This window comes from Bacteroidales bacterium (genome assembly GCA_016709865.1).
In the GTDB taxonomy this organism is placed as follows: domain Bacteria; phylum Bacteroidota; class Bacteroidia; order Bacteroidales; family VadinHA17; genus LD21.
In genome coordinates, this window is record JADJLX010000005.1 from 230,687 (window position 1) to 346,029 (window position 115,343).

Sequence of the window (115,343 nt, forward strand, 5' to 3'; positions counted from 1 at the left end):
TGCCGCGATCGGTCCTGCCTGTATTTCCGCCAGTCATCCATAGCCTGCCTGTAGGCTTCCTCATCGGTTTTCAGCTTATCGAAATTTGCGATAAGGAATTCGTAAGCCTCTGTAACACTGATGAAAAGATCCTTTGCTTCCGGGGCAGGATTAATGTCGGGATGATATAACCGGGCTTTTTTTCTGTATGCTTTTTTAATCTCATCAACAGAGGAGCCGGCGTGAAGACCCAGAATATCGTAGTAGTCAGCTAATGTCATTATATTTGACAGGTAGGGAACACTACAAGTAACGAAAAATATTTCATTTTACAATACCTGTAAATCCCATAAAAGCCATTGCCAGAATGCTGGCAATTACGAGTGAAATTGGTACTCCTTTCATTCCTTTCGGGATCTCAGCAAGTTCCAGTTGCTCACGGATACCTGCAAGAATCACCAGGGCCAATCCAAAGCCAACTGCAGTTGAAGCGCCGTATACTACTCCCTCAATCAGGTTATAGTCTTTTTAATTACGAGAATTGCAACACCAAGTACAGCACAGTTTGTAGTAATAAGCGGAAGAAAAATACCAAGAGCCTGGTATAATGCCTGACTCACTTTCTTAAGAATTATCTCAACCATCTGTACCAGGGCAGCTATCACAAGAATGAATGTAATAGTCTGCATGAACTCAATACCAAGCTTATTAAGAACATAGATCTGTATCAGATAGGTAACCATTGTAGCCAGAACAATCACAAATGTTACTGCTCCTGCCATGCCGAGTGCTGTGTTTACCTTATTTGAGACCCCCAGGAACGGACATATTCCAAGGAACTGTGCCAGTACCACGTTATTAATAAAAACTGCCGATATGATCATTAAAATGTATTCCATGTCAATCTTTATTTGGATTTTTTGATCCGGTTAACAATAGCGATAAGATACCCGAGTGCCATGAATGCTCCGGGAGCGAGGATAAAGACAAGGATCCCGTCTCCCTGAATAAATTTATATCCCATTATTGCACCGCTTCCTACAATTTCGCGGAATGAACCCAGAACACCGAGTGCAAGTGTGAAGCCGAGTCCCATTCCTAATCCGTCTATGAATGAGGACCATACAGAGTTCTTGCTGGCATATGCTTCCGCACGTCCGAGAACAATACAGTTGACTACAATAAGCGGAATGAAAATACCCAGTTTTTCATACAAACCGGGTACATACGCCTGCATCAGAAGGTCGACAATAGTTACAAAAGATGCGATAATTACAACAAAGGCAGGGATTCTTACTTTATCGGGAATAAGGTTCGCAAGCAGGGATATTACTACATTCGATCCGATCAAAACGAATGTTGTTGCAATACCCATTCCCAGGCCGTTCATCGCCGAAGAGGTTGTAGCAAGGGTAGGGCAGGTGCCAAGAACGAGTACCAGTATTGGATTCTCCCTTATAAATCCTTTTGTAAAATTCTGAAGCTGATTCATTTGGTACCTCCTTTCTGTAAAGTATTATATCCGCGCTGTACTGCATCACAGAATGCCCTGGAACTTATTGTGGCTGCAGTAATTGCATCAACAGCTCCTCCGTCTTTCTTTACTTTCATCTTAAACTGTTCAGGGTTTTTATCATTGAATTGATCCTTAAACTTTGGCTCTGCCATTTTTGTACCGAGTCCCGGGGTCTCTTTCTGTTCAAGAACCGTTATGTTTATTATTGTTCCATCGGGCTTAAAACCTGCCATCAGGCCTATGTATCCGCTGAAACCGGTATTTGTGAAAGTATTAACAGCATATCCCACAATTACATTATCCTTTTTTGCAGGATAGATCTCCAGACTGTCGCCTTCGCCTGTTGGCAGCATGTATCGCTCATCGTTCGGATTATTATTAAACTCGGGCACAACCTGTTTGATAGCATCAAGCTTTTTATTCAGACTGGAAAGTGCAATTGGCTCTTTTGTAAATTCATAAACAAATCCCAGGCATACCGCTGCTGTAAGTGATATCAGAGTCAGCGACAGAACCATATTTTTAAATGTTGATTCAGTTTTAGCCATTTTTCACCTCCTCACCAAATCGTTTTGGTTTAATATAAGTATTCATAAGCGGTACAAATGCATTCATTATAAGTATTGCGAAAGAGACACCCTCGGGGTATGCCCCGTATACTCTGATTATTACTGTAATAACTCCGATGCCGCAGCCATATATCACCATCGCCTTCGGATTCATAGGGGATGTTACATAATCAGTTGCCATGAAAATCGCACCAAGCAGTACTCCTCCGGTTAAAATGTGAAACACCGGACTTGCAGATGAATCAGGATTTATTAACCAGAGAATTCCTGTGAACAGAAATATTGTCGCAACAATTGATACCGGTATATGCCAGGTAATGATCTTTTTATAAAGCATCCAGGCAAAACCAATCAGAAGCGCAATCGCTGCAACTTCACCCATTGATCCGCCCATTTTACCGATTAAAAGATCTATTGTATCAGGTACCTTTTTCATCAGTTCTGAAAGTGGTTCTCCGTTTTTAACACCTTCCTTAATTAATGCGAGCGGTGTGGCACCTGTAACAGCATCGAGATAGCCTGTATTAAAACCTGATGGCACAGGCCAACTGGTCATCTGTACAGGAAAGGATATCAGCATGAAAACACGTCCTACAAGAGCAGGATTAAATGGATTATTTCCTAGTCCTCCGAAAGTCATCTTGGCAACTCCTATTGCTATCAGACTTCCGAGAACAACCATAAAGACCGGAATATTCGAAGGGAGGTTAAATGCAAGCAGCAGTCCTGTTAGGGCAGCAGATCCGTCGGTGATTGAAATACTCTTTTTCAGTACAAACCTCTGTATCAGGTATTCAAACAGCATGCAGGAAATTATTGCCGTTGATGTAACTATTATCGCTCCTGTGCCGAAATATATTATCGATGTAATAAGGGAAGGTATAAGCGCAATAATTACGCCGAACATCAGCTTCCTGGTTGTTTCACTGCCATGCACGTGAGGTGATGGAGATATATTCAGAATATTGCTCATTTTTTGTTTTTGCTTGTTATTTAACAATTCGTTCGCGGGCCATCTTTATTACAGTTGACTTTCCCAGCCTGATATAATCGAGCAAAGGTCTGCCGGCCGGACACGTATAGCTGCACGATCCGCATTCCATGCAATCGGTTATCCTTTCACTTTCTGCCCTTTCAAACATTCCCTTCTCTGAAAGAACCATTAGCAGGAAAGGCTCAAGGTTCAGTGCACATGCTGATATACATTTTGCACATCTGATGCATGGATTAATCTCTGTACGCTCAGACTCATTACGGGGGAAGAGAATAATTCCTGACGTCCCTTTTACTACAGGCACTTCTGTGCTGTTCAGAGCCTTGCCCATCATCGGTCCGCCATTAACAATTTTACCGGTATCCTCAGGCATTCCGCCGGCTGCTTCAATAAGCTTGCTGACAGGAGTTCCTATTCTGACAAAATAGTTGCCGGGATTGGTGAGTGATTTTCCGGTTATTGTAACAACCCTTTCAAACAGTGGCTTGTTTTTCTGAACAGCCTCATATACTGCATAAGCAGTTCCCACATTATGAACAACTGCTCCAACATCCAGCGGCAGACGGCCTGAAGGAACTTCCCTGTTTATAAGTGCCTTTATAAGTTGTTTTTCAGCTCCCTGCGGATATTTAACCTTAAGGGCATGAACTGTTATTCCTTTGAAAGCTTTTGCCAGACCTGTCAGATGATTAACCGCATCGGGTTTATTGTTTTCTATTCCGATCATTGCTTTATCAACCTTCAGAGCCTTCATCAGAATAGAAATGCCGGTAAGGATCTCTTTACCCTTCTCCATCATAAGCCGGTGATCTGAGGTGAGATATGGTTCGCATTCCACGCCGTTGATTATCAGTACATTGCATTTTTTACCTTCTGGTACAGTAAGCTTCACATGAGAAGGAAAAGTAGCACCTCCAAGACCAACAATGCCGCATTCGAGACATCTCATTGTGATCTCCTCAGAAGAAAGTTTTATTTCAGTTACAATATCCCTGCTTCTGTCGATTGTTTCAACCCATTCATCGCCTTCGACATCAATAATTATTGCTGTCTGCTTATAACCGGTACTGTCGGTCACCTGGTCGATCCTGTTGATTTTACCTGAGACTGATGAATGTATATTAGTCGAAACAAAACCTTTGCATGTTGCAATTACCTGGCCTGTTTTTACACTATCTCCCTTATTTACAGCAGGGATTGATGGTGCTCCGATATGTTGTGAGATCGGAATTGTAACGCTTTCAGGTATGGCAAGATACCCGATTGCTTTTTCAGCTGTGATTTTGTTTTCAGGCGGATGAATACCTCCGATGGGAAATGTTTTCAACACTATCTTATTTTTAAAATTTTATTACTATCCGTTAACTGCTTCACCCTGCGCCTCGGCTTTCACTTTGCGCGGAGGAAAATTAAGTTCTATGATTGAATTAGTAGGACATTCGGTTACACATTTTCTGCAGAAAGTACATTTCTTAGCATCGATATAGGCCAGATTATTCTCAATTGTGATTGCACCGAATTCACATACCTTGAAGCATTTGGTACATGCCGTGCATGCGACTTTGCACGCTCTTCTGGCCGGACCTCCCTTATCGCAGTTTGAGCAGGCTACATAGATCTTCCTGTCTTTCTTCGCTTTTTTCCGGAGTTCAATAAGGTTTCTCGGACAGGCTTTTACACATGCACCACAGGCAACACATTTATCATCAATAATAACTGGCAATTCTGTTACGGAGTCCATATACATTGCATCGAATGCGCAAGCCCTCACGCAATCACCCAGTCCCATGCACCCATAGCTGCAATCTGTCTCACCTGCAAACAGACTGTTTGAGATCCTGCAGTCGGCGGCACCATTATATTTTGAGGTTCTGGGACGAAATTCAGGAGTCCCGTTACAAAGGAGTACAGCCACAAGAGGATCCACCACGGGTGCCTCTCTTCCGAGTATCTTTGCTGCTGCCCCCATAACATCTGAGCCGCCTACCGGACAATTCAATCCTTCGAACGATTCAGACTTTACAAGTTCTTCAGCAAAATTACGGCATCCGGCAAAACCGCATCCGCCGCAGTTAGCAGCAGGTAAGACCTCCTGGATCTGGTCAATGCGCGGATCCTCAATTACTTTGAACTTCTGGGCAACAAAATATAGAATGACAGCCGAAACCAGAGCAAGGAGACTCAGGCTGATAATTGTAATTATTATTGTAGGACTCATCGGTTAGACTTTTAACGTAAAAGTAAATTTTTCATTAACCCTTCTCCTGAAAAAAAAGAGGATAATATAATATGGTATAAGAATTCCAAGTGAAAGCAGTCCGGCAGGCAATTCAGGCACTTCCAGCGCTACAAGTACTATAAGAACAGTCACTACCGAAACAAGGGGAAGCAGATACCCGAGAAGCAATGCAGCGTAACCCATAGATTGTTTCATTAGTATTGTAACCCTGTCGCCGGGGAGTACATCGTATCTGCCTGTTACTTCGATTATCTTTTCTTCTTTCCCTGCCATGTTGCAGGAACCTTCGGCATGACATCCTGAGCAGGCTGTGGAGGAGGATATTGATACAATGACAGATGTATCTTCTATCCTCTGAACAATGCCTTCGTGATTAATTATTCCGGAGTTTTTTGTGCTGTTCATATCATCATCAGTCGTGATGAAAAAATTCAAACGCAAATTTATAATTACGCAAGAATTGAAGGATGCTTTTTATCAGTTTTTATAGCAAAGCCCTTATTTATAATGGGTATAAATAATTTTTACCACTGCTCGGCAAAGTTCACTTCGTAGTTATTTAAAGTGTCTGAAGACGAAACATCAAATCTAGCAAGTCTTTGGAGACTTTGGCTTACCTTTGATCAGTTAACCTCTAAAAAATTAACTGATTTTTGACCAGGACTGAACCTGACTGAATAACCTTTTCAGTTCACTTTTGAAAACTGTATTCTGGTTATCTTCAAGAAGCGGATCTTTCGTGAGGATCTCATCTGCTATATTCCTGACATATTCAATTATCTGACCGTCCCTGCCGAGATCTGCAATTTTGAGATCAAACGGGATCCCGCTCTGCTGCGTCCCTTCAATATCGCCTGGTCCCCTGAGCTGAAGATCAGTCTCGGCTATCTCAAATCCATCACCCGACCGGATCATAACCTCAATTCTTTTTGCCGCTTCTCTTGAAAGTTTATCAGAAGTCATAAGTATGCAATATGACTGATCAGCACCTCTTCCGACACGACCTCGCAGCTGGTGAAGCTGTGATAATCCGAACCGCTCAGCACTTTCGATAACCATAACAGTTGCATTCGGAATATCGACACCTACTTCAATAACAGTTGTTGCAATAAGTATATGAGCAACTCCATCCTTGAACAGTTTCATCGACATCTCCTTATTGGCCGGGGTCATTTTACCATGAACAATGCTTAGGCAGTATTTTGGGGCAGGAAAGACCCGTGAAATAGTGTCCCATCCGTCTTCAAGATCTTTGTAATCCATCGATTCAGATTCCTTTATCAGCGGATATACTATATAGATCTGACGGTGCTCAGCTATCTGGTTCCTTATAAATCCAAAGACCTTATTACGTTCAGAATCGGTAAAATGCATTGTTTTAATTGGCACCCTGCCAGGCGGTAATTCATCAATCACTGAAACATCCAGATCGCCATATAGTGTCATTGCCAGTGTCCTCGGAATCGGAGTTGCTGTCATTACCAGTATATGCGGCGGATTCAGATTTTTCTGCCATAACCTAGCCCGCTGAGCCACTCCAAATCTGTGTTGTTCGTCTATTATCACAAGTCCAAGGTTTGCGAACTGAACATTTTCCTCAAGAAGTGCATGAGTACCAATCAGTATATTCAGAGACCTGTCGAGGAGTGATTCTGCTATAGACTTTCTGGAAGCTTTTTTTGAGGAGCCTGTCAGCAGCCTGATCTTAATATCAATTCCCTGAAGAAATTTTGATATTGTATTAAAATGCTGATTTGCAAGTATTTCCGTAGGCGCCATAATACAAGCCTGGTACCCATTATCTATGGCAATAAGCATGCTCATTAAAGCCACAAGAGTCTTCCCGCTTCCAACATCGCCCTGAAGAAGCCTGTTCATCTGTTTGCCTGAACCAAGATCTTTACGGATCTCCTTCATCACTCTCTTCTGGGCATTTGTAAGTGTAAAATGAAGATTATTATGATAGAAATTATTAAAATTTTCTCCGACGCTGGAGAATACAAATCCCTTTACCTTCAGGTTACGGTTTGTTTTATATCTCAGCAGGTTAAGCTGAATATAAAAAAGCTCCTCAAATTTAAGCCTGTACCTGGCCTTCTCCAGCTCATCGGGATCTGAAGGAAAATGAATTTTAAGAAGCGATTCATGGAGGTCGAAAAGCTTATATTTTGTAACAAGCCATGGCGGGAGAGTCTCAGGTATACGGTATTTTATCTGCTTAATAAGGGTTCCCATAAGCTTACTTATGGTTTTTGATGTAAGGAATTGATTCTTAAGCTTCTCTGTGGTACTGTACTGTGCCTGAAGTGATGAATTCAACCTTTCAGCCATCTTATCTGCGGCTTCAATTTCAGGATGGATAATATTTACCATTCCGTTAAATACCGTTGGCTTTCCAAAGACAATATATTCCGCACCCGGGGTATAGCTTCCTGTTACCCATTTGCCTCCCTTAAACCATACCAGCTTAATTGTCCCGGTATCATCCTGAAAATCTGCGGTTAATCTTTTTGCCTGTCCGTGGCCTTCGGTGGAATATCCCTTTATAGTGCCTCTGATCTGTATGAAGGGAAGATCGGGATCAAGTTCAGCAATCTTATAAAAACGTGTTCTGTCGATGTATTTATAGGGGAAATAATAGAGCAGATCGCGGAATGTGAATATATTCAGTTCTTTATTGAGTAGTTCCGCCCTTTTTGGACCAACTCCCTGAAGATATGTTATGTTAGTATCTAAGAAATCCTGTACTATCATATTGATCCTGTCCTGCTTAACTTTTTTAGTAGTAGTTTATATATCTGGAAAATTCCTTTGTGTTCCTTAGTGATGAACTTTGTGTCCTTCGAGGTTAAATTTTTATATTTAATAATTACCGAAAATAAGTAATTTTGAAAAGCTCTCCTAATTATAATGTCTATAGAGAAATGATTTTTTCCCGAACAATTAAATATCTGAAATACATCTTTTTAGCTAAGCACCGTAAGGGACATGGAATACACAGTCCGTTTATTTTTCATCTGGTGTCAAAGGTATTCCGGAATAAAACAGACTATGATGTTGTCTGTAGTATTGAAAAGGTCAGAAAGAAACTGAGATCCGACCACAGGTCAATTAATGTAAATGACCTTGGCTCGGGAAAGGATAAACGAACAACGAAGATTAGAAAAGTGTCAGAAATAGCAAGATATTCGCCGGTACCATCAAAATATGGGCAACTATTGTCAAATCTGGCATCTGAATTCGGAAAGCCCATGATTGTCGAGCTGGGAACATCCTTTGGAATAAGTACAATGTACCTGGCTTCAGGTTCTCCCGAATCGGTGGTTTATACAATTGAAGGGAGCGGGGAAATAGCTGAAATAGCAAGGAGAAATTTCGCCGAAACAGGACTGAAAAACATCACATCTCTTACGGGTTCATTCGACGAAATGCTGCCGGAAGTTTTTAAGAACAGTGTAAAGCCCGGCCTTGTTTTTATTGACGGAGATCATAGGAAAGAACCTTTGCTGAGATATTTTCGGAGAATAGCAGAAGGATCTGATAATAATACAGTTATAGTTATAGATGATATCTATTATTCGCAGGAGATGCAAGATGCATGGGATGAGATCAGGAACGATGAAAAGGTGTCGGTTACAGTAGACATTTTCAGGATGGGAATAGTCTTTTTCAGAAAGGGTATAACACCCCAAAACTATATTGTCAGACATTAACAAAAATTAAGAATTAATAATTTATTATTTGACATATTTAATCTAATTTCGAAAATTCAAATTTTAAGCACTATGGACAAAGTAATTGAGATTCAAAATATTGTTAAAAACTATCAGATCGGTTCTGTTATTGTACAAGCTCTACGGTCAGTCTCTGTTAACATTGAAAGGAATGAATATGTTGCAATTATGGGACCCTCAGGATCGGGAAAATCAACTCTTATGAACCTGCTGGGATGCCTCGATACTCCTTCAAGCGGAAGTTATATTCTTAACGGTACCGACGTCAGTAAAATGGAGGACGATTATCTTGCTGAGATCAGGAACAAAGAGATAGGTTTTATCTTTCAGACATTTAATCTTCTCCCGCGGTACACAGCTCTTGAAAATGTTACTTTGCCATTAATATATGCCGGAGTTCCTAAGCTTGACAGAGAGGCTGTTGCAATTAAAACACTTGAGCAGGTTGGACTTGCCGACAGGATGACTCATAAGCCAAATGAATTGTCGGGTGGTCAGCGTCAGCGTGTTGCTATTGCCCGGGCTCTTGTTAATAATCCATCAATAATTCTTGCTGACGAGCCTACAGGTAACCTCGACAGTAAAACTTCTATTGATATAATGGGGCTGCTAGATGCGATTCACAAAAAAGGTAATACTGTGATCGTTGTAACACATGAAGAGGACATAGCCAGGCATGCTGCCCGTATTATAAGGTTATTCGACGGTGAGATTGCACAGGATTACCGTAACGAACACTATGTAAAGGCATAATACCTTTTTTCTGTTATCTTTCAGATATTTTTGTTATTTTTAAGCATGAAGATCTATACCCTTACAGGTGATGATGGTACTACCTCTTTATCAGGCGGCAGGAGGGTACCTAAGCATTCTCTGAGGGTTGAGGCGTATGGCTCTGTCGACGAGCTAATCGCCTGGATAGGACTGTTACGCGACCATAAGGAGAATACTTCCCGCAAAGATTTGTTAGTTTATATTCAGGACCAGCTGATGCGCTGTGCGGCAGGTCTGGCCTATGACAGTGAGAACAGCAGAAGCAGGGAAATTTTACCCCTGCCTGACTGTATTCCTGTTCTTGAGAAGGAGATAGATAAGATGGAGGCGACTCTTGTACCCCTGAGGAACTTTATACTGCCCGGAGGGAATATTGTTGTATCGCATTGTCATATAGCCCGATGTGTCTGCCGCAGGGCTGAGAGGGCAGTACTCAGGCTAAACGAAGCCGAAGGATCACCTGAATTGATATATAAATTCCTTAACCGTCTCTCTGATTATCTTTTTGTTTTATCAAGGAAAATTGCATTAGAGACTGATAGTGAGGAAGTTAAGTGGTCTGTCTGAATTGTTAAAAATCTTTAAATTGGCTATTGTTTTTTATTTAAAATAATATATATATTTGCAGACTTTGTTTAAAGCTTAACTTAATCAGGAAATTATGTACTGGACACTAGAATTAGCATCAAAACTTGAGGATGCTCCATGGCCTGCCACTAAGGATGAGCTGATTGATTTCGCCATTAGATCGGGTGCCCCGATGGAAGTGATTGAAAACCTTCAGGAAATTGAAGATGAGGGGGACATTTATGAAAGTATTGAGGATATCTGGCCTGACTATCCGAGTAAAGATGACTTCTTTTTTAATGAAGATGAATATTAAATAAAAAGAGGCTGATTCTCATGAGATCAGCCTCTTTTTTATTTCTTAAATATATCTTCCCTCTTTTTGGGTCTTATATGATCGAACCATGAAAAACCATCGAGCCTGATCTGGGTTTTTATCAGCAGGTCGGGCGGATCAATGAATCCTTCAGGGCTTCCAAAATCGGTGATCTCCGAGATCTTCCCGCCTTCCACAAGAGCCTCAATATTGGCGCACTTTGACTGGTTCACGCCTGCAATAGCTTCACCGTCAAGAAGATAATACAATGATTCGCCGTTGCCCTTTATTTCAATTTTATACAATTCATTATTCTTAAAGAACCCTGTTAACGACCTTCCCTTTATCTGGTTGTACCTCGATGTGTCAACCTGGCTCGATATAAATGCAGCTTCATATAATTCAAGTCTGTCGGTCTGCCTGTTTTTGGTAAAAACAGCCATAGAGTCGGAAGTAAGCTGATTCTCTTCTGACCATAATACCGGTTTTATGTATAACCTTATCACAGAATCGCGGAAAGAGTAGGAGAGTGAATCGCATTTTGCCTGTATCCCATCGCTGAACACCCTGACACCATGAAAAGCTTTCATAAGCCTGAAGCCAGCTGATGAGGTATCAGCTATTGTAACAGCACTTATTGTATCGGCATGAAGGAAGAGTGAATCATTGCTTGATACCTGGATAAACTCTGCCATGTCGGTTACAAGAAATTGCTCAGGCTGCTTGACATACCAGGCATAATTTCCCTTGATTATAAGATTATTGGTGGTATCCTCTATTACGACATTCCCGAATCCCTCGCCATAACCTGTGCTGTCATTATAGAAAAGAGAATCTCCATGTACAATCTGCTGCATATTATCGATAGCAGCATTTTTCCAGATGGATGTAACTTTGTTTTTAGTATCGTACCATCCTTTTTCGCAGTAAAGATTAAGACTGTCGCCAACAAGTTTCGTGGGACCTGTAAAATATGATGTCTCGCTTTTAGTGTTGTAATCCATTGTATCGGCTGTCATTACGTAATCGGGATTTACGATTTTGACACTGTCCTTAAAATGAAAGAGGTTATCTGAAACGTAATATACACCTATGATACTTGTTAATGTATTGTCTGCATTTGTGATCCTTCCCCCGGTACTATAAGTAGCTATCCTTGGCTTCACATCGTAGTGTATGGCATTTGTGTAGAGATGTGTTTCCTTGTCAATCAATTCAACATTGTCTTTCACAAAAGCAGTCTCTTCCTTCCCGTCGTAAAAAAGATAGTCGCCAAACAGATCGAGTGTGTCGCCCTGTTCAATATGGATCTTGCTGTATGCTGTAACCTGGTTTATATCAGGCGAGTAGTGTGCGCTGTCGCACCACATCACTATTTCGTTATGTACAAGATGAACCTTACCGATGAACCTGTGCATATCATTTCCCGTTACGGGATCTTTCATGATATAATCGTCATCGGCATATTTGAGCTCTATCTTTTTCTTTCCTGTTCTCTTTGTCTGTGTCTCCTGCGACAAAATCAAAGGAGTAACTGACAGGACAATAAAAAGGAGAAGGAAATATTTTATTTTATCCATCCTTTTTGCAAAAAGCTGCATGTTTTAAACTCGTCACTTATTTTAATATAAGTCACCTCAATTTTATCTTTTACCCACTTGTCAAATTTCTTTGTTCTTTCATTCATTAATGCAGCCGTATAGAGATTCTGATAATCATCTTTAAGATTTGCAGTATGAGCCGGCAGAATATTATCGAGTCTGACAATTCTGAAAACCTCATTGTTATTCTCATCAACTGTTCTGAAAGCATCAGATATCTCACCTACTTTCATGTCGCGGATCTTTACATACATCTGCTGATCAAGTTCTTCAAGTGCAAACCATGTTACACGGTCGGAAGGATTCTGGCTTACAAGCTTGCCTCCGTTTACCCGGCTGTCTTTATGTGTTGAGTATCTTGTAGCGGCAGCTTCAAATTTGATACTGTCTTTCCTGATAAGATTTGCAAGACTGTCGAGTTTCGAAATAGCCATGGCAGCCTGATCGGGTTTAACCTTTGGCCTCACAAGGATGTGCCTTGTATTGCACATTTCTCCCTTGCGGTCGATTAGCTGGATAATATGAAAACCATACTTTGTTTCCACAATTTTGGATACTGTGTTCTTTGTTAGACTGAATGCCGCATCAGCGTACTCTTTCTCAAGTTCTCCGCGTGTAAGGTATCCAATCTCTCCGCCGTTTTTACCCGATTCAACGTCTTCGGAGTACAATATTGCAAGTACATTAAAACTCTTCCCGGCCAGGATCTGGCTCCTTATGTCAAGCAGCTTCTGGCGTGCTTCTGCCTTATTATCTTCGTTTGCAGGAGGATCGACCTGAATAATGCTTATCTCATATTTGGCAGGTATAACAGGCAGACTATCCTTTGGTATTGCCGAATAGAATCTTTTCAGAGCTGCGGGAGTGACAGTTATATCACCAGCTATTGAAGACTGTACTTCTCTTACAACTTCCTGTTCAAGAAGTGTTTTCTTAATATCGCGTCTTATCTCAATCATGCTTTTATTGAAATAGGCAACAAGGGCCTCCTCACTTCCGGCACTCCTGATAGCATCATTCATCCTCATATTAAGATCTCCCTCAACTGCATCTTCTGTTACTTCAATACTGTCGATTCTTGCCTGGTCCATAAATAGTTTTGATACAAGCATCTCCTGAAACACATTGCATCTGAGTTCTTCAACAGGTGCTCTTCTTCCGCTTCTGCGCAGATCTGCAACAGTATTCTCAAGATCGGAGAGATAGATCACCTCATTTCCAACTATTGCAGCTACTGATTCGACCAGTTTCTGACCATTAAGATTCAGATATCCCGGAAGAATAAGCGTTATCAGGACCAGATAAAATTTGATTTTATTTTTCATCATTAATTAATATATCTTAAAACTGTTTTCTTTTAATGCTTCGTTATATATACCATTCTCGAGCGACTGAATGAATTCAATTCTTCTCGAGTTCCAGATAATTCTTTTAATATCATTCTTTACATATTCAAATGGTGCAAGCGATGAACGGAGCCTGTAATCCCTGATTGAGATCAGGTATACAGACAGTGAATCAGTCGTTTCAAAGAAAGTATTTCTTTTCAGGAAGTTTTCCTCATTTTCAATATCCTGCTGTAATTCAATTGAAAGACGATCCATCGTTACCCAGTCTTCGTTGAAGTCATCGAACTTCTCGGCAAACTGATAACATAAACTTTCGAGCTGCTGCAGGTCGTTCTGCTGATTCGATTGTGCAAGTGTTCTGATTCTGCCCAGATCAGGTGTTTCAGCCGGTAACTTTATGAAAAGAGCCTTTACAATATTTGAGTTGAGCATGAAACTCTTCTCATTGCTGATATAGTAGTTCTCGAGTTCAGATTCGGAGAGGATAGTGTCCATTTTCTGAAGCATCATCTGTCTCTGATACTGGTAAATAACAAGGTTTGTCCGGGTATCTTCCAGCTGACGTGAAATTTCATTCCTGACTTCGGGTGAGAGGTTCTCCTCTGCCTTTTGCAGCAGCAGCCTGCGTTTTGCCCACTTGTTTATGTAGTCAGACACAATGGCTGCACTGTCGGTTTTGTTCAGCTCATTAATGACATGATCGGGGATCTCGTCATAATAAAGAATTGTCTTTCCCACTTCGGCAACAGGAATCCTTTTTACAATGTTGTTTTCGCTGCAGCCTGCTGTAAAAACAACAATGATAAATATGAGTAATGTCTTATTCATTGTTCAGTTTCTTCTTCACTTCTTCAAGTACCAAACTATCAGTCTTAACGGTATATTTTTCTTTTAATTGTGCCGTCCATTCGCTCTCAAGGTATTCCTGGTATAAGGTCATCATTTCACCCATCACATCATCAAGACCAAGCGGCACGGGGTCGATCACTTTTCTGATATTGATAATTGCCGGATAGCCGCCTCGGATAAATGACTCGCTGCCGGTACTCCATTTTAACTTATCAATCTCATTGTCGGTTCCTTTAGTCCATTTTCCTTCCTCAATTACAAGTAAAGTATCGCCCTTCTTATTGAATTTTTTTCTGAGAAGGTCATCTGACAGGCTTTTCCCGGCATACTTCTTATAGGCTGAGAATAAAGCTTTTTCACCATCCGGTTTCTTCAGAGTATAAATTTTAGCCTCAATACCCTGTTTTGTAAGATAGTTGTTTTTATGTTCCTCATAAAATTTCCGGAGACCGGTAGAATCATTGCTTATCCTGTTCCATACCTTCCTTCCGGAGATCTCAAACAGGAGAATCCCATCGTGAAATTCATTCATAAGATATCTGAACTCAGGGTATTTCTTTTCAAGTACTGAGTCTTCATATTTTAATAACTGATCGGAAGCACTTGTTTCAATAGCCTTGCTTATAAAAACAGAAGAATCCCTTGTAACGATCATCGTGCTTCTCTTTTCTATAAGATTTGCAAAATTGTTATTAGTAATACGTTGATTGGCAAATGTATACATATTGCCTTCAGGCATTGTTGAACGGTCGTATTTTTTCAGACCCTGAATAATAAGAGTATCGGTATTCTGAACAAACCAGTCGAATGACTCCTGATTTATTTTGAATTTATACTCTCTCTTAAGCTTCTCGATAAACGACTTTTTACTTATTGAATTAAGGTACGACTGGTTAATCTTGCTCTCGAGATACGACCTTGTCTCCTCGAATGTCCCCGGTGTTTTTTTCTCAAGAAGTTTGATTATATGCCAGCCATAAATTGTGTGAACGGGTTTGGTATAAGTACCTGTATCTTTTATAGCAAAGGCAGCTTCCGAAAAATCGCTGATTATCTCTCCGGCACCGAACCAGTTTAGTTCACCACCTTTTGATGCGGACTCCTTATGATCTGAAAATTCTTTTGCGAGTTCACTGAAAGGAGTGCCGCCACGCAGCTTGACATATATATCGTTGATATCAGTCTCAGCCTTTTTTAACTCAGTCTCACCTGTTCCCGGAGGTGCAGCCTTCATTATATGGGCTACTCTTACTTTTCCCTTTGACGGACGTTTGTCAGTAACTTTAATTATGTGATATCCGTATGGAGTCCTTACCGGGTCGGAGATGCCGCCTTTCCTCAGAGAGTAAGCAGCATCCTCAAAAGGCATAATCATCTGGAAGACTGTAAAATATCCAAGGTTTCCTCCGTTTACCTTAACTGACTGGTCGTCTGATGTTCCCCTTGCCACTGTCTCGAAGGATTCTCCTTTTACTATCCGCTCTTTTATATCTGACGCTTTCTGCCATGCTTTCAAGGTATCTTCCGGCGACGGTTCAGGAGGTAATCCAACAAGTATATGCCAGGCATTTATTTCTGTCAGCGACCGCTGATAAGCCTGACGGATCAGTTTTTCCTTTGTTTGTGTATCGGTAAGGTACGACTGGGCGAGCTGATTTCTGTAACCGCTCAGTTCCGTTTTGAATGCTTTGGTTGTATCATAGCCCTGACTGACAGCATCGGCCACCTTCATCTTGAACAGAATGAACTGCTGAAGGTACCCTTCAATATCAGGTGTTTTTCCCGGCTCCGCGCTTTTCCTGTACATTCTTATAAATTCCCCTGCCTCTGTTTTACTGCTGCCAATCGTCAGTAACACCTTACTATTAAGATCCTGTGCCTGCGTAATTGCAGGCAACAGAAAAATCAAATAGATAAACGATGTTGATCTGATTTTCATCAGGATGATCTGATACCTGTTACTCAAATGATTTTCTGCTGTAGTTAGGAGCCTCCCTGGTTATTGAAACATCGTGCGGATGGCTCTCTATTATTCCCGAGTTGGTGATCCTTACAAATTTTCCCTCTTTTTTGAGAATTGTAATATTTTTTGCTCCCACATATCCCATTCCTGCCCTCAGACCTCCGGTCATCTGGTAGATGACTTCAGCCAGAGTACCCTTGTATGGAACCCTTGCGGCAATACCCTCGGGAACAAGCTTTCGGATATCATCTTCCATGTCCTGGAAATACCTGTCTTTTGAACCCTGCTGCATAGCTTCGATCGATCCCATTCCCCTGTATGCCTTGAACTTACGTCCGTTATATATTATTGTCTCGCCCGGAGATTCCTCAACACCTGCAAAGAGCGATCCGGCCATTATTGAATCGGCTCCTGCTGCAATAGCTTTGATTATGTCGCCCGAATATCTGATACCGCCATCGGCAATAACCGGTACCCCTGAGCCTTCAATTGCTTTTGAAACATTATAGATTGCAGAGAGCTGCGGAACACCTACTCCTGCAACGACTCTTGTTGTGCATATCGAACCCGGACCGATTCCAACCTTAATGGCATCGGCGCCTGATTTTACGAGCATTTTAGCTGCATCACCGGTTCCGACATTTCCTGCAATAACATCTATTGAAGGGTAACTTCTTTTAATATCCTTAAGGATGCCGATAACACTCTTTGTATGAGCATGTGCCGTATCGATGGATATTGCATCGACACTTGCATTTATAAGAGCTTCAACCCTGGTGAGAGTGTCGGCAGCTATGCCTACTGCACCTGTGACTCTTAACCTTCCCTTATCATCTTTGCATGAAAGGGGACGGTCCTTAGTTTTTGTAATGTCTTTATAGGTTATCAGCCCGCAAAGTTTGCCGGCTTCATCAATCATGGGCAGTTTTTCAATCTTGTGTTTCTGAAGTATCCTTGCAGCCGCTTCGAGATTAGTCTGATGATTTGTTGTTATCAGACTGGTAGTCATTACTTCTGTGATTTTTCTGTTCCTGTTGTTTTCAAACCTTAAATCCCTGTTTGTTACTATGCCTTTCAGTATTCCGTTTTCGTCAATAACGGGTATTCCGCCGATCTTGTACTCGCTCATCAACGCCATTGCTTCACCTACTGTAGCTTTCAGACTGATTGTGATCGGGTCAAAAATCATAACATTCTCAGCTCTTTTTACCCTTTTGATCTGGGCCGCCTGTTTCTCTATCGACATGTTTTTGTGTATCACACCCATGCCGCCTTCCCTGGCGATTGCAATTGCAAGCTCGTCTTCGGTAACTGTATCCATTGCTGCCGAGACAATCGGAGTATTTATCCTGATGTTCCTTGTGAACATCGAACTGAGATCAACCTCTCTTGGAAGTACCTCAGAATATGAGGGAACCAGCAGAACATCATCAAAGGTTAAACCTTCGTATAATATCTTGTCTTCAAAAAATGACATCTGATTAGGATTTAAGTTTTTGCTGGCGCAAATTACGAAAAATATTACATTTGTCTATGCTGCAGAATGAAATCAATATTGATAAATACCGTCAGGTTCTAACAAAATACTGGGGTTATGCATCTTTCAAACCGCTGCAGGAAGATATAATAAGATCAATTGATGCAGGTGAGGATACACTCGGACTGATGCCAACCGGCGGAGGAAAATCAATAACATTCCAGGTACCGGCCCTCGCGAATGAAGGTATTTGTCTTGTCATTACTCCTCTGATAGCGCTTATGAAGGATCAGGTTGCTCGGCTTAAAAGTCTCGAAATCAAAGCTCTTGCAATTCATTCTGCAATGTCGGCAGAGGAGATCGACAATGCACTTGAGAATGCCATATACGGCGATTATAAATTTCTTTATGTCTCGCCTGAAAGGATTTCAACAAGGATCTTCCTGGGAAAGGTCAGCAGACTCAATCTGTCGCTGGTTGCCATTGATGAAGCACACTGTATTTCGCAATGGGGCTATGATTTCAGACCCTCTTACCTGAAGATTGCAGAACTGCGCGATCATATATCGGAAAAAGTGCCCTTTCTGGCACTTACCGCTTCGGCTACAGCTCCGGTAATTGAGGATATTATGAAGAAGCTGGCTTTCAGGGGAAAGAATGTTCTCCGTACCAGTTTCGACCGGAAGAATATTTCTTACCTGGTAAGACGGGTGGAGGATAAGGGGATCTATATTGTCAAATCGGTACTTAAGGCTAAAGGCAGCGGTATTGTGTATGTAAGGAGCCGGAAAAGATGTAAGGAAGTAGCTGAACTGCTTGTCGCAAACGGAGTAAGTGCGGACTTTTATCACGCCGGATTATCAGATGAGCTCCGCGATAAAAAGCAAGCCTCCTGGACTCTTGGCGAGACCCGGGTAATTGTTGCCACAAATGCCTTTGGTATGGGAATCGACAAGCCTGATGTACGGTTTGTAATTCACTGGGATATACCCGATTCGCTCGAGAATTATTTTCAGGAGAGCGGCAGGGCAGGGAGGGATAATAAACCGGCCTCCGCAGTACTTTTATTCTCACCTGCCGACAAAAGCAGACTTATCGATAATACAAGGAAGAAGTTTCCTCCGGTTGATAAGATTAAGGATATTTACGAGGCAGTTTGTAATTTTCTGGAAGTACCGCTGGGTGCCGGAAAAGATAATGTTTATGATTTCAATATGGCGGCGTTTGTATCTAAATACAGGTTGCCTGTAATAGAAACTTACAACTCCCTTCAGTTTCTTCAGAGAGAGGGATATATGGAATTCACCGAGGAAATAAACAATCCTTCAAGAGTCCATTTTATTGTAAGCCGCGATGATCTCTACAAATTCCAGGTGGCCAATGAGTCATTCGATGGATTCATCAAACTTCTGTTACGTTCCTATACAGGTATGTTCAGTGAGTATGTTGCCATAAATGAAGAGGCTCTCTCGAAGAAGTCTGCTGCAACCAGGGACACTATCTATCAGTATCTTGTAAAGCTATCAGCCTTTCATATAATAAGTTACATTCCGGGTAAGAAAACTGCTCTTGTGATTTTCACTGAAGAACGGCTTGAGCGAAAGGCTCTGCTTATTTCGCCTGAAAACTATCTTCATGTAAAGGAGAAGTATGAGGTGCGTCTTAATAAGATGATCGATTATGCCGAGTCGGAAACACGATGCAGATCGGTTCAGCTGCTTGATTATTTCGGAGAGGAGTCAGACCGCTGCGGGATCTGTGATATCTGTCGCGAAAGGAACGAACTTGATCTCAGCAAATATGAATTTGACCTTATCCTCGACGAGATAAAGACACTTCTGGAAACAAAGAATCCTGATGCTGAAGAGCTTGTCAAGCTCATTGAATATCCTGAAGATAAGGTTATTAAGGTTATCCGCTGGCTCCTCGATCACAATAAGATCATTCCCGATAAGGAACGTAAATTGTTTTGGGGTGGTTAGCGGGCTGTTCGGTGCAGAGATCAGGGAGCAGTAAAGTATTGAATGTGTCTTATATATTTCCCCTCCTTTTGAAGGAGGGGTGGCCGGACCACTTTTTAATTATCATACAAATGCTCGTTCCGGCCGGGGTGGTTGATTTTCATAACTCATCCTCAGCAGAAGTGAACTTATTCCTATGTGTTGATGTGAAGAACTTAAGACTTTTCCTATTAGAGAGGTTCTGTGTTTTCGTACCAATAAAAGTAAAAAGGTATCATAGAATCAACCACCCCGGTCGGGAAATAAAATAGGGTAAATAAATGATAATCAATCATCCCGACCACCCCTCCTTCAAAAGGAGGGGAAATTCACCTTCACCATATTTTACCCGTTGACCTGTTATCCCGAAGCGCAGCGAGGGATCTCCTGCAAAGACCAGTATTATTATATCAATTTTTGATTCTCAAAATCATATTTTACTTAAATTTAGTCTTCCTTAAATATGTCTCTTAAATGCAGATTCAATGAAATTCAAACTCCTATTATTTGCAATGCTTTTACCGACAGGTTTATCCGGGCAGAAAGATACCATCCTCTACTTTGATAAAAGTTATAACCCGGTATCGTCAATAGATGAGGCTATGTCGTACGAAAAACTTGTCAGGACTTCGGAAACAAAATTTGCCTTAAGTAATTTCAATAAGATTGACGGGAAATGGAAAAAGGTTTATGAAACAAAAATAAAATGGAAAAATGATACATCGTATATACTTACCTCTGAATTTGAGAATCTGAGAACATTCCATAGGGTCGACAGCGGGTATGTTATAAGGGATTTTTCCCTGACCAACCCCAATTCCTTTTTCACCTGGACAGGCTTCAGCCACACACTCTTTCCGCTTGTGCGATCGGGTATCTGGAAATCGTATAATCCTGTAACTGGTGATCTGGGTTTTGAGAATCTGTATGACAATAACCTGTTACTGTCGACAAAATATTGGATTAATGATACGACTTTTATAAAAGATGTATTTATGTCATTTGATGAAGCACCGGAGTTTATGGGAGGTGAGACGGCGTTGATGAATCTGTTATACAGCAATTTAAACTACCCGGAAGTGTCAAGGAAAAAGCGAATACAGGACCGGGTAATGGTTGGCATCGTACTTCTTAAAAATGGTCAGATTATTGGGGTGAAAGCAATGAATTCTGTAGATAAACTACTGGAACAGGAGGCTGTCAGGGTTGTAAGCCTGACTCAGAAAAAGTGGATCCCGGCAAAAATCGACGGTAAAAATGTAAACTCATTTATGTTTCTCCCATGTAGTTTTGTTTTAAAGTAAAAGCCTGTCAGCTTGCATAACAGCGCATCACATCTTCGTGAGATGGCCTGATTACTGATGATACAGGAAAGTTGCCGGCATATCCGATTTCGCTGAATATCAGTTCCTTTTTTGTAACAGGCTCTTCTTTAAGACAGAATCTGCAGCACTCGCTTTTTGTGAAATAGCCCTTTGCTTCACGCAGCGCGTTATCTGCACTTGTATTCACTCCAAGGCAGATCCTGTTCTCTTTTTCCGGTAAAAACGGACAACCTTCCTTATGTACCAGGTGAAAATTATTTGAACGGGATTTCACATCAACATAAAACCTTGAGAAAAAATTCTTAATATTTATCATAAGTTTTGTTTTACCAGGTAAAGACAAACAATAGTTCAGGTTTCTTAACACAAAAAAAAATACATAAAATCAATGGTTAATCGGAATCAGTGCAAAATTGTTACCTGACTCAAGGTCAAAAATCAATACAGACTAATTCTCTAACCCACATTAATTCATCGTTTCAACTCTTATAAAAAAAATTGTAATTATTTTTATAAACATGATCCGGAAGAGAGGTAAAAAATGCTTTTTTTAATGAAATATGCCCGTTTTTCAGAATTTTTCAGGTAACAATTTCCACCCTATTCCTATTAACCAATAGAAACCGTACTTAACTTTAATTTATAGAACCATGAAAAACGCAAATGAAACATCAAAAAATGCAGAAAGAAAACTCGATCTTTTTATTTCTGAAATTTCCGAAGTTGAAATCCTCAACACAGAAGAAATGAGTTTTGTCAGAGGCGGTGAGAGTACCGGCGGAGAACCAATAATTGTCAAACCAAAATTCTGATGGTAAGGGTGATCTTGGGTTAAAACCATTTTCAATGAATTGCCAATAACCACGGACTGAGTTCGTGGTTATTGTTATTTAGTTCTTTTTCAATCTTTTTTTCTACCTTTCCTGAGTAATATTTTTAGCCAAAGGATCATTATTTAAAAGTATTGAAAAAGATTTTCTTCTTTCTTTTTATCATTTTATCCCTTGGTTTCTCAGAGCCTCAGAAACAAACAAAGGAGGATCCGGGGACACTCTTTAATAATTTTATCAGCTTGTATGATTCCGGAGATTTGGTCAATGCTGAGATAACTCTTCTTAAAATTCTGGAATACAAGTCACTTCTGAATACTGATCAGTTAAGTGGTATATACATTAATCTCGGGGCTGCTTATACTTTACTTGGAAGATATGCTGATGCCCTGAATTATTACAATCAGGCAGAGTCTTTGGTCGTTGGTAAAAATAATTTTCTGTACAACCTTGCAGTAATCTATGCTAATAAGGCCCTGATTTTAAGTTATCAGCAATCCTATACTTCAGCAATTGAGTTTTATGAAAAGGGAATCAGAGTATTCCTTGGTTTCAATGACGATAATACAAAATTTCTTGGTTTGGCATCTGCTTACCTTAATCTGGGTATTTTATATAATGAGACTAAAGACTACAAATCAGCTGAAAACTATCTTCTTAAGAGCAATGAGATTAAACAGAAATATAATCTGAGCGGGACCGAGCTTGTTCTCTTTAACCTTGCAAGGGTGTACATGAACTCCGGAAATCCTGGCAAAGCAGATGAGTATTTCAAAAAAAGTATTTCAGGATTTGTAAAAGAATCAGGTCCCGACTACTACAGGTTAGCGGAGGTTTATTTTGATTATGCTTTATTTCTGGATTCGGTTAAGAGGGATGCTGAATCTTTGAAAGTACTTGAGAGAGCCCTGGACATCTGTCTTAAAAACTACGGAGAAAAACAAATCTACGTTTCACTGGCATATAAGCTTATCGGTGATCATTATTCAGGATTAAATGATTATTCAACAGCATTGCAGTATTACCAGAAAGCCCTGATAGCCGTTGTTCCGGCTTTTAATAATACCGACATTTATTCAAATCCTTCTGTTGATTCATCCCTTTTCGATATCAGGCTTCTCGATAACCTGAAAGCTAAATCGCAGGCGCTTGCAAAGCTTGCAATGCAGCAGGATGATTCTGATCTGAAGGTGAGTTCAATGGGAAAAAGTCTTGAAACAATAGATCTGGCACTAGGTCTTATTGAGACGATCAGGAACAACTACATGACTGAAGAGAGCCGTATCTACCTGGCAGGAAATGAGAAAGAGACTTATGTTTTTGCCGCTTCAGTTGGTGCTGACCTTTATGCACTTACAAAAAATGATTCACTTGTTCTTAAGGTTTATTCTGTTGTCCAGCGTTCAAAGGCCGCCATACTGCGTAATGAGATTACAGGTAACGACCTGCTGTACTCTGCAGCAATTCCCGGTTCACTCCGGGAGAACCTGACCAGGCTCTCTGCGAATATTGCAGCATATAACAAGCTTATCCGGGAGGAGTCGAAAGAATCAGATCCCGAAGGCACAAAGACTGCCCTTATGAAGGATGCTCTTTTTGAAATGAACCGCGAAAAAGAGCGTGTTACTGCTGAAATCACAAGTGCTTTTCCACAGTATGCCGAACTTATAAGAAAAACTGTTCCGGTTTCTCCGGCTGAGATTCAGAAAAATCTTAAGAGTGACGAGACTATAATCGATTACCTTCTGTCGAATAAGTATACCGATGGAAAACGTAAACTCTATACTTTCCTGATCTCACGTAATAAACTGCTCTTCCGCGAGAGCAGCCTTGACTCTTCCTTCCTCAGAAACGCACTTATTCTAAGAGGCACATCCGCGATATCGGCCGGTGGAAAGGAGAGCTTCCTCGATTATACATCCGCTCTCAATTACATGTATCTCAGTCTTATTGCCCCGGTTGAAGATCTTCTGACGGGTGATAATCTGATTGTTATTCCCGACGAGGAGACAGGCTGGCTTACCTTCGATGCTTTTATTAAGAAGAAACCACTGCCCGGACAAACAGATTTTGAGGGCCTCCCGTTCCTTATAAACGATTATACCTTTTCTTACGGCTACTCTTCATCCCTGATCTTTTCAGATGAGAATCATTCAGGCGGCAAAACAGGTGTTATTGCTTTCTCCCCGTCTTATGGGGGATCCAACGGTTCGGAGACAGATCCGGCAAGCCTTGGAGGAGCAATGAATGAGATCTCATCGCTCGGCAAATGGTTTAACAGCACTCTCTTCACAGGAGAGAATGCAACCAAAGCCAACTTCAATTCAGCGCTGAGCGAACCGGCTATTTTTCACCTTGCAACGCATGCAATGCCCGACTCCGCCAATTCGCGTTACTCATATATTCTTTTCGGCAGCGACGGTAAAGGGGAGGAGAGCAGGCGTCTCTACAATTACGAAATAAGTCTCAGCCGTCTGAACTCGCCAATGGTTGTGCTTAGTGCATGTAATTCAGGAACCGGAACATTGTATTCAGGTGAGGGACTGATGAGTCTGGCACGCGGTTTTATTCTTGCCGGGGCCTCTTCTGTAATTAAGACAGCATGGGAGGTTAACGATGAGGCCAGTTCAAAAATAATTGACAATTTCTATAAATATCTTTCGAAGGGTAAACCGAAAAATGAATCTCTGAGACTCGCAAAGCTTGATTATCTTGAATCAGCTACACCTTCACGTAAGAATCCGTATTACTGGGCAGCATATGAGGTTTTGGGTGATAATTCCCCAGTTAAGGAAAACAACAAATCTGTTGTTATTTTATTAACAATAGTGATAGTTATTCCTGTTGCCGGATATTTGTTCGTCTATTTCAGACGGCGCAGAAGTTTCGCAGAACGGTCGCGGTAGTAACCCGGCGACTCTGCCAGCTTACTCAGGTACTCCGAGGCTTTTAATTTATCTCCCGATTTCAGATACGCCATTCCCAGGTACCATTGGGCATCCTTGACATATTCGCCTGAGCCTGCAGCCACAGCAGCCAGTTCGGATACAGCCTGACTTATATTGCCAAGTTCAATATTGGTTAATCCCATATAAAAGAGAGGTGCTTCCGATGCCGGATTTTTAAGGTTAGCTTCAGCAAATCCTGCATTTGCACTCTTGTAATCGCCTGATTTGTAGCTGATTATCGCGGAGGCGTATACTTCGTCAATCGAGCCGGAGGTGCTTCTAGTTACCGGGGAAACAGCCTCAAAAGGAGTATAATAGGAACTGAAAAGCTTATCAGCAGAAGAGGGGAGAAGAGTGTTTATTATTATCAATGCACCTACGACAGCCGCCGCCGACATTGTAATATATCTGATGAAAAGAGATCTGCTTATACCCTTTTTCCTGGTCTCTGTAACTTCCACTGGCACTTCAGCGGGTTCTGCCTTCAGAGCCGCTGTGATAAATTCTTTTCTCTCTTCAGCTTTCGGATCAGGAGCCACTGCACTCTGTTTTTGCCTGTGCCACTCTTTTACCCAGTCGGCAGTAAGGATGCTGATATCTGAGTTTCCCAGGTCTTTGAAGTCTGTATAGTCTTTAACCTCTTCTTTTTTGCCTTGTTGTTTCCTGTTTCTGAAAGAGATTCTTTAATATATTTTTCATTCTTCACTGAAGAACCCTTTTCGGCTACACCCTTTTTGTATTCAGCGATCATCTCCCTAACAGAATCCCTGGCACCGGAAAGAGCAGGATCATTCATAACATCCTCAATATCGGCCTTAGCCTTCATGAAGCTGCTGATCTCCCTGAAAAGTCCTTTATCGTCTCCGTTAATATGTCTCTGTTTCCCGTTCATTTAATCTCTTTTCTTTCTTTACTCTTTACGCTCTACGCTCTACGCTCTACGCTCTACGCTCTACGCTCTACGCTCTACGCTCTACGCTAGTTCAGTGCACCACCTCCCTCGCCGCCATCTCCGTCTTCATCAGCCTCCTGTATCCCGGATGCTGCTTCACCTTCTCACACAACTCACTCTGAGCCTCGCTCTTCTTCTTCCTCACATAGTTGTACGTATAACCGAGTTTATCGGCTATCTCCTGCGGACCGAGATCCTGCCAGTACATCTTAAGTATTTTTTTTGAGAGGGGCTCAAGTGTTTCAAACACCTCCTTGAAGATCTCTTCCCTTAACTGATTATCCATCTCCTCTGAACGGTCCTCCTCACCTTCTGCATCATCCCTGCGCGAAAAATAGTTTGCCGCAGCAGTCCGTTTGTCGAGCACATCCTTCCAGAGGTGTTCGCAGATGCAATATAGGTATGTCTTTAATTTGCAGGTGAGTACGAAGTTCCTGTTATCGATCTTCTCGAGCATTATCATCAGCCCGTCCTGGAAAATATCATCAGCATCCTCATCATTTCCGCCGGTATTCCGCACCATGAGCCTTACCATAGGCGAATACCTGTCAGACAGGTATCTGACAACATAGCTCTGACGTTTTCTCAGGCATTCGATAATTTCGCTGTCGGTAAACTCTTTCACAAACTCTTTTTCTTACTCAAAAATAGCATTCTTAAAGAAAAAAATGAAAATATTTTAAAAATAATTGCAAAAACAGGGTAACAATTTCACCCCTATTCCTATTAACCATTATAGATTACAATAATCAAAAATGCGATTTATTGTAAAGAGCTGATATTAAATGCTTTATTAGTTTCAGGGGAATGAGGCTGATGAAGTAGTAGTTTATTTAAGGGATGTTTTATGTTGACGAACAAGAAAATATTTCATAACGAAATGGATTATTTAAAGGCTTCAGATTATCCGGGCAGGGGATTCAAGGGATCTAAAGCCTCTGTTATTACTTCCGGCGACAAGCTGAGTGAGGCAATTGAGAATGCTGATGGTGTTCCTTTTCAGCTTATTTTCGGTCAGGAGCCGGGTGAAGGATACTATGTCAATGTTGGGGCGGCGTTTCGGCAGCTTCTCGGTATTGAGTCGGGGGACCTTACCGAGGAGCTTTTTATCGGAATGATTGAGGAGGTTGTTCCTGGTAATGAGAATATTACTGCAGACATTGCCACTACCCGACGCAGGTTCATAAATGGAGAGATTGACAAGTATAAGGCTGACATCCTGATCAAAACTCCTTCAGGTGAGAAGAAATGGATCCGCGACACTTCACTGCCTCTTAAGGATGAAGAAACCGGCCGGATAATCGGCTCAGTAGGGATTCTTTTCGATATTACAGAGACCAAAATGACTCTGGCCAGCCTTGCCCAGGCCAAAGAGAAGGCTGTTGAGAGCGACCTTCTGAAGACAGCCTTTCTGCATAACCTCTCGCATGAAGTTCGTACACCGCTGAATGCAATAATCGGTTTCTCGAGTCTTATCTGCGAACCTGATCAGGATAATTACGGGAGAAGGGAGTATCTGGATATCATTAACAACAGTGCCGACAACCTGCTCGACATGATGAACAATATATTCGAGATCTCGCATCTCGATTCGAACGGAGTGAAGGTGAGGCTCGGTGAAGTGAATATCTATATTATGCTGCAGGAGATCTTTATCCGTTTCGGCAAGCAGGCCAGGGAGAAGGATCTGCAGTTCCGTTTTGAGCCCGATATGAAGTCGCCCTACCTGACAATCAAAACCGACGAGCAGAAGCTAGAGCAGGTTATCTCGAGTCTTGTGAGCAACGCACTGAAATTCACAAAGATGGGCAGTGTTTGGTTCGGATATATTCTGCACGACGACTCCGTTGAGTTCTATGTTGGCGACACCGGCATTGGCATAGCTGAAGAACACAAGCCGCATGTATTCAAGCGCTTCTACCAGGCCGAGAGCGGTCCGGCCAGAAGCTATCCGGGTATCGGCCTCGGCCTTGCCATCTCAAAAGCCTATATCGAACTGCTTGGCGGCTCAATCTGGTTTGCATCGGAGCAGGGGCGGGGGAGTGAGTTTAGGGTTAGGGTGCCTAGGGGGTGAGGGAGGAGGTATTACATATAAAAGCTAGCTAGCTTGTTATACATCACAAATTCTTCCTATTACAAAATAGAATCATTTAAATATTAAATAAATGACAACATTCAAAGATTGGGGAGAAATCTCCGAAACATTCGAAGACATTAAGAAAAGTGCATTCAATAAAGATTTATCTAAAGAATCTGAAGCACAAACTAGATTTGATATTATAGATAGAATTATTCGAGAGGTACTTCAATGGAAATATGGACAAATTAAAGTCGAAGAACATCTTGAAAATACTGGTTATGTTGACTACACATTGGAATCAAGTGATTTTAAAATCATTATAGAAGCAAAAAAAATAGGGATATCATTCCCTAGTCCCACAAGAAAGAAAAAGCTAAAACTTACTGGAGAAATTTTGGGATCTGGTGAGATTTCTAAAGCACTCCAACAAGCTGAAAATTATGCCATTAAATCAACAGGGCATATTGTTGTTGCTACAAATGGATCATGTTGGGTATTCTATCCAATTATGGGATTCTACAAAAAAGAGGATATTTACGCTACAATTCTCTTCCCATTGGAAAAAGTAGAAGATGCAGAAGAGTTATTTAATATTTTTTGCTGTCAAAATGTTGAAAATAATAGTTTATTAGAGATCACTACAGAGACTCCGTTTGCTCAAGAGAGAAAAATAAATAATGTACTTAGAGATAAAGATTCACGAATTGACAGAAATAATATAGCGGATTTTATTTCTCCTGCCCTTGATAATGCCCTATATTCGGAAACATTGTTTTCAGATCCTGAGAAACTAGAAAAATGCTTCGTCTCAACTGAAGCTCGAACAAAATTTGATTCACAATTACAAATCTATATTCAAGACGCAAAGCCAGAATTGGTATCCCCGGCTCGAAGGATTAAAAAAGACAAAGAAACGGATGAATTAGGTGAATTTGTTAAGGCTTCATCTCCAAGTATTACACCACCGGTTACACTAATTATTGGGACAGTTGGCTCCGGAAAATCAACATACCTAAAACATTTTGAACTAGTCAAAGCTTCTAAAGTTCTCAAGGATTCCAAATGTCACTGGATTTATATTGATTTTGAAGAAATGGGAATATCTGGGAACCCACGGGAATTTATGTATAAGAAGCTCAAAGATTATCTACTTATGGAACACCCAGATAATCCTACAGACTATAAAAGTGTTATCGAACCTGCTTATGATGAAGAAATTAAAGCACTAGCTCGTGGCCCATTTGCGAATATCTATATATCAAACAAAGATAAATTCAAAGAAAAGGTTAGTGAACTTATTACATCAGACTTTGAAAAAACTGAACCATATGTAGATAAAATACTTAGATATATCGCTAGTAAAAATCTATGTATTATTCTTTTAGACAATATAGATCTATATGAAAACTCTGAACTTGAAACAATAGTTTTTTCTGAAGGTGTTGCTCTTTCAAAGAAAATTAGATCTAATATAATTGTATCTATAAGGGATACTACATACATTAAGCACAGAACAGATTCAATTTTTAACGCTTATGAACTTAAGAAGTTGTGGCTCGATCCACCACCATTCAAGGATGTGCTTTCAAAAAGATTGAACTATTCAAAAGAAATCTTAAAAAATAAATCAGCTATAATTCCTCTTAATTCTGGAATGAAACTGAATGTACCTGATTTAAGCATTTTCTTTGATATAGTTAAATCAAGTTTATTGAATGATATAAATGGTAAATTTCTTGAATCAATAAGTGATAGAAATCCAAGGCGAGGTATACTTCTAACGAGGAATTTTTTAACATCTGGTCACATCCAAGCTGATAAAGCAATAAAAAACTACATTAATGAAGATGCAAAGTTTAAATTTCCGCATCATGAAGTATTTAAAGGGTCAATGCTAGCTCAATGGAAGTATTATAAAGAAAGTCGATCTGAATGTTACAATGTTTATGAATCCTATTACAATTCATACAATCAGCAATTGCTTAGATTATATATACTTAAGCTACTCTATTACAATGCTCAAGATAAAAAATCAATCGAAACGCATACGATTGATATCATAAATATTTTCACAAAAGTAGGGGTGTCGGACAATAGAATCCTTCAGATTATTCAATCAATGGTAAAAAATGAGCTCGTTAGGTCAAAAGAAGGTGATGAAATAACCCCTGACAAAACTCTTTATATAACCCTATGTGGTGGATATTATGCAAGCGTTTTATCAAAAAATTTCACCTACATAGAAACAGTTATGCACGATACAAACATTCATAACGATTCTATCTGGGAACAACTAGATGTGCTTTCTCAAATAATTGAACAGACTCAATCTATCGTCGAAAGAATGGAACATCGTCAAGAAAGGATTCTAATATTCATGGATTATTTACAAGAAATTGAAAATATTTACCTTGAAAAAATAGGGAAATTCCCATTCTTAAAACACATTTCAGAGGCAAAAAAATTAGTCAAAATTCAAACAAGTAAAGCGATCCGAAATTCAAGGAAATTCTATTCCGAGACAAATTCTTAAATAAAAGTACAGCACTAAACACAGACGGTATAACTATTGGCTTGTCACGCTTTTTGCTTTTAACCTGGACATATCTGCTAATAATGAATAAGTTTGTATAAATCAGCTTACAACCATTTATCCAGTGGCCATCAAAAACAAAAAGGAAGCGGCAAGAAAAAAGTCCCTTGGAGAATTGGGAGAACTCTTTGCTTTAAAAGCATTGGTAGCTAAGAAATTCGACAGGATCAGGAATCTCAACGACAATTCAATGAACGAACCTTTTGCTGATATTGAGTGTGAAAGGGATGGTTTTAAATATGTTATAAGCGTTAAAGCCAGAAACAAATATCAGAAAAATGGTAAACTAAACTCAAGATACAATCTCGGATCACATGTTTATGAAAAGGCCATTATTGCTGAGAATAAATACAATGCTTCTGCATGCTGGATAGCAATACAATTCGACAATAAATCATTCTCAATTTATTTTGGTACTCTGAAAGAATTAAATGGCAGTAAAGCTATCCCGGTTGATAAATGTGAAAAAGGATTTGTTGGAGAAATCTGGGAATTAAATAAACGGCATTATTTTGATTTTGAATTCTATTCAAATCTTCCTCACAAATGAGACTCATAACCTGGAACTGTCAGGGAGCCTTCAGGAAAAAAGCTGATCTTATTCTGGCATATAATCCTGATATACTGGTTGTTCAGGAATGCGAACATCCAGATAAATATGTATACAATCCGACAATAAAAAAGCCCGACTCGCAATACTGGTATGGAGATAGCCGGCATAAAGGAATTTGTATTCATTCTTTTAATGAATACAAATTTGAGTTATTACCCGAATTCAATCCAAAGTTCAGATATGTTCTTCCCTTCCGGATAACCGGAAACGGACATTCATTTACATTGTTTGCTATATGGGCAATGAGTAGCAAGGAAAACTACGATGCGAGATATATTGGTCAGGTTTGGCTGGCAATAAATTACTATACTGATCTGTTAGCTGGTACCACAATTTTGGTAGGTGATTTCAATAGTAACAAAATCTGGGATTACAAAAAGAGGATAGGGGATCATTCTGATGTTGTTAATAAATTAACAGATAGTGACATACACAGCATTTATCATCGATATTTCAATATAGAACAAGGGAAAGAAGAACACTCAACTTTTTATCTTCAGCGTAATTTCGAAAAACCATATCATATTGATTATTGTTTTGCATCAGCAGCTCTGTCAGATAAGGTGCAAAATGTGGAAATAGGTAACTATAAGGATTGGATTGCTTACAGCGATCATGTACCTGTAATAATTGATTTTGGCCTATGAAAATTCTACAAACAAAGCTGAAAATGCAGAGAGTCTTCAAGAATCCAGAATACTAATTCTGGCAGACATTTTATTATTTTTAGTATATTACATCATGAGAAAACCAACTCTGATTCTGCTATTCATTTCCCTGACAATTAACTCAATCGCCCAATATGAGGGTGATCATATTGATCGATCAAAGTTTTGTATAATTAAAACCGGGACTGATTTAGACACCACTGCGAAAATCAAAGTTACTGAACTAAAAAGTGTAAAAACAATTCAGCAACAATATGGATCAAACTGCATAATCACAAAATATGTTGATGTATTAACGGATGAGCCTGGCAGTGAAATAAAATATACTGATGGATTAGTGCTAAACATCTCAGACAGACCAGGAACAACTAATTTTAGAATTACAAGTGATAAGTACTCATTGTTGCTGGATAATGGAAAAATAATCAAGGTAGGAATGACCGAAAGCGAGTTTAAAGATATTTTTCCTAAGTCATTTAGTAAAAGAAATTTTGTGACCCAAAATAAAAAAGAGAGGATATATTTTTCCGTACATTTCTCTTTTATGCGGAATAATAAAGTTTTAATCGAAGATGCATGGATTAGTTTTTTCTTTGATTGCGAGACTGGCACTCTGGATAATTTTTATTCGCTTGATGCACCATAATTTAAATTACATAGAGGCAATGGACTAGTCATTTTAGGTATATGAAATAACTCAGAATTCAACAATTCAATAGCACATGAAAAATATATTCGTTATCACATTATTTTTGATAGTTTCTGATTGTTTTTCTCAATCAAATTACTATAAGCTTTATAATGATTCAATTTATAATCAGAAAAGATTTGATACATATCTCGACAAAATGCTTAAAACGCTTCCGGCAGGATATATCGTAACACCAACAATCTACCACAAACAACATAAACCTGATTCAATTATAAATTTCTTTACTGTTGTAATGACAAAAGGCACTAAACAGGTTGATAATAATAAAGTTAAGATTATCTATAAACAGGATCCTGTATTTATGCTTCTTGACAAAAAGCTGCCCAAGTTTACCCTTAAAGACATAAATGATAAGGACTTCAGTTCCTCTCAACTGATCGGAAAACCATCACTTATTAATTTCTGGTCAATTCAGTGTGCTCCCTGTATTCTTGAATTTCCTGAGTTAGATAAACTGATTGATAAATATGGCAATAAAGTTAACTTCATTTCAATTTCGGAAAACTCAAAAAGTGAAGTACTTAATCTATTAAAACAGAAACCTTTTCACTTCTATCATCTGGTTGACGGATATGACTTTAAGAAAAGCATCCTGAAAGATGGCAGTATCCCAAAAAATATATTTTTAGACAGAAACGGCAATGTTTTTGAAATAAAAGGCGGTATACCTATTGAAAAAGACATAATAACAGGCAAATCAAAAATGGCCAGGTATCAATTTGAGTATATCTTAGATAGATTATTAAAACTATAACCAGGAGACTAATCCCGACAATAATGTTTATGTGAGATATTTCAATAAATTTTTTAAATCATAATTAAAGTACTTATATTTGTACTTAATCAGGTACATAAATTTACAACAATGATAGCAGCAAATTATACAGAATTCAGAGCCGGACTTAAAAATTTTCTTGACAAAGTCGAAGACAACAATGAGACTTTGATAATTAAGAGAGGTTCAGGTAAAGGGACTGTTCTGATCTCCCTGGATGAATATAATTCCATCATGGAGACTCTGCATTTATTAAGTTCAAAGAAAAACGCGAAAAGACTTTTTGAATCAATAGAGCAAATGAAAACAGGCAAAAAGGTTAAACATAACCTGATTGAGGAATGATGAAAATTGTTTTTTCAAAAAATGCCTGGGAAGACTACCTCTATTGGCAAACCGAAGACAAAAAGACCCTCAGGAAAATTAATGCGTTGATTAAGGACATTCAAAGAGCTCCTTATGAAGGCATTGGAAAACCTGAACCATTAAAATTCGACCTCGCCGACTTCTGGTCAAGACGAATTGACCTGGAGCACAGATTAGTTTATCAGGTTGACGATTCAGATATCCTGATATTTGCATGTCGTTTTCATTATGACAAAAAATAGGGGCAAAAGCTAACCCTGATAGTGAGGGATGCCTTCATCATGTCGAAAAGCTTAGAAATCAGTTCTAAATGGCTACATGATCAACTGGCTGGCTCGATTTTTGCTGTGAAATTACTAACACTATTCCGGTGATTATGAAAAAAATAGCTCTCTTAATTACATTTTCACTTTTCCTCTTTTCCTGCGAGAAAGATTATCTCGTCCCGAATAAAGAAGTTCCCGGCTGGCTTAAAACTCAAATCAGTCAGGCAGAAAAGTCGATCAAGGAAGATCCTAAAGGGAGAACTGCATATGCTGCATGGGTTCGCTATAAATGGCAGAATGAATACTATTTTGAATATCATGCTTACGCCAGTTCAGCCTCTCCCAAGGCAATTTCAACCAAACAGGACACACTGCGGTTAAATCCCTGGGATCCAACAACGGACTATTACAAAGAAAAATGCTGCAGACAATTAATCTGGAAGGGACCAAAGTACACTGAACCAGAGATTATATAATTCAAGATCTGGGTAAAAGTCCTGAGGCAATTTGGGAATTCATTAAATCTCAGGCTTATATATCGATTTTTTCCCCATACCACTGAACTAGGATGCGATAGAGGGGCTGTAATCAAACATAATTTTCTTAATTATATTATTTCTTATTGTAAATATTTGTTGTTCTGGTTTCTCCCAACTCAGCCTTATGGAATTCATAAATTGTTAATGTTTTCCCGTCGGCGGAAAGTGAATACGTTTCAGTTATTAAAATCTCTTTTTTTACTCCATCCATTGTGTAGTTAGTTTTAAAAGTTGTAGTAAAACTCTTTTTATCCTGTGACCATTTTAAAGATTTTGTAATGGTAACATCCGGATCACTCTTATCAATTTCTTCCTTGCCATCCAGTTTTAGTACAATGTCAGAACCTGTAAATGGATTACTTCCTGTTGCAATATAGATATCACGATACGTTATTTCTGTTGCAGTTTGAGTTATCTCCCGTGAGATTGTGCCCGGGTACTCTGAACTATTTGTGCCGGGTGTACTTTTAGTCTTATCGTACATCCATTTACCTGAAAAATTCAACTGCGTCTGCGACATCAGATTGGAGGAATACAGCAGAAACAATAAAATAAGTGATGCCCTGATAATTGCAGAGTGACGTGTATCAAAAATCTTATTTGTCTTCATAGGTTGGAGATATTAGTTTATGAAATAGTGATTCCAGAGACTAAAGTAGTCAATTGAAATGATCCTCACAAAATATTCCTGTTTATCCCCTGAGATCCCTCGTTCATCCAAACCTCCGTAAGCTGCGATTTGTCGGAATTCAGAATTCAGGTGCTCTATTATTTATTCGGAAACAAACACAACTCTGTATGTTTTAATAACGCCATTATAATCAAAACGCACAACAGCCGTTCCTGATTTAGATTCTGCCTGTGTAATAACAATTTTTACAGCAGGATCGCTCGCAGATGCCGATACAAAAGGTATCCCGCTTATGGTTGACGGAAGTTTATAAGTTGACTCATAAAGATCAAGACCAACAATGCCATTGGCGTTTGTCGATCTCACCGGAGTAGCTGGCAGTTCTAAGTCAACTCCATTAACACTGATAGCTACTGTAGGAGCAACCGGACGAACAATTTCCTTTTTTTTCATGCTGAATCCCAGTCCTGCTAAATCGAAAAGACCACCCTGGTCATTACCTTCGGCCACCAGGAAAACTGAATGTTTTTTGTCGAGATTGTCAACAACTGCCGAAACATCAATCGTGAATTTTGTTATTTCCTGAACAGAGTTTGCAGATACAGTTATTTCACCGATTTTTTTCCCTTTCCATGTTTCATTGTCCCATGGTCCGTCTAACCAGATGTTTACCTTAAATGCGTTTTTTGCTTTTGGTGTAAGGAACAGATTAAACGCTGTCTTATTCCCGCGCCTGGTACCTTTGAAGGCCTTTAAACCTTTCCTGTCCTTGTCAAGACCTCCAAAACCAAAATACTTGTAGCCAATGATGTTACCGTTCTCCACATTTGTAATGGGCATGTTATTATCCCATAAATCCCAGGAATCCTGCTGACTGTTAAGGTTGGAAAGAAAGCAGGCATATCCCGCTGAGTAGTACTGATACGGATCGAGGCCGTAGATGTGAAAGCCTTCCGAAGTTACTTCGGCTCCGGTATATTCTCTTCCCTGGCTATCCTTTGCTGTCCATATATTGTCTTCCGTATAGGGGTTATAACCTCTGATAGTAACTTTTCCGCCTTCAGCCACCGGTTTTTCATCCCATTCTATCGTAACCGGTGCTACCATCGGCTGACGGGCATTTCCAAAACCCCTTGGAGCCCTGTGATAGAAAGCATACCATTGATCATTGATAAGCTCAATGCTTCCATGAGTATTATGTCCCGAATAGCTTGTTCGCAGCGTGGTTCCGTCCTGACCCAACACCACCGCCCGTGAATCGACAAGGACGCCACCGCTTTTCCATGGACCCAGCGGAGTGTCGCCATATGCATAACGCAATGCTGAGTTGGTGCTGCCCAGTCCATAATCAGGACCTGAATATCCGCTGTAAACCCAAACATATTTATTACCAACCTTGCGGATTGATGCTGCTTCAAAAAAGTTGAACATACCAAGGTCCTGACCCGGATAGACACTCGGGTAAGTTGTTCCTTCAGGATCTCTTATTACGCCGTATCTGGAGCTGGCAGGAATAAAACGGTCAATAGCCATGGTTCCGGGCCTGAGCGAATACATTGTGTTCTGATCCAGCTGACCCGCAACCGACCTTTGGAATCCCCAGAACCCGTAAGCCCTGAAACCTGTCTCAAAATCAGGATCTTTCGGATCAGTTATGTATTCAATAAATACTGCCGGATCGAATCCCATGGTGCTTCCGGGTATGGTACCCATTCCGTCGGCAGTAATGTTGACAGGGGTAAACGGACCATCGGGACGGCTTCCTTTAGCCACCATCGCTTCTCTGTTCCTTCCCCGGCTATGAGGGTACAAGTAGTAATCCTTTTTGCCGTCTTTTCTTTTCACCTCAACAAGTTCGGGAGCATACATAACATCCCACTGTCCGTCTATCGGATATGTAAAAATGGATCCTTCATCACGCCAGTCGGATAAGTCCTCCACAGGTGCCGACCATGCCCGTATGTCGGGCCCGCAATAACTCTTGAACCTGACATCGTGCGATCCGATTATATAGATCCGGTATTTTCCGGGTTTGTCGGGATCTTCAAAAACCCGCGGTTCTCCATCGGGCAGATGCTCCCAAAGCGGCAGATAAGGATTACCGGAAGTACGATAAGAGGTTTTGGTTAAGGAGGTGTCGCTTTTCGAAGGAGTATTGTAACCTTTTGATTCTTTTACAGAAAACAGAAACACTACCGCAAATATTAGAATAGCATGCGGCATTTTCGAGACAAATATAGTTTTCTTCATTTTTGGTCTTTTTACTACACGAATGAACGAATAAATTTTAATAAAGCGGAATGCATGGACTATCATTTTAAGATATAATGGCTAAACGTTAACCTCCATTTCTCCCCCCCTCAAACCCAAGTTCGTATGTCATCCTGAACGCCAGTGAGGGATCTCATGGGGTGAGCAGGAATCAAATATTTATTTCTTTCAGCAATTAACTAATCTTGAGTTATGAAGATAGATGAGTTGTGCCGAAGGTTATTCATATCCTGACACTCCGTGGCTTATACATTATCCATTCAGGTTTAATACTGGTATAGTTTTTGTTATTTATAAGTTTACTAACCTGCATTAATTATGAAGCTCCCGAATAGTCTGTTTACAGTTGTTTTGCTGATTTTCGTTTTGATGAGTTGCGAAAATACGGATGATTCAATAAATGAAGAATTACCCGGACCAGATCAGCTTATCCTCTTTCAGGTTGAACACAGTAATTATGCCTGGGGGTATTCGCATAACGGAATACTAATTGACTCCACTGGGAATATTGGTTACTTTAATCATCCGAAAAACTGGCATTACATTGATACTGCAGGATATATATCCGAATCGGATATGATTGAAAACATGAGTCAGATAGATACATTTTATTATAATGTAGAAAGGTATATGCTTCTGAGGTTTTTCAGTCTGGTCAGGCGGGCTGCAGAAGGAGAAATAACAAAACCAACAAGTGCGGGAGCCGACATGGGGGAGACCGTCTATTCTGCCTTCCTGTTCGATACTGATACCAGAAAATATAAGCAGGTATTAATAAATCAGTTTGGAGACTGGTCAAGGTTCAACAAATCATCGGAAGCAAGTCAACTCCATAAATGGCTCCAGTCAGCATACTATGCTTCTCAGAAAAAAGCTGCAGGACTATAAAACAGTTCTCATTTCTAATACTCTGAAATATGAAATACTTCTTCTTCCTTCTTCTTTTGCTGGCTTCGTTTAATCTATCCGGACAAACAGATTCTCTTGAAAAAGCAGTACTGCACAATAAGTTATTATCAAAAGAAATAACAGATGCCGGTTACTCAAAGACAATGGAACAATGGGTTGAGCTGATAAACAGGGTGAAATATCCCGACCTGCCTCTTGATCAGAATGGGGTTGTTCATTATGTTTTTATTAATGAGTTCAAAGGCTTTGACAGGGAAAAGCTGATGAACAGGACCCGTGAATGGCTGGCGATAAATTATGGTTTTTTGCCAGGTGATATGTACTTTAACGAGAAGGAAGGGAAGATTATTCTGAGAAACAGTCTGAGTCTCATATACAGTTATAGCTGTATTTTTACTTCAGTAATTTCAATAAAGGATGAGAAAATCAAGTTCGAAATGATCAGCCTGGTCTACGAGGCATTTTATAAGGGAGATATGTCGGCGGACAGACCTGATAAAACTGTCAGTTTTAGTATATCGGATGTATACCCTGTAATATTAAAAAAACCTTCAGAATGGCCATTAAATTTAACGCTGTTTAAGGCTACAAACAAACTGTTTGATACAGAAATAAAAAACCTTAATGACTATATTACGAGTTATGACAATTCCAATGTATTCTAAAACAGGTATTTATTGTCTGGATTTGTACCATCATTTATTGATTACATAAGTATCGGTCTGACTGCAAATTTGTAGCAGAGGTTAAATGTCTTATTTAATAATTTGACTAATTTTAACTACTGTTTTATTTCTTTCAGGAAAAGGGTTTTTATGGACGATATTATCAGAACAGAAAATCTGTCAAAGCAATACGGCGATCTGCAGGCTGTTTCAGATTTATCTGTCAATGTCAGAAAAGGCGAGATCTACGGTTTTTTAGGACTTAACGGCGCCGGAAAGACAACTACTATCAGGATGTTGCTTGGAATGATTCGTCCCACATCAGGTTCAGCTTATATCTATGGCAAAAGGGTATATGCAGACAATCACGAATTATGGAAGAATATCGGTTCGCTCGTTGAGATACCATATTCATATCCGAACCTTACTGTTCAGGAAAATCTTGATATTATTCGTCGTTTGCGCTTCATTCCCGACAGAAATTCTATTGATAGAGTAATTGATAAGCTTAAGTTAGGAGCATATAGAAACCGAAAAGCAAAGAATTTGTCCCTGGGTAATGCCCAGCGTCTTGGACTGGCGAAGGCACTTATACATAATCCCGACATACTGATTCTTGATGAGCCTGCAAACGGGCTGGATCCTGCCGGCATTTATGAGATCAGGGAAATGTTAAGTGATTTCTCATTAAATCATGGTGTTACAATCTTTTTGTCGAGTCATATCCTTGGAGAGATTTCCAGATTTTCAACCCGCATAGGAATAATTCATAGTGGTAAGCTTATACAGGAACTTGATTCCGGTCAGCTGGAAGCCCTTTGCAGAAAAAGAGTTCTGGTTGGTGCAAGAGACATTCAGTCAGCCGGTTCACTGCTCAGAAATAAAGGTTATGATGTATCAGTTGTGAAGGACGATATTATTGAAATACCGGATGAAGGCGCTGTCAGTTCGCCTGAAGACATTGCAGTGCTTATGGTTAACGGAGGTTGTCCGCCCACTTTACTTCAGGTGGAAGAAGAGGATCTTGAATCCTATTTTTTAAGAACAATTGGAATTAATGCTGATGAGAAATGAAAGATATTAAGGCTGCTTTTATATCTGAATGCATAAAACTGCGCCGGTCCGGAATTTTCTGGATTACAGTAATCATTTTCATTATTATTCCGCTGATGATGGGCCTTATGATGTTTGTGGCTAAAAATCCGGAGCTGGCTGCTAAACTGGGGATGGTAGGAACAAAATCGACATTGTTCGGCAGAAATGACTGGTCAGGCTTTTTTGGACTACTAATTCAGGCAATAGCAACAATAGGATACATTGGCTTCGGATTTGTTACCAGCTGGATATTTGGCCGTGAGTATTCTGACCGCACTTTAAAAGACATTCTCGCATTGCCAGTGTCACGTTCATCAATTGTCGTTTCCAAGTTTATTGTGATATTTTTCTGGTGTGCCCTGCTGACAATATTGTTATACTCCTTTGGTCTGTTAATCGGGTGGTTTATTGATATTTCCGGCTGGTCGGAGGAGCTATTTTCCCAATTCACAAAAAAAACATTTTCAACCTCATTCCTTACTTTGCTTCTTTGCACACCTGTTGCCTTTTTTGCCAGTTATGGAAGGGGCATAATTGCACCAATAGGTTTTCTGATTATTACTTTGATAATAGCTCAGTTTGTCGCGATAGTTGGACTTGGTCCATATTTTCCATGGGCAATCCCGGGTGTTGCCACTGCACCTCCCGGAACAGAAGGAATGCAACTGGTTCCGGTCAGTTACATTATCCTTGTTTTGACATGTATTCTGGGTTTTGCTGGCACAGTTGCCTGGTGGCGTTATGCGGATCATCATTAAAACGTTGAAAATTAATATGATATGAAAATTTTAACTGGAATGCTGTTTGTTCTGATGGTATTGTTCTCTCCTTCTTGCAATAAGGAAGAAAATCCGCCATTCGGACTCAATTGCGAAAATCTTAAAAACGGAATCATAAACTCCGATTCTGATCTGATTGGCCAGGAGATTACCAAGGTTCTCCAGGGACTCGATCCTAAGCCGACTGCAGAGGATATTGTCGGACATGAGGCTAACTTTGATATACTTTTTCAGAGACTGAGTCCGTGCGACTTTAAAACTGCACAAATAGTCTGCTATTTCTGCGGCTTTGCCAGTCCGCCTCAGTCTGAAGTAGTCATAACCGCTTACAAAGGAAGCGAACCATTCACTCTGGTGATCGATATCATTACACCCCGCGATGGAGGACTATCATATAAAGGAATTCATGCGGATTGAAATTAATATCTGAAAAAAATGAGATATATATTGTTTCTATTGTCACTATTTGTATTCAACTTTTCAAACGGTCAGGAAACTAAGCTTTCATTCACCGACTCCAGATTTGCAAATGAGTGGTGGTATCCGTTAATTGAGAAACATAACATCGATGCTGCACAATTTACATTCTGGAGCAATCTCAAACCTGCCGCAGATGATCCAAAAGGTTATACCGCTCTGGAACTTGGTACAGGTGCCAGCATAAAAGACACAGTTATAACAATTAATGATCCTGTTTTTATTATAAAGGACAATGATGACGGATATAGTTTTATAACTGCAAAAACTGCAACGCATAATCTGAAGATAAGCCGGATCGACTGGAAGAATGGCAGAATGAAATATTATAAAATCAAATCGGATGAGGCTGAGCCTGTTCAGAATATGACATTTGATGATCTGAGTTATGAGACCCGGACAAAAAGGATGATGGCTAAAAAAGTAAAAGGCGTAGAACCAATATAATTTATATAAAATCTTATGAGATCAATTCGCATTTCGTTAATAGTAACATTCATAGTGTTCTGTGCCGGTTTAAACGGACAAATTTTTGTGGGAGGTGATTTTGGGTTTAATTCCCATACTAATAAAACAAAAGAAATGGGCACTGTTACACGTGAGTATTCAGACTACAGTTTAAGTCTGGCACCTGAAGCAGGAAAATTTCTGTCAGAAAAAGTTGCAATCGGAATTGCTCTGGGATTTTCTGTGGGCGGAAGCCACTCGGTAAATGCCAATGAAACGACAACAAAATCATCCTCTTTCGGAATAAATCCATTTGTGCGTTATTATGCATGGAAATCAAATAAGTTCTCAATTTATGGAGAAGGCAGGACAGGAGTTGAGTTCTCCCGGTCGAGCAGGACGACAGGACCGATAACTGACGATGACCCTGACGTAACCAGATTGTCTGTCAGCATTTATCCGGGTCTCTCATATGCTTTAACTGAAAAACTGGAACTTGAGACATCGTTACGTTTCTTAAGCGCAGGCTACAGCTACCAGATATCAAAAGAGGGCACTACCAAAAACAATTCATCAGGTTTCAATGCCGGGGCCGGACTGAGTAACATATTGTCAGTCAACGGTCTTGTAATCGGCGCAATCTATAAGTTTTGAGACCACAAGACCGCAAGACCGCAAGACAATTCTCTGGTACACTTTTTGCTGTTAACCATTTAACACTAACCAGTCTCATTTTAACACCTGATGAAGGGTAATCCGTCTGTTAAATCATTCATTGCAATCATAGTTCTTTCTATGGTTCTGTTCATTACTTTTATCGGCTGTGATATAGTGACAATTGAGAGGGAGGTTATCCCTTTACCGAAACATGAAAGAGATGTTAAGCCGGATTATCCGGTTGAGCTTGGTACGATAAGGGGATACTTTGGTGATTATTACCTGACATTCAGAGATCATATTGAAAAAGTGGCTCCTGTTGACAGTTTTTCCAACTGCTATTTTTACGGTAACTGCGAGAATGGTTCAAAACAGATTAACCTGTTAAGATGCGATTCCACATCGGTACTTGCAATATATATTCTGGGTTACTATCTCGATTCATTACCTTCTTCGCTTCCTGTACAACCTGAGTTTGGAAAATTTACCGAGATACAGTATTATGCTTTCAATCGCTGGAACAGTACTGATCCCGGACACTATAGTCTGATCAATTTTTATGGTGAAAGTGTTTTTATTACCGATAAAAAAGACGATATCATTACCGGTACCTTTCAGGGAACACTCCGATCCACTGATGGCGGTGTTATACCGGTCACCGACGGAGAATTCAAGCTGAAGATCTTCAGGAAATTTATGCCCTGTGCACCGGAGAACTAATCCGGACCTTTGAAATATTCAATTAAATGGTTTACTTTTTAGATTACTTGTTCTAAAATTATTATCTTAGAATAATAATCAGAACTAACGTTAAACTAAACCTCTGAAAAATGAAAACAATTCTGCTCTATCTGGCTCTTTTTTTTGTCCCAGTATGCTTAACTGCACAAACCGTTAGTGCCCAGGATGAAAAAGTAATTAAAGATTTTCTTCTAAAAACTCTTAATCAGGAAGTAGAGGTAGTAGCTCCGGAAGCTCTAAGCAAAGTCTTTGCCGGGAAGTTTTATAAGGTAAATCCGGGTTTTGATTTTCCCGACGGATCAGGATATTGCACGGATTATTCATTCAATGTAAATGCAGGGACAGTAGTTGTTAATGAAAAGTTTTCGACAGATATGGATCTGCCTGAACTGTTGTCACTTGTAAAAAAAGGGTTTCTTCTGAAAGATGAAGCTGCGGCAAAACTCTTTGAAGCAGCCTTAAATACACTTTACCCGGTTGATGAAGATGAGATGGCTGCTGTGAAACATATTAAGAAAGGTACTCAGTGGATCTTCCTGCGCAGCAAATTTTTCGATGATCAGACTGCTGTAATTGCTACTGTAAGTGCCAATGGGACAATTACAAAGCTTCAGGTGATATTGGGATATCCGGGTGTCTGATCTCAGATTACCCTCACAACAAATGAAGAACTATCTTAGATATTGTCTGGTAATAATATTAGCCGTTATATCTGTACATTCATCTGCCCAGATTAATACCGGGTATCTCTTCGGTGTCAATCTTACCACAATGAGTGTAAAGGTAAATGGGATCAGCTACCCTGCAGAGAGCCCCTTCGCAATACATTTTGGCCAGTATTTTGAGATCCCGTTCAACGATAATTTTGCCTTTGAGCCGGCCTTGAAGTTTTCTGCGAAGGGAGCAGATTATCTGATTGATTCCACCGACTTTTCAATTTCGCCGATATACTTTGAAGTACCGTTGAATGTAAAACTGAGATTTGGTTCCAGGTCAGTCAAGGTTTCTCTTTATGGTGGTCCGTATTTTGCATGCGGCATTGGCGGCTATAAAATTGTTCCGGGAGGTGAGTTAAAAGATATAAGATACGGTAAGAATGACTACAACGATCTGAGACGGTTTGATATAGGTTATAATCTTGGTGCAGGAATAAGTATTAAAGGCTTTTCTGTTTCTGTTCAATACGGAGTTGGCCTCTCTGATATTTCGCCGATAACTGCTCTGGAGACTGAGATGAAGAACCAGGTGATTGGCATAACATTCAGATCAGCAGGTGGTGGTTCACGATAAGAAAAGAAGTAAATTATATACAGGTATTCTACAACGTTATATGGATAAAAAAGAGGAAAAGGCACTGGTTTCTTTCAGGTCAGGATTAAATTGTGCGCAGGCAGTACTAAATGGCTATTCAGAGCTGCTGGATTTTGATAATGGTTTTGCATTGAATATTTCATCAGGCTTTGGCGGAGGCATGGGACGGCTTCAGGAAACATGCGGGGCTGTTACCGGATCCTATATGGTACTTGGGATCTATAATGGAAAAAAATACTCTGATAACGCTGAAAAAAAGGAAGTTACATATAAAATGATACAGGAGTTCAGCGAAAGGTTCAAATCTTTAAACGGTACAACCGATTGCAGATCATTGCTGAAATGTGACCTTAGAACCGAAGAGGGACACCGCTATGCTGTTGAAAATAATCTGTTTGGTACAACATGTGAGAAATGTATTCTCGATTCGATGAGAATAGTGGATGATATTATTGAAAAGCAGATACAATGACAGGGCCTGCTAGCATGTAAAAGTCAGGTTATAAGATATTGAAAAAAAATTATCTTTATGTCCCTGAACCGAAGATGATTTTATGAATACTTCCACACATTTTGATGCAATAACTGCTTTTGTTTTTATCGGTGTATTCCAGGGACTTGTTCTATCACTTTTTTTTATTTTTAAACCTTCACCTAACAGGAATGCGAATAAGTTTCAGGGACTGTTTCTCCTTTCGCTTACACTCTGTATTTTAGAGCAGCTGCTTAACATGACAGGGTACATAGTTAAAGTGCTGCCTCTTACAAATTCAACAGAAGCTTTAAATCTCGTAATAGGACCATTTTTATATCTTTTTGTCAAAAGAAGCATTGACCCGTCAGATACAAAGAAGGAGTGGCTCCATTACGTACTTCCCTGCTTTACTTCATATACCTCTGTTTCGACCTGATACAGACTAATGAGTTTAAGTATAACTCATATGTCAACAGCTACCATCCCGACTGGCCTCTGCTCGATGTCAAATCAACAATTTCGAATGATCCTCTGGCGATTAAAAGTTACCTGAACCTGATAACTGCTTTTCAGATAATTTTCTACATCATTATATCAATGTTAAAGATTGTAAGAAAGGCAAACTTTACAGGAAAATCTATACTCAATACAGATGATGAAATTCTTAAACTTCTGAGGAATATGATCCTTCATCTTTCTGCCATAATATTGATATTCATTGTAGTTAAGCTCGCTTTTGAAGCAGATCTGGGGGATTATTTTATAGGAATATATGTTTGTTTCTTTGCATTTCTGACATCATTCAGGGTAATGTCAGATTCAACCTATTTTGACCGTACTACTTCATTCATGGATTTATCTATCAGCAAGTATCAAAAATCTTCACTGACAGAGTCTGACAAACAAAGAATACTGGAAAACATCAGGATGGAGTTTGATAAAAACAAATACTATTCGGAAAATCTTGCCTCATTATCAGAGCTTGCAAAGAAGATTGGTTCTAGTCCTCATCATGTATCCCAGGTAATTAATGAAAAACTTAATAAGAGCTTTTTTGAATTACTGGCTTTTTACAGAGTTGAAGAAGCAAAAAAGATCCTTGCCGGCGATAAAGCTAATAAAATTACTATTGAAGAGCTTTCAGAAATGGTCGGCTATAACTCAAAAACTGCATTTAATAATGCCTTCAGGAAACTATCAGGTAAAACGCCATCTGATTTTAGAAAATCGATAACTTCCTGATATTAAAAACTTTAAATATCTGTTTTTATACATGCCGATAGGGATGTACACCATCCTTATAGGCATGTTCTTTATCGGGCTAATGATGATATTAGTTTTGATTCGTCAATCAAAATTAATTCTATGAAAACAGAGGTGACAAAATCAGGAACTCCATTTAAAAATCCACACCAGAGCTTAATTGATGGCTGCAAAAAAGGGGACCAGAAGGCCCAGTTTCAGATCTACAAGCTGTATTATAAAGCTATGTATTATACAAGTTTACAGATTGTCAGGAACAGGATGGAAGCTGAAGATGTAATGCAGGAGTCATTCCTCGCAGCATTCGATTCCATTGACAGCTATTCAGGTACAGTAAGCTTCGGAGCATGGCTGAAGAAGATTGTCTATAACAGATCTCTCGATTACGCCAGGAAAAACAGCAGGTTTGTTTTCGAGGATTTAGATTATTGTTTTGATCTGGAGGCAGATTACCCTGAGATTGAAAATGACAGAGAAGACACTGAAAGGCGTGTTAGTAAAGTCAAAGAAGCAATTACCACTCTTCCATCAAAGTGCCGTAATGTCCTTTCTCTATACCTGCTTGAAGGTTATGATCATGAAGAAATCAGTGATATCCTGTCGATCTCGACAAGCACTTCAAGATCTCAGTACTCAAGGGGCCGTGACCGTATTATAAGGGAGTTCAGAAAGGAACAGGCGTGTTAGTCCATATGCGTTATTGGATTACTTACTTTATCAACCAGGTAAACTATTGATTTGTAAGAGATCCCTGAATGAAGACTTAATCCTATCTCGCATGTCCTGCTGTTCGAGTAACCTTGATTAATAGTCTCAGGAAGTTGCACTTTCAGGTCGCGTAAGCCATGAGTATTAAGCTCAGGGAATGTAAAACCTCTGTCGCCGGCAAACCCGCAGCAATTTGCCTCAGTTACAACTACCCCGGCGGCACACAAATTGGCCAGAGCAACAAGTTTTTTCTCAAGTCCCATTTTCTTCATGCTGCATACAGGGAATACTGTAATTACTTCATTCAGAGGCGTAATATTTAGGTTAGGAACAAGAAAATCGAGAATGAACTCAACCGGTTCATAAAGCTTAATTCCCGATTGCATGTTCTCCTTCATTGTATATAGGCAAGGACTCATATCACATAATACAGGATATTCTCCATTATTACTTGCTTTTAATAATTCATTTTCCAGCTCTTTCGATTTTTTGGTGCCGGCATCCACATATCCCTTGCTAAGGAATGCCATTCCGCAACAAAGGTTATCCATATTCGCCGGAAATACAACCTCATAACCTCCCCTGTGAAGAAGCTGAACAAGCTTTTCGGAGAGCTGTTTTTCATGACTGTATTCCTGTGATGTGCCCATTGAACGGTTAATGCATGATGGAAAATAAACAACCTTTCTCTTAGCCTCAGCCAGCCGGCCACTGCCTGGAGCAATCTTTGCAGATCCTTTGGGCATGAAGCGGTTCCATGCTGGTATCCGGTTAAATGAAATGACTCTCATGCCTGAAGCTATAACTCCCAACAATCCTGATCCAATAATCCGGTGAACAAAATTGACAAAGGATAATGCACCTCTGGCAGCAGAAGTAATAAACCCCATGTGATCTGCAATCCAGTTAGCTATCCCGGGGGAAGCTGAGGCTTCTTCGGATCTGAGGTTCTTTATAAGCTTTCCGGTATCAATCTTAACAGGACAAGCCTGTGCACAGAGACCATCGGTGGCACATGTAGCATCGCCATGGTACTTAAACTCTTTGTTGAGCGATGCTGCAATGTGTGGCTGATGTCCGCTTTTTTCAAGCGACTTAATTTCTCTGTGTACAGCGATGCGCTGCCTCGGGGTAAGTGTAAGATCAGCTGAAACACATGATGCCTCGCAGAAACCGCATTCGGTGCATTTATCAATTATTTCGCTGGCAACAGGAAGAGGCTTCAGGTCTTTAAGGTGGACATCCTTATCGGTATTAAGTATTACACCGGGATTGAGAATACAAAGAGGATCAAAGATCCTTTTGATCTCTTTCATAAGATTATAGGCATCTTTTCCCCATTCCATCTCAACAAAAGGTGCCATGTTGCGACCGGTACCATGCTCCGCTTTTAGTGATCCGTCATACTTTTTCACAACCAGATCCGCTACATCCGACATCAGACCGGCATATCTTGAGATTTCTTCCTTATCACCAAAATCCTGAGTAAAGACAAAATGAAGGTTTCCTTCCAGGGCATGACCGAAAATTACCGCTTCGGTGTATTTATATTTCTTAAGCAGATTCTGAAGGTCGGTCGTTGCTTCCGCCAGACGGGGAACAGGGAATGCAACATCTTCTATTATAACCGTGGTACCTGATTTTCTCATCGCCCCGACAGAAGGAAACAGGCCTTTCCTGATCTTCCATAGCAGTTCGTACTCAGCCGGTTTATCTGTAAATGCTATTTCTCTTTCAACAGGAAGATCTTTAATTGCATTGCATATTTTTCAATATTCCCGGTTATTTCACTCTTGTTTTCCCCGGTCGTTTCAACAAGCAGGGCACAGACATCATTGTGCAGATACTTCAGGTATTCCGGCAATCCTTTTTCATTCTCAACAGAACGGATACCTGAACGGTCAATCAGTTCAACAGCAGATACAGGTTTCTGTTTCATCAGAGAAACTGCATTACATGCCTTCTCAACATCAGGGAAGAGCATTAGTGAGCTTGCCTTGCAGGGCTGCTCAGCTACAGTTTTGAAGCTGATCTCTGATATGAAACCGAGCGTCCCTTCAGAACCAATCATCAGATGTTCAATTATGTCGAAAGGATCGGTGAAGTCTGTAAGTGCATTCAGACTATACCCGGTAGTGTTCTTCATTTTATACTTGTTCCTGATCCTGTCAGCCAGAGATAGATTTTCTTTTGCAGATGCTGCAAGCAATTCAATGTCAGAGAGTAATCTACTATGCGATTTACTGAACAATTCCCTTGATGCCGGATCTTTGGTATCAAGTACTGATCCGTCAGCAAGTATAACGCGCATTCCGGCAACAGTTTTATAGGAGTTTTGGGATGTCCCGCAACACATGCCACTTGCATTGTTTGCTGCAATTCCACCAATCATGGCTGAGTTGATTGAAGCGGGGTCGGGACCAATTTTTCTTCCCAGAGGGGCAAGGATAAGGTTGGCTCTTCCTCCTGTGATCCCGGGCTGAAGTTTAATCTCAGATCCGTCATTGCTGATACTGTATTTCTTCCAGTTGCTGCCGGCAATAATTAAAACGGAATCAGATATTGCCTGTCCGGAGAGGCTTGTACCCGCAGCCCTGAAGGTAACCGGGATCTCAAGTTCAGAACAATTTTTCAGGATCAGTGAAATCTCATTTTCATCTTTTGCCCTTATAACCATTTTCGGGATGAGCCTGTAGAAGCTGGCATCGGTTCCATATGCCAGAGTATGAAGAGGATCGTTAAATATCCTTTTCCTGTCTATCGTACCGACAAGCTTATCGTAAAGTGTTTTGTAAGTTCCGTTAAGCAGAAAAAAGTAACCACAAAGGAACACTAAGGTTTACACAAAGGACACAAAGAATTATCTGCATAAGGCACTGATAATAATTACTTTCAATAAATACGGCTAATGCTGATTAATCCTATCCGTAATTTTATAATTTTGTACCACAATTTAATAAAAAAAGATGGATACCAATTCAGAACCGGTATATTCGAGGAATGTAGTTGAATTTGTGGCAGTTGCAAATGAATTCTGTAAGTATTCAGAACATGCTTCAGAGCTAAAAGGAGATGAATTGCTCAAAATATTTCAGCGGATTCTTCCTCTGATGTATCTTAAAGCCTCCCTTTTGCCGCAATTTGATCCGTTTTTCGAGGAAGGGAATGAGAAATTTGTTACAGAATCTGACTGGTTAAGGATTCATGACACTTTCAGGGAAAAATTCGGTACAGCCGATGATTATCTTGAGGTGTTTGACGACAAGATGAAAGAGTCGGAAGGACCGGTTATCTCTTCGATATCTGAAAACATGGCAGACATTTATCAGGACATGAAAGATTTTCTGCTGCTTTATCAGACTGGTACCAACGAAGTGATGAATGATGCAGTATGGGAATGCAGATTAAACTTTGAGACATTCTGGGGTCAGAAACTTGTTAATTCGATGAGGGCGATTCATAAATTCATTTACTCAGGTGAGGAGATAGGAAAAATTGAAGAAGATAATAATGAAAATGATGAGAACAGAAACACTTCCGACTGGTTTATATCGAGACGGCAAAAGGATTTGAGGGGCGATGGAGAATAGTATTTATCAGGAGAACATTACAGCAGAAGAACTTGCAGAATGCGAGCTCTCATGGTTTAAAGGTGAATTGGTTTTAATAGAGGATCTAAAGACTTTTTATGAAGTATTTCCAAGGTTGCTGGGGCATGACCTGCTTGGGTTTGATACGGAGACAAAACCTACTTTTAAGAAAGGAAAAAGGCATCAGGTATCGCTTATTCAGTTATCGACCGATAACCTGGCTTGTCTTTTCAGAATCAATAAAATAGGTCTTCCCGATGAACTGGTGAAGCTTCTGGCCGATCCTTCCGTTATTAAAACCGGAGTGGCAGTTCATGACGATATAAAATTCCTTTCCAGTGTGAAAAGATTCACACCCCGGGGTTTCATCGATCTTCAGAACTTGGTGAAAGACTTTGGAATACAGAGCTCGGGGCTGAAAAAACTTACGGCAATAGTGCTGGGTTTCAGGATCTCAAAACGTCAGCAGGTAACAGACTGGGAAGCTGAACAGTTATCGGAAGCTCAACAGATCTATGCAGCAACCGATGCCTGGGTTTGTCATGAGATTTATAAGAAATTAGTAAATGGGCATAATAAGTTATGACAAGAATAAAAATTGTCCTTAAGTCGGGTAAAGAGCAGTCGTTGAGAAGATTGCATCCCTGGGTTTTTTCGGGTGCCATCAAGAAAATGTACGGAGAACCGGTTGAGGGTGACCTGGTTGATGTATACGATAATAATGACACATTTCTCGGAACAGGGCATTATGCGCCAAGTTCGATAGCGATAAGGATCCTTTCATTTGAACAGACAGAACCTGATATCAGCTTTTTCAGGAAGAAAATTGAAAAGGCAATAGCTTACAGAAAATCTATCGGAATTATTGGTAATCCTCAGATTAATGTTTACAGGCTTATCCATGGCGAGGGTGATGGTCTCCCGGGACTGATAGTCGATTATTATAACGGAGTGGCTGTTATGCAGATGCACTCTGTCGGTTTCTACAGGATCAGGAAGGAGATTACTTCAATACTTGTCGATCTTCTGAAAGATGAATTAGTGGCTGTATATGATAAGAGCGAGGGTACTATTCCTCACATGTCGGGTATAACAGGCGTAAATGAATTTCTGTATGGCGATTCAGGTCCGGCAACAGTTACCGAAAACGGTTACCAGTTTAAAATTGACTGGACCACCGGACAGAAAACTGGTTTCTTCATCGATCAGAGAGATAACAGGCAGCTTCTCGAAAAGTATTCGGAAGGGAAGAGTGTACTCAATATGTTTGGTTATACAGGAGGATTCTCAGTATATGCAATGAAAAATGCCGCACTGGTTCACACTGTCGATAGTTCTTTGTCTGCTATAGAACTTGCAAATGAGAATATCAGGCTTAATTTCGGCGACGATAAGAGACATGAAGCATTCCAGGTTGATGCTTTTAATTACCTTAACAATATTAAGGATAAGTATGATGTTATAATCCTCGATCCCCCGGCTTTTGCAAAGCACAATAATGTTCTGGATAATGCACTACAGGGATATAAAAGACTAAATATTAAGGCCATAGAGCAGATAAGGCCGGGTGGAATTATTTTCACATTTTCGTGTTCTCAGGTAGTTACAAAAGAAAATTTCAGGAAATCGGTATTCGCCGCTGCAGCAAATACCGGCAGAAGTGTCCGGATCCTGCATCAGATGAGCCAGCCTCCTGATCATCCTGTTAATATCTATCATCCTGAAAGCGAATACCTTAAAGGTCTGGTAATTTATGTAGAATAACGCCGTAACGCCGTAATGCCGTAACACCGTAACACCGTAACACCGTAACACCGTAACACCGTAACACCGTAATAGTCATGAGCACAAATAAGAATATACTGCTGATTGCAAAAAAACTGGGACTTCACGACTGGCAGGTTGAGAACACAATCAGACTGATGGACGGAGGTGCAACTATTCCTTTTATAAGCAGGTACAGGAAGGAGATGACAGGAAGTCTTGATGAGGTTCAGCTTATGCATATTAAGGATGAATATGACAGGCTGAAAGAACTCGATGCCCGTAAGGAAGCTGTAATAAAATCAATTGAAGAGCAGGAGAAGATGACTCCTGAATTGCGGAAGAAGATAGATGCTGCAATAACAATGGCTGAACTTGAAGATATTTATCTTCCTTTCAGACCGAAGCGCCGGACACGTGCTACAATAGCAAGGGAGAAGGGACTTGAGCCACTTGCAGTAATCATTATGGAACAGCGGGAAAATGATCCTTTATCAAAAGCCGAAGGATTTCTTAATGATGAGGTTGCAACTGTTGAAGATGCGATTGCAGGTGCTTCAGATATTATTGCAGAGTGGGTAAGTGAAGATGAAAAGGCCAGAAAACAGTTGCGTTATCTTTATGAAAAAGAAGCAGTTATTTACTCAAAAGCAGTAAAGGGAAAAGAGGCTGAGGGGATTAAATACAGTGATTATTATGACTGGTCTGAGCCTCTTAAAAAGTGTCCTTCGCACCGGCTTCTGGCAATGAGAAGGGGAGAAGAAGAGGGGTTTCTGAGACTTTCTGTTGAGCCCTCAGAGGATAATGCTCTTGACATTCTTGATTCGATATTTATTAAGGGCAGGACTGCTTCTTCAGATATTGTTAAAGATGCTGTTAAGGACAGCTGGAAAAGGCTTCTCTCTTCGTCGATGGAAACAGAATTCAGGAACATCTCGAAAGAGAAGGCAGATATTGAGGCAATAAATGTTTTTGCCGAGAACCTCCGGCAGCTGCTGCTCGGATCACCTCTGGGAGAAAAAAATGTACTCGCTATTGATCCGGGTTTCAGAACAGGCTGCAAGGTTGTTTGTCTCGACAGGCAGGGTAATCTTATTCATAATGAAACGATCTATCCTCATCCTCCCCAGAATGAAACAGCCATGTCGATAAAAAAGATTCTTTCACTTGTAAATGCTTATAAAATTGAAGCAATTGCAATCGGAAACGGAACAGCCAGCCGCGAGACTGAAGATTTTATAAAGTGGGTTAAGTTCGAAAATGATATACAGGTTTTTGTTGTGAGTGAGGCCGGTGCTTCAATCTATTCAGCATCGAAGATAGCCCGTGAGGAGTTTCCAGATTATGATGTTACTGTACGCGGTTCTGTATCTATCGGAAGGAGACTGATGGACCCTCTGGCTGAGCTTGTAAAGCTCGATCCTAAATCAATCGGTGTAGGGCAGTATCAGCACGATGTTGATCAGCAGAAGCTTCAGAAATCGCTCGATGATGTGGTAATGAGTTGTGTGAATGCCGTTGGTGTTGAGGTGAATACAGCCAGCAAACATCTGCTTACATATGTTTCAGGTCTTGGCCCTCAGCTGGCTCAGAATATTATCGATTACCGGACAGAGAACGGACCGTTCAAATCGAGAAAGGAACTTCTCAAAGTTAAAAGAATGGGAGAGAAGGCATTCGAACAGAGTGCCGGATTCCTCAGGATCAGAAACGCTGCGAATCCTCTCGATGCAAGTGCAGTACACCCTGAGAGTTATCCTGTTGTTGAGAAAATGGCTAAAGATCTGGGAGTTCAGGTTAAGGAACTGATTACAGATGAGACCAAAAGAAAAGAGATTAAACTCGAAAAATATGTAACTCCGGTAACAGGACTGCCAACATTAAAGGATATTGTGGAAGAACTTGCTAAACCCGGACGCGATCCAAGATCGAAGATCAAAGAGTTCAGGTTTGCAGATGTTCATACTATGGAAGATCTCATTCCAGGAATGGTTGTTCCAGGTATAGTTACCAACATTACAAAATTCGGTGCTTTTGTTGATATTGGAATCAAGCAGGACGGACTGGTTCACGTTTCAAATCTGACAAAAAATTTTGTAACTGATCCTTCAACAGTTGTGAAACTTCACCAACATGTTATGGTAAAGGTTCTGGCTGTTGATATCGAAAGAAAACGTGTTCAGCTGTCGATGAAGGATGTTGAAACTAAAAAGCAGTAACGGCATAACGGCGTAATGGCGTAACGGTGAATTGATTCAATTGATTATATTTGGTATTCATTGGTAAACAAAAAGTACATATTATGAAGAGAAATTATTTCCTGATGCCGGCATTACTGGCGGTAGTGCTTTTCTCATGTAACACCCAGCCTGCCATAAAGGCACCTGTTGCTGATAAGGTTCCTTATGAGATTTTTGACAAACGGGTTGATAACTATTTCTGGATGCGTCTGAGCGATGAACAGAAAAACGACACCACACCGGATGAACAGACTACCAAAGTCCTCAATTATCTTAATGCAGAGAACGCGTATGCAAAAGCTGTTCTTAAAAGCCAGGAGACTCTACAGAAAACGGTCTTTGATGAGATTGTTGGAAGAATCAAGCAGGACGATTCTTCTGTACCATATTTCAAAAACGGATACTATTATTATAATAAGTACTCAACAGGAAGTGAATATCCGGTGTACTATCGCAAAAAAGGAACTCTCGATGCACCTGAAGAGATTCTTCTTGATGTAAATAAACTTGCGGAGGGAAAAGAGTATTGTTCTGTTAGCGGATTAACAGTAAGTCGTGATAATAAATTACTTGCGTATGGAACAGATTTTGTCAGCCGTCGCCGGTATACACTCAATTTCCTGAATCTTGAGACCGGCACTTTACTTACAGACAGGATCGAGAACACAACAGGTCAGGCTGTATGGGCAGCTGATAATAAGACCATTTTTTATGTCACGAAAGATGAGGAGACCCTGAGAGCGGATAAGATTATTAAGCATAAACTGGGAACTGCAGCTGAATCAGATAAAGTGGTTTATTTCGAAGAAGATGAAACATTTAGTGTTTATCTCAGCGAGACAAAAAGCGAGAAGTATATCCTTATTAACTCTTCACAAACCCTTACCTCCGAGAGCCGGTATATTGATGCTTCGAAACCCGATGGCGAGTTTAAGGTATTTGAACCGCGGAAAGTGAATCATGAGTATAATATCGACCATATTGGCAAAGAATTTTTCATAAGAACAAATTCAGACAGCTCTTCTAACTTCCGTCTGATGAAGACGCCTGATACAAAAACCACTATGGAAAACTGGAGTGTGGTTATTCCTCACAGAAGCGATGTTCTTTTTGAGAACTTTGAACTGTTTGATAACTATCTGGTTGCTGAAGAGCGGATCAAGGGCTTAAGTAATCTAAGGATCATCGATACCAAAAACGGAGGCGAACACTATCTGAATTTCGGTGAAGAGGCATATACGGCAGGCATAAATGTCAATCCGAATTCCAATACTGACATTCTTCGCTACAGCTACTCATCGCTTACCACACCCAACTCGGTAATCGATTATAACATGGTTACCAAAGAGAAGACAGTACTTAAAGAAGATATTGTGCTTGGCGGGTTTGATAAGAACAATTACGAATCAAAGAGGCTCTGGGCAAAAGCGACTGATGGTACGATGGTCCCGGTCTCAATTGTCTATAAAAAAGGGTTTGTACAGGATGGGAAGTCACCGCTGCTCTTATATGCCTACGGATCTTACGGGTCATCAACCGATCCCGGATTCCGCTCAACAATCATTAGTCTTCTCGACAGGGGATTTGTTTACGGACTTGCTCATATCAGGGGTGGGAGCGAGATGGGCCGTTACTGGTACGAGGATGGAAAGTTGCTGAAGAAGATAAATACTTTTACAGATTTTAACGACTGTGCACAATTCCTTGTAGATGAGAAATATACGAGTAAAGAGAAGCTTTTCGCAATGGGCGGAAGTGCCGGCGGATTGCTGATGGGAGCAATAGTAAATATGCGTCCCGATCTTTATAAAGGTGTTATTGCAGCCGTTCCTTTTGTTGATGTGGTTTCAACTATGCTCGATGAGACTATTCCGCTTACAACTTTTGAATGGGATGAGTGGGGGGATCCGAGGAAGAAAGAATACTACGACTACATGTTATCATATTCACCATACGACCAGGTGAAAGCCATGGACTATCCTAATATGATTGTCACAACAGGATTCTGGGATTCGCAGGTTCAGTACTGGGAACCAGCCAAATGGGTTGCCAAATTACGTGCGATGAAGACAGATAAAAACACTCTCGTGATGGATTGCAACATGGCTGTTGGTCATGGCGGTGCCTCCGGACGCTTTGAGCGCTACAGGATAACAGCAATGGAATATGCATTTATAATGCAACTTGCAGGAATTACTCAATAGAATACAACTGTATTATATGAAAAGTGTTTGTCTGGTTGCCCTTGTATGTCTTATCTCTTTTTCTTCATGTAAAAAGGAGAAGCATGAACTTCTGATAGAGGCCGAAAGTTTTAAAGAAAAAGGAGGATGGGTTGTTGATCCCCAGTTTGTTCAGCAGATGGGCTCGCCGTATTTGCTGGCTCACGGTCTTGGAATGCCTGTAAGCAATGCAAAATCAGAAATCACTTTTCCTTACACCGGCAAATATCACGTCTGGGTGCGGACAAAAAACTGGGCTCCCGGAGATTGGGAAGCTCCCGGAAGATTCAAACTCCTTATTAACGGAAAAGAACTTAACTGCGTTCTGGGTACAGAAGAGGGATGGGCATGGCAATATACAGGATCTGTTTCAATAAAGGATACTTCTGCAACCCTGGAACTTGCTGACCTCACCGGGTTTGACGGACGATGCGACGCTATATATCTGAGTACATTAAAAACAGCTCCACCTGTTACTGTTAAAGAATTAACAGAATGGAGGAAGAAGCAGCTGAATGAGAGCGACACTCCCTTAAAATCAGAATCATACGACCTTGTTGTCGTTGGCGGTGGCATAGCAGGCTGTGCTGCATCAATAGCGGCGGCCGAGCAGGGAATGAAAGTGGCCCTTATTCAGGATCGTCCCGTTCTCGGCGGTAATGCCAGCAGTGAGATAAGGGTTCATACCGAGGGAATCACCTGGAAATCTGACCGGATTCTGAGTATGCTCAACACAGTGTGGTGGCCGAATGGATCTCCAGAGGCTGTTCTCGATGACAAGAAGCGTCATGCAAACATGGAAAAATATGAGAACATCTCAATATTTCTCAATATGAGGGCATATTCGGTTAAATCTGAATCTGGTGTTATCAGCTCTGTTGATGCCCGTCATACTTCAACAGGAGAAACAATGAGGTTTTCCGCTCCTCTGTTTATAGATTGTACCGGCGACGGCTGGATTGGGTACTGGGCAGGTGCAGAGTTTATGTATGGGAGAGAAGACTCCTCACTGTATAAGGAAAACTGGGACCAGCACAAGGAGCTTTGGAGCCCTGCAAGTGGCGACAACCGGGTAATGGGATCTTCAGTGTTATGGAGAAGTGTTGATAAAGGAACTCCTGTTACATTTCCGGAAGTGCCATGGGCGATGGACATTGCAGACGGATACTCCGCTGTAGAGGGTACCTGGAAGTGGGAGTACTCCGATAATAATATGAACCAGATTGAAGATGCAGAAGCTATCCGCGATCATATGCTGAAAGCTATCTACAGCTCATTCTATAACGCAAAGCAGAAGCCTGAAAATGCTACTCTGGCATTGGAATGGACCTCATACCTGGTAGGCAAGAGAGAATCAAGAAGGCTCGTCGGAGATTATATTTACACATTTCAGGATGAGAAGAATATGGTAGAATTTGATGATGCTGTTGTGATGGAGGAACGTGATGTGGATGTTCATTATCAGCAAAAGCTAAAAGATCCTTCACAGCCTGATTTCTTATCCGAGGCTCTCTTTTACAAAGTCGATCATTATTATATTCCTTACAGATGCCTCTATTCAAAGAATATTAAGAATCTCTTTATGGCCGGGAGATGTTTCAGCACATCTCATGTTGGTCTCGGTGGTCCGCGTGTAATGAATACTACAGGGCAGATGGGTGTTGCAGTTGGTTACGCAGCATCACTGTGCAGGAAATACAGCACAGATCCCCGCGGGATCTATCAGTCACATATTGCCGAATTGAAAAATTTGGTGTATACCGGTACCCCCTGATTTTGTTACGTAAGGAAGGGTCGCGACCCTTCTCTGCAAGACATGCATTATGTAAGGAAGAGTTGCGACCCTTCCCTGCATAATGCTGTTACCGACCCTGACCAACAGTTGCCGTACGTGGTTTCATAGCAGGTTTCCCGGGTAGTTTGGCACTGCGCATTGCTGCGTTATAGGCAAATGCTGCAGTGACAACTGCATTATGTTTCAGATCAGCCATTTCCAGACGTTCGTAAGTATCCATAACCGTATGGTAACCGCGGTCATATTCCAAATCATCCTGGATGAACTGGAATCCGGGTAAGCCAACAGCATCAAATGAGAGATGGTCGGTTCCTGATGTGTTTCTGATTGTTATTGTGGAGCAACCCATATCTGCAAATGGCTTGAGCCACTCTTCGAATATTGGTCTCACGAGTTCATTCTCCTGTAAGTAGATACCGCGATATTTTCCCGAACCATTATCCATGTTGAAATATGCTGCGAAATTATTATAGTCAGCTTTATGTTCTCTTGTTTTTGCATCAACAAGATACTTCTCAACATAGCCGCGTGAGCCATTGAGTCCCTGTTCTTCACCACCCCACAGTGCAACCCTTATTGTTCTTTTCGGAGCCGCATCAAGGTTTTTAAGGATACGAAGAGCTTCCATCATCACAATACAGCCCGATGCATTATCTGCGGCGCCAGTTCCTCCGTGCCATGAATCGATATGTCCGCCAAGGAGGACAACTTCATTTTTCAGAAGTTTATCAGTACCGGGGATCTCGCCTATAACATTGAAAATGGTAGGACTTTCTGTAAACTTATTCTGGATCTCAACCTCCATTTCGACAGCAACTTTGTGACGGAGAAGACGCTCCAGTCTGCCATGGGCTTCAACAGGAAGATTTAACTGGGCAATAGGCTCCTTCTCTCCTGCAGTATATGTTGCACCGGATGATCTTGGTACATTAAAAACTCCTGAGTTATTGAGAATTACTGCAGCTCCTTCAGTTTTCAGCAGCTCAGTCATTTTATTCCTGAGAGTTCTTTGTGCCATCATTGTTGCGAAGTCACCCATTTGTCTTCTGGGTTGTGATGAGGCTGCCATAGCCAGCTGCTCTAGCTGTTCGTCGGTATACCTGCTGGCAAATGGTTCGAAACTAAGTGTATAGACCGAAGTGGATGGCATCAATACGATCTTGCCTGCAAGTTTGCCTTTGAATTTTTCAAGGTCTGCCTCTGTTGTGGCATCAAGAAGAATAACCTCTCCTTTTACCAGACCGTTTGTACTGCCTGTCCATGCAATTGGATTACAGGCAAAATTAATATAGTAAGGTGCTGTCATTGCAGCATATGTTTTTATGTTGTCCCAGCCGCCACGGGTATTTGGTCTGGCTTCCTCTATTCTGACATTCTGAAATCCAAGCTCTTCCATCTTTTTCTTTGCCAGCTCATTAGCCTTATTTCCTCCTATTGAACCGGTAAGTCTTGGACCAGCGAAGTCAGTCATCCAGAATGCTAGATCTTCGATACTTGAGTTTCTTAATCCCTCCTGTTTGATCTTGTACATCATTCCCAGGTCAACATTTTCGCTTTGCGACATTAACCAAAGTGGCAGGAGTAAAAAGAACAGCAGGGAAGCAGTGATTTTCTTCATTTTGATTTTAAATTAAATTAGTTCTTCATCTTCAGATCGATCAAATATAGATAAAATAGAATCCGGGTAAGTGATACCGGATAAATGTTTTAACAATAATTAACTTTGTTTATCGGTATGCGGCGCAAGGTTAGCGGTATGCGGCTTTAAACCTTTTTCTTCTTACTTTTGTCTTTTTACTTTTATCTTTTGTCTTTTTACTTTTATCTTTTGTCTTTTATATATGATTTATCCTGAAAATTTCGAAAATAAGATTGGATTCGACCGGATCCGCGAACTGCTTGTTGAAAAGTGCCTGAGCCCCATGGGATTTGAGAAAGTTGAGGATATCGGGTTCATTTCTGATTTTGATACTCTTGGACATAAATTATCAGCAACATTTGAATTTCAGCAGATCCTTCAGTTTGAAGACTTCTTCCCGAATGAACACTATTATCAGATCTCTGATTGCCTTAATAAAATAAGGATTGAAGGAACTTTTCCCGAAGTGCAGGAAGTTTTTGATCTTAAGCGATCGCTTGAGACAGTAAAGACAATCCTTAACTTTTTCAGGAGCAAAGATGCCACCAAATACCCGGTGCTGAGAGAGATGTGCAGCTCCGTCAAGACCTATCCCTATGTTCTCGACACAATAGACAGAATAATTGATAAACGGGGAATAATAAAGGATAATGCTTCTGCACGGCTTAAGGAGATCAGGTCTGAACTGGTTGGTAAGAGCATTCAGGTTTCGAAACGCCTGAACCAGATCCTTAAGCAGGCACAGGCTGATGGAATTGTTGATTCCGATACCTCTGTTTCAATAAGAAATGGGAGAGGTGTTATTCCTGTAAGCGCATACGATAAAAGGAAGATAAAAGGACTTATTCACGATCAGTCAGCATCAGGCAAAACTGTCTTTGTTGAGCCTGAAGAGATTGTGGAAATGAATAATGATATAGTTGAACTTGAATATGAGGAGAAAAGAGAAATTGTAAGGATACTTACTGCCCTGGCTGACAATATAAGGCCATATATTGATGATCTTCTTGAAGCTAACCTTTTTCTCGGAGAGATAGATTTTATAAGGGCAAAGGCACTTCTCGGAAACCGCCTCCAATCAATAAAACCTGTTATCTCAGAAAAACCATTCATTTCATGGAGAAGGGCAATGCATCCGCTTCTCACACTTTCATTCGAGAAACTACCCGGAAGAAAAGTGGTGCCTCTTGAGATAGTTCTGGATGAACGCGACAGGATACTTCTTATATCCGGACCAAATGCCGGAGGCAAATCGGTTTGCCTGAAAACTGTCGGATTGCTACAATACATGCTTCAGTGCGGACTTACAATACCTGTTGCAGAGGGTTCTGAAACCGGTATTTTTAAAAACCTTCTTATTGATATCGGTGATGAGCAAAGTATTGAAAATGACTTAAGTACATATAGTTCCCATCTTATAAATATGAAGTATTTCATTAAGAACGGGGATGAGAAAACACTAATACTTATTGACGAATTCGGTACAGGAACAGAACCAATGCTTGGAGGGGCAATAGCCGAGGCCATACTTGGTGAGCTTAACAGGAAAATGGTTTTTGGAGTTATAACTACTCACTATACCAACCTTAAGCATTTTGCATCCCTCACTGAAGGAATAGTGAACGGGGCTATGGCTTTTGATAATCATCTGATGCAGCCGCTTTTCCAGCTGACAATTGGCAAACCTGGAAGTTCATTTGCCTTTGAGATAGCAAGGAAAATAGGCCTTCCTGAAGAGATTCTGAATGAGGCATCTGGTAAAGCAGGAGTTAAGAATATTAACTATGACAGGCATCTGAAAGACATTGCCCGTGATAAGCGGTACTGGGAAACCAAAAGGCAGAGTATACGTCAGCAGGAGAAACGTCTCGAAGAATTGATGGCTGAGTATGATAAGGAGCTTTCAGGGGCCAAATCTCTGAGGAAAGAAATCATTACCAAAGCAAAAGACGAAGCCCAGCAGCTGCTGAAGGAATCGAACCGTATGATAGAAAACACTATCAGGCAGATAAAGGAGGCACAGGCTGAAAAGGAGAAGACAAAGGAGATGCGCCAGCAGCTTGAAGAATTTAAGAATATTGTAGTTGAAGAGACAAAACCCGTTGAAACGGATTCTGAGGAAAAGATAGCAATACTCAGTTCGAGAGCTAAAAAAATAAAACTTGATAAGGAAGAGGAGGTAAATGAGAAACCTGTTAAAAAGGAGATTGCTGAAATGCCCTTTAAACCAGGCGATGCAGTGAGAGTAACAGATACACAGGCTGCAGGTGAAATACTTTCAATTGAAGGTAAAAAGGTGCAGGTAGAAACGGGAAGTCTCAGGTTTTTTGTCCCTATCGAAAGGATTGAAAGAATCTCGAGGGCAGAACTGAAAAAGAGTCTCAGGTCGAATCAGGTTCAGAGAGGAAACGATACGGCAATTGTACAGCGTAACATAAACTTCAAACCTGAGATTGATATCAGGGGTGTAAGAGGCGAGGAGGCAATTAACCAGGTACGTGATCTCATCGACAATGCACTGATTGTTCGTCACCGTAACCTTCGGATTCTTCACGGAAAAGGAAATGGCATTCTTCGTCAGCTTGTAAGGCAATACCTCGACACAGTTGATGTTGTGAAATCATTTCGTGATGAACATGTTGAGTTTGGCGGATCAGGGATTACTGTGGTTGAGATGGATTTTTAATATTTCCTTTAATTATTACCCCTAGCAGAAAGCCGGTAATAAATATCACCATAGTGCCAAAGACTATTGAAAGATAGCTATGAAACGGACTTGTGAATCTGGTTAATTCGGGAGATGTAAAGATGAACTGGGAGAGACTCATCCAGCCAATAACGAGTACTCCGGCCACTACTCCGATAATTGCTGAAAGGTTTGTGACCTTTTTCGAAAAATATCCCAACAGGAATAAGCCCAGCATTCCTCCGCTGAATATTGAAGCAAGTTTCCACCAGACGTCAAGTGCACTTTTTACATTTATCATAGCAATTGCAATAAGAATGCCCAGAATGCTGAAGATCAGTGAGGAAGAATAGAGTATTCTGACAGATCTTTTTTCTGAAGACGGATTATCGGTAGATTTTTTAAAATAGTCGTTAAGAATTACTGTTGCAGAGCTGTTAACACTTGTTGAAATGGTGCTCATACCTGCTGCAAAAATTGATGCGATAAGCAATCCGGTCAGTCCTGCCGGGAGATTATTTATTATATAGAGAGGGAATACCCTGTCGGCCTGAATACCTTCAGGGAGAATACCGGGATTTACAGAATAGTAGGCGAACAGAGAGGTGCCGATAAACATAAACATCAGAGATACAGGTATATAAAGAAGCCCTCCCCACATTGCTGATTTCTTGGCCTCTTTTTCGGTGGTTGCTGTCATATATCTCTGGATATAATTCTGATCTATTCCGAAATTCTGTAGATTTATAAAAATTCCGTAAATAAGCACTACCCAGAATGTTGATGTTGTAAGTTCCGGTTTCAGGCTCCCCAGGCTGAACTTATTGTTTTCTGAGGCAATCTGAAAAATCTGTCCTGGACCCTCCGGCATCGAAAACAGGAGCACAATTAGACATACAACAGCGCCGAGTATCAGTATAATGCCCTGAATGGCATCTGTCCATATTACTGCCTGTATCCCGCCCAGAAGTGCATAGATCATAACACTTATTCCCGTTACAATTATTATAGTGATCATATCCCAGCCTACAATAACATTGAGTGTAAGTGCCAGAAGAAAAAGGATAGTGCCGGTCCTCATTAATTGTGTCAGAAGGTACATCACCGAAGCATAGATTTTTGCCCATGGTCCGAATCGCATTTCGAGATATGTATAGGCTGACGGACTATTGACAGACCGGTAAAGCGGAACAAAAAACTTAACTGCCATCCAGGAGGCAAATGGAATAGAGAGGCTGAATACAAAAGGGTTCCAGTTCGACTGAAACGCCTGTCCGGGCAAGGCCAGATAACTTATACTGCTGACAAACGTGGCAAATATCGACATTGAGATGACCCAGGTTGGGATGTTCTTATTTCCAAGAGTGAAGGATGATGAAGATCTTTTTTTACTGTAAAAAGAACTCCCGAAAATCACTATCCCTGCCAGATAAATAATAAATATGATAATGTCGATTAATCTCATTTTATTGTTATTTTATTAACACTTGTTTTTTTATGCACAGTTTTTCTCCTTTCTCCTTTCTCCTGTTGTCATATTACCTGATCAATTATACATCAATTTTATAAATTTAATATTATTATCAATTGATTTTATTCAGTCTGTCGGGCCTGAGATGAAAAAGTATTAATATTGTATAAGATCTTAACCAAATACTCAAAGAAAATGAAACTCTGTAATAACTTAATTCCGGCAGCTGCTTTTTTTCTGTTTGCCTTATCAGGATGCAGTAACAGCAGCAATAAAACTGAGCCGGTTCCTGATTCATCAGCTGTGAATAAGCAGGAATGGGCGATTGTGATACATGGCGGAGCAGGAGCCATGTCAAAGGATAAAATGACTCCTGAGATGGACAGTCTTTACAGAGCTTCGTTACAGCAGGCAATGGGAATAGGGAAACAGATTCTGATTAATGGTGGAACATCACTTGATGCGGTAGAGAAGACTATTAATTTCCTTGAAAATGATCCTCTTTTCAATGCCGGCAAAGGGGCTGTATTTACTCATGATGGTAAAAATGAGCTTGATGCATCGATTATGGATGGATCAAATCTGGCAGCAGGCTCTGTTGCAGGGGTTACTGACATAAAGAACCCGATCACCGCAGCCAGATATGTAATGACATACTCTGAACATGTAATGCTTACAGGTGCGGGTGCGTCTCAGTTTGCAAAAGAGCAGGGACTTGAAATTGTCCCCCCTGAATATTTTAAAACTGAAGCGCGATATAAGGAACTTCTTGAGATTTTAAAGAGGGAGAAGAATGGAACTGTCGGTTGTTGTGCTCTTGATAAAAGCGGAAATCTTGCTGCCGGTACTTCAACCGGGGGGATGTCGAACAAGAGATATAACAGGGTGGGTGACGCCCCGATCATCGGTGCAGGTACCTATGCCAACAATGCTACCTGTGCAGTATCGGCAACCGGTCACGGTGAGTATTTTATCCGGTGGACAGTCGCACACGATATATCAGCTCTGATGGAGTATAAAGGATTGTCTCTCAAAGAGGCCTCAGAACTTGTTGTAAATGACAAGCTTGTGAAAGCAGGAGGGAGCGGAGGAGTGATTTGTGTTGATAAGAAAGGTAATATATCAATGCCTTTTAACTCAGAAGGGATGTTCAGGGGATTTGCCACAGCAGATGGAAAAGCAGGAGTGTTTATCTATAAGGAAGAATAAAAACCATTAACCACAAAGAACACTAAGGAAATACACAAAGGTCGCAAAGAGTTTAAAAACAATGCTTTCCTTTGTGTACTTTGAGAATCCTTTGTGTCCTTTGTGGTTAAAAAGATCTTTTTAAGTTTGTTCTTTTCTTAATTAAGCCTTACAGTTCCGTAAGAAGCTAAGACCTTAACATTTGCTGAGGCTCCCTCTTTTCCAACAGTGCCTGATACCTCATTTGAGTTATTCTCAATGATCCGTCTCTGGGCACTGAAATTATCCTCATTGTATCTTAGTCCGCCGTATGAAACCCTGGCATCAAGATTATAGTTAGCGTTTTCTTCAATGCCGAGTCTTACTCCCATATAATGAGTTTCCACATCCAGGGATTCGAATCCTGCAGGTATGCGATCGATTGAGAACGATCCGTAGGAGCCTTCATACTCAAGTTTCTTTGTCAGAGTACCTATATTTACTTCAGTATAACCATTTTCAAGTACAAGATTATTGATTGATTCAATTCTCAGGTTATCATATTTTGTTACACCAACAACACTGCTGGTTTCTCCGATAACGAGTTTTGAATATTTGCTGTCAAGAAGAAGAGCCTGGCTTTTATCAATGTTTGTGGTTCCGCAATATCTCAAATTTACATCAAGCCATCCGGTTTCTTCTATTGAGCCTTTTCCGTATGCAAGTACAAGTCTGCTGAGCGGTTTTACATTCCCCCTGGTAAGCTTTCCTGCTGTGATATCTCCGTATTTTATATCAAGGTTCAATAGTCCGGTGAGCTCATCTATATCTGTATTTCCGTATCTGTTCGACAGCGTCAGAGCTGTGTTAACAGGCATTTTAACAGTATAGTCGATGCTGAATCTTCTTGAACTGCTTCCCCATCCTGAGAAATTAAATTTGTCATCTATCACTGTCTTTGCCGATACGAGGGCGTCACTCTCATCAAACTGTACATCTATATAGGATATAAGTTTTTCTGCTTTCTCCCTGCTTGGCATTTCAACAGTTACTTTGACATCTATAACTATCTGGTTCTTATCCCAGCTTGTTATAAGTACATCACCATATTTGTTGTTTATCTGAAGTGTTGTATTGACCCCTGGTGTGAATTCCTTGTGGAATTCTTTTGTAACTTCATCCTGAGCTGTTAATGTGAATGATAGTAACAGCAGCGGAATAAAGAGGAGTCCTCCTGGTTTATAAGCTGACTTTTTCATTTTCTGTCTTGTTTTCGTTTCCATTCTTTACTGTCCTGAGCTGATTTAATATGTAGTTCATTACTTCAATCTTTGTCTGATAGTGTTCTATCATTGCATTTATAATCCTCTCATCATTAGGATTTGCCTTAAGTTCTTTCTGCAGTGAGACATAAACAGAATCCATGCTTTTCATTTCCTGTACCAGCAATGATTTTTGTTCGGGATTATTTTTGAAATCAAGGTTTACAATTTCACCTTCCATCATATTGACCTGATGTATATAGTAGCTTTCAACTTCTTTATACTGAGGTGAAACCTGACCAAGAGTCATCCTGCTGCTTCCCGGCCGTATAAAGTGATCCCATGTCCAGAGCGAAGAGAGTGTAACCAGAAGTGTTACAACTGCTGCTCTTAGGAGGTAAGGTACTATACTCCTCTTTGGTGCATTTTTCTGGGCTCTTATTTCCAGTTTCATGCTGAATCTTTCGAAGTGACCATCTGATGGTTCTGAACCATCGAAATAGTTCTTGTTTCCCCTGATTATGTCTTCTATAGTTTTCATGCCTGATAGATTTTCATTTTTTTTGTTTCAATTCTGCGATGAGTTTTTGTTTGGCTCTTGAGAGCTGCGATCGTGATGTGCTGCTGTTAATTGAAAGGATCTCAGCAATTTCATCGTGATCATAACCTTCAAGAAGGTAGAGTGAAAGTATTACTCTGTAACCATCGGGCAGACGTTCTATTGCTTCCTTAACCTCTTCAACCCGTAAATCTACCTCTTCATTTCTGGCCGTTTCATCGCCACTTTCATCTCTTATTCCGATATGAGATTCAATATCTTCAAAGACCGCTTTGCGTTTATTCAGGGCATCAAGTGAACGGTTTACCACTATTTTCTTCAGCCAGGCTCCGAAACTTACTGTTCCTGAATATGTATCAATCTTTTCAAAGGCCGACAGGAACGACTCCTGCATTATGTCTTCGGCTTCCATCGTGTCATTTACAATTCTCAGACTGGTGTTATACATTGCTTTATAGTACAACTTGTAGATCTGAAACTGTGCTTTCTGGTCGCCGGTTTTGCACCCGTCCAAAAGATCCTGGTGCAGGTTTCTGAATGCAGCTTCTACATTTGACATCTTTATATAAAGACTAGGTTTTATATGTGTTGCTGCACCCACTTTTCTATCAATTTTCTAATCAATAGACGTGGTATATTTTTAAATGCTGCACTCACATACAAAAAAAAACAAGAAAAATCAGAATAAATTAATGATCATTCCCTGGGTAACCTGCCCGCTGGCGTAATCCAGCTCTGAGCCAAATAAGCTATGCGGGATGGAAAAAATCAGGAGAAGTACGAATGCAGCCAAAGCTACATAGAGTGGTTTCTCTTCTTTTCTGTTCATGTATACAGCGAGAATCCAGAATAGAAGAGCAATAAGGGTTTTATTATCAGTCAGATCCCATCCGAATGGGATTCCGGTCCATAACTCGCCAAAAGCGTAGTATTGTACTATTGGACCAAGTATCATACCCCCGGCAATAAAGAGGGCCAGAGTCCAGATTGAATAAATCTTATATTGAGGAAATTTAGTCACAGCCATAAGTCCGGCAAGTGTTGAAAACAACATTGCTATAAACATAAATAGAATGTGGGGAATAAGAATAAAAGCGGGTACCCCACCCTTGAATCTTATAACAATAGGCTCTTCTTTAAAAAAAGTATTTGTCCCTTTTGAATCGGTGATCTCAAAATAATACTGAAGTTTTCCTGCTGCCGGTTGTTGCGGAACCTCTGCAAAAAGACACTCTTTTCCGGTATCTGCTCTGTATATGAAATCTGCTGCCTGATACTCTTCATCCGATTTAAACCGTTTGAAATATAATTTTGCCTTAATTGAAGGATTATTAACATTTAACTTTACCTCTGATCTTTCATCATGACTCAGACTCCTCACAAGCTTAAGCTTATAGACAATCCCGTCAAGTGACACTTCCATTCTTTTCGGGTATGTGGGTCCGGTCATTTTCTGATAAACAGCTGCACTGCAAGTAATTATAATTGCCAGTGACCACAATATTGCTTTTTTCATATAGATATATTTAAACTGTCTTCTAATTTATAATGTTTGCAATTTACTTCCGTCTCCGGTCTCCGGTCTTCGGTCTTCCGTCTTAAAGTTGTATCAGCAACACCTCTTTCTTCCCATTACGCAAAACTTCAACACTTATTGTCTGACCATGTTTAAGCTGACCCATCCTGAACATGTAATCCTGGATATTATTAACGGGTTTTGCGTTTATGGCGGTTATAATATCTCCTTTTTTCATGCCTCCTAGAGCGGCAGGCTTTCCGGGTGTTACAAAATCAGCTCTGAGTCCGTTTTTAATTGCGCCTGCAAAATCAGGCATAATTCCAAGAGTTACACCTTTTCTTCTTGCAGTTCTTGTGACTTCTGCTTTCGGACCTGATTCCATGAATTGTAATCGGGAATCAGATGAAGCCAGTTCTTGCGCCATACTGAAAATAAGAGAAGATATTTTAACCATACCTTCATAGTTAATCTTATCATATGTATCTGCCGGGGTATGATAATCCAGATGAGCACCAGTAGAATAGAAGAGCACCGGGATGTTTTTTCCGTAAAATGATGAATGATCTGATGGTCCGTATCCCTCTGGTGATAATACAAGTTTTATAACTGAAGTGTCGCTCTTTGTATAAATGAGTTCCTTTAATCCGCTGGCAGTGCCAACGCCTGCAACCTGCAGACTGTTTGTCTCATTTAGTCTTCCAACCATATCGAGATTTAGCATGGCATTGATTTTTGAGATGTCGACACCCGGCTCCTCAACAAAGTGCTTGGACCCGAGTAAACCCAACTCTTCACCTGTGAAAGCAACACAGATTATACTTCTTTTATGGCTCCCTTTTGTGAGTGCAAATTTCTCAGCAAGTTCAAGCATCATGGCTATACCTGAAGCATTATCGTCAGCTCCGTGGTGAACACCTACTGTATCAACAGCCCTGCTCGATGAGCCAGGACCACCCATTCCAAGATGGTCAAAGTGGGCCCCGAATACAATATACTCATTTTTGAGCTGCTCGTCTTCACCCTGAAGGACCATCATGACGTTTCTGGTACTTGATGTTTCTTTTATGATCTCTGCTTCTGCTGCAATTTCTGAGCCGGTTTTAAAAGAGGCTGGCTTTCTGGAATTGTTGAGCTTCTTCTCAAGCGTTTCAATAGTATTTCCTGATTTTGAAACAATGAAATCAGCAACCGGTCTCTTTATTCTGAGTACAGGGATATCAACTGAAAATCCTTCTGTATTGAGGGCTTCAAACTTGTCTTCAGCATCGTAAACCAATCCGGATACCAGCAATACTCCTGCTGCACCCATGTCCTTTGCAACCAGAGCTTTATCCCTGTCAGCACTGAAAGGAATAAACGGACTGTTATTATCATCAGTTTCCGGATCAGCCCTGAGGATAAGCACCCACTTGCCTTTTACATCAATATTCTGATAATCATTCCATTTCAGACTGTCACCGTTAATATTGAAGCCATAACCGGCAAAAACTACTTCAGCATTAAGAGACCCATTTGAACTGAATGCCATAGGTGTAAAATCATCCTCTAACCGGAAGTCCCTGCCACCACCAGAAAGTGCATTCTCTTTTCCAGCAAGGACCCTCTTTGTAACCTTAAACCTTTGAAGTCCGTCACCTGTAAGCGGCTTAAAACCATATGAACCAAGTTCACTCCTTATAAATTCCGCAGCCAGACTATCACCAGCAGAACCAGTCATTCTTCCTTTCAAAGAATCAGATGACAGGTACTTAATCTGCGATTGCAGTTCTTCCACTGTTACTTCCGGATTTTTTGCCCTGTTACACGCAAAAGCTGCAAGAGCCAGTACTATTAAAGCGGGAACTAGTCTTCTGCCTGAGATATTCTTTCTGATTTGCATAATTAGATTATTAATATAATACCAACCCTGAAAAGCTAATATAGTTCAAAGTTTAAAGTTCAAAGTTCAAAGTTCAAAATTCAAAGTTTCAACCTACCCAGTACCCAGTACCCAGTACCTAGTACCCAGCACCCAGCACCCAGCACCTAGCACCTAGCACCCAGCACCTAGTTACTCAAACAACTTAAACGCCTCCTTAATCAACCCGATAGCTTCTCTCAGCTGAGCCTCTGTGATTGTAAGGGGAGGAGCAAAACGGATAATATGTCCGTGTGTTGGTTTTGCTATTACGCCTTTTTCTTTCATTGCGAGACATACATCCCATGCTTCTTTGCCGTTCTTTGGTCTGATAACAACAGCATTAAGAAGCCCTTTACCGCGAACAAGTTCAATCATATCAGATTTAATACTTTTAAATTCATCGCGGAATATTTTGCCCAGACGTTCAGCATTCTCGGCAAGCTTCTCATTTTTAACCACTTCAAGGGCTGCAATTGCAACTTTAGCTGCTACAGGATTGCCTCCGAATGTTGATCCGTGTTCACCTGGTTTGATTGTCAGCATTATCTCATTATCAGCCAGCACTGCTGAAACAGGCATTACGCCGCCGGATAAGGCTTTTCCAAGTATAAGTATATCGGGACGTACTCCTTCATGATCACAGCAAAGCAGTTTTCCTGTACGTGCAATTCCTGTTTGTACCTCATCGGCAATAAACAGTACGTTTTTCGATTTGCACATATCATAAGCTTTCTTCAGATATCCGTCATCAGGGACGTAGACACCTGCTTCACCCTGGATAGGTTCAACAAGAAAACCTGCCACATCAGGATCTTTGAGTGCATTTTCAAGAGCTTTTAAATCGTTGTAAGGTATTATCACAAAGCCCGGAGTAAAAGGACCATAATCTTTTTAGCATCCGGATCAGTTGACATTGATACAATACTTATAGTCCTTCCGTGGAAGTTTCCTTCGCAGCAAATGATCTTAGCCTGGTTTTCCTTTACTCCCTTTTTCAGATAAGCCCATTTACGGCAGAGTTTCAGGGCAGTTTCATCTGCCTCGGCGCCAGAGTTCATAGGAAGAACTTTGTCGTACTTGAAATATTTTGTGATATACTCCTCATATTCACCAAGAACAGAATTATAGAATGCCCTTGAAGTAAGTGTAAGTTTTGAAGCCTGATCAGTCAGGGCTTTAATTATCTTTGGGTGGCAATGTCCCTGATTGACAGCTGAATAGGCTGACAGGAAATCAAAATATCTCTTTCCTTCCACATCCCATACAAACGGACCTTCACCTCTCTCCAGCACAACAGGCAGCGGATGGTAGTTATGTGCACCATACTTGTCTTCTCTGTTGATATAATCCTGTGTATTCATGTTATTGATTATTAAATAGATAATAAATTAAATAATGCGCATACAATCTTACGAAAGTTTTTTAATATTTAAAAATGGTCTTCTGGTCTCCTGGTCTCCTGGTCTCTCCCTTTCTCCCTTTCTCCCCTTCACCCTTTCTCCCCTTCATTCCCTGACAGGTCCGGTCTGAGCCTTTGAGTTCGTTCTTCCGACTGCTCATGCCTCCATCTATCAATATTGGCTGCATGTCCCGAAAGAAGAACAGAAGGCACCTTCCATCCGTTGAAATCAGCAGGTCTTGTGTAAACCGGAGGTGCAAGAAGATCATCCTGAAAAGAGTCGGAGAGGGCTGACTGTTCGTCGGAGATAGCACCGGGAATAAGTCTGACAATAGCGTCAGTAATTGCGGCTGCAGGTAGTTCTCCTCCTGAAAGAACATAATCACCGATTGATATTTCTTTTGTTACCAGGTATTCACGGATCCGCTGATCAACACCTTTATAATGACCTGCAAGGATTATTATGTTGTTAAGTAACGAAAGCTGGTTTGCCATTTTCTGGCTGAACTTTTCCCCATCAGGCGATGTGTAGATTATCTCATCATAGACTCTTTCACTTTTCAGCTTTTCTATTGCCTTGTAAACCGGCTCAATCATCATCACCATTCCGGCTCCTCCGCCAAAAGCATAATCGTCCACGGTTTTATACTTATCAGTTGTAAAATCGCGAAGATTGATAATATTGATTTCTACAAGCCCTTTCTCCCTTGCCCTTTTGACAATTGAATGATTGAACGGACTCTCGAGCAATTCCGGAAGGACTGTAATGATGTCAATTCTCATAAAAAGTGTTTTTGTAAAAATACGAAGAAAACAAATAGGCGCAAAGGCACAACGGCGTAAAGGCGTAATGGCGTTAAGGCATTAAGGCATCACGGCTCTTCGACAAGATGTCTCGTCCTGAAATAGGTTTACAGGAAAAGTAAACTAAATTTAGGATTATGAGAAGGAAAGTAAATCAATTCACGGATGAATTCAAGTTTATGGTTATTCAGGAGTATTTGAATACAGACATAAGCCGAAAGGAGTTACAGGAAAAGCATGGTTTTCGAGGAAATAGCGCTGTTTCCGATTGGATGCGTAAATTTGGTGGCAATAAAGTCACTGATGAACAGATAAGCATTCAAAAGACTATGTCAAAAGAAGTAGATAAAACGCCACAAGAGCGTAAGTTAGAGGCAAAGATCAAAGAATTGGAGAAAGCCCTAGAGCAAGAACGACTGCGGACTCTGGCTCTAAATACTATGATTAATATTGCAGAGAGGGATTTAAAAATTTCAATAAGAAAAAAGTCTGGAACCAAACAGTAACAGAGCTACGCACTATGGATCAAGGTTATAAAGTAGAGCCATTGTGCGGACTGTTTGGTTATAGTAGGCAAGCTTACTATCAGCAGATGAATTATAATTACAAGGAAGTGGTAAAATCAGAGATCCTATTACAGTTAGTTGCCAGGGAACGCCAGTTAATGCCTCGCCTTGGTGGTCGAAAGCTGCTTTACAAGCTGCAAGATCGTTTGCCACAAGAACTTCAATTGGGAAGAGACTCGTTCTTTAATTTTCTCCGAGAGAAAGGATTATTAGTCCGCAGAAAGAGATATAGGGCAAAAACCACCTTCTCAAATCACTGGCTTCGTAAATATCCTAACCTGATAAAAGACTTTACCCCAAATGGGCCTCATCAGCTATGGGTTAGCGATATAACTTATATTGAAACGGATGAGGGATTTACTTATCTTTTTCTTATTACTGATGCTTATTCAAGAAAAATAATAGGCTGGAGCATTGCAGATACATTAGAAGCCAAACATGCTATTATTGCATTGTATATGGCTTTATGCCAGCTACCAGCCGGAATTAAAAATGTGTTTCATCACTCAGACAGAGGCGGTCAGTATTGCTGTGAGCAGTATGTAAATTTATTACAGAAAAATGACTTTCAGATTAGCATGACTGAAAGTGGCGATCCACTTGAAAACGCCATTGCAGAGCGGATTAACGGCATTTTAAAAACAGAATGGATATATGATCTTAAGATTAAAACCAAAGCAAAAGCAAAAGAAGAAGTTAATAAGATTATAAGCATTTATAATAATGATCGGCCACATGATAGTCTGGATAAATTTACCCCAAATCAAGCACACAAACACTCAGGGGTACTTAAGAGACAATGGAAAAACTACTGGAAACAGAGAGAAGCATATCAAAAAGATGAAAAAAGTTTAGTTTTGTAGATATCTACAAAACTAAACTTTACCAACAATCAGAAAGATGAATGTAAAGTTATCTTAGTATTAACAACAAACTCTGTAAACAAAAATCAGGACGAGTCAAGAAATTGCTTGATAATTATTACCTTTGAGCCTTTGTGCCATTGTGCCATTCAGCCTATTAATACAATAATATGAATTGTCGTGAAAACTGCGGTGCCTGCTGTATCGCCTTATCAATTTCTTCTCCGATCCCCGGAATGCCTGATGGCAAACCGGCAGGAGTGAGGTGCATTCACCTTACGGATGATTACAGATGTGCTATTTACAATAATGGTAAACCCCAGGTATGCGAAGGATTTACAGCTGAAGAGGAGTTTTGCGGCAATAATCAGGAGGAAGCTATGAGGATTCTGGGATCGCTTTCAATGTAGCGCCCCCCAACCACCCTAAAGGGGGGCTAAATCTTATATGTATTTAAAAATTAATCAATTACACGAAATTAGTCCCCCTTTAGGGGGATGTCCCGCTTCGGCGGGACAGGGGGCTTTATCTTCCTGATGAATACACCACCTTCCCCCCGGTAATTGTATAATCGATCCTGGTCTTCATTATCTCATTCTCGGGGATAGTCAGTAAATCCTTATCTGTTATTACAATATCAGCAAGGTATCCTGTTTTGATCATTCCCTTTCTGTTTTCCATGAACTGGGCATATGCGCCGCCGAGGGTATAATACTCAATTGCTTTTTCCATAGTCACTTTCTCTTTCGGGAACCATCCTTCGCCTTCTTCTCCCAGTCTTTCTTTTCTTGTTACAGCTGCGTACAGACCCTCCATGGGATTAAGTGGTTCTACGGGGTAATCAGTCCCGAAGGCCAGCATTGCACCGGCATCAGCAAGGCTTTTCCATGCATATGCACCTTTGGCTCTTTCGGAACCTATTCGTTTTTCACAGAATTTTTTATCGGAAATACAATGTGTCGGCTGCATTGAAGCGATAACTCCTAGCTGAGCAAATCTTGGAATGTCAGTCAGAAGGAGTGTCTGGGCATGTTCATCGCGGTGACGGCTGTCGCGTTTACCATTTACCTCCTGAGCTTTCTGGTAAGCGTTGAGAGTCCAGTTATTTCCTTTATCTCCAATTGCGTGCACACCAATCTGAAAACCGAATTTATCAGCTGTAACTACCATATTTTCAAATTCTTCATATTGCATCATTGATAGTCCGGATGTACCCGGATTGTCGCTGAAAGGCTCAAACATTAAAGCTGTACCTGAACCAATTGTTCCGTCAATAAATGCCTTGAGGTAACCAAATCTCAACCAGTTTCCTTCTCCCGGATACTGTTTCTGAAGCTCAGTATATTTCCTGAGCAAAACTGTATCAGCGGTGAGTGACATTCCAATATCGATTCTGCTGGTCAGGACCCCTTTTTCCTGCAGTTTTTTATAGGCTTCAAAATCAGCACTTCCTGGTATCTGTACACTTGTTACTCCAAGCTCTCGTGCTTCTTTCAAAGCCATAAGATAGCCCTGCCATATCCTCTCATTCTCCTGCTCAGCGGTCCTTTCAGCTTTTGCAGCACCTGTCTTAACAAGATTTTCTGCTTTCTCTTTAAGTATTCCTGTTGGCTCTCCGGTAACAGGATCTTTCTGGATCTCCCCTCCGAAAGGATTAACAGAATTTTTGGTTATTCCTGAAGCCTTCAGTACATATGAATTAACAAGAACAGAGTGTCCGTCGGCCCTGCTGAGTACAACCGGATTATTTGGAGCAACTTTATCGAGTAGCTCTTTTGACGGCCATTTTTTATCAGTGAACATCTCATGTTCCCAGTGCCCGCCACTTATAAGTTCTCCCGGTTTTGATCTGGCAACCTGCGCTTTAACCTTCTCTGTAATAACATTCGGATCGGTGGTATACCGAAGTTCTACGTAATCGGGATCAAGCGGACCAAAATGAACGTGAGCATCATTAAAACCGGGGAGCACAAGCTTTCCCTGTGCATCAATTACTTTAGTTGTCCCGTCCAGAATATGTTTTGAAATTTGTGCTGTGGTCCCAACAGCAATTATTGTCTCTCCTTTTATGGCAATTGCTTCAGAAGAAGGATTCTCTTTATCAATTGTGAGAACCTTTCCGTTTATAATCACCAGGTCGGCCTTCTCAGGTTGCGAACAGGCACTTATTGATATCATGGTTATTGCTGATAATGTGACTATTATATTATTCATTACAAGGTTATTTATTTGAGGAAATATATGAATTTTTTTGTTTAAAATATATTTCTTAGTGAACCTTGGTGCCTTGGTGTCTTGGTGGCACTTATTTTCGCCACTAAGGCTCTAAGGCACAAAGAAACACCAAGAAATTTAACATCACCTTAAGATTTTTGTTCGATTTTTATGATATTCACAACATCAAAACAGGTATTTTCGCAGAAACTTTCCGGAAATGAATATTGCGTTGATTGGTTATGGAAGAATGGGGCATGAAATTGAAGCAATTGCCCTAAAAAGAGGTCATGTGGTTAAACTGATTATTGATCAGGATAATGCCGGTGACCTTAATTCAGAAAATTTAAAGGGAATTGATGCGGCAATCGAGTTCTCATCGCCAGAAGCAGCGTTTGAAAATGTGATTAAATGTATTGAGAACAGGGTGCCCGTTGTCTCGGGAACTACAGCATGGCTGGCTAAATATGATGAAGCAGTAGCAGCATGCAGGAAATTTAATACTTCTTTTATCCACTCATCAAATTTCAGCATAGGAGTGAATCTGCTTTTCAGACTGAATAAGGAGCTGGCCAGGCAGATGGATCTTTACTCTGACTATTCTGTTTCGATAGAAGAGATCCATCATACAAAGAAGCTTGATGCACCAAGTGGTACAGCAATAACCCTTTCCGACGGCATAAAGGATAATCATAAGGGATACTACGGATGGTGTCATGATAAGGAAAACAAGGAATCAATGATCCCAGTTACCTCAGTCCGGGAAGGCCTGGTACCCGGTACGCATACAGTTACCTGGGATTCGGAGATTGATACGATAAGTCTCAGACATGAAGCCAAAAACAGGAAAGGTTTCGCTCTGGGAGCTGTGGTGGCAGCTGAATATATTCATTCGAGACATGGAGTATTCACAATGGAAGATGTAATGGGATTCTGATAATTATTTCTACTTTTACCGATCTTTAAAAAAAGTGTCATGAATGAGTTTTTATCAAAAAAGTATGTAAGATTTGCGATCACTGCAGTTATATATCTCCTTGTTGTTATCTGGATAGGTAACTTCTGGCTCCTTATCGGGCTGGGTGTAATATATGATATGTATATTACCGAGAGAGTTAACTGGACTTTCTGGAAGAAAAGGCATCAGAAGAACAGTGCTTTTATTGAATGGCTCGATGCTCTGATTTTTGCTGTGATAGCAGTTACACTCATTAATATCTTTCTTTTCCAGAATTACAGGATCCCTACTCCGTCGATGGAGAAATCGCTGCTTGTCGGCGATCATCTTTTTGTCAGCAAGCTTGCATATGGACCACGATTGCCTAACACACCCATAGCATTTCCATTTACCCAGCATACTATGCCACTGACTAAAGGTAAGTCATGGTCAAATCTTATTCTCAGACCTTATAAGCGGCTTTCAGGGGGCGGACAGGTAAAGAATAATGACCCTATAGTATTTAACTTTCCTGCCGGCGATACAGTTGTTGTGGAAGAACAGACAACAAGCTATTATGAAATTGTAAGAAGAAGAGCCAGGGATCTTAAGGACAGAAATAAATTTGACGGGTCAGTTCCTCAGACCGATGCATATTATCTTCAGCAAGCAAGAAAAGAGATAAGAGAAAACTATACAGTTATTTATCGTCCGGTCGACAGGAGAGATAACTATGTGAAGAGGTGCATTGGAATACCGGGTGATACAGTTATGATTAAATCGGGAATTCTGTATGTTAATGGTAAAGTTGTTGAAGACAATGGAACACAGCAGACTACCTATGTTGTGGGGACTAACGGCACCACAATAAATCCAAAAGCTTTTGAAAGGCTGGGAATAACAAGATATGACCAGAATACTATCTCCGGATCAGCTTATCTTTTACCACTGACCAAAGGAAATGTTACTGCAATCTCGAAGTTTTCCAATGTAACAGAGGTATCTCCGATTTACGCCAGGGTAGGGGAATATGCTCCTCATATTTTCCCGTATAATCCTGTATATGGGTGGAATGAAGATAATTACGGCCCTATATGGATTCCTGTTAAAGGTACCACTGTTAAGATTGATACCTCTAATTTATGTTTATATGAGAGAATTATCGATGCATACGAGAATAATGACCTGAGAACTGAAGGCAGTACCGTATATATTAATAATGCACCTGCCGATAGTTATACGTTTAAGATGGATTATTACTGGATGATGGGTGATAACCGTCACAACTCAGCTGATTCAAGGTACTGGGGATTTGTACCTGAAGACCATGTTGTAGGCAAACCAAAGTTTATATGGCTATCGCTTGATAAGGAGGCTGACGGGCTTAAGCGTATCAGGTGGAGCAGAATGTTTATGAAGGCTAGATAAGCCGGAAGTCTGATGACGGAAGACGGAAGCAGTTTCTTTCTTCGGTCTTCCGTCTTCCGTCTTCGGTCAATGATATTTAGTAAAAAAGCCGACCCTCAGAGTCGGCTTTCTGTTAATATATAATTCTATCTACTTAACTTTCTCAACGATAGCTTTGAAAGCTTCCGGATGATTCATTGCCAGGTCGGCAAGTGTTTTTCTGTTAAGTGTAATACCTTTTTTAGCTACTTTTCCAATGAATTCGGAATAACTCATGTCGTACTGACGTACACCTGCGTTTATTCTCTGAATCCATAAAGCCCTGAAGAGGCCTTTCTTTTTCTTCCTGTCGCGGTAAGCATACCCCATACCTTTGTCGAGGGTATTCTTTGCAACTGTTATTACATTTCTTCTTGAACCGAAGTTCCCTTTTGTTGCCTTAAGTACCTTTTTTCTTCTGGCACGTGATGCAACTGCGTTTACTGATCTTGGCATAACTCATTTTTTTTGAATGTCAGCGGTCTTATGTGACTCTTATTTGCTGAACAATCTGTTAATACTATAATTTTTTTATCAATGCGTCGGGCAACTACCTCATTGCGAGCATCAACTTGACATTTTTAAGGTCTGTTTTGTGAACCTCGCCAGCATAGCCAAGATTTCTCTTACGCTTTGTTGTCTTTTTTGTCAGGATGTGACTCTTAAATGCATGCTTACGCTTGATCTTTCCTGTTCCGGTCAAAGAAAATCTCTTCTTTGCACCCGAATTCGTCTTCATTTTTGGCATTTCTCTCTTTCAGATATATTAAAAAACTATTTTTTCTTTTTTGGAGAAAAAGAAACAATCATCCTTTTTCCCTCCAGTCGCGGCAACTGTTCTACTTTTCCGTATTCTTCAAGGTCGTTGGCAAAACGAAGCAAAAGCACTTCACCCTGCTCCTTGAATAATATTGATCTTCCTTTAAAGAACACATATGCTCTGACTTTTGCCCCCTCTTCGAGGAATTTCATTGCATGTTTGAGCTTAAAGTTGTAATCATGGTCATCGGTGTTAGGTCCGAATCTGATCTCTTTCACCACAACCTTTGATGTTTTGGCTTTAATCTCTTTCTGCTTTTTCTTCTGCTGATAAAGAAATTTCTGGTAATCAACAATTTTGCATACGGGAGGTTCCGCGTTTGGAGAAATTTCAACAAGATCAAGTTCCAGAGAATCAGCCAGCTTCAAAGCATCCTGAATGCTCATCACCTCTGCTTCTATTTCTTCGCCTACAACTCTGACCACTTTTGCTGTGATCCTGTTATTAATTTTGTGAGCCGGCTGGGTAACCCTTGCCGGGCTTCGCCTGATTGGTAAAGCTATAGCTCTTTCCTCCTAATTTTTGTTAATACTTAAAATTCCTATCGTGCATTAAAATGCAATCTCTTTTTTAATCTCTTCGTTTATAAAACTGACGAATTCTTCAACTTTCATGCTCCCTTTGTCGCCTTCTCCCTGCTTTCTTACAGCAATTGTTCCGTTCTCAACCTCTTTTTCGCCTATTATAAGAAGGTAGGGAATCCTCTTTAATTCATTATCCCTGATCTTCTTACCTATCTTTTCGCTTCTTTCGTCAATTAGTGTGCAAATATCGGAATTATTTAGAATTTCCAAAACTTTTCCTGCATAATCATTGAATTTTTCACTAATCGGTAAAATGACTGCTTTTTTCCGGCGCAAGCCATAATGGAAATTTGCCGGCTGTGTTTTCAATAAGGACGGCCACAAATCTTTCCATCGATCCGAAGATTGTGCGGTGTATCATCACCGGTCGGTGCTTCTGATTATCGCTTCCGTTATATGTCAGGTCAAATCTTTCAGGAAGGTTATAGTCAACCTGTATTGTACCAAGCTGCCATTTTCTTCCTATGGCATCTTTTACCATGAAGTCGAGCTTTGGTCCATAGAATGCAGCTTCACCGGTAACGACAGTTGTTACAAGGTTTTTCTCTGCAGCTGCTTCAATGATATCGCGTTCAGCTCTCTCCCAGTTTTCATCCGAACCAATATATTTTTGTTTGTTATCAGGATCACGTAACGATACCTGAGCCGAATATTCAGTGAAGCCAACTATCTTATATATATACAGGATAAGGTCTATAATGCTTTTAAATTCCTCTCTTAGCTGGTCTTCCCTGCAGAAATGGTGTGCATCATCCTGGGTAAAGCTTCTTACTCTTGTGAGTCCGTGAAGCTCACCGCTCTGCTCATACCTGTATACGGTTCCGAATTCTGCCATTCTGAGTGGCATATCCTTGTATGAGTGTGGAGTAGCGTTATATATTTCACAATGGTGCGGACAGTTCATTGGTTTGAGCATAAACTGTTCACCTTCCTGTGGTGTTGAGATAGGCTGAAATGAATCGGCTCCGTACTTCTCAAAATGGCCTGAAGTCTTATAAAGATTTACATTGCCAATATGCGGGGTTGTAACTATCTTATAACCTCTTTTTCTTAGTTCCTTTGTAAGGAAAGTAATAAGGTTCTGCCTTATATCAGATCCTTTTGGCAGCCATAAAGGGAGTCCCATTCCCACTTTTTGTGAAAAAGCAAATAATTCTAGCTCTTTTCCGATCCTTCTGTGGTCCCTTCTTTTTGCCTCCTCAAGAAAAACAAGGTAGTCATCAAGCAGTTTCTGCTTGGGATATGTGATACCATAAATTCTGGTTAACATTTTGCGTTTCTCATTGCCTCTCCAGTAGGCGCCGGCAATACTGAGAAGTTTTATCGCTTTAAGCGGTTCAGTTGAGGGCAGATGTGGTCCGCGGCAAAGATCTGTAAAGTTACCCTGGGTATACAGGGTTATCGTACCATCTTCAAGCTCGCTTATAAGTTCAGTTTTGTATTCATCACCTTTCTTTGTGAAGATATCAATAGCCTCTTTTTTACTTACTGCTCTGCGGCTGTAGGTAAGGTTTTTAGCAGCAAGCTCCTTCATACGGTTCTCAATTGTAATGAGATCAGCCTCTGTAATCACTTTTCCTTCACCCGGATCAACATCATAATAGAATCCGTTTTCAATTGCCGGACCAATACCAAATTTAATTCCCGGATATAGTGATTCGAGAGCTTCTGCCATAAGGTGTGCAGATGAGTGCCAGAAAGCGTGTTTACCTTCTTCATCTTCCCATTTATGAAGCTTAAGCGTGGCATCAGTTTCGATAGGACGCATTAAATCCCATACTTCGCCATTTACTGTAGCGGAATAGACCTCTTTTGCCAGCCTGGGGCTAATTTTTTCGGCAATCTCAAGACTGCTGGTCCCTTTCTCATACTCTCTTTCAGAACCATCAGGAAAAGTTATCTTTATCATTCTGTGCACTTTTTTATAGGAGTGCAAAGATAAGAAATTTTTTTATATCTAAATGGTATTTTGTAACAGGCTGGAAGACCGGAGACGGAAGTCGAAGTGCGGCAAATAAATCTCATTATCCGGAACGCATTTAGAATGTTGTATGGAGGAAGTCATAAAAATTATTTTGCTTTTTACTTCGGTCTTCGGTCTTCCGTCTTCCGACTTTTTCTAAATTTGTGGCACGTATTTTGAAACTGTACTTTTGAACGATTAATACTAAAATTATGAAACGGCTTATTTATCTCTCTCTTTTTATTTCGCTGGTTCTCTATTCATGCGAATCAATTCCCGAAGCTCATTTTTATTCAGATACCGTTGAACCTGCAGTAGGGCAGGAGGTCTTCTTTACGAACGACTCACAGAATGCAACTAGTTTTGAATGGGATTTCGGTGATGGTTTCATCTCAAAAGCAGAAAATCCAAGCCATATTTTTACCGGTTCAGGCAGCTTCGTTGTAACTCTGAAAGCTATTTCGAAAAAAGGCCTGGAGGATAATGCTACAATGACTATTGATGTTGTAATACCAACTCTTCTTGAAATTGAAGTAAGGGAGTATTATGATGAATATATTGTTCCGAATGCAAGTGTTATTTTGTATGGCTCAATTACAGACTGGGACGCACAGGAAGGAAAGGTAACTGAAGGATGGACAGATAAATATGGTAAAGTGGTATTCTCTGGTTTGGGCCCATGGGTATATTATGTTGATGTATGGGAAACCGATCATGATAATTATACTCTTCGTAATGAAGACATCGGATTTATACGGACAGCTGAAGTTATACCACATTCTATTAACAGATTCGTTGCATGGGTAGACTACGTGCAGCATACAAAAGGTTCTGCCAGAGGTGAACGCTCAATGGTAATCAGGAAACTTGAAAGAAAAGCAGACAGCAAGGTTCAGCCTTTATCAGGAACAGATACTGAAGGCTGGGAAGAAATGTATGCAAGAAGGGTAAATAAGTAGGACCACACTACATGCAAAACCCTAGACTCCTGCTGGACTCAGGAGATCCTTCGCTATCGCTCAGGATGACATGGATTTATGAATTGTAGAGGGGAAAGAAATGGCGATTCGCAAGCTAAATTAGAACTGTTTAATAATTATCAGCGAATCGCCATTTCTTTCCCCCTTTTTCCATCGTAAACACTGTCATTCCGAGCGGCAGCGAGGAATCTCCTGAACCTTTAGCAATCAACTTTTGTAGCCCAAAACCATCAATCCTTTCCAATTTGTTCATTAAGCCACCCCGGACGATTTGTTGTTATTCCTTTAACACCAAGTGAAATAAGCCGTTTTGCCTCTTCGGGATTATCAACTGTCCAGCTGAATAATTCAAGATTCAGTCTGCCCGCATCATTTACTACTTCCCTGGTAGTTATATTCCAGCTCAGACTGATTCCCTCAAGACCCGATTGTAGTACCAGAGGCAGATTTTTTTTAAGCAGATCGGCGTTGCTGCAAAGCCAGTAACAGGCATTTTCAGGAAATGCTTTCTTGGTGTCGCTGATGGTCTGAAAATCAAATCCGATAAAGACGAATCTTTTGTTTACCCCGTACCTGGTTACAGTCTTTTTCAACTCGGGAAGTACTTCACTTCCGCATTTGATCTCAACAACAAGTTCTTTTCCGGCAGGTACTTCCTGAATAATCTCCTCCAGGAATGGTATCTTTTCACCTTTGTATGCGGGGTCTTTCCAAAGACCGATATCCAGTTTCCTGAGTGTATCAGAGTGAGTATCCTTAATAGTATAGTTTTTTCCTGAGGTCCTTTTGGTTGTTCCGTCATGATTGACCATTATACGGCCATCCTTCGACAGATAGATATCACACTCAACAGCATCGGCTCCGAGTTTCCATGCAAGTTTTGAAGCAGCAACACTGTTTTCCGGGGCAAGGTAGGAAGCTCCTCTGTGAGCAATGATCTCAACATCAGGGATTGGCACAACTTTTTTAAGCTCCTTTTTAATTATATCTGTCCATACAGCATATCCGTCAGGATTAAGATGAAGCAGGTCTTTTATAAAGAGTTCATCCTTAGGTTTCCCCTCACTGTTAAGAAATGCGAAATCAGTTCTGATTGAATAGGTATTCTTTTGATTTACACATATTTCTCTTATAAGGGCAGTGGCTTTCTGAATCTCAGGCCATACTTTCCAGCGGGAAGAACATGGTGTCACTTCAATCCAGAATACCGGGGTCTCCGGATGACTTTTTCTGATTGTCTTCAATACACTTTTAAACAGTTCCGCAACTTCCTCCGGACTTTTATCCAGATCAGTACCTGCTATGTCGTTAGCAATAAAAAGTAATATAGCTTTGCATGGATGAGGTTCGAAGATCCGTTCAGCATAAACGGCTACGTCACTTAATCTGGAGCCTCCGAAACCTCTTTGTATTACAGGATAAGGAGCCATATCTGTTGCAAGTGTTGACCATAGTCTGATGCTTGAGCTGCCTGCAAAAAGAATGGCATCGGGTGAATAAGTTTCTGATTTATCAAGCTCCTCAAATTTCTGAATATCTTTCTCCCAGGCCAGTACAGATGGCAAAGTCTGATATTTTCTTACCGGGGAACATGAGATTGCCAGGATTGAAAAAGCTAATAGCAGTGATCGTCTCATATGATTCATATTTATATTAAGTGCTGGTAAAAGTATACTATAATATTTGTTTATAAAATGGGAAAACAATTTTATTATACATAATGCAGGGTGTTGCCTTATTATTTATAAATTGGCGCCGAAATCAGAGAATATTAAATATCTTTTGAATTCAAAATTAATATCTGTAAGTATAAATTATAAAGTTTGTAAATTATTATGAGTGAGCCCTTTAATGATGAACGAGGTAGTTTTACAAGTAAATTCGGTGTAATTGCTGCTGTTGCTGGTTCGGCAATCGGACTTGGTAATATCTGGAGGTTTCCATATGTGGCAGGTGAAAATGGAGGAGCAGCATTCCTGTTTGTTTACCTCATAATTGTAGTCGGTATTGGAATCCCTGTTATGACCTCAGAATTCATAATTGGCCGCGCAGCTCAGAAAAACCCGTTCGGGGCTTTTAAACTTCTTGCCCCGGGAAAACCGTGGTACTTAATCGGACTTATGGGTATTGCCGCTGCATTCATGATACTTGCATTTTATACAACTGTGGCCGGCTGGACACTTGAATATTTTTATCAGACAGTAACAGGAAATTTATTTGGTAAGAGTGAGGCTGAACTAACTTCGATGTTTGAAACGTTTCAGAAAGGATCATTCCGTCCGTATCTCTGGTTTATAATATTTATGGGCTTTACCGGACTTATTATATTATCCGGTGTTCAGAAAGGAATAGAACGGTACACTAAGCTTTTGATGCCAATTCTGGTTCTGTTATTGGTTTTATTATGCATAAGATCAATAACATTGGAAGGCTCAAGAGAGGGGTTGCGTTTTCTGTTCCATCCCGATTTCAGCAAGATTACTTCAAAAGTTATTCTTGAGGCACTGGGTCAGGCATTCTTTTCTTTGAGCATTGGAATGGGTACTCTGATAACATATGGTTCATATATTCGTAAAAGTGATAATCTTGCAACCTCTTCTCTTCTGGTTGTCCTTGCTGATACTTCTATAGCTATACTTGCCGGTATCGCAATCTTTCCCGCTGTATTTGCTCTTGGAGGATCTCCGGCATCTGGAACAGGGCTTACATTTGTCGTTTTGCCGGGCGTTTTTCAGAAAATGCCATTCGGTGAGTTCTTCGCAATGATGTTTTTTATTATTCTCGCTGTTGCAGCTCTGACATCAACAATATCTATTCTGGAAGTAATTGTCGCCTATATGGTTGAAGAATTGAAACTTACACGACGTAAAGCAACAATAGCAGCTACTCTTGCAGTTTCTGTTCTTGGACTGGTCACAGTGGCTTCACTCGGTAGTCTTAGCAATCTTACTATAATGGGCAAGAATGTCTTTGGTATTCTTGAGTATCTCACTTCAAATGTAATGCTGCCGGTTGGAGGATTCTTTATTGTGATTTTTATCGGATGGTTCTTTAGTCCGAAAATGACAAAGAAAGAGCTGACAAATGATGGAGCGTTAAAAGCAGGATATATACCGGTATTTATGTTTATTGTTAAGTATGTTGCTCCTATAGCAATTGCTGCGGTATTTCTTTATAGTCTGGGCATTCTCAAATTTTAGATTGGTAGAGACGCGATGCATCGCGTATCAGAACACACCAAAATAATAATATTTGTAGAGACGCGATGCTTCGTGTCTCTATTTATTTTAGGCCAGTATCATTTTTCAGATTTCGTCAGAAAAAACTGTTCTTGGCAAATCCCTGAGATTATACCTAGAAGCCATAGTTTCACCATATGCACCTGCGGACCTGATCGCAAGAATATCACCTCTTTTTGTTTCCGGAATTTCAATGTATTTTCCGAAAGTATCAGCCGATTCGCATATCGGGCCAACAACATCGTACCTATAAATCCTGCCCTCTGATGTGAGATTTTCTATCTTATGATGGGCCTGGTAAAGAGCCGGTCTGATCAGGTCTGTCATGCCGGCATCAATAATGGCAAACTGAGTGTTGCTTCCGTTTTTAATATATAATACTCTTGATATCAGCGATCCGCATTGCCCTACTATTGATCTTCCAGGTTCAATGTGTATCGTCTGGCCCGGCCTCAGATCAATCAGCTCATGAAGCATTGAGAAATACTCTTCAAAACGAGGTCTCTTTCCCGGATTCTCATAATCTATACCTAAACCTCCGCCTACATTTATTACTTCAAGACTGATATTCCTGGTGGCAAACCAATCCTGTAATTCATTAATTCGTGTACAAAGACTTTTGAATACAGACATCCTGGTTATCTGTGAACCGATATGAAAGTGAATTCCTTTAAGCTCTATATTATTCAGGAAGTTAAGCTGTCTCAGAACTTCATCCAGTTCCCAGGTGTTGATCCCGAATTTACTCTCTTCAACACCTGTTGTGATATATTTATGAGTATGAGCTTCAATATAGGGATTAATCCTTAATGCAATAGTTGCCTTTTTGCCAAGTTTACCTGCTATTGAATTGATGACCTCCATCTCAGGAATTGATTCGCAGTTGAAACAGAAAATATCTTTTCCAAGTGCCAGTTCAATATCCTTATCAGTTTTTCCTACTCCGGCAAATACTATATCAGTAGGGTTGAATCCAGTTTCAATTGCTCTTTCAATCTCATTCCAGCTGACGCAGTCTGCTCCAAATCCGTATGAAGAGATAAGCTTCATTATCTTTGGATTGAAGTTGGCTTTTACTGCATAATTAATTTTATAGCCTGAATTTTCCGATTCTTTTTTTACTACATCAAGTGTTGATCTGAGGCTATCAAGGTTATAGTAATAAAACGGTGTTTCTATTTCCCTGAATTTTTCTATAATCTGTTTATCGATCATTTTTTAATTAAAAAGATGTTTGCTGAGTAATCTGAGTGCTTCAATCTTGTTTGATGTGTCAATCAGCAGGGAAAGACTGTTAGGACTTCCTCCATAAGAGATCATTTTAAGAGGGATCGTGTTGAGTGCCTCAAATATTTCAGGGGCAGAACCGGTACGCTCCGTCCTGAAGTCGCCAACAATGCAGATTATTGACTGATTTTGCTCAACCTCCACACTTCCCAGTTCTCTGAGGTCCTTCGCAATCTGGTTGATAAATTCAGGATTATCAATTGTAATTGAAACAGCTACTTCGGAAGTTGTGATCATGTCGATTGGTGTCCTGTAAGCTTCAAATATTTCAAACACCTTTCTCAGAAATCCATAGGCCATTAACATCCTGTCTGACCTGATCCTTAAAACTGAAATACCATCTTTAGCCGCAACAGCCTTATAATCAAGAAGAACTGAAGAAGACGTGATGAGTGTGCCGACATCTTCGGGTTCCATTGTATTCTTTAACCTCACCGGGATATTTTTTTCTCTGGCAGGGTTCACGCTTGATGGGTGAAGGATCTTTGCCCCGAAATATGCAAGTTCTGCTGCTTCATCAAAAGATATCTCCCTGATTACTTTTGTATTCTCAACATATCGTGGATCGTTATTATGGAATCCATTGATATCTGTCCAGATCTGAATTTCTGAAGCCCCGATAGCGGCACCAATTATTGATGCTGTAAAGTCGCTGCCGCCACGTTTAAGGTTGTCAATCTCACCGTATGCATTTCTGCAGATGAATCCCTGGGTAATAATAATATTCTCGGAAGTATAATTCCCCAGCTCCCTTGTGATGTTTTCTTTTATATAGAATGAATCAGGTTCCCCGTCCTTATCTATTCGCATGAAGCTCAGAGCAGGAATGAGAACCGATTTTATATTCTTTTCCTTAAGTAACAAATGAAACAAAGCAGTTGATATTAGTTCTCCCTGCGCAAGAATTGCCTTCTCCTGCAGCTTTGTGAAAACCCTGAGGGTAAAATTGCTTATATATTCAAAATGAGAATCGATCAGTTCATGTCCTTCCTTATTAAAAGACTCAATAGTAAGTAAGTCATCCACGACTTTGTGATACCTGACTTTAAGCTCGTCATTTTTCCGCGACGCCTCATCAATTTTATCGGCATACAGAAGATCTGTTATCTCCACAAGGCTGTTTGTGGTGCCCGACATAGCCGATAGCACAACTATTTTTCTATCATTATCATTTATTAATGGTATCAGTGCCCTCATCCTGTCAGGACTTCCCACTGAAGTACCACCGAATTTCATAATTTTCATACTATTTCACTTTAAAAAAAAACCTGCAACTATCTGCAGGCCATGTTATCTTAATAATCACACACTTAACAATAAGATAATTACGACCTGTATTCCAGATGTTTAATACACCACCTATTTCTAATTATCTGATTGTTCATATCTGTTAATCAGGGAGCAAAAATATACTTTTAATTAATAATTCGCATTTTAATGGTTATATTTTTGTTAACATATAATAAAATTAATTGTTTTAATAATAATAGCTAAAATGCATTAAGTTGTTTATTCGTACAACTTCGGTCTCCGGTCTTCCATCTCCGGTCTTCCGACTTTATTTTATTTTCAATTACTTCTCTTCACTATTGTCTTTTAAAAAATATTTTTTACTTTTGCACCCGCTATCTCCCTGAGCCCAGATGGCGAAATTGGTAGACGCGCTAGTTTCAGGGACTAGTGTCAGTAATGATGTGCAGGTTCGAGTCCTGTTCTGGGCACAAAAGACGGCATTAAGGCTTAAAGTCGCAAGGGCGCAAAGGCTTTTGCCGGTTATTGATAACGTTCTTTTGAAGTATTTATAAATAGCTTGAAGCCGTTGAGCCATTGTGCCTCTACGCCTTTAAGCCTTTCTTCGCCCAGATGGTGAAATTGGTAGACACGCCAGCTTGAGGGGCTGGTGCTCGCAAGGGTGTGCAAGTTCGAGTCTTGTTCTGGGCACCAAAAATTAAACCAGATTGCTTTTAGCAGTCTGGTTTTTATTTTTTACTTCTTCTCTGTGAAGCTCGGTGACTCCTCTGTGTCTCTCTGTGTCAGTTCTTCTGCTTATTTTATTATCGAATCATAAATTGCCTGCAGTATACCTGATCTTATATTCATATCGGAGAGAAGATTATTGTTTCTTGTAGGATAAACCCTGTTGCATAGAAAAACGTAGCTTATTTCCTTATCCGGATCAACCCATACAAACGTGCCTGTATAGCCCGAATGCCCAAAGCTTGAAGGTGATGCACTTTTTGCCGGATATGCCTCTTTTTCTGAGAGTTCTGCATTATTCAGAAGCGGTTTGTCGAACCCTAATCCCCGACGATTCCTGTTCTCAGGGAACTGAACAGAAGTATATTCTTTAAGAACATCATGTGCTATAATCTGTTCGCCTCCGTATTCTCCCATCCTGCGATACAACTCCATAAGTTTCATAAGATCATTTGCGGTAGCAAACAGACCTGCATGGCCTGATATTCCTCCAAGCATGGCAGCGCCTTCATCATGAACCGTCCCGTGCAGCTGCTGTTTTCTGAACAATGAATCATACTCAGTCGGGACTATCCTGCTTAAGGGATACCTCTGATATGGATTAAATCCTATGTCATACGCGCCGATTTTTTTGTAAACATTCTCTGTAACAAAGTTATACCACTTTTCACCTGATAACTTTTCTATAATGAGGGGAGTAATTATAAATGTAAGATCAGAATAGACATACTTTTTCTCTCCTAGAGGACTCTTAATAATCTCTTTAAACATTTTCCTGCTGTAGTTTTTATTTATATAGAGTCCGTTTGCTACTTCATAGGGATATTTTTCAGTGAATTCAGAGTCAAAGATATTCCGCTTAAATTTCCCGTTCGCCTTTAAAGTCTCCTTCCAGAAAGGGATAAATGGAGTAAGTCCGGCCTGATGAGTAAGAAAATCCCTCATTCCGATGTTACCCTTATTGGTTTTCCTGAAATCAGGCAGATATGTTCCGAGAGTCTCATCAGGTGAGAACTTTCCCCGGGTGTCAAGCAGTAATAAACCAGGCAGTCCGGCGGAAACTTTGGTTACGGAAGCCAGATCAAAAAGGTCATCTTCATGAACTGAAATTCTGTTCTCAAACGTTTGATAGCCATATGTTTTATTTAAAATTACAACTCCTTTTCTGGCAATCATAACTTCACAACCAGGATAAGCGCCTGCGGCAAGTCCTGCCTTTACAATAGAATCGACTTTTCTGTAAAGTACTTCTGAAGATATTCCTGCACTTTCAGGTAACCCGTATTGCATTCTTATTGAACCGTTTGTCTCTATTCCGAATCCTCCCGGCCATTTTTCATTTATAGTTACGGGGAGTACTCCTTTCGATCCGATACCGCCGAAAATAAGCTGCGCTGATAGATCTTCAGTATATTCATTCTCCTGATAGGATACAATCAGGCCATCAGAGTTTCTCAATGAATTAATTTTGTCTATTCCATATGGATTCCCAAACCATGTTATAATAGTTTTATTACCTGAAATGAGTTTATTTAAAAAATCCTCAAGTTCAGGTTTAATGCCAAAGCCCATATTTGGCCTCTGGTCAAGGTTGTAAATGCCGGTTATAACCAGATCATAATCTGAAAGTTTCTTCAAAACCTTACCTGAAGCTGCTGTATCAGACGGATTTATCTGGAAATTATCAGCAGGGAAATATTTTGATACCCTTTTCTGAAATGTTGTAATTGAGTTCCTGTTAATTGCCAGAGTAGCAATCTTTAATTTATCCGGATTCTTTAGCGGTATCAGATCCTTATTATTATTGAGCACAGTGAGTGCATTTGCATAGAGGTTCCTTATAAGTGCTTTTGTTGAAGAAGGGGATAGCTCAGCATCAATGTTAATTTTCTCAACAGGCTGCAATCTGTTTAATCCGGCCCAGTATTTGAGTGCCAGTATCTTCTTGCATTTCAGAGCAATATCTTCGTTTGTCAGTTTCTTTGATGTAATATAGTTCTTAGTTTCCCTGATAGTGGCTTCAACATCAGTTACGAACTCAGCAACATCATTACCAGCCTGAAGAGCTTTTGCATCAGCTTCACCGGGGATGAAGAATTTGGTTACACCTTTCATGTTCATTGCATCAGTTATCACAAGTCCTCTGAAGCCAAGTTCATCCTTCAGCAGGCCTTTAATTATTACCGGTGAAAGGGTAGAAGGGAGCCCTGATAATGTGTCGAGTGACGGGAGATTAAGGTGGGCTGTCATTACACTTCCGATTCCTTCATTTATTAATTTACGGAACGGGAAAAGTTCTATGCTGTCGAGTCTCTCTCTGTTATGAGTAATTAATGGCAGGTCGAGGTGTGAATCCACATTGGTATCACCATGTCCGGGAAAATGTTTTCCGGTAGCAAGAATTCCATTATCCTGCATTCCCTTCATGTACATCAGAGCCTTATCAGCAACATTTTCCCTGTTCTCTCCGAATGATCTGTAGTTAATAACAGGATTTGCAGCATTAACATTAACATCGGCATCAGGTGCAAGATTCATGTGCATTCCGAGTCTTTTGAACTGAAGAGCAACAGCCTTTCCAAACTGGTAGATAAGAGAATCATCCTTAATAGCTCCAAGTGTCATCTGATACGGGAACTTCTCAACATTATCAAGCCGCATTCCGATTCCCCACTCTGCATCCAGCGTGATTAGAAGAGGAACTTTTGAAATCTTCTGATAGTAATTTGTCAGTTCTGCCTGTTTTGCAGCAGTACCCTGGAAGAAAACAATTCCTCCAATCCCATATTTTCTGATAATATCACTTACCTCAACCTCATGAGAGACATCCCTGTTCGAATAACCTGCAATCCATATGCACTGTGCTATCTGCTGCTCAATTGTGAGTGTCTTAAATACTGAGTCGACCCATGGATGATTCATGTATTTCAGAAAGGGAGGATCTGCGATCTGAGCTTTAATACCTGATGTTGATAATAATATTATTATATATACTAATTTGAAAGTCAGTAGTTTGGTGTTACTCATGATATTGATTTTTGGATATTTGTGAATTATTTTCTGATTATTAATATGTGTTCAAAAGTAGTAAATTTTTCTCCTCTGACTTATTCAGAATTTGTTACATTTGCCTTTAACCCTTTTACCTAATCTTTAAAAAACTGTTTTATGCAAAAAATCAATGATTTCCTGATTATGCTTGACGGATACATCGGAGGGCACCCCTGGTTTGTAATACTTCTTCTCGGTACCGGAGTCTTTTTTACAATATACCTTGGCTTTCCACAGTTCAGATACTTCCGTCATGCAATAGACGTGGTAAAAGGAAAGTATGATCATCATCTTGATGTTGGCGATACTTCTCATTTTCAGGCACTCTCGACTGCCTTGTCAGGTACTGTGGGAACAGGAAATATAGCAGGTGTTGCCCTTGCCATTCACCTTGGCGGTCCGGCAGCACTCTTCTGGATGCTTGTTACTGCAGCTATAGGAATGTGTACAAAAATGGTTGAGGTAACTATTTCACACAAATATCGCGATGTATTACCAGATGGTACCATTTCGGGCGGACCTATGTATTACATGAAAAAAAGATTAAACTATACAACCAAAAGCGGAAAGGTTATTAAAATTGGTGCAGTTGTTGGTGCTTTTTTTGCCGCTGCAACAGTTCTGTCATCTTTCGGAACAGGAAGCCTGCCACAGATTAACAGCATATCCAATTCGGTATTTGCAACATTCGGTATAAACCATATTGTCACAGGAGCAGTACTTTCGCTACTTCTTGCATTAATTATTATCGGAGGGATAAAAAGAATTGCAAAGGTTACTGAAAAGCTGGTGCCGGGCATGGCGATTTTCTATTTTATCGGAGCTCTTTTTGTAATCGGAACTAATTATGAGAACATTATTCCATCTTTTATTGCTCTATTCTCTACAGTATTTACCGGAACAGCCGCAGCAGGAGGATTTATGGGTGCTTCAGTCGCATTTGCAATAAACAGGGGTGTTAACAGAGGATTGTTTTCAAATGAATCAGGACAGGGATCGGCACCAATTGCCCACTCGGCAGCAAGAGCTCCTGAACCGGTTTCAGAAGGCATGGTTGCAATTCTTGAGCCATTTATTGATACAATAATTATCTGTACCCTGACCGGTCTGGTTGTTCTTTCCTCAGGAGTCTGGACAGAGAAAGTTGAAAACCAGTTTCAGAGTGCCGATATGGTTTTTCTGAATCAGAAATATGATGAAAATATTCCTGCAGAGAAAACTGCGATCATGAATTTTGTCAGAAACGGTGAGGCTTTACCTTTATTTAATGGTCAGCTGGAGGTAGTTGAAGGCAAGCTGATTACTCCGATTACTTTGATATCTTCAAGGTCGGTTGCTGAAGCAATGACATTCAATGAAAGCAAACAGCCTTTTACCGGTAAAATTGATGTTGTAAACGGGAAATGGCAACCTGCGTCAGCTTCTCTCACTATTACAGGTAAGTCTCTGGTACACAGCGCTCAGCTTACTACTGAAGCTTTCAGCAGAAGCATTCTTGGCGGATGGGGCAAATACGTGGTTTCAATTGGCCTTCTCCTCTTTGCATTTTCAACAGCTATTTCATGGTCGTATTATGGAGACAGGGCTCTTATCTATCTTGTGGGACCCAACTATGTAATTTATTACAGGATAATTTTCGTGATTGCCTTTTTTATAGCATCATTTACAGATACAACAATTATCTGGTCGCTATCCTATTTAACAATTGCATTAATGACGGTTCCGAATCTGATTGGACTCTGGATTCTGAGAAAAGAAATAAAAACCACTATTGCCGATTACTGGAGAGATTTTTCTGTAGCTCATCCTGATGACAGGATGGCTAAAAAATATCTGAAAAATGGTAAGCTATAGCTGATTGATTAATATTTTTACCAAGAGTAATCTGTAGCAGTATATGGCAAAAAGCAGTGGCAGACTGGTGTCGCTCGATATACTCAGAGGATTAACAATAGCATTTATGATTATTGTTAATACCCCCGGGAGCTGGCAATACGTTTATCCGCCGCTTCAGCATGCCAAATGGAATGGTTGCACACCGACTGACCTTGTTTTCCCTTTTTTCCTTTTCATTGTTGGTGTATCCACCTGGTACTCACTAAAAAAATATGGTAATGAACTGAATGGCAGTTCTATTTTAAGAATCTTAAGAAGGATGGTGGCGATTTTTGCGGTGGGTCTTTTTCTTAATATTTTTCCTTATTTCGGACGTGACTATTCGACACTCCGGATTATGGGTGTCCTGCAGCGAATTGCTATTGCCTACGGTATTTCGTCAATAATATGCCTGACAGTAAAACGTGATTATCTGTGGATAGTAATAGCATCTCTGTTGCTGGCTTATTGGGGAGTTCTGGCATTGTTCGGCGGTGCTGATCCGTATAGCCTCGAGGGAAATTTTGCATTAAAAACCGACACTGCAATATTGGGCCAAAACCATTTGTACAAAGGTTTTGGAATTCCGTTTGATCCGGAAGGTTTACTGAGTACAATACCTGCAATATGTACCGTAATGATAGGATATTATATTGGTGAAATGACGGGGAAGGTAAATGCCAGCTGGCAGATGGTTCTCAAACTTATTCTGTTGGGTGCTGCAGCTGTCGGATTAGGCTTAATCTGGAACATTTTTATGCCAATAAACAAACCACTCTGGACAAGTTCTTATGTTTTGTTTACTGCAGGTCTGGCTATGGGTGTATTTGCACTCATTTATATTATTGCTGATCTCTTTAAACTCCAGATGTGGGGTTCTTTTTTCCTCGTTTTCGGAACAAATGCGTTATTCTCATTTTTTCTTGCCGGAATCTGGACCAAAATGATGCTTTTTATTAAATTTCAGTCCGGAGAAGAAAAAGTAACTTTGTATAGCTGGATCTATCAGAAAATATGTGTGCCATTAGCCGGTAATCTTAACGGCAGTCTGATGTTTGCTGTAATTCAGATGTTACTGATATGGGGCGTAGCGCTGATTCTTTACAGGAAGAAAATTATGATAAAACTATGAAAGGCGTCAGGCATCAGGAAGACCGCTAGACAGATTATAACGATTTAAATATAAAGTTTTATAAATGAGTGAATTGGAGATAGTATCAGACAGATACAAAGAAATATTCGGCAATAAAGATTTTAAGATCTCAGCACTACCTCAATCTGGCTCCGACAGGAAATATTTCAGGATAACAGGCGGAGGAAAAAGTGTGATTGGGGCATACAATGCAAATCCTGAAGAAAATGAAGCATTTATTGGATTCACCAAACATTTTCAAACAATAGGACTTCCGGTTCCTGAGATTTATGGCTATATCCCTGAAAAGTATACTTATTTCCTTCGCGATCTTGGTGATTCCAACCTCTTTACATGGCTCCAGTCAAGGGATTTTAATTTCGATGCTGAAGCAGTAGAGATATACCGCAAAACTCTTGATAAGCTTATCCTTTTCCAGATCGACGGAATGAAGGGGCTTAATCTTGATTTATGTTATCCCCACAAAAGCTTCGACAGGCAATCGATGATGTGGGACATGAATTATTTCAAATATATGTTTCTAAAGCTGGTGGCAGTCCCATTTAATGAGCGAAGGCTAGAACACGATTTTAATACTCTAGCCGACTTCCTCCTGGAAACCGGACAGGATTATTTCCTTTACCGCGATTTTCAGTCTGCCAATGTGATGATAGTTAATGGAGAGCCATGGTTTATCGATTATCAGGGTGGAAGAAAGGGCGCTCCTCAGTATGATGTGGCTTCGCTTCTGTATGATGCAAAGGCCCATATACCGTCGAAAGTTCGTCAGGATCTTCTTGAATATCATATTGATAACTTCTGTGCTGTTTCGGGTGAGAAAAGGGAGGAGTTTACCGGATACTTTACCGGATTCAGCATGATAAGGCTAATGCAGGCCCTGGGAGCATTCGGATTCAGGGGATTATACGAGAAGAAGCCAACCTTTACTGGCAGCATTGTGCCAGCTGTTAAGTTGCTTAATGAACTGATTGATTCTAATAATCTTCCTGTGGAACTTTCAGAGTTATTTCAGACTGTAAGGCTGATACCTGAACAGAAGATTTATAAGGAATTGGAAGGGCTTTAGCACAGGGCACAGAGCGTAAAGCGTAAAGCGTAAAGCGTAAAGAGTAGAGTCTTATGAAAGCAATGATTTTTGCAGCAGGATTGGGTAAACGTCTGGGAAAGATAACTGAGACTATTCCTAAGGCTCTAGTTGATATTGATGGAAAAACAGCTCTTCATCTGGCTGTTGAGAAGTGCACTGCTCATGGTTTCGATGATATTATAGTTAATGTGCACCATTTTGCAGATATGGTTGAGAAGGAGATATTGAAACTTAATAAAATGGGCTACAAAATCTCAGTTTCGGATGAGCGTGAAAAACTTCTTGAAACCGGCGGAGGTTTGTACAAGGCAAGAGACTTTTTTGATGATACCCCTTTCCTTATTTATAATGTTGATATAATATCTGACCTTGATATTTCCTCTCTGTATCGTTTTCATACTGAAAAAAAAGGACTGGCAACCCTTGCAGTGAGACACAGGCCCGGTAACAGGTTTTATCTGATTGATCAGGAAGGTATTATAAGAGGCTGGAGAAATAATGCTACAGGAGAACAGATTCTTACATCACAACAATCAGACAACCTGTCGGAAATTGCATTCTCAAGCATGCATATAGTCGAACCCGAGGTATTCAAATTTATGGAAGAGGGTGTTTATACAATGACAGCTCTTTACCTTAAGCTCGCAAGAGATCATAAAATCTACACTTATCTCGATGATACAGGTTACTGGGGAGATATTGGTACTCCGGAGAGTCTGGAATACATAAGAGGATTATTTAATAAATGAAATGGTACTGGGTGCTGGGTACTGGGTACTGGGTTCGAGCACCTAGCACCCAGCACCCAGCACCTGCACCCAGCACCCAGCACCCAGTTCATATCTTCCAGAAGGTCCGTGTAAAAATTGTAAATACAGTTAATATTTCTAGTCGTCCTAAAATCATTAAGAGACTTAGTACAATCTTGCTAAAGTCCGGAAGATGAGCATAATTACTCATGGGTCCGACAGTACCTAATCCCGGACCAATACCTGCCATGCAGGTAGCAACCGAACTGGAAGCTGTAATCGGATCGACTCCGTTAAACACGATTATAATTGTTCCGAGTATAAACAGGAAAAGATATAGCACAACAAATGAAAGAATAGAGATATTGGTATTTTCCGCGATGCTGTTACCGTTTAATTTTATGAATGTTATAGACTTGGGATGGTTAAGCTTAATAAAAACGTTTTTAATATTCTTAAGTACAATTAAGTGTCTTGCCATTTTTATACCACCGCTCGTAGATCCGGTACTTCCGCCTGAAAACATAAGAAGAAAAATAAGAAGAATGGCAGTAAGAGGCCATACTAGAAAATCAGCAGAAGCAAATCCTGTACAGGTTATAATTGAGATAACCTGAAAAAAACCTTCACGGAACGCTGTCTCAAGCGATTTGTCTGAATTTATTAATAGAATGCTTGTTGCAATGGTTCCGGTAATTAGTACTACTCCAATGTAAAACCACAATTCCTCATTCTGTCTCACTTTTTTGAAATTGAATTTTACCAGAAAGTAGTAGATAATCTGGCTGATTCCTGATAAGAACATGAATATCAACACTATGTACTGACTGTATGAAGAAAAGTACATGAGACTGTTGTTTTTTGTAGAAAATCCGCCCGTAGCAACAGTTCCGAAAGAATGACAAACACTGTCAAACATGTTCATTTCCCCGGCATTCAGCAGTATAATTTCAGCCAGGGTAAGAGCCAGATAGATAAAGAGTACCCTGAATCCTATTGCCTTGGTCTTAGGGTGTATTTTCTCTTTCATTGATGACTCTAGACTAAATAACTGGTATCCGCTAACCCTTAGTGAAGGCAGAACGATAATAACGAGGACTATTATACCGATACCTCCGATCCAATGTGTAAGACTCCTCCAGAAAAGTATTGAATATGGAAGTACTTCAACATTTGTCAGTATTGAGGATCCTGTAGTTGTAAACCCTGATGTTGATTCAAAAAAGCATTAATGAAATTTGGAATTGTACCACTTAAAAGATAAGGTAATGACCCTGCTGATGAAAACAGAATCCAGGCTATTGTTACAACCAGATAACCATCCCTGTTGGTGAATCTGTCAATATCAGCTTTTGAGGATACAATATAAAAGACCGTCGATATTAAAAATGTTATGGCAGCAGACCAGTAAAAAGGAGTTCCCGGTTCGTCATATAAGTAAACAATTGGAAGACATAACAGGAATGAGATAGTCTCTATCATCAGAATTGAGCTCAGAATGCGTAAGATCAGCAGTGGATTGATAAGCTTCATTGTCAGGTTCCTGAAATATCAGGATACAAATATATACAGATTTAGCTATGTTATGCTCCTTAGGAAAAAGATCATTTTTAACATTTTTATTCCACCAGTGATAATGTGGCGGAGACACTGTTGAAATTTTTATTTACTTTTGAATTCTGTTTTTAGATTGTTTAAAAGCTAATCTCTTATTAATATTCATTGTATGGGAAAAGTACTTGTAATTGGAGCAGGAGGGGTCGGAACTGTGGTAGTTCACAAAATGGCTTCACTTCTGGAGGTATTTACAGAAATTATGCTGGCCAGCCGCACAAAATCAAAATGCGATGCAATAGCTGCAAAAATTGGTAATAACAGGGTAAAAACAGCTCAGGTCGATGCTGATAATGTGCCCCAGCTTGTGAGACTTATAAAATCTTTCAATCCTGATCTGGTTGTCAATGTTGCATTACCATATCAGGACCTTCATATCATGGATGCCTGTCTCGAAACAGGTGTTGCCTACCTCGATACTGCAAATTATGAGCCACTTGAAGAAGCCAAATTTGAGTATAGCTGGCAATGGGCATATCAGGACAGATATAAAAAAGCCGGTATTACCGCTATCCTTGGCTGCGGATTTGATCCGGGAGTTACTTCCATCTTCACGGCATATGCAGCAAAGCATCATTTTGATGAGTTACATTATCTTGATATTGTAGATTGTAATGCAGGAGATCACGGTAAAGCTTTCGCTACGAACTTTAATCCTGAGATCAATATCCGTGAAGTAACCCAGAAAGGCAAATACTGGGAGAATGGTAAATGGGTCGTTACAAAACCTCATGAGATTCATAAACCATTGAACTATCCCGAAATCGGACCAAAGGAGTCTTATGTTATTTATCACGAGGAGCTTGAGTCACTTGTAAAAAACTATCCGACTCTTAAGAGGGCAAGGTTCTGGATGACTTTCGGACAGGAATATCTGACACATCTTCGCGTCATTCAGAATATAGGAATGGCAGGCATTGAGCCAATAATGTTCGAGGGAAGAGAGATCATCCCGATTCAGTTCCTTAAAGCAGTACTGCCTGATCCGGGTGAACTGGGAGAAAACTATACAGGACAGACATCGATCGGTTGCCGCATAAGAGGTATAAAGGATGGCAAGGAGAAGACATATTATATCTACAATAACTGCAGTCATGTTGCAGCCTATAAGGAGACTGGTGCCCAGGGGGTAAGCTACACTACTGGTGTGCCTGCTGCAATAGGTGCTATGATGTACCTGAAGGGTATATGGAAAAAGGCCGGTGTTTATAATGTCGAGGAGTTTGATCCCGATCCGTTTATGGCTGAACTCAACAGGCTTGGTCTGCCGTGGGTTGAATTGCATAATGTAGACCTCGAACTATAACATTTTTTAACCACGGAAAACACGGATTTTCACGGAATATTATTTTAAGTCATCCGTGTAACTCCGTGTTACTCCGTGGTTAATGGATTTATTTTATCCTTTAGTTAAATGCCGATAAACTACTCAGAATTACCATCCCCCTGTTATGTAATTGACGAAGAACGATTCCGGAAGAATCTTTCTTTAATTAAACATGTATCCGATGAATCTGGTGCTGAGATTATCCTGGCATTCAAAGGATTTGCTATGTGGGGCGTATTCCCGATACTTAAAGAATATGTCTATGGAGCAGCTGCAAGTTCTGCAGACGAGGCCCGCTTGTGCTATGATGAAATAGGTTCTCCTGCCCATACCTATTCGCCTGTATATAAGGATGTTGATTTTCAATCGATACTTAAGTACAGTTCACATGTTACATTTAATTCCCTGGCGCAGTTCAATAAGTATTCGAACGAATTAAAAAAATATTCTAAAAAGATTTCAGCTGGTATCCGGATAAATCCTGAATTCTCAGAGGTCAGTCATGGAATTTATAATCCATGCTCTCCCGGATCGCGACTCGGCATTATTGCAGAAGACCTTGGAGACAGGTTGCCGGATGGAATTGAAGGTCTCCATTTCCATGTCCTGTTTGAATCAGATTCGTATGCACTTGAGAAGGTACTTGAAATCGTTACTGCAAAGTTTGGTAAATTATTTCCTCAGCTTAAATGGATAAACATGGGAGGCGGACATCTCATGACCAGAAAAGACTACGATACAGAACATCTGATCAAAATCCTGAAAAAGTTCCGCGAAAAATCCGGTTTGCACCTCATTCTCGAACCGGGAAGTGCTTTTGCATGGGAGACTGGTGAGCTTGTTTCCACTGTTGAAGATATTGTGGTAAATCAGGGAATTAAAACAGCTATTCTTGATGTCTCCTTCACAGCTCATATGCCCGATTGCCTGGAGATGCCTTATAAGCCTAAGATTATAGGAGGAACTGATCCTGTCGAAAACAAACCAACATACAGGATAGGAGGGAACTCCTGTCTTTCAGGAGATGTTATGGGAGACTGGTCGTTTGATACGGAACTAAATCCAGGTGACAGGCTTGTTTTCCTTGATATGATTCATTATACAATGGTCAAAACCACGACTTTCAATGGCGTGCACCATCCCTCAATCGGAATATGGACATTGAATGGGAATTTCAAACTGTTAAAGGAATTCGTATACGACGATTATAAAAATCGGTTGTCGTAAATACGTTGATGATGTAGAGACGCCATGCCTGGCGTCTATTTATCAGTCATTTTTTAATTATGTTTTGATATTTCGTTAGAGACGCAATGCATTGCGTCTCTACAAGTATTATTTTTTTCGATTTATCGTTATATCCGTTACAAACATCTTATCCGTAACAATAACAGCATTCACAATTTTTTCAGCAACCTCAGCTGGGTCCATAAAATTGGTAATGTCGCGGTTCTGACCGGGGATTTTCCAGAAATCGGTTCTCATTCCGCCGGGATAGACTGCAATTATGTTTCGTTTTGTTCCTTTAAGCTCTGTTCTTAAAGCTTCAGTATAGCCTCGGGCTCCCCACTTTGCAGCACAGTAGATTGTTTCTTCGGCTCTTCCTAAAAGGGCAGAGGTAGACATAATATTGACTATGGTGAGTTCTTCCTCTTCCGGCGTGATTCCCAGTATCTTCGATGTTAGCAGAATCATCCCCTTAATATTAGCCTCAAAGACCTGATCGATAAGCGAAGATGTTGATTTATCCGCTTTAACGAAAAGTCCCATTCCTGCATTATTAAACAGATATTCGACAGTGAAGTTATTGTCAGTAAGATAGTTATTGATAAAATTGATCTCTTCTTCCTTTCCAATATTGGATATCAGACCATCAACATGTATTTTCCCGGCAATAGATTTTAAATGAGACAGGGAAGACTTCATCTTGTCGGCAGACCGGCCAAGGATCAAAACATTTCTTCCGGATTGGATGATAAGTTTAGCTATCTCAAATCCCAAACCACTGGTTCCGCCACTAATCACTGATATTTTTTGCATTACTGTTTTTGTTTCAAATATATCCATTATTGTGAAACTCTTCGAAATACATGTTTTATAATTGTTTACTGGCGACTCAAAAAAAAACTTGACTCGTATCTGAATATAATTTAACTTACATCTGAAATGATCATTATCAACAATATAGATACGATGTTTCTTTTGATTCTAATCAGAAAATCTCAAATTCTAATGCTATGAAACCCAGGAGAATCTTCTTATTTCTTTTGACTTTCAACTTTTGTCTTTTGTCTTCCCAGGTCCCGCAGGGATTCAATTATCAGGCTATTGCAACGGATGCAGGAAGTCCGATTGTCACCCCAATAACGGTAAGATTTACAATCCAGGCGACTGAATCAGGCGGTGAAACCTTCTGGATTGAAGACCATTTGGCGGTTACACCTAATGCTCAGGGCCTGTTTACGCGTGTCATAGGAACAGGGGTGAAAGTGACTGGTTCTACTGCAAATACATTTGCTGACATTGACTGGCGTGTGACACCCAAGTGGATCAAAACAGAAATTGATTATGGTGGCTGGAAGACAATGGGCGCAACTCTTCTTCAATCTGCACCGTATTCGATGGTTTCCCAGAATCTTAGCGGTGCAATAGACAGGCTTGTTGTTTCAGGAAAAACTGCCTCATTAAAGGATGCGTTATTTGAAGTAAAAAACAATAATGGACAGACAATTTTTGCTGTTTATAATGAGGGTGTAAGGGTGTATATTGATAACGGACTTGCAAAGAGTCCAAAAGGAGGTTTCGCAATAGGCAGCTTCGGTACTGACGATAAAGGAAAGACAGAAACCCAGCGACTGTTATATGTAAAGTCTGATACAATAAGGATGTACATTGACGACCGTGCCAAGGTTCCAAAAGGAGGTTTTGCCATTGGTGGATTCGGTGAGGCAAAGAATCAGAATGATAATTATCTGAAAGTTGATCTGGATGTTATTAAGGCAGGAAAGCTACCTTACTTTAATCTGAATCCTATTAACTCTTTCATTGGAGAACAGGCAGGTAACGCAAATATATCAGGTCAGTATAACTCATTTATTGGATACAATGCCGGATTTTCAAATCAGGCAGGATCAAGCAACGTTTTGATCGGTTATAATGCTGGTTTTACAAATAATGCAAATGACAATGTATTCCTTGGATTCAAGAGTGGATATAGTAATACAAGTGGGTACAGCAACACATTTCTTGGTCATGTGGCCGGTTATAGCAATGGACTAGGTACATACAACGTATTTCTTGGCGACAGTGCCGGATACAGTAATTATGACGGAGACCAGAATATTTTTCTTGGAAACGGCAGCGGAAAAGCGAATACGAATGGTGATTATAATGCTTTTATCGGATATCAGGCAGGACGTCATAACCTTGGCGGATTAAATAATGCATTTATTGGTTATCAGGCTGGATATACTAATGATGCCGGTAATAACAACGCTTTTATTGGTTATCAGGCCGGAAGGTCTACCTACAGAGGCAGTAAGAATGTTTTTATCGGCTACCAGGCCGGATTCTTAAATTTTGGAGATTATGAAGGACCTACTCAGTACGGTAATAACAATATCTATATTGGTGATCAGGCTGGCTATTTTAATATGACAGGTCGAAGTAATGTGTATATCGGGCATAATGCAGGTAAAGGAGCGGATCCGATTAATATAGGCTCTCCTCCTATATTTAATGTTTACATAGGTTACCAGGCAGGATTTCTTGAGTACTCGGGAACACATAATACATTTATTGGTTATCAGGCTGGTTATACGAACAGAACCGGAAGTTATTCTACATTTATTGGTTATAAGGCAGGTAATGCTCATAGTACAGGTTCATATAACACTTTTATCGGATACAGGGCAGGTATTAGTCATACTGATAATGGCTTCAATACCTTTATTGGTACTGACGCAGGTTATTCTAACTTAACCGGTATTAATAACGTTTTTCTCGGGTACCGGGCAGGATATTATGAATCACTCAGCAACAAATTATTTATTGATAACCAGGACAGAACCAATGAGGCTACTTCCAGGACAAACTCATTGATCTACGGTGAGTTTAATGCTACTGTGGCAAGCCAGGTACTGCGCATTAACGGTAAAGTTGGTGTAATGCTGGCTTCCAATCCGGCTGAAGCTCTTGAGGTTAACGGAAATGTTAAAGCAACATTATTTATTGCAACTGCTGCAGCTGGTTCTTTTCCATACAGATATGCTACAACTTCAAATATGATTGTCCCGGATTATGTTTTTGATAAGCATTTTGAAGGCAAATCTGCATCTAATCCTGTTTATGAAATGATGAATTTATATGATTTGAGCCAATTTATTTCTGTTAACAGGCATCTTCCCAGAGTTCCATCCAGAAAAGAGATTGAAAAGGATGGAGTTGTAAATCTACAGGGGTTATCTATGATCACACTTGAGAAAGTAGAAGAAAATACTCTTTACATACTTGAACTTGAAAAAAACAGGCTTGCACAGCAAAAAACAATTGAACAGCAACAGCGGGAGATCGATAATCTGAAGATTCTGAATGATGAAAAAGAGAGGAGGATAAAATCTCTTGAAACAAGTGTTGAGCAGATTAAGAAACTCACCCGACAAATTGAAATGAATCAGAATAAGACCAGATAAAAATAATTCGATCCTATAATTCAAATATTTTTCAAAATGGCTACAAGAAAACCAAAGATCACCAGGAAAAGAGGAGAGATAAAACCTCCTGCTTCAAAGCTTGCACCAAAGCGTGACTACAGAGCCAGGATCGTTGTTCAGTTTAAAGACGAGATCCAGCTTCCCTACAGATCAGATGCTGCAAAATACATCAAAGAGTTTAATGTTGGTCCCTGGGATCAACTTGTTAAGAAGCATCCCGGATTAACAATTGAACCACTTTTTCCTGATATTGATCCGAAAAAACTCAAAGAATTGATAGGGAAAGCTAAGGAGATGGACCCGACTTACATAGAGGTTAATTTCTTTAATTATTTCAGAGTAATTTGTCCTGTTGATTCTAATCCGGAAACTATATTAAAAGATCTTTCTGCATGGAAGTATATCAGGAATAGTTTTTTATCCGGGCAGGGTAAAACTCCTGCAGTAGCTTACTCAAATGATGAATTTGCCCATGAAGATTCCGCTACTCCAACAAATCCATACCAAAGATATCTGAATGATGCTCCGGAAGGAGTTTCGGCTAAATATGTATGGGATTTCCCGGTTCCCGGAAGTGACGGGAATGTTTCAGGGATTAATTTTATTGATATTGAAAAGGGGTGGACCCTGAATCATAATGATCTTGCAGCCCATGGAGCATCTTGTCTCTTTGGAACCAATGAGGATGGGGGGCGTCTGCATGGCTCAGGGGTACTTGGAATAATTTGTGCCATTGACAATGCGGAGGGTTGTGTTGGTATTGTTCCAAATGTCAATAATGTGAATGTTATTTCTACTCAGGATGCATTTGGAACCAGAAATGTTGCTGCAGCGATTCTGTCCAGTCTCAATTATCTGGGATTTGGAGATGTTCTGTTGATTGAGGATACTAACACAGTTAACATTGAAGGCACCAATTTTAGTGTACCAATAGAAACTCTTGAACCTGAATTTAATGCAATTCGTTTAGCTACTGCTCTTGGGATAATTGTCATTGAACCGGGAGGTAACGGAGATGAGGCTAATGCTGGAATCGATTTTGACACCTTTGAACTGAATAACAAGAAAATACTAAAACCCCTTAACGACGATCTGACAATCAATGCCGATTTTATGGAATCTGGTGCAATTATTGTTACTGCCGCCGAATCCGGATTAAGAACACCTCCTTTAGCTGTTGATAGTCATACGAAAATTCCCAAAGCTCCTTATGGAAGCAGGATTGATTGTTATGGATGGGGAGAGAATATAACAACTCTTGGTTATGGATTAACAGATTATGTACATGATTTTAATGGTACATCCGGTGCAGCAGCAATTGTAGCAGGTGCTGTGCTGAGCATGCAGGGTATGGTGCTTGCAGAACACGGTTATAAGTTTGGTCCGGGTCAGATGCGGGCTATCCTGAGGAATCCCTTATATGGAACTCAGATGTCTCGTAAGGTTTCAGGTTCTGTATATCAGTTAGAACCAGTTTTTATGCCCGACCTGCATAAATTTGCGGATCAGCATTTGAATTTACCACCTGATATTTATATGCGCGATTCCCTCTCTGATGATGGTTCTCCTCATGCAGGAGCCATGTCATGGAGTCCCGACATCATTTTAAAAAACATACAATATGCTAATCCGACTGCATCATTTGGTATTGGCAGTGGTATGGAAAACAATGATAATCTTAGTGATTCAGCGTATGAGTTAGTACCTAATTATCTATATTTCAGGGCATTAAATCAGGGTGGCAGTGTGGCTACAGGGGTTAAGGTGACTGCTTTCTGGAGCAATCCATCAACTGTAATAACTCCTGGTTCATTAAACTTTATAGGCGAAACTGATTTTCCTGATATTCCAAAACCAGTCTCAGGTGAGGCTGAAACACTAACTGTTTCCAATGAATTGATTTGGGATACCGTTCCTGTGACCGGGCACTATTGTTTTGTCGCATTTGTCACATGTGATCAGGATCCTTATTTTGACCCGAGAAAAATAGTTGATGGTACATGGTCCTGGGCCAGATACTATAATTTTATACGCAATAACAATAATGTTACATGGAGGAATTTCAATGTGATTCCGCTGCCACCACCTGCTGATCTTGAGGAAGAAGATACTTCCGATTCTGAACCTGCTCCTCAGCAGGATCCTCCGCAGGAACAGGATAATGGCCAGGCCCCACCTGAAAATCTGCCAAAAAAGGGATGGGTTCACATCGATTTTATTTCCCCTGGTTTACCTGGAATTAGTAAAAAGATGGATCTCGAAATAATATCCCGACTGCCCGGAAAGGCTATCGGCATCCTTCAGGCACCTGTACAATGGAAACGGGAAGTATTCCGGGGCTCACCTTTTGTTAGAACTAATGTGAAAAGGAAAAAGTGTTACAGTCGCTTCGGTACTGGCAGTACAACCAGATACAAAGATATACACTTTAGGGCCGATTCTAAAACACCATTGAGACTATATATTAATGTTCCTGAGAAGCTTAGGAACAAAAATTACACAGTAGCAGTAAGGCAGATGCTTGATGGGGTCGAGCTTGGCAGGGTAACATATATGCTTGTTCCCTGGAAAAAGAAGCCGAAACCTGTTAAACCTGGAAAACCTGTTATTAAGGGTAAAGATGTTCGGGTGAGAAAGTTGAAATAGCCTTTGTTTTGATCAGATAAGGCGGAGCATTAAATATGTGCTTCGCTTTTCTGATTTCAATTGTCATAAGCGAATAATCTCCTGGTTATCAAACCGGTATATACTTTTATCAGAATGAAGAAAGATTCTTTTCTGCTGAAGGGAGGTTACAGGCCTCACGTGAATTCTGTGAGATTTATCTGTTCTCTTTCCGGAGGAAAACTCCAGTTAGTTAAGAAACAACACGTTGCAATGATTTCTCCATATAGAGAGATGTCTCATGACCATACTCAACAGCCAGGATTATGGATTGAACTCAGGCGGTCGGACGGGAAAACAGTTTATCAACAACTTATCCATGATCCACTTGATGAGAACGTTGAGGTTCACTCAGGAAATGAAGATGAGCCATTTTCCTGGAAGAAAACAGTAAGCATGGAAAAGATTATTGTTCTGCTGGTACCTGAGGTACCTGGCGCTGAATCTTTTGTTGTTCTGAAGAGAGGATCAGAGGAAAAATCCGCTCCGGTGGAAATAGCTCATTTCCCTTTTAAATAAAAACATTTACTATTAAACATATGGGATTACTTGACGGACAGGTTATTGGAACAACAAAATTAATTGACCACGGACCCCCTGCAAAACGATTTAATCTTGTAATTGTCTCTGAAGGATTTAAAAGCAACGAATTGGGTTCATTTGCAACTCTTACCCAGCAATTCATTGACTTTTTGTTTTCCTCTCAACCATTCGACTCACTGAAATGCGCTTTTAATATCTACAGGTTTGATGTCTCATCGACAGAAAGCGGAGCAGATAATCCTTCAGCATGCGGAGGTGATGGTACATTTGTAGCAACCAGATTTGACGCATCATTCTGCAATGGAGGAATTCAAAGATTGCTCTGCGTTAACACATTAGATGTAATTTCTGTCGTTGAAGCCACTGTTCCTGAATGGCATCAGATACTTGTGATAGTTAATTCCACTCTCTACGGAGGATCTGGTGGCAATGTTGTGGTCACTTCAATTGCTGGAAGCTGGAAAAAGATTGCTCTTCATGAGATGGGACATTCAGTATTTGGTCTGGCAGATGAGTATCCATACTGGGCCGGGTGTGCAATTGATACAAATAGAAATCAATATCCGGGAACAGAACCAATGCACCCAAACATAACAACATGTACCGACAGGAATACTCTTAAATGGAAGGAGCTGGTTCTGCCAGTAACCCCAATTCCAACAACTACTAATACCGATTGCACAAAATGCGATGCACAGCCTGATCCTTGCGCATCAGGAACAGTCGGGATATATGAAGGAGCTTACTATTATCATTGCGGAGTATACAGGCCTGAGTACCAGTGCATGATGAAGAATCTTTCCGGATACTGTGCAGTCTGCAGGAGACAGATAATTGTAATACTGTCAGTCTATCTCGATAATTGTTACGCTCCGGTATTTGGACCAATACCGTTATTTCCCGCTATTTTTGTTGTCTTGATATTATTGATTTTTGTAACTATACTTTTATTACTCTCTCTTTTTACAGAAAAGGTAAAATGCCTGGTTGAAAAGCTATTATTCATTATCAGAAATTGTCTGAAGGGAAACAAAAATCCTTGTATTTCAATCTGAAATAGTATCATCTCGTTGTTTGAAAGTACATTCAGAACAATTAAAGTGGCATTTAATATATATTTGAAAGTAATCAGGCTTTTACTACTTTTGCGGCTCACTTTCTGAGTATGCATAAGAGCAGAGTAAAAACCTGGGCACATCTTTCATTGCTGGCGGCCAATATCATCTATGGAATGAATTATTCCATAGCCAAAGCTGTTATGCCTGACTCTATCAGACCTCTGGCTCTCGTCTCACTCAGAACTGTTTCTGCTGCTGCAATATTCTGGATCACAAGCCTCTTCATGCCAAAAGAGACAGTCAGCAAAAAGGAACTTCTATATCTTTTTGGCTGTTCATTTTTTGGCATGGTCATAAATCAGGTTTTATTCCTGATTGGACTTAATTACACTTCCCCGGTAAACTCATCAATAATAATTTCTACCAATCCGATATTCGCATTTGTATTTGCAGCTCTGATTCTTAAAGAGAACATTACTATGCTTAAGGGAATAGGTCTGGCAATAGGACTGTCAGGAGTAATGATGCTGATCCTGCAGAATGGTACTCCTGATATTAACAGCAATACATTCCTTGGAGATATTTATACTCTTGTAAACACTATTAGCTGGGCCTTCTATACGGTAATAATTAAGAGGATGGTTGAGAAGTATCATCCTGTAACTGTTATGAAATGGACATTCCTGTTTGCAATGCTTACAACTGTTCCTCTCGGTTACAGCCAGTGGAGTACCATGGACTGGACAGCAATATCACTCAGAGGATGGCTGGGGATAGGGTTTGTTGTAGTATTTGCAACATATGTTGGCTACCTGCTGATTTCATTTGGATTAAGACGGCTTAGCCCTACAATCGTTAGTACATACACATATATCAATCCGATTATTGCTGCTTATCTGGCAACGATAATGGGACAGGACCGTATCAGTCTGGTAATGGTTCTATCTGCTTTGCTCATTTTTGCCGGTGTATTTGTTGTCAGTTTGCAGAAGAACGGGGATGCACGACTCACGACGCCCGACTCACGGTGATAATTATGAAAATCAGAGTTTTATTAATATCATTCTTCATTTCTCTCTTTGTCTGTGAATTACATGCAGATGATGGCTATAAGCGTAACCTCAGTGTTGATATTATTCATTATAAATTTAATGTCGCTGTTAATGACTCAACCGACAAAATCGAGGGAAAAACTACTATTAAAGTTAAATTCCTTAATCAGGTCGATGTTATTTCATTTGATCTTAGTAATACAGACACTACAGGCAGGGGAATGATTGTTTCTGATGTTTCAGTTAACTCAGAACCGGTTAAATGGATTCATGAAAACGATAGATTAACCATTTATATAGGTAATCAGATTAGAACGGGTGATACCTCGTCATTTGTTATCAGCTATAACGGAATCCCATCAGACGGACTAATAATATCTGAAAACAAATTTGGTAAGCGTACTTTTTTTGCCGATCACTGGCCCGACCGGGCTCATAATTATCTCCCATGTATCGATCACCCATACGAGAAAGCCGGTGTGGATTTTATAATTTCAGCTCCTTCTCACTATAAAGTAGTGGCAAGTGGAATATTAGCAGAAGAACCTGTTATTCAGGATAATATAACCATAACTCATTGGCATGAATCAGTTCCGCTTGCTACAAAAGTCATGGCTTTTGGAGTTGCTGATTTCTCTGTTCAGAGTCCGGGTATTGTTAATAATATAACAGTATCATCATGGGTTTTTCCTGAGAACAGGAATGAAGGTTTTTCTGATTATTCAATTGCTATAAAACCTCTTGAATTCTATAGCACTTTAATTGGAGATTATCCTTATCCTAAACTTGCCAATGTACAGTCTAAGACAATTTATGGCGGGCTTGAGAATGCCGGAACAATCTTTTATTCAGAAAATTCTGTCACAGGGTTGGGGCGGGCAGAGGGACTGATAGCCCATGAGATAGCACATCAGTGGTTTGGCAATTGTGTTACAGAATCAGACTGGCATCATATATGGCTGAGTGAAGGATTTGCCACATATCTTACCTCGATGTACTTTGAATCATTTCAGGGAAGAGAAAGGCTAAATAATGATATGATCTCCGCCAGAAACAGGGTTATCAGATATTCTGAAAGAAATATGCGGCCGGTTATAGATACAGCAGTTAAGGATTATATGGAGCTTCTGAATCCCAACTCATATCAGAAAGGCGCCTGGGTGCTTCATATGCTCAGGAATGAAGTGGGTGATGAGGCATTCAAAGAAGGGCTCAGGTTTTTTTATAAGCGATATTATAATTCAAACGTTGATACAGAAGGTTTTCAGAAGGTTATGCAGGAGGTAAGTCATAAGAACCTTTCTGCTTTTTTTGAACAGTGGTTAAGAACAGCTGGGGAGCCAGAATTGTCTGTAAGCTTTAAAAAACTAAAGAAAAAGATAACAGAAATTACAGTTGAACAGAAACAGGATCACCTTTTCAGCTTTGAATTTGAGCTCCTGCTTAAGGATTCATCAGGTGATACAATACGGAAAATTTTCGTAAATGATAGGATTACTAAAGTCCGGATTAATTCGGGAGACATTGCAGAGGTAATTCCTGATCCTAATGTACTTCTTCTTTACAAAAGGATCGAGTAGCCTTTTTTTTCGTATTAGTAACAGGTTTTCATTCACTTATCAAATAAATTTGAATATTTGACCTGAATGTTTTAAATTTAGTAGAACTTTTGATTCGCAGGTATAATTCAAATTTCTGCATATGAAAACAAAACTTCTGCTCCCCGCACTTTTATCTTATTCTTCAGACAAAGCATTTTCTTTTCTTCGTTTTACTTTTGTCTTTTGCCTTTTGTCCTTTGTCTTTCTTAACTTGTCATCCCAGGTTCCTGAAGGCTTTAATTATCAGGCCATAGCGACCTATTCAGGAAGTCCGGTCACAACAGCTATCACTGTCCGGATTACCATACAGGAACTGGAAACTGGAGGAGAGACTTTCTGGATTGAAGATCACCTCGGTGTTATACCCAATTCTCAGGGATTGTTCAATATTGTAATAGGAACAGGCACAAAGGTAACAGGTTCAACAGCAGCTTCATTCGCTGATATCGACTGGAGTGTTTCACCAAAGTATCTGAAAACAGATATCGACTATCTGGGATGGAAACCAATGGGAGTGTCCAAGTTGCAATCGGTACCTTACTCTATGGTTGCAGAAAAAATTGTTAATCCCGTTAATAAAATAGGAATTAAGGGAACTACTACCAATATGGAGGAGGCTTTATTTGAGGTTAGAAATTCGACGGGTCAGATTGTCTTTGCTGTTTATAATGAGGGAGTAAGAATATATGTTGATGATGGATCAAAGGGATCTAAAGGAGGATTTGCCATAGGGGGATTTGATGTTGAAGAAAAAGGATTAGTGCCCGGACCGGAATTATTGGTTGTTGATCCGACCAAAATCAGAATGTATATTGACCAGGCTGCAGCTGTTAAATCGCCAAAAGGAGGTTTCGCGATAGGAGGATTTGATGCAGCAAAAGGGTATCCTATACAGACTTATATGAGAATTACTAATGATTCGACCAAGTTTTTTATTAATGATGATCCGGCAACTAAAGGTCCGAAGGGCGGTTTTGCCATTGGGGGTTTTGATGAAGCTAAAGGAGTTAAGAATTTCTTCAATGTTGAGAGTCCGTTAGCGACTCCAAGTGTAATTAATCCTTCTGAAAACAGAATACTGTTTCACCCCTTAAAGAATGCATTCCTCGTTGGGAAAGTCTTAATAACAGACATAGCAAATGTTGGTGAAAACTCATTCGTTTCAGGTTTTGAATCTAAAGCAAAGGGAATGTATTCACAATCATTAGGTTACAAAACAGTTGCGCTTGGAGATTATTCTTCGGCGATCGGGAAAAATGCAGAAGCAAATGCCAATAATTCATTTGCTTTTGGAGATGGTGCAAAAGTTGATGCGGCAGCCGTTAACAGTTTCTCTCTTGGTCAGGGTGCATGGGCAAAAGCCACTTCATCTTATGCAATCGGTAATGCTGCAATCACAGATGCTACAGCCAGTAATAGTTTTGCTTTTGGTCAGGGAGCCAATACAATAGGAACTAACAGCTTCGCATTTGGAAATCTGGCGAAAGCTGAAGGGAATAATTCTTTTGCCTTAGGAGGCTATGCAAAAGGATTAAATAGTCGATCATTCGGAGGAACTGCTGAGGGTGAAAGTTCTATTAGTTCAGGTAGTGCCAGCCAGGCAAATGGAAAATATTCTATTGCAATGGGCGAGAGTGTCAAAGCTGATAAGGCTAATGCTATTGCTATAGGGTCACCTTTTTACCATCCACTTGTTCCACGTCCGCCATTACCTTCCATTCCCGCCTACTATACATATACTGAAGCCCTTGGTGAGAGTTCAATTGCAATTGGATCTGGGGTAACTGCAGCAGCGGATAGAGCCATTTCTATTGGATGGGAATCTCAGGCAAATGCATTTGCTTCAATCGCTTTAGGAACAGGTGTTGTTTCCAATTCTACTTATGGAATTGCGATAGGATTCGGTAATACAGGAAGAGGAAACCCATTGTTAGCATCAGATACTGATCCTTTATTTGAGGTTGGAAATAGTCTTTATGTAGGTGTACCTCATAATTCCTTTACAATACTTAAGAATGGTAATACTGGAATAAATACAGACCTTCCTACGCAAACATTAGATGTTCGCGGACCGGTTAGGATTGTGAATGGTGGCTCTTATGATGTATGGATACAGGGTGGAGAGGCTACCTGGGGTGACGATAGGAACCTGGCTATGGTAGCTTTTAATGATGCTACTTTTGATAAATTAATACTTAATCACCAGGCAGAGTATGCTAACGGTACTGAAGTCCATGGCGTATTTACGGTTTATGGTGATGAGGGCGCTGGCTCAAGTTCTGTATTTCCGGGATTAACTGTATTTAAGGACATTTCAGGAGAACCAGCAGTTAAAATTGTAAATTTAGCTAATACAAATACTGCTGATGGACTCACTATTCAGGCAGGCCAGACAACCTTTGTAACACCAGGTGCAAAGTTAATAAGATTTCTACGGAATGATGGTGTTGAAATAGGGTATATAAAACAGAGTGCTTCTACTGCAGTCCAATATTACACACCTTCTGATCTGAGGATAAAGGAAAATTTAGTAAGTACAGAACTTGGACTCTCTGACCTGATGAAAATTCAAGTCAAAGATTTTAACTTTATTGATGATATCAATAAAACAAAAGCTACAGGTTTCATAGCTCAGGATCTTTACAATATTTTTCCTGATGCAGTAAGTAAACCATTAGTAGATGATGAATTGTGGCAGGTAGATTATGGTAGAGTAACTCCATTGATCGTTAAATCTGTTCAGGATCAGCAGTATATGATCGAATCTGTAATAAGGGAAAACCAATTATTAAAATCTGAACTTCAGAATTTAAAATCTGAACTCGAACAGATTAAAGCCCTGCTTCAGAATCAGGAATAACATAATTTAGTTTTGTCTGACTTTCAGGGGTTGCTTCGGCACTGCGTGCCTCGCAATGACACGAAAATTTGATTATTTGGT

Annotated in this window: 97 protein-coding genes, 2 tRNA genes and 4 pseudogenes (1 of these 103 cut by a window edge); 61 read left to right on the forward strand and 42 right to left on the reverse strand. The window is 40.2% G+C overall.

Annotation, left to right across the window (positions count from 1 at the left end; genetic code table 11):
* From IPJ16_09610 to recG, 9 genes and pseudogenes are all read right to left on the reverse strand, one after another.
* On the reverse strand, nt 1–260 hold the 5' end (the start) of the coding sequence (locus IPJ16_09610; GenBank protein MBK7627431.1) for a DnaJ domain-containing protein. It extends 301 nt beyond the left edge of the window; only the first 260 of its 561 coding nucleotides appear in the window; it begins with the start codon at nt 258–260; its stop codon lies beyond the left edge, outside the window.
* Between the two features lie 43 nt (nt 261–303).
* Nucleotides 304–878 (reverse strand): annotated as a pseudogene (gene rsxA / locus IPJ16_09615) (electron transport complex subunit RsxA).
* A gap of 8 nt (nt 879–886) precedes the next feature.
* A complete protein-coding gene (locus IPJ16_09620; protein MBK7627432.1) occupies nt 887–1,471 on the reverse strand; it encodes an electron transport complex subunit E in 585 nt (194 codons plus the stop codon).
* Nucleotides 1,468–2,043, reverse strand: a complete 576-nt coding sequence (locus IPJ16_09625; protein MBK7627433.1) for an RnfABCDGE type electron transport complex subunit G — start codon at nt 2,041–2,043, stop codon at nt 1,468–1,470. The genes IPJ16_09620 and IPJ16_09625 overlap by 4 nt, the downstream gene beginning before the upstream one ends.
* A complete protein-coding gene (locus tag IPJ16_09630; GenBank protein ID MBK7627434.1) occupies nt 2,036–3,037 on the reverse strand; it encodes an RnfABCDGE type electron transport complex subunit D in 1,002 nt (333 codons plus the stop codon). Before IPJ16_09630 ends, IPJ16_09625 begins: the two co-directional genes overlap by 8 nt.
* 16 nt (nt 3,038–3,053) lie before the next feature.
* Nucleotides 3,054–4,388 (reverse strand): electron transport complex subunit RsxC, encoded by a 1,335-nt coding sequence (rsxC, locus tag IPJ16_09635; protein ID MBK7627435.1) that lies wholly within the window; start codon nt 4,386–4,388, stop codon nt 3,054–3,056.
* Nucleotides 4,389–4,412: 24 nt separating this feature from the next.
* Nucleotides 4,413–5,276: an RnfABCDGE type electron transport complex subunit B gene (locus IPJ16_09640; GenBank protein MBK7627436.1), complete on the reverse strand. Its 864-nt coding sequence runs from the start codon at nt 5,274–5,276 to the stop codon at nt 4,413–4,415.
* A 3-nt stretch (nt 5,277–5,279) separates the two neighbouring features.
* Nucleotides 5,280–5,732, reverse strand: coding sequence for a SoxR reducing system RseC family protein (locus IPJ16_09645; GenBank protein MBK7627437.1), 453 nt, complete (start codon nt 5,730–5,732; stop codon nt 5,280–5,282).
* Between the two features lie 207 nt (nt 5,733–5,939).
* Complete coding sequence (recG, locus tag IPJ16_09650; protein MBK7627438.1) at nt 5,940–8,051, reverse strand: ATP-dependent DNA helicase RecG; 2,112 nt, start codon at nt 8,049–8,051, stop codon at nt 5,940–5,942.
* Nucleotides 8,052–8,317: 266 nt separating this feature from the next.
* Here recG and IPJ16_09655 point away from each other — a divergent pair, with 266 nt between their 5' ends.
* The 4 genes from IPJ16_09655 to IPJ16_09670 all read left to right on the forward strand — a co-directional run bounded on the left by IPJ16_09655 (nt 8,318) and on the right by IPJ16_09670 (nt 10,688).
* Entirely contained in the window at nt 8,318–9,010 is a 693-nt protein-coding gene (locus IPJ16_09655) for a class I SAM-dependent methyltransferase (protein MBK7627439.1), read from the forward strand.
* Nucleotides 9,011–9,082: 72 nt separating this feature from the next.
* Entirely contained in the window at nt 9,083–9,784 is a 702-nt protein-coding gene (locus tag IPJ16_09660; protein MBK7627440.1) for an ABC transporter ATP-binding protein, read from the forward strand.
* A 45-nt stretch (nt 9,785–9,829) separates the two neighbouring features.
* Nucleotides 9,830–10,372: a cob(I)yrinic acid a,c-diamide adenosyltransferase gene (locus IPJ16_09665; protein MBK7627441.1), complete on the forward strand. Its 543-nt coding sequence runs from the start codon at nt 9,830–9,832 to the stop codon at nt 10,370–10,372.
* A gap of 94 nt (nt 10,373–10,466) precedes the next feature.
* Nucleotides 10,467–10,688 carry a DUF2795 domain-containing protein gene (locus tag IPJ16_09670; GenBank protein MBK7627442.1) on the forward strand — a complete coding sequence of 74 codons (222 nt, stop codon included), beginning with the start codon at nt 10,467–10,469 and terminating at the stop codon, nt 10,686–10,688.
* A 38-nt stretch (nt 10,689–10,726) separates the two neighbouring features.
* Here the strand turns inward: IPJ16_09670 and IPJ16_09675 are convergent, their stop codons facing one another.
* The 5 genes from IPJ16_09675 to guaB are packed head-to-tail and all read right to left on the reverse strand — an operon-like array spanning nt 10,727 to nt 17,927.
* Entirely contained in the window at nt 10,727–12,268 is a 1,542-nt protein-coding gene (locus IPJ16_09675; protein ID MBK7627443.1) for an organic solvent tolerance protein OstA, read from the reverse strand.
* On the reverse strand, nt 12,256–13,617 hold the full coding sequence (locus tag IPJ16_09680) for a peptidylprolyl isomerase (GenBank protein MBK7627444.1): 1,362 nt from the start codon (nt 13,615–13,617) through the stop codon (nt 12,256–12,258). The genes IPJ16_09675 and IPJ16_09680 overlap by 13 nt, the downstream gene beginning before the upstream one ends.
* Before the next feature lie 3 nt (nt 13,618–13,620).
* Complete coding sequence (locus tag IPJ16_09685) at nt 13,621–14,466, reverse strand: hypothetical protein (protein MBK7627445.1); 846 nt, start codon at nt 14,464–14,466, stop codon at nt 13,621–13,623.
* The gene (locus IPJ16_09690; GenBank protein MBK7627446.1) at nt 14,459–16,426 is read right to left on the reverse strand and encodes a peptidylprolyl isomerase; all 1,968 of its coding nucleotides are present in this window, start codon (nt 16,424–16,426) and stop codon (nt 14,459–14,461) included. Before IPJ16_09690 ends, IPJ16_09685 begins: the two co-directional genes overlap by 8 nt.
* A 19-nt stretch (nt 16,427–16,445) precedes the next feature.
* On the reverse strand, nt 16,446–17,927 hold the full coding sequence (guaB, locus tag IPJ16_09695; GenBank protein ID MBK7627447.1) for an IMP dehydrogenase: 1,482 nt from the start codon (nt 17,925–17,927) through the stop codon (nt 16,446–16,448).
* A 77-nt stretch (nt 17,928–18,004) separates the two neighbouring features.
* Here guaB and IPJ16_09700 point away from each other — a divergent pair, with 77 nt between their 5' ends.
* Both IPJ16_09700 and IPJ16_09705 read left to right on the forward strand, forming a co-directional pair.
* Complete coding sequence (locus IPJ16_09700) at nt 18,005–19,909, forward strand: RecQ family ATP-dependent DNA helicase (GenBank protein MBK7627448.1); 1,905 nt, start codon at nt 18,005–18,007, stop codon at nt 19,907–19,909.
* A 503-nt stretch (nt 19,910–20,412) separates the two neighbouring features.
* Nucleotides 20,413–21,231 (forward strand): energy transducer TonB, encoded by an 819-nt coding sequence (locus tag IPJ16_09705; GenBank protein MBK7627449.1) that lies wholly within the window; start codon nt 20,413–20,415, stop codon nt 21,229–21,231.
* 7 nt (nt 21,232–21,238) lie between these two features.
* Here IPJ16_09705 and IPJ16_09710 read toward each other — a convergent pair whose 3' ends face one another.
* The gene (locus IPJ16_09710; GenBank protein MBK7627450.1) at nt 21,239–21,568 is read right to left on the reverse strand and encodes a hypothetical protein; all 330 of its coding nucleotides are present in this window, start codon (nt 21,566–21,568) and stop codon (nt 21,239–21,241) included.
* A 334-nt stretch (nt 21,569–21,902) separates the two neighbouring features.
* Here IPJ16_09710 and IPJ16_09715 point away from each other — a divergent pair, with 334 nt between their 5' ends.
* Entirely contained in the window at nt 21,903–22,064 is a 162-nt protein-coding gene (locus IPJ16_09715) for a hypothetical protein (GenBank protein MBK7627451.1), read from the forward strand.
* Between the two features lie 152 nt (nt 22,065–22,216).
* Nucleotides 22,217–24,988, forward strand: a complete 2,772-nt coding sequence (locus tag IPJ16_09720) for a CHAT domain-containing protein (protein MBK7627452.1) — start codon at nt 22,217–22,219, stop codon at nt 24,986–24,988.
* Here IPJ16_09720 and IPJ16_09725 read toward each other — a convergent pair.
* The 3 genes from IPJ16_09725 to IPJ16_09735 form a co-directional block, all read right to left on the reverse strand.
* Nucleotides 24,946–25,569 (reverse strand): hypothetical protein, encoded by a 624-nt coding sequence (locus tag IPJ16_09725; GenBank protein MBK7627453.1) that lies wholly within the window; start codon nt 25,567–25,569, stop codon nt 24,946–24,948. The two genes, IPJ16_09720 and IPJ16_09725, sit on opposite strands and share 43 nt — an antisense overlap.
* A 29-nt stretch (nt 25,570–25,598) precedes the next feature.
* Entirely contained in the window at nt 25,599–25,922 is a 324-nt protein-coding gene (locus IPJ16_09730; GenBank protein ID MBK7627454.1) for a hypothetical protein, read from the reverse strand.
* Nucleotides 25,923–26,013: 91 nt separating this feature from the next.
* Nucleotides 26,014–26,607, reverse strand: coding sequence for a sigma-70 family RNA polymerase sigma factor (locus tag IPJ16_09735; protein ID MBK7627455.1), 594 nt, complete (start codon nt 26,605–26,607; stop codon nt 26,014–26,016).
* Nucleotides 26,608–26,862: 255 nt separating this feature from the next.
* Between IPJ16_09735 and IPJ16_09740 the strand changes: the two genes are divergently transcribed.
* The 9 genes from IPJ16_09740 to IPJ16_09780 all read left to right on the forward strand — a co-directional run bounded on the left by IPJ16_09740 (nt 26,863) and on the right by IPJ16_09780 (nt 34,531).
* Nucleotides 26,863–28,056, forward strand: coding sequence for a hypothetical protein (locus tag IPJ16_09740; GenBank protein ID MBK7627456.1), 1,194 nt, complete (start codon nt 26,863–26,865; stop codon nt 28,054–28,056).
* Between the two features lie 91 nt (nt 28,057–28,147).
* Nucleotides 28,148–30,595 (forward strand): hypothetical protein, encoded by a 2,448-nt coding sequence (locus tag IPJ16_09745; protein MBK7627457.1) that lies wholly within the window; start codon nt 28,148–28,150, stop codon nt 30,593–30,595.
* Between the two features lie 124 nt (nt 30,596–30,719).
* A complete protein-coding gene (locus IPJ16_09750; GenBank protein MBK7627458.1) occupies nt 30,720–31,205 on the forward strand; it encodes a hypothetical protein in 486 nt (161 codons plus the stop codon).
* Entirely contained in the window at nt 31,202–31,915 is a 714-nt protein-coding gene (locus IPJ16_09755; GenBank protein MBK7627459.1) for an endonuclease/exonuclease/phosphatase family protein, read from the forward strand. The genes IPJ16_09750 and IPJ16_09755 overlap by 4 nt, the downstream gene beginning before the upstream one ends.
* Nucleotides 31,905–32,582: a hypothetical protein gene (locus tag IPJ16_09760; protein MBK7627460.1), complete on the forward strand. Its 678-nt coding sequence runs from the start codon at nt 31,905–31,907 to the stop codon at nt 32,580–32,582. Before IPJ16_09755 ends, IPJ16_09760 begins: the two co-directional genes overlap by 11 nt.
* 76 nt (nt 32,583–32,658) lie before the next feature.
* The gene (locus IPJ16_09765; protein ID MBK7627461.1) at nt 32,659–33,402 is read left to right on the forward strand and encodes a TlpA family protein disulfide reductase; all 744 of its coding nucleotides are present in this window, start codon (nt 32,659–32,661) and stop codon (nt 33,400–33,402) included.
* A gap of 111 nt (nt 33,403–33,513) precedes the next feature.
* Nucleotides 33,514–33,768 carry a type II toxin-antitoxin system prevent-host-death family antitoxin gene (locus IPJ16_09770; GenBank protein MBK7627462.1) on the forward strand — a complete coding sequence of 85 codons (255 nt, stop codon included), beginning with the start codon at nt 33,514–33,516 and terminating at the stop codon, nt 33,766–33,768.
* Nucleotides 33,768–34,031 (forward strand): Txe/YoeB family addiction module toxin, encoded by a 264-nt coding sequence (locus IPJ16_09775; GenBank protein MBK7627463.1) that lies wholly within the window; start codon nt 33,768–33,770, stop codon nt 34,029–34,031. The genes IPJ16_09770 and IPJ16_09775 overlap by 1 nt, the downstream gene beginning before the upstream one ends.
* Before the next feature lie 134 nt (nt 34,032–34,165).
* Nucleotides 34,166–34,531, forward strand: coding sequence for a hypothetical protein (locus tag IPJ16_09780; GenBank protein MBK7627464.1), 366 nt, complete (start codon nt 34,166–34,168; stop codon nt 34,529–34,531).
* 136 nt (nt 34,532–34,667) lie between these two features.
* Here the strand turns inward: IPJ16_09780 and IPJ16_09785 are convergent, their stop codons facing one another.
* Complete coding sequence (locus IPJ16_09785; protein ID MBK7627465.1) at nt 34,668–35,204, reverse strand: hypothetical protein; 537 nt, start codon at nt 35,202–35,204, stop codon at nt 34,668–34,670.
* Between the two features lie 162 nt (nt 35,205–35,366).
* Nucleotides 35,367–37,475, reverse strand: a complete 2,109-nt coding sequence (locus tag IPJ16_09790) for a hypothetical protein (protein MBK7627466.1) — start codon at nt 37,473–37,475, stop codon at nt 35,367–35,369.
* Between the two features lie 339 nt (nt 37,476–37,814).
* Here IPJ16_09790 and IPJ16_09795 point away from each other — a divergent pair, with 339 nt between their 5' ends.
* The 14 genes from IPJ16_09795 (at nt 37,815) to IPJ16_09860 (ending at nt 47,002) form a co-directional block, all read left to right on the forward strand.
* Nucleotides 37,815–38,384: a hypothetical protein gene (locus IPJ16_09795; protein ID MBK7627467.1), complete on the forward strand. Its 570-nt coding sequence runs from the start codon at nt 37,815–37,817 to the stop codon at nt 38,382–38,384.
* Nucleotides 38,385–38,413: 29 nt separating this feature from the next.
* Nucleotides 38,414–39,070 (forward strand): hypothetical protein, encoded by a 657-nt coding sequence (locus IPJ16_09800; protein ID MBK7627468.1) that lies wholly within the window; start codon nt 38,414–38,416, stop codon nt 39,068–39,070.
* Between the two features lie 150 nt (nt 39,071–39,220).
* Nucleotides 39,221–40,144, forward strand: a complete 924-nt coding sequence (locus IPJ16_09805; protein MBK7627469.1) for an ABC transporter ATP-binding protein — start codon at nt 39,221–39,223, stop codon at nt 40,142–40,144.
* On the forward strand, nt 40,141–40,923 hold the full coding sequence (locus IPJ16_09810; protein MBK7627470.1) for an ABC transporter permease: 783 nt from the start codon (nt 40,141–40,143) through the stop codon (nt 40,921–40,923). The genes IPJ16_09805 and IPJ16_09810 overlap by 4 nt, the downstream gene beginning before the upstream one ends.
* 21 nt (nt 40,924–40,944) lie before the next feature.
* On the forward strand, nt 40,945–41,361 hold the full coding sequence (locus IPJ16_09815; GenBank protein MBK7627471.1) for a hypothetical protein: 417 nt from the start codon (nt 40,945–40,947) through the stop codon (nt 41,359–41,361).
* Between the two features lie 18 nt (nt 41,362–41,379).
* Nucleotides 41,380–41,868 carry a hypothetical protein gene (locus IPJ16_09820; protein ID MBK7627472.1) on the forward strand — a complete coding sequence of 163 codons (489 nt, stop codon included), beginning with the start codon at nt 41,380–41,382 and terminating at the stop codon, nt 41,866–41,868.
* A 15-nt stretch (nt 41,869–41,883) separates the two neighbouring features.
* Nucleotides 41,884–42,522, forward strand: coding sequence for an outer membrane beta-barrel protein (locus tag IPJ16_09825; GenBank protein MBK7627473.1), 639 nt, complete (start codon nt 41,884–41,886; stop codon nt 42,520–42,522).
* A 90-nt stretch (nt 42,523–42,612) separates the two neighbouring features.
* Nucleotides 42,613–43,245: a hypothetical protein gene (locus IPJ16_09830; GenBank protein MBK7627474.1), complete on the forward strand. Its 633-nt coding sequence runs from the start codon at nt 42,613–42,615 to the stop codon at nt 43,243–43,245.
* A gap of 110 nt (nt 43,246–43,355) precedes the next feature.
* Nucleotides 43,356–43,907: a hypothetical protein gene (locus IPJ16_09835; protein MBK7627475.1), complete on the forward strand. Its 552-nt coding sequence runs from the start codon at nt 43,356–43,358 to the stop codon at nt 43,905–43,907.
* 22 nt (nt 43,908–43,929) lie between these two features.
* Nucleotides 43,930–44,556 carry a PorT family protein gene (locus tag IPJ16_09840; protein MBK7627476.1) on the forward strand — a complete coding sequence of 209 codons (627 nt, stop codon included), beginning with the start codon at nt 43,930–43,932 and terminating at the stop codon, nt 44,554–44,556.
* A gap of 40 nt (nt 44,557–44,596) precedes the next feature.
* On the forward strand, nt 44,597–45,049 hold the full coding sequence (locus IPJ16_09845) for a C_GCAxxG_C_C family protein (protein MBK7627477.1): 453 nt from the start codon (nt 44,597–44,599) through the stop codon (nt 45,047–45,049).
* Nucleotides 45,050–45,131: 82 nt separating this feature from the next.
* A complete protein-coding gene (locus IPJ16_09850) occupies nt 45,132–45,488 on the forward strand; it encodes a hypothetical protein (protein ID MBK7627478.1) in 357 nt (118 codons plus the stop codon).
* Nucleotides 45,434–46,294 (forward strand): AraC family transcriptional regulator, encoded by an 861-nt coding sequence (locus tag IPJ16_09855; protein ID MBK7627479.1) that lies wholly within the window; start codon nt 45,434–45,436, stop codon nt 46,292–46,294. The genes IPJ16_09850 and IPJ16_09855 overlap by 55 nt, the downstream gene beginning before the upstream one ends.
* A 123-nt stretch (nt 46,295–46,417) precedes the next feature.
* Entirely contained in the window at nt 46,418–47,002 is a 585-nt protein-coding gene (locus IPJ16_09860) for a sigma-70 family RNA polymerase sigma factor (GenBank protein MBK7627480.1), read from the forward strand.
* On the opposite strand, the pseudogene IPJ16_09865 reads toward IPJ16_09860, so the two are convergent.
* Nucleotides 46,999–49,832 (reverse strand): annotated as a pseudogene (locus tag IPJ16_09865) (FAD-binding oxidoreductase). The gene IPJ16_09860 and the pseudogene IPJ16_09865 sit on opposite strands and share 4 nt — an antisense overlap.
* A 157-nt stretch (nt 49,833–49,989) precedes the next feature.
* Between IPJ16_09865 and IPJ16_09870 the strand changes: the two are divergent.
* The 6 genes from IPJ16_09870 (at nt 49,990) to IPJ16_09895 (ending at nt 58,613) form a co-directional block, all read left to right on the forward strand.
* On the forward strand, nt 49,990–50,613 hold the full coding sequence (locus tag IPJ16_09870; protein MBK7627481.1) for a DUF5063 domain-containing protein: 624 nt from the start codon (nt 49,990–49,992) through the stop codon (nt 50,611–50,613).
* Between the two features lies 1 nt (nt 50,614).
* Nucleotides 50,615–51,199, forward strand: coding sequence for a 3'-5' exonuclease domain-containing protein 2 (locus IPJ16_09875; GenBank protein ID MBK7627482.1), 585 nt, complete (start codon nt 50,615–50,617; stop codon nt 51,197–51,199).
* Nucleotides 51,196–52,377 (forward strand): class I SAM-dependent rRNA methyltransferase, encoded by a 1,182-nt coding sequence (locus IPJ16_09880; GenBank protein ID MBK7627483.1) that lies wholly within the window; start codon nt 51,196–51,198, stop codon nt 52,375–52,377. Before IPJ16_09875 ends, IPJ16_09880 begins: the two co-directional genes overlap by 4 nt.
* Nucleotides 52,378–52,454: 77 nt before the next feature.
* Nucleotides 52,455–54,596: an RNA-binding transcriptional accessory protein gene (locus tag IPJ16_09885; protein MBK7627484.1), complete on the forward strand. Its 2,142-nt coding sequence runs from the start codon at nt 52,455–52,457 to the stop codon at nt 54,594–54,596.
* An 83-nt stretch (nt 54,597–54,679) separates the two neighbouring features.
* Nucleotides 54,680–56,821 (forward strand): S9 family peptidase, encoded by a 2,142-nt coding sequence (locus IPJ16_09890; GenBank protein MBK7627485.1) that lies wholly within the window; start codon nt 54,680–54,682, stop codon nt 56,819–56,821.
* A gap of 16 nt (nt 56,822–56,837) precedes the next feature.
* Nucleotides 56,838–58,613 (forward strand): FAD-dependent oxidoreductase, encoded by a 1,776-nt coding sequence (locus IPJ16_09895; GenBank protein ID MBK7627486.1) that lies wholly within the window; start codon nt 56,838–56,840, stop codon nt 58,611–58,613.
* 88 nt (nt 58,614–58,701) lie between these two features.
* On the opposite strand, the gene IPJ16_09900 is transcribed toward IPJ16_09895, so the two are convergent.
* Nucleotides 58,702–60,252 carry a M20/M25/M40 family metallo-hydrolase gene (locus tag IPJ16_09900; protein MBK7627487.1) on the reverse strand — a complete coding sequence of 517 codons (1,551 nt, stop codon included), beginning with the start codon at nt 60,250–60,252 and terminating at the stop codon, nt 58,702–58,704.
* 223 nt (nt 60,253–60,475) lie between these two features.
* On the opposite strand from IPJ16_09900, the gene IPJ16_09905 reads away from it, so the two are divergent.
* Complete coding sequence (locus tag IPJ16_09905; GenBank protein MBK7627488.1) at nt 60,476–62,959, forward strand: Smr/MutS family protein; 2,484 nt, start codon at nt 60,476–60,478, stop codon at nt 62,957–62,959.
* On the opposite strand, the gene IPJ16_09910 is transcribed toward IPJ16_09905, so the two are convergent.
* Nucleotides 62,934–64,424, reverse strand: coding sequence for a sodium:solute symporter (locus IPJ16_09910; protein MBK7627489.1), 1,491 nt, complete (start codon nt 64,422–64,424; stop codon nt 62,934–62,936). The two genes, IPJ16_09905 and IPJ16_09910, sit on opposite strands and share 26 nt — an antisense overlap.
* Nucleotides 64,425–64,625: 201 nt before the next feature.
* Here IPJ16_09910 and IPJ16_09915 point away from each other — a divergent pair, with 201 nt between their 5' ends.
* Nucleotides 64,626–65,639, forward strand: a complete 1,014-nt coding sequence (locus tag IPJ16_09915; protein MBK7627490.1) for an isoaspartyl peptidase/L-asparaginase — start codon at nt 64,626–64,628, stop codon at nt 65,637–65,639.
* 137 nt (nt 65,640–65,776) lie between these two features.
* Here the strand turns inward: IPJ16_09915 and IPJ16_09920 are convergent, their stop codons facing one another.
* From IPJ16_09920 to trmD, 7 genes and pseudogenes are all read right to left on the reverse strand, one after another.
* Nucleotides 65,777–66,856 (reverse strand): hypothetical protein, encoded by a 1,080-nt coding sequence (locus tag IPJ16_09920; GenBank protein MBK7627491.1) that lies wholly within the window; start codon nt 66,854–66,856, stop codon nt 65,777–65,779.
* Complete coding sequence (locus IPJ16_09925; GenBank protein ID MBK7627492.1) at nt 66,837–67,400, reverse strand: hypothetical protein; 564 nt, start codon at nt 67,398–67,400, stop codon at nt 66,837–66,839. The genes IPJ16_09920 and IPJ16_09925 overlap by 20 nt, the downstream gene beginning before the upstream one ends.
* A gap of 13 nt (nt 67,401–67,413) precedes the next feature.
* Complete coding sequence (locus IPJ16_09930) at nt 67,414–67,977, reverse strand: sigma-70 family RNA polymerase sigma factor (protein ID MBK7627493.1); 564 nt, start codon at nt 67,975–67,977, stop codon at nt 67,414–67,416.
* A 120-nt stretch (nt 67,978–68,097) separates the two neighbouring features.
* The gene (locus tag IPJ16_09935; GenBank protein ID MBK7627494.1) at nt 68,098–68,934 is read right to left on the reverse strand and encodes a hypothetical protein; all 837 of its coding nucleotides are present in this window, start codon (nt 68,932–68,934) and stop codon (nt 68,098–68,100) included.
* A gap of 82 nt (nt 68,935–69,016) precedes the next feature.
* Nucleotides 69,017–70,816 carry a M20/M25/M40 family metallo-hydrolase gene (locus IPJ16_09940; GenBank protein MBK7627495.1) on the reverse strand — a complete coding sequence of 600 codons (1,800 nt, stop codon included), beginning with the start codon at nt 70,814–70,816 and terminating at the stop codon, nt 69,017–69,019.
* A 171-nt stretch (nt 70,817–70,987) separates the two neighbouring features.
* Nucleotides 70,988–72,198, reverse strand: a pseudogene (gene rocD, locus IPJ16_09945) (ornithine--oxo-acid transaminase).
* A gap of 128 nt (nt 72,199–72,326) precedes the next feature.
* Nucleotides 72,327–73,019: a tRNA (guanosine(37)-N1)-methyltransferase TrmD gene (trmD, locus tag IPJ16_09950; protein MBK7627496.1), complete on the reverse strand. Its 693-nt coding sequence runs from the start codon at nt 73,017–73,019 to the stop codon at nt 72,327–72,329.
* A gap of 158 nt (nt 73,020–73,177) precedes the next feature.
* On the opposite strand from trmD, the gene IPJ16_09955 reads away from it, so the two are divergent.
* The 3 genes from IPJ16_09955 to IPJ16_09965 all read left to right on the forward strand — a co-directional run bounded on the left by IPJ16_09955 (nt 73,178) and on the right by IPJ16_09965 (nt 74,879).
* Nucleotides 73,178–73,546, forward strand: a complete 369-nt coding sequence (locus tag IPJ16_09955; GenBank protein ID MBK7627497.1) for a transposase — start codon at nt 73,178–73,180, stop codon at nt 73,544–73,546.
* 14 nt (nt 73,547–73,560) lie between these two features.
* Nucleotides 73,561–74,469 carry an IS3 family transposase gene (locus IPJ16_09960; GenBank protein ID MBK7627498.1) on the forward strand — a complete coding sequence of 303 codons (909 nt, stop codon included), beginning with the start codon at nt 73,561–73,563 and terminating at the stop codon, nt 74,467–74,469.
* 170 nt (nt 74,470–74,639) lie between these two features.
* Nucleotides 74,640–74,879 (forward strand): YkgJ family cysteine cluster protein, encoded by a 240-nt coding sequence (locus IPJ16_09965; protein MBK7627499.1) that lies wholly within the window; start codon nt 74,640–74,642, stop codon nt 74,877–74,879.
* 115 nt (nt 74,880–74,994) lie between these two features.
* Here the strand turns inward: IPJ16_09965 and IPJ16_09970 are convergent, their stop codons facing one another.
* Nucleotides 74,995–76,683, reverse strand: a complete 1,689-nt coding sequence (locus tag IPJ16_09970; protein ID MBK7627500.1) for an amidohydrolase — start codon at nt 76,681–76,683, stop codon at nt 74,995–74,997.
* A 220-nt stretch (nt 76,684–76,903) separates the two neighbouring features.
* Here IPJ16_09970 and dapB point away from each other — a divergent pair, with 220 nt between their 5' ends.
* Nucleotides 76,904–77,620 (forward strand): 4-hydroxy-tetrahydrodipicolinate reductase, encoded by a 717-nt coding sequence (gene dapB, locus IPJ16_09975; protein ID MBK7627501.1) that lies wholly within the window; start codon nt 76,904–76,906, stop codon nt 77,618–77,620.
* A gap of 39 nt (nt 77,621–77,659) precedes the next feature.
* Nucleotides 77,660–79,048, forward strand: a complete 1,389-nt coding sequence (gene lepB, locus IPJ16_09980; GenBank protein MBK7627502.1) for a signal peptidase I — start codon at nt 77,660–77,662, stop codon at nt 79,046–79,048.
* Nucleotides 79,049–79,177: 129 nt separating this feature from the next.
* On the opposite strand, the gene rplT is transcribed toward lepB, so the two are convergent.
* The 4 genes and pseudogenes from rplT to thrS form a co-directional block, all read right to left on the reverse strand.
* Nucleotides 79,178–79,522, reverse strand: a complete 345-nt coding sequence (rplT, locus tag IPJ16_09985; protein ID MBK7627503.1) for a 50S ribosomal protein L20 — start codon at nt 79,520–79,522, stop codon at nt 79,178–79,180.
* A gap of 94 nt (nt 79,523–79,616) precedes the next feature.
* Complete coding sequence (rpmI, locus tag IPJ16_09990; protein MBK7627504.1) at nt 79,617–79,814, reverse strand: 50S ribosomal protein L35; 198 nt, start codon at nt 79,812–79,814, stop codon at nt 79,617–79,619.
* A gap of 26 nt (nt 79,815–79,840) precedes the next feature.
* Nucleotides 79,841–80,377, reverse strand: a complete 537-nt coding sequence (locus tag IPJ16_09995; protein ID MBK7627505.1) for a translation initiation factor IF-3 — start codon at nt 80,375–80,377, stop codon at nt 79,841–79,843.
* A gap of 60 nt (nt 80,378–80,437) precedes the next feature.
* A pseudogene (gene thrS, locus IPJ16_10000) lies at nt 80,438–82,379 on the reverse strand (threonine--tRNA ligase).
* A 266-nt stretch (nt 82,380–82,645) separates the two neighbouring features.
* Here thrS and IPJ16_10005 point away from each other — a divergent pair.
* Nucleotides 82,646–83,392 (forward strand): PKD domain-containing protein, encoded by a 747-nt coding sequence (locus IPJ16_10005; protein MBK7627506.1) that lies wholly within the window; start codon nt 82,646–82,648, stop codon nt 83,390–83,392.
* Nucleotides 83,393–83,643: 251 nt separating this feature from the next.
* Here IPJ16_10005 and IPJ16_10010 read toward each other — a convergent pair whose 3' ends face one another.
* Nucleotides 83,644–85,050, reverse strand: a complete 1,407-nt coding sequence (locus IPJ16_10010) for a hypothetical protein (GenBank protein MBK7627507.1) — start codon at nt 85,048–85,050, stop codon at nt 83,644–83,646.
* 198 nt (nt 85,051–85,248) lie between these two features.
* Here IPJ16_10010 and IPJ16_10015 point away from each other — a divergent pair, with 198 nt between their 5' ends.
* Nucleotides 85,249–86,613, forward strand: coding sequence for a sodium-dependent transporter (locus tag IPJ16_10015; GenBank protein MBK7627508.1), 1,365 nt, complete (start codon nt 85,249–85,251; stop codon nt 86,611–86,613).
* Between the two features lie 105 nt (nt 86,614–86,718).
* Here the strand turns inward: IPJ16_10015 and lysA are convergent, their stop codons facing one another.
* Both lysA and IPJ16_10025 read right to left on the reverse strand, forming a co-directional pair.
* Entirely contained in the window at nt 86,719–87,867 is a 1,149-nt protein-coding gene (gene lysA, locus IPJ16_10020) for a diaminopimelate decarboxylase (protein MBK7627509.1), read from the reverse strand.
* 3 nt (nt 87,868–87,870) lie between these two features.
* The gene (locus tag IPJ16_10025; protein MBK7627510.1) at nt 87,871–89,184 is read right to left on the reverse strand and encodes an aspartate kinase; all 1,314 of its coding nucleotides are present in this window, start codon (nt 89,182–89,184) and stop codon (nt 87,871–87,873) included.
* Nucleotides 89,185–89,576: 392 nt separating this feature from the next.
* Between IPJ16_10025 and IPJ16_10030 the strand changes: the two genes are divergently transcribed.
* Nucleotides 89,577–89,660, forward strand: a tRNA-Leu gene (locus IPJ16_10030).
* Between the two features lie 136 nt (nt 89,661–89,796).
* Nucleotides 89,797–89,883: transfer RNA gene (locus IPJ16_10035), tRNA-Leu, on the forward strand.
* A 102-nt stretch (nt 89,884–89,985) separates the two neighbouring features.
* Here the strand turns inward: IPJ16_10035 and IPJ16_10040 are convergent.
* Nucleotides 89,986–92,943: a serine hydrolase gene (locus IPJ16_10040; protein MBK7627511.1), complete on the reverse strand. Its 2,958-nt coding sequence runs from the start codon at nt 92,941–92,943 to the stop codon at nt 89,986–89,988.
* Nucleotides 92,944–93,084: 141 nt separating this feature from the next.
* Here IPJ16_10040 and IPJ16_10045 point away from each other — a divergent pair, with 141 nt between their 5' ends.
* From IPJ16_10045 to IPJ16_10060, 4 genes are all read left to right on the forward strand, one after another.
* On the forward strand, nt 93,085–94,821 hold the full coding sequence (locus IPJ16_10045; protein MBK7627512.1) for an amino acid carrier protein: 1,737 nt from the start codon (nt 93,085–93,087) through the stop codon (nt 94,819–94,821).
* Nucleotides 94,822–94,864: 43 nt separating this feature from the next.
* Nucleotides 94,865–95,974 carry a DUF5009 domain-containing protein gene (locus IPJ16_10050; protein MBK7627513.1) on the forward strand — a complete coding sequence of 370 codons (1,110 nt, stop codon included), beginning with the start codon at nt 94,865–94,867 and terminating at the stop codon, nt 95,972–95,974.
* A gap of 64 nt (nt 95,975–96,038) precedes the next feature.
* The gene (locus tag IPJ16_10055; protein MBK7627514.1) at nt 96,039–97,061 is read left to right on the forward strand and encodes a phosphotransferase; all 1,023 of its coding nucleotides are present in this window, start codon (nt 96,039–96,041) and stop codon (nt 97,059–97,061) included.
* 53 nt (nt 97,062–97,114) lie between these two features.
* A complete protein-coding gene (locus IPJ16_10060; protein ID MBK7627515.1) occupies nt 97,115–97,831 on the forward strand; it encodes an NTP transferase domain-containing protein in 717 nt (238 codons plus the stop codon).
* An 88-nt stretch (nt 97,832–97,919) separates the two neighbouring features.
* Here IPJ16_10060 and IPJ16_10065 read toward each other — a convergent pair whose 3' ends face one another.
* Nucleotides 97,920–99,014 (reverse strand): TrkH family potassium uptake protein, encoded by a 1,095-nt coding sequence (locus tag IPJ16_10065; GenBank protein ID MBK7627516.1) that lies wholly within the window; start codon nt 99,012–99,014, stop codon nt 97,920–97,922.
* Complete coding sequence (locus tag IPJ16_10070) at nt 99,008–99,364, reverse strand: hypothetical protein (GenBank protein ID MBK7627517.1); 357 nt, start codon at nt 99,362–99,364, stop codon at nt 99,008–99,010. The genes IPJ16_10065 and IPJ16_10070 overlap by 7 nt, the downstream gene beginning before the upstream one ends.
* Nucleotides 99,365–99,557: 193 nt before the next feature.
* On the opposite strand from IPJ16_10070, the gene IPJ16_10075 reads away from it, so the two are divergent.
* Together IPJ16_10075 and nspC are read left to right on the forward strand one after the other, a co-directional pair.
* Entirely contained in the window at nt 99,558–100,751 is a 1,194-nt protein-coding gene (locus IPJ16_10075) for a saccharopine dehydrogenase family protein (GenBank protein MBK7627518.1), read from the forward strand.
* Nucleotides 100,752–100,859: 108 nt separating this feature from the next.
* Nucleotides 100,860–101,999, forward strand: a complete 1,140-nt coding sequence (nspC, locus tag IPJ16_10080; GenBank protein ID MBK7627519.1) for a carboxynorspermidine decarboxylase — start codon at nt 100,860–100,862, stop codon at nt 101,997–101,999.
* 108 nt (nt 102,000–102,107) lie between these two features.
* Here nspC and IPJ16_10085 read toward each other — a convergent pair whose 3' ends face one another.
* Nucleotides 102,108–102,812 (reverse strand): SDR family NAD(P)-dependent oxidoreductase, encoded by a 705-nt coding sequence (locus IPJ16_10085; GenBank protein ID MBK7627520.1) that lies wholly within the window; start codon nt 102,810–102,812, stop codon nt 102,108–102,110.
* Nucleotides 102,813–103,009: 197 nt separating this feature from the next.
* Between IPJ16_10085 and IPJ16_10090 the strand changes: the two genes are divergently transcribed.
* The 7 genes from IPJ16_10090 to IPJ16_10120 all read left to right on the forward strand — a co-directional run bounded on the left by IPJ16_10090 (nt 103,010) and on the right by IPJ16_10120 (nt 115,262).
* Nucleotides 103,010–105,463 (forward strand): hypothetical protein, encoded by a 2,454-nt coding sequence (locus tag IPJ16_10090; protein ID MBK7627521.1) that lies wholly within the window; start codon nt 103,010–103,012, stop codon nt 105,461–105,463.
* Nucleotides 105,464–105,499: 36 nt separating this feature from the next.
* Nucleotides 105,500–108,130: a hypothetical protein gene (locus tag IPJ16_10095; GenBank protein MBK7627522.1), complete on the forward strand. Its 2,631-nt coding sequence runs from the start codon at nt 105,500–105,502 to the stop codon at nt 108,128–108,130.
* 114 nt (nt 108,131–108,244) lie between these two features.
* Nucleotides 108,245–108,667, forward strand: coding sequence for a hypothetical protein (locus tag IPJ16_10100; GenBank protein ID MBK7627523.1), 423 nt, complete (start codon nt 108,245–108,247; stop codon nt 108,665–108,667).
* A gap of 20 nt (nt 108,668–108,687) precedes the next feature.
* Nucleotides 108,688–109,746: a hypothetical protein gene (locus IPJ16_10105; GenBank protein MBK7627524.1), complete on the forward strand. Its 1,059-nt coding sequence runs from the start codon at nt 108,688–108,690 to the stop codon at nt 109,744–109,746.
* Nucleotides 109,747–109,856: 110 nt separating this feature from the next.
* Nucleotides 109,857–110,780, forward strand: coding sequence for a DMT family transporter (locus IPJ16_10110; protein MBK7627525.1), 924 nt, complete (start codon nt 109,857–109,859; stop codon nt 110,778–110,780).
* A 5-nt stretch (nt 110,781–110,785) separates the two neighbouring features.
* Nucleotides 110,786–112,381 carry a M1 family metallopeptidase gene (locus tag IPJ16_10115; protein ID MBK7627526.1) on the forward strand — a complete coding sequence of 532 codons (1,596 nt, stop codon included), beginning with the start codon at nt 110,786–110,788 and terminating at the stop codon, nt 112,379–112,381.
* A gap of 121 nt (nt 112,382–112,502) precedes the next feature.
* On the forward strand, nt 112,503–115,262 hold the full coding sequence (locus IPJ16_10120; protein MBK7627527.1) for a tail fiber domain-containing protein: 2,760 nt from the start codon (nt 112,503–112,505) through the stop codon (nt 115,260–115,262).
* Nucleotides 115,263–115,343 lie beyond the last annotated feature (81 nt).

Excerpts from the sequence above, each read along its gene's own strand:
- IPJ16_09910 (MBK7627489.1), bottom strand. The coding sequence starts at position 64,424 with ATGAGATTAATCGACATTATCATATTTATTATTTATCTGGCAGGGATA.
- IPJ16_09815 (MBK7627471.1), top strand. The coding sequence starts at position 40,945 with ATGAAAATTTTAACTGGAATGCTGTTTGTTCTGATGGTATTGTTCTCT.
- IPJ16_10115 (MBK7627526.1), top strand. The coding sequence starts at position 110,786 with ATGAAAATCAGAGTTTTATTAATATCATTCTTCATTTCTCTCTTTGTC.
- IPJ16_10015 (MBK7627508.1), top strand. The coding sequence starts at position 85,249 with ATGAGTGAGCCCTTTAATGATGAACGAGGTAGTTTTACAAGTAAATTC.
- recG (MBK7627438.1), bottom strand. The coding sequence starts at position 8,051 with ATGATAGTACAGGATTTCTTAGATACTAACATAACATATCTTCAGGGA.
- IPJ16_10110 (MBK7627525.1), top strand. The coding sequence starts at position 109,857 with ATGCATAAGAGCAGAGTAAAAACCTGGGCACATCTTTCATTGCTGGCG.
- IPJ16_09680 (MBK7627444.1), bottom strand. The coding sequence starts at position 13,617 with ATGATGAAAAATAAAATCAAATTTTATCTGGTCCTGATAACGCTTATT.
- IPJ16_09770 (MBK7627462.1), top strand. The coding sequence starts at position 33,514 with ATGATAGCAGCAAATTATACAGAATTCAGAGCCGGACTTAAAAATTTT.
- IPJ16_09825 (MBK7627473.1), top strand. The coding sequence starts at position 41,884 with ATGAGATCAATTCGCATTTCGTTAATAGTAACATTCATAGTGTTCTGT.
- IPJ16_09640 (MBK7627436.1), bottom strand. The coding sequence starts at position 5,276 with ATGAGTCCTACAATAATAATTACAATTATCAGCCTGAGTCTCCTTGCT.
- IPJ16_09670 (MBK7627442.1), top strand. The coding sequence starts at position 10,467 with ATGTACTGGACACTAGAATTAGCATCAAAACTTGAGGATGCTCCATGG.
- IPJ16_09755 (MBK7627459.1), top strand. The coding sequence starts at position 31,202 with ATGAGACTCATAACCTGGAACTGTCAGGGAGCCTTCAGGAAAAAAGCT.
- IPJ16_09955 (MBK7627497.1), top strand. The coding sequence starts at position 73,178 with ATGAGAAGGAAAGTAAATCAATTCACGGATGAATTCAAGTTTATGGTT.
- IPJ16_09925 (MBK7627492.1), bottom strand. The coding sequence starts at position 67,400 with ATGAAAACTATAGAAGACATAATCAGGGGAAACAAGAACTATTTCGAT.
- IPJ16_09965 (MBK7627499.1), top strand. The coding sequence starts at position 74,640 with ATGAATTGTCGTGAAAACTGCGGTGCCTGCTGTATCGCCTTATCAATT.
- IPJ16_09860 (MBK7627480.1), top strand. The coding sequence starts at position 46,418 with ATGAAAACAGAGGTGACAAAATCAGGAACTCCATTTAAAAATCCACAC.
- lepB (MBK7627502.1), top strand. The coding sequence starts at position 77,660 with ATGAATGAGTTTTTATCAAAAAAGTATGTAAGATTTGCGATCACTGCA.
- IPJ16_09895 (MBK7627486.1), top strand. The coding sequence starts at position 56,838 with ATGAAAAGTGTTTGTCTGGTTGCCCTTGTATGTCTTATCTCTTTTTCT.
- IPJ16_09715 (MBK7627451.1), top strand. The coding sequence starts at position 21,903 with ATGAAAAACGCAAATGAAACATCAAAAAATGCAGAAAGAAAACTCGAT.
- rplT (MBK7627503.1), bottom strand. The coding sequence starts at position 79,522 with ATGCCAAGATCAGTAAACGCAGTTGCATCACGTGCCAGAAGAAAAAAG.
- IPJ16_09880 (MBK7627483.1), top strand. The coding sequence starts at position 51,196 with ATGACAAGAATAAAAATTGTCCTTAAGTCGGGTAAAGAGCAGTCGTTG.
- dapB (MBK7627501.1), top strand. The coding sequence starts at position 76,904 with ATGAATATTGCGTTGATTGGTTATGGAAGAATGGGGCATGAAATTGAA.
- IPJ16_09840 (MBK7627476.1), top strand. The coding sequence starts at position 43,930 with ATGAAGAACTATCTTAGATATTGTCTGGTAATAATATTAGCCGTTATA.
- IPJ16_10085 (MBK7627520.1), bottom strand. The coding sequence starts at position 102,812 with ATGCAAAAAATATCAGTGATTAGTGGCGGAACCAGTGGTTTGGGATTT.
- IPJ16_10075 (MBK7627518.1), top strand. The coding sequence starts at position 99,558 with ATGGGAAAAGTACTTGTAATTGGAGCAGGAGGGGTCGGAACTGTGGTA.
- IPJ16_09675 (MBK7627443.1), bottom strand. The coding sequence starts at position 12,268 with ATGGATAAAATAAAATATTTCCTTCTCCTTTTTATTGTCCTGTCAGTT.
- IPJ16_09900 (MBK7627487.1), bottom strand. The coding sequence starts at position 60,252 with ATGAAGAAAATCACTGCTTCCCTGCTGTTCTTTTTACTCCTGCCACTT.
- IPJ16_09780 (MBK7627464.1), top strand. The coding sequence starts at position 34,166 with ATGAAAAAAATAGCTCTCTTAATTACATTTTCACTTTTCCTCTTTTCC.
- trmD (MBK7627496.1), bottom strand. The coding sequence starts at position 73,019 with ATGAGAATTGACATCATTACAGTCCTTCCGGAATTGCTCGAGAGTCCG.
- IPJ16_09730 (MBK7627454.1), bottom strand. The coding sequence starts at position 25,922 with ATGAACGGGAAACAGAGACATATTAACGGAGACGATAAAGGACTTTTC.
- IPJ16_10050 (MBK7627513.1), top strand. The coding sequence starts at position 94,865 with ATGGCAAAAAGCAGTGGCAGACTGGTGTCGCTCGATATACTCAGAGGA.
- IPJ16_09740 (MBK7627456.1), top strand. The coding sequence starts at position 26,863 with ATGGATTATTTAAAGGCTTCAGATTATCCGGGCAGGGGATTCAAGGGA.
- IPJ16_10090 (MBK7627521.1), top strand. The coding sequence starts at position 103,010 with ATGAAACCCAGGAGAATCTTCTTATTTCTTTTGACTTTCAACTTTTGT.
- IPJ16_10070 (MBK7627517.1), bottom strand. The coding sequence starts at position 99,364 with ATGAAGCTTATCAATCCACTGCTGATCTTACGCATTCTGAGCTCAATT.
- IPJ16_09625 (MBK7627433.1), bottom strand. The coding sequence starts at position 2,043 with ATGGCTAAAACTGAATCAACATTTAAAAATATGGTTCTGTCGCTGACT.
- IPJ16_09915 (MBK7627490.1), top strand. The coding sequence starts at position 64,626 with ATGAAACTCTGTAATAACTTAATTCCGGCAGCTGCTTTTTTTCTGTTT.
- IPJ16_10060 (MBK7627515.1), top strand. The coding sequence starts at position 97,115 with ATGAAAGCAATGATTTTTGCAGCAGGATTGGGTAAACGTCTGGGAAAG.
- IPJ16_10005 (MBK7627506.1), top strand. The coding sequence starts at position 82,646 with ATGAAACGGCTTATTTATCTCTCTCTTTTTATTTCGCTGGTTCTCTAT.
- IPJ16_09800 (MBK7627468.1), top strand. The coding sequence starts at position 38,414 with ATGAAATACTTCTTCTTCCTTCTTCTTTTGCTGGCTTCGTTTAATCTA.
- IPJ16_10120 (MBK7627527.1), top strand. The coding sequence starts at position 112,503 with ATGAAAACAAAACTTCTGCTCCCCGCACTTTTATCTTATTCTTCAGAC.
- IPJ16_10100 (MBK7627523.1), top strand. The coding sequence starts at position 108,245 with ATGAAGAAAGATTCTTTTCTGCTGAAGGGAGGTTACAGGCCTCACGTG.
- IPJ16_09870 (MBK7627481.1), top strand. The coding sequence starts at position 49,990 with ATGGATACCAATTCAGAACCGGTATATTCGAGGAATGTAGTTGAATTT.
- IPJ16_10040 (MBK7627511.1), bottom strand. The coding sequence starts at position 92,943 with ATGAGTAACACCAAACTACTGACTTTCAAATTAGTATATATAATAATA.
- IPJ16_09850 (MBK7627478.1), top strand. The coding sequence starts at position 45,132 with ATGAATACTTCCACACATTTTGATGCAATAACTGCTTTTGTTTTTATC.
- nspC (MBK7627519.1), top strand. The coding sequence starts at position 100,860 with ATGCCGATAAACTACTCAGAATTACCATCCCCCTGTTATGTAATTGAC.
- IPJ16_09905 (MBK7627488.1), top strand. The coding sequence starts at position 60,476 with ATGATTTATCCTGAAAATTTCGAAAATAAGATTGGATTCGACCGGATC.
- lysA (MBK7627509.1), bottom strand. The coding sequence starts at position 87,867 with ATGATCGATAAACAGATTATAGAAAAATTCAGGGAAATAGAAACACCG.
- IPJ16_10055 (MBK7627514.1), top strand. The coding sequence starts at position 96,039 with ATGAGTGAATTGGAGATAGTATCAGACAGATACAAAGAAATATTCGGC.
- IPJ16_09820 (MBK7627472.1), top strand. The coding sequence starts at position 41,380 with ATGAGATATATATTGTTTCTATTGTCACTATTTGTATTCAACTTTTCA.
- IPJ16_09930 (MBK7627493.1), bottom strand. The coding sequence starts at position 67,977 with ATGTCAAATGTAGAAGCTGCATTCAGAAACCTGCACCAGGATCTTTTG.
- IPJ16_09805 (MBK7627469.1), top strand. The coding sequence starts at position 39,221 with ATGGACGATATTATCAGAACAGAAAATCTGTCAAAGCAATACGGCGAT.
- IPJ16_09890 (MBK7627485.1), top strand. The coding sequence starts at position 54,680 with ATGAAGAGAAATTATTTCCTGATGCCGGCATTACTGGCGGTAGTGCTT.
- IPJ16_09745 (MBK7627457.1), top strand. The coding sequence starts at position 28,148 with ATGACAACATTCAAAGATTGGGGAGAAATCTCCGAAACATTCGAAGAC.
- IPJ16_09705 (MBK7627449.1), top strand. The coding sequence starts at position 20,413 with ATGAAATTCAAACTCCTATTATTTGCAATGCTTTTACCGACAGGTTTA.
- IPJ16_09830 (MBK7627474.1), top strand. The coding sequence starts at position 42,613 with ATGAAGGGTAATCCGTCTGTTAAATCATTCATTGCAATCATAGTTCTT.
- IPJ16_10045 (MBK7627512.1), top strand. The coding sequence starts at position 93,085 with ATGCAAAAAATCAATGATTTCCTGATTATGCTTGACGGATACATCGGA.
- IPJ16_09710 (MBK7627450.1), bottom strand. The coding sequence starts at position 21,568 with ATGATAAATATTAAGAATTTTTTCTCAAGGTTTTATGTTGATGTGAAA.
- IPJ16_09935 (MBK7627494.1), bottom strand. The coding sequence starts at position 68,934 with ATGAAAAAAGCAATATTGTGGTCACTGGCAATTATAATTACTTGCAGT.
- IPJ16_09885 (MBK7627484.1), top strand. The coding sequence starts at position 52,455 with ATGAGCACAAATAAGAATATACTGCTGATTGCAAAAAAACTGGGACTT.
- IPJ16_09835 (MBK7627475.1), top strand. The coding sequence starts at position 43,356 with ATGAAAACAATTCTGCTCTATCTGGCTCTTTTTTTTGTCCCAGTATGC.
- IPJ16_09665 (MBK7627441.1), top strand. The coding sequence starts at position 9,830 with ATGAAGATCTATACCCTTACAGGTGATGATGGTACTACCTCTTTATCA.
- IPJ16_09685 (MBK7627445.1), bottom strand. The coding sequence starts at position 14,466 with ATGAATAAGACATTACTCATATTTATCATTGTTGTTTTTACAGCAGGC.
- rpmI (MBK7627504.1), bottom strand. The coding sequence starts at position 79,814 with ATGCCAAAAATGAAGACGAATTCGGGTGCAAAGAAGAGATTTTCTTTG.
- IPJ16_10010 (MBK7627507.1), bottom strand. The coding sequence starts at position 85,050 with ATGAGACGATCACTGCTATTAGCTTTTTCAATCCTGGCAATCTCATGT.
- IPJ16_10025 (MBK7627510.1), bottom strand. The coding sequence starts at position 89,184 with ATGAAAATTATGAAATTCGGTGGTACTTCAGTGGGAAGTCCTGACAGG.
- IPJ16_09810 (MBK7627470.1), top strand. The coding sequence starts at position 40,141 with ATGAAAGATATTAAGGCTGCTTTTATATCTGAATGCATAAAACTGCGC.
- IPJ16_09620 (MBK7627432.1), bottom strand. The coding sequence starts at position 1,471 with ATGAATCAGCTTCAGAATTTTACAAAAGGATTTATAAGGGAGAATCCA.
- guaB (MBK7627447.1), bottom strand. The coding sequence starts at position 17,927 with ATGTCATTTTTTGAAGACAAGATATTATACGAAGGTTTAACCTTTGAT.
- IPJ16_09765 (MBK7627461.1), top strand. The coding sequence starts at position 32,659 with ATGAAAAATATATTCGTTATCACATTATTTTTGATAGTTTCTGATTGT.
- IPJ16_09845 (MBK7627477.1), top strand. The coding sequence starts at position 44,597 with ATGGATAAAAAAGAGGAAAAGGCACTGGTTTCTTTCAGGTCAGGATTA.
- IPJ16_10105 (MBK7627524.1), top strand. The coding sequence starts at position 108,688 with ATGGGATTACTTGACGGACAGGTTATTGGAACAACAAAATTAATTGAC.
- IPJ16_09790 (MBK7627466.1), bottom strand. The coding sequence starts at position 37,475 with ATGAAGAAAACTATATTTGTCTCGAAAATGCCGCATGCTATTCTAATA.
- IPJ16_09775 (MBK7627463.1), top strand. The coding sequence starts at position 33,768 with ATGAAAATTGTTTTTTCAAAAAATGCCTGGGAAGACTACCTCTATTGG.
- IPJ16_09785 (MBK7627465.1), bottom strand. The coding sequence starts at position 35,204 with ATGAAGACAAATAAGATTTTTGATACACGTCACTCTGCAATTATCAGG.
- IPJ16_09660 (MBK7627440.1), top strand. The coding sequence starts at position 9,083 with ATGGACAAAGTAATTGAGATTCAAAATATTGTTAAAAACTATCAGATC.
- IPJ16_10095 (MBK7627522.1), top strand. The coding sequence starts at position 105,500 with ATGGCTACAAGAAAACCAAAGATCACCAGGAAAAGAGGAGAGATAAAA.
- IPJ16_09795 (MBK7627467.1), top strand. The coding sequence starts at position 37,815 with ATGAAGCTCCCGAATAGTCTGTTTACAGTTGTTTTGCTGATTTTCGTT.
- IPJ16_09630 (MBK7627434.1), bottom strand. The coding sequence starts at position 3,037 with ATGAGCAATATTCTGAATATATCTCCATCACCTCACGTGCATGGCAGT.
- IPJ16_09690 (MBK7627446.1), bottom strand. The coding sequence starts at position 16,426 with ATGAAAATCAGATCAACATCGTTTATCTATTTGATTTTTCTGTTGCCT.
- IPJ16_09960 (MBK7627498.1), top strand. The coding sequence starts at position 73,561 with ATGGATCAAGGTTATAAAGTAGAGCCATTGTGCGGACTGTTTGGTTAT.
- IPJ16_09970 (MBK7627500.1), bottom strand. The coding sequence starts at position 76,683 with ATGAATAATATAATAGTCACATTATCAGCAATAACCATGATATCAATA.
- IPJ16_09920 (MBK7627491.1), bottom strand. The coding sequence starts at position 66,856 with ATGAAAAAGTCAGCTTATAAACCAGGAGGACTCCTCTTTATTCCGCTG.
- IPJ16_09940 (MBK7627495.1), bottom strand. The coding sequence starts at position 70,816 with ATGCAAATCAGAAAGAATATCTCAGGCAGAAGACTAGTTCCCGCTTTA.